General features: G+C 72.7%; 108 protein-coding genes and 2 pseudogenes (2 of these 110 running past the window's edge). 47 read left to right on the top strand and 63 right to left on the bottom strand.

Going from position 1 to position 113,023, the window contains the following annotated elements; translation table 11 throughout:
* On the bottom strand, window positions 1-25 hold the 5' end (the start) of the coding sequence (locus Q1A09_RS00815) for a hypothetical protein (RefSeq protein ID WP_299950836.1). Its footprint begins 761 nt before the window's first position; only the first 25 of its 786 coding nucleotides appear in the window; the start codon lies at window positions 23-25; the stop codon falls past the left edge of the window.
* Entirely contained in the window at window positions 22-945 is a 924-nt protein-coding gene (locus Q1A09_RS00810; protein WP_299950834.1) for an ABC transporter ATP-binding protein, read from the bottom strand. Before Q1A09_RS00810 ends, Q1A09_RS00815 begins: the two co-directional genes overlap by 4 nt.
* Before the next feature lie 140 nt (window positions 946-1,085).
* Between Q1A09_RS00810 and Q1A09_RS00805 the strand changes: the two genes are divergently transcribed.
* Genes Q1A09_RS00805 through Q1A09_RS00795 form a run of 3 tightly spaced genes read left to right on the top strand, consistent with a single transcriptional unit; the run spans window position 1,086 to window position 3,255 of the window.
* Window positions 1,086-2,426 carry a sensor histidine kinase gene (locus Q1A09_RS00805; protein WP_299950832.1) on the top strand — a complete coding sequence of 447 codons (1,341 nt, stop codon included), beginning with the start codon at window positions 1,086-1,088 and terminating at the stop codon, window positions 2,424-2,426.
* The gene (locus tag Q1A09_RS00800) at window positions 2,423-3,094 is read left to right on the top strand and encodes a response regulator transcription factor (protein ID WP_299950829.1); all 672 of its coding nucleotides are present in this window, start codon (window positions 2,423-2,425) and stop codon (window positions 3,092-3,094) included. The genes Q1A09_RS00805 and Q1A09_RS00800 overlap by 4 nt, the downstream gene beginning before the upstream one ends.
* Entirely contained in the window at window positions 3,094-3,255 is a 162-nt protein-coding gene (locus Q1A09_RS00795) for a hypothetical protein (protein WP_299950827.1), read from the top strand. The genes Q1A09_RS00800 and Q1A09_RS00795 overlap by 1 nt, the downstream gene beginning before the upstream one ends.
* Before the next feature lie 10 nt (window positions 3,256-3,265).
* Here the strand turns inward: Q1A09_RS00795 and Q1A09_RS00790 are convergent, their stop codons facing one another.
* The gene (locus Q1A09_RS00790) at window positions 3,266-3,931 is read right to left on the bottom strand and encodes an antibiotic biosynthesis monooxygenase (RefSeq protein WP_299950826.1); all 666 of its coding nucleotides are present in this window, start codon (window positions 3,929-3,931) and stop codon (window positions 3,266-3,268) included.
* Window positions 3,932-4,039: 108 nt separating this feature from the next.
* On the opposite strand from Q1A09_RS00790, the gene Q1A09_RS00785 reads away from it, so the two are divergent.
* Window positions 4,040-4,762, top strand: a complete 723-nt coding sequence (locus Q1A09_RS00785) for a M50 family metallopeptidase (RefSeq protein WP_299950824.1) — start codon at window positions 4,040-4,042, stop codon at window positions 4,760-4,762.
* 92 nt (window positions 4,763-4,854) lie between these two features.
* On the opposite strand, the gene Q1A09_RS00780 is transcribed toward Q1A09_RS00785, so the two are convergent.
* On the bottom strand, window positions 4,855-7,227 hold the full coding sequence (locus tag Q1A09_RS00780) for a glycoside hydrolase family 65 protein (RefSeq protein ID WP_299950822.1): 2,373 nt from the start codon (window positions 7,225-7,227) through the stop codon (window positions 4,855-4,857).
* Window positions 7,224-7,955, bottom strand: a complete 732-nt coding sequence (locus tag Q1A09_RS00775) for an HAD family phosphatase (protein WP_299950820.1) — start codon at window positions 7,953-7,955, stop codon at window positions 7,224-7,226. The genes Q1A09_RS00780 and Q1A09_RS00775 overlap by 4 nt, the downstream gene beginning before the upstream one ends.
* A gap of 331 nt (window positions 7,956-8,286) precedes the next feature.
* Between Q1A09_RS00775 and Q1A09_RS00770 the strand changes: the two genes are divergently transcribed.
* Window positions 8,287-8,826: a YbhB/YbcL family Raf kinase inhibitor-like protein gene (locus Q1A09_RS00770; RefSeq protein ID WP_299950818.1), complete on the top strand. Its 540-nt coding sequence runs from the start codon at window positions 8,287-8,289 to the stop codon at window positions 8,824-8,826.
* An 81-nt stretch (window positions 8,827-8,907) separates the two neighbouring features.
* On the opposite strand, the gene Q1A09_RS00765 is transcribed toward Q1A09_RS00770, so the two are convergent.
* Entirely contained in the window at window positions 8,908-9,735 is an 828-nt protein-coding gene (locus Q1A09_RS00765; protein WP_299950816.1) for a GNAT family N-acetyltransferase, read from the bottom strand.
* A 91-nt stretch (window positions 9,736-9,826) separates the two neighbouring features.
* Here Q1A09_RS00765 and coaA point away from each other — a divergent pair, with 91 nt between their 5' ends.
* The 3 genes from coaA (at window position 9,827) to Q1A09_RS00750 (ending at window position 12,252) form a co-directional block, all read left to right on the top strand.
* The gene (gene coaA / locus Q1A09_RS00760) at window positions 9,827-10,789 is read left to right on the top strand and encodes a type I pantothenate kinase (RefSeq protein WP_299950813.1); all 963 of its coding nucleotides are present in this window, start codon (window positions 9,827-9,829) and stop codon (window positions 10,787-10,789) included.
* Between the two features lie 235 nt (window positions 10,790-11,024).
* Complete coding sequence (locus tag Q1A09_RS00755; RefSeq protein WP_299950811.1) at window positions 11,025-11,219, top strand: DUF5999 family protein; 195 nt, start codon at window positions 11,025-11,027, stop codon at window positions 11,217-11,219.
* A gap of 94 nt (window positions 11,220-11,313) precedes the next feature.
* Window positions 11,314-12,252, top strand: coding sequence for a serine hydrolase (locus tag Q1A09_RS00750; protein WP_299950808.1), 939 nt, complete (start codon window positions 11,314-11,316; stop codon window positions 12,250-12,252).
* A 24-nt stretch (window positions 12,253-12,276) separates the two neighbouring features.
* On the opposite strand, the gene gcvP is transcribed toward Q1A09_RS00750, so the two are convergent.
* The 12 genes from gcvP to Q1A09_RS00690 all read right to left on the bottom strand — a co-directional run bounded on the left by gcvP (window position 12,277) and on the right by Q1A09_RS00690 (window position 23,205).
* Entirely contained in the window at window positions 12,277-15,285 is a 3,009-nt protein-coding gene (gcvP, locus tag Q1A09_RS00745; protein WP_299950805.1) for an aminomethyl-transferring glycine dehydrogenase, read from the bottom strand.
* 214 nt (window positions 15,286-15,499) lie between these two features.
* Complete coding sequence (locus tag Q1A09_RS00740) at window positions 15,500-16,072, bottom strand: MerR family transcriptional regulator (RefSeq protein WP_299950802.1); 573 nt, start codon at window positions 16,070-16,072, stop codon at window positions 15,500-15,502.
* A gap of 252 nt (window positions 16,073-16,324) precedes the next feature.
* Window positions 16,325-16,813 (bottom strand): bifunctional nuclease family protein, encoded by a 489-nt coding sequence (locus Q1A09_RS00735; protein ID WP_299950799.1) that lies wholly within the window; start codon window positions 16,811-16,813, stop codon window positions 16,325-16,327.
* Between the two features lie 107 nt (window positions 16,814-16,920).
* The gene (locus Q1A09_RS00730; protein ID WP_299950797.1) at window positions 16,921-17,643 is read right to left on the bottom strand and encodes a MerR family transcriptional regulator; all 723 of its coding nucleotides are present in this window, start codon (window positions 17,641-17,643) and stop codon (window positions 16,921-16,923) included.
* The gene (locus tag Q1A09_RS00725) at window positions 17,640-18,158 is read right to left on the bottom strand and encodes an FHA domain-containing protein (RefSeq protein ID WP_036332588.1); all 519 of its coding nucleotides are present in this window, start codon (window positions 18,156-18,158) and stop codon (window positions 17,640-17,642) included. The genes Q1A09_RS00730 and Q1A09_RS00725 overlap by 4 nt, the downstream gene beginning before the upstream one ends.
* A gap of 322 nt (window positions 18,159-18,480) precedes the next feature.
* Window positions 18,481-18,882 carry a glycine cleavage system protein GcvH gene (gene gcvH / locus Q1A09_RS00720; RefSeq protein WP_299950794.1) on the bottom strand — a complete coding sequence of 134 codons (402 nt, stop codon included), beginning with the start codon at window positions 18,880-18,882 and terminating at the stop codon, window positions 18,481-18,483.
* Window positions 18,883-19,064: 182 nt separating this feature from the next.
* Window positions 19,065-20,027: a DUF881 domain-containing protein gene (locus Q1A09_RS00715; RefSeq protein ID WP_299950791.1), complete on the bottom strand. Its 963-nt coding sequence runs from the start codon at window positions 20,025-20,027 to the stop codon at window positions 19,065-19,067.
* An 89-nt stretch (window positions 20,028-20,116) separates the two neighbouring features.
* Complete coding sequence (locus tag Q1A09_RS00710) at window positions 20,117-20,449, bottom strand: small basic family protein (RefSeq protein WP_110553172.1); 333 nt, start codon at window positions 20,447-20,449, stop codon at window positions 20,117-20,119.
* A gap of 3 nt (window positions 20,450-20,452) precedes the next feature.
* On the bottom strand, window positions 20,453-21,388 hold the full coding sequence (locus tag Q1A09_RS00705; RefSeq protein ID WP_299950783.1) for a DUF881 domain-containing protein: 936 nt from the start codon (window positions 21,386-21,388) through the stop codon (window positions 20,453-20,455).
* Complete coding sequence (locus Q1A09_RS00700; RefSeq protein WP_299950781.1) at window positions 21,385-22,053, bottom strand: CDP-alcohol phosphatidyltransferase family protein; 669 nt, start codon at window positions 22,051-22,053, stop codon at window positions 21,385-21,387. The genes Q1A09_RS00705 and Q1A09_RS00700 overlap by 4 nt, the downstream gene beginning before the upstream one ends.
* A 139-nt stretch (window positions 22,054-22,192) precedes the next feature.
* Window positions 22,193-22,408: a hypothetical protein gene (locus Q1A09_RS00695; RefSeq protein WP_299950779.1), complete on the bottom strand. Its 216-nt coding sequence runs from the start codon at window positions 22,406-22,408 to the stop codon at window positions 22,193-22,195.
* Between the two features lie 203 nt (window positions 22,409-22,611).
* Window positions 22,612-23,205 carry a TetR family transcriptional regulator gene (locus Q1A09_RS00690; RefSeq protein ID WP_299950776.1) on the bottom strand — a complete coding sequence of 198 codons (594 nt, stop codon included), beginning with the start codon at window positions 23,203-23,205 and terminating at the stop codon, window positions 22,612-22,614.
* Between the two features lie 202 nt (window positions 23,206-23,407).
* On the opposite strand from Q1A09_RS00690, the gene Q1A09_RS00685 reads away from it, so the two are divergent.
* Window positions 23,408-24,889, top strand: coding sequence for an MFS transporter (locus Q1A09_RS00685; RefSeq protein WP_299950773.1), 1,482 nt, complete (start codon window positions 23,408-23,410; stop codon window positions 24,887-24,889).
* 402 nt (window positions 24,890-25,291) lie between these two features.
* Here Q1A09_RS00685 and Q1A09_RS00680 read toward each other — a convergent pair whose 3' ends face one another.
* Window positions 25,292-27,517 carry a malate synthase G gene (locus Q1A09_RS00680; protein ID WP_299950770.1) on the bottom strand — a complete coding sequence of 742 codons (2,226 nt, stop codon included), beginning with the start codon at window positions 27,515-27,517 and terminating at the stop codon, window positions 25,292-25,294.
* 805 nt (window positions 27,518-28,322) lie between these two features.
* Complete coding sequence (locus Q1A09_RS00675) at window positions 28,323-28,871, bottom strand: TetR family transcriptional regulator (protein WP_299950767.1); 549 nt, start codon at window positions 28,869-28,871, stop codon at window positions 28,323-28,325.
* A 202-nt stretch (window positions 28,872-29,073) separates the two neighbouring features.
* Between Q1A09_RS00675 and Q1A09_RS00670 the strand changes: the two genes are divergently transcribed.
* Both Q1A09_RS00670 and Q1A09_RS00665 read left to right on the top strand, forming a co-directional pair.
* On the top strand, window positions 29,074-29,901 hold the full coding sequence (locus Q1A09_RS00670) for a mycofactocin-coupled SDR family oxidoreductase (protein WP_299950764.1): 828 nt from the start codon (window positions 29,074-29,076) through the stop codon (window positions 29,899-29,901).
* A 48-nt stretch (window positions 29,902-29,949) separates the two neighbouring features.
* Complete coding sequence (locus Q1A09_RS00665) at window positions 29,950-30,804, top strand: mycofactocin-coupled SDR family oxidoreductase (RefSeq protein ID WP_299950761.1); 855 nt, start codon at window positions 29,950-29,952, stop codon at window positions 30,802-30,804.
* A gap of 46 nt (window positions 30,805-30,850) precedes the next feature.
* Here the strand turns inward: Q1A09_RS00665 and Q1A09_RS00660 are convergent, their stop codons facing one another.
* The 7 genes from Q1A09_RS00660 to mftA form a co-directional block, all read right to left on the bottom strand.
* The gene (locus Q1A09_RS00660) at window positions 30,851-31,525 is read right to left on the bottom strand and encodes a VWA domain-containing protein (protein ID WP_299950758.1); all 675 of its coding nucleotides are present in this window, start codon (window positions 31,523-31,525) and stop codon (window positions 30,851-30,853) included.
* 324 nt (window positions 31,526-31,849) lie between these two features.
* Window positions 31,850-32,809: a MoxR family ATPase gene (locus Q1A09_RS00655; protein ID WP_299950755.1), complete on the bottom strand. Its 960-nt coding sequence runs from the start codon at window positions 32,807-32,809 to the stop codon at window positions 31,850-31,852.
* A 109-nt stretch (window positions 32,810-32,918) separates the two neighbouring features.
* Entirely contained in the window at window positions 32,919-33,752 is an 834-nt protein-coding gene (locus Q1A09_RS00650; RefSeq protein WP_299950752.1) for a mycofactocin-coupled SDR family oxidoreductase, read from the bottom strand.
* Window positions 33,749-34,564 (bottom strand): mycofactocin-coupled SDR family oxidoreductase, encoded by an 816-nt coding sequence (locus Q1A09_RS00645; RefSeq protein ID WP_299950749.1) that lies wholly within the window; start codon window positions 34,562-34,564, stop codon window positions 33,749-33,751. Before Q1A09_RS00645 ends, Q1A09_RS00650 begins: the two co-directional genes overlap by 4 nt.
* Window positions 34,565-34,688: 124 nt before the next feature.
* A complete protein-coding gene (gene mftC / locus Q1A09_RS00640; protein WP_299950746.1) occupies window positions 34,689-35,921 on the bottom strand; it encodes a mycofactocin radical SAM maturase in 1,233 nt (410 codons plus the stop codon).
* A complete protein-coding gene (gene mftB, locus Q1A09_RS00635) occupies window positions 35,918-36,265 on the bottom strand; it encodes a mycofactocin biosynthesis chaperone MftB (protein WP_299950743.1) in 348 nt (115 codons plus the stop codon). Before mftB ends, mftC begins: the two co-directional genes overlap by 4 nt.
* Window positions 36,250-36,366, bottom strand: a complete 117-nt coding sequence (gene mftA, locus Q1A09_RS00630) for a mycofactocin precursor MftA (protein WP_299950740.1) — start codon at window positions 36,364-36,366, stop codon at window positions 36,250-36,252. The genes mftB and mftA overlap by 16 nt, the downstream gene beginning before the upstream one ends.
* Before the next feature lie 134 nt (window positions 36,367-36,500).
* Between mftA and Q1A09_RS00625 the strand changes: the two genes are divergently transcribed.
* Entirely contained in the window at window positions 36,501-37,178 is a 678-nt protein-coding gene (locus Q1A09_RS00625; protein ID WP_299950737.1) for a TetR family transcriptional regulator, read from the top strand.
* Here the strand turns inward: Q1A09_RS00625 and Q1A09_RS00620 are convergent.
* A complete protein-coding gene (locus Q1A09_RS00620) occupies window positions 37,132-37,269 on the bottom strand; it encodes an SDR family oxidoreductase (protein ID WP_299950734.1) in 138 nt (45 codons plus the stop codon). The two genes, Q1A09_RS00625 and Q1A09_RS00620, sit on opposite strands and share 47 nt — an antisense overlap.
* Window positions 37,270-37,396: 127 nt before the next feature.
* Here Q1A09_RS00620 and mftD point away from each other — a divergent pair, with 127 nt between their 5' ends.
* Window positions 37,397-38,608, top strand: coding sequence for a pre-mycofactocin synthase MftD (mftD, locus tag Q1A09_RS00615; RefSeq protein WP_299950731.1), 1,212 nt, complete (start codon window positions 37,397-37,399; stop codon window positions 38,606-38,608).
* A gap of 953 nt (window positions 38,609-39,561) precedes the next feature.
* Entirely contained in the window at window positions 39,562-39,846 is a 285-nt protein-coding gene (locus Q1A09_RS00610; protein WP_299950728.1) for a hypothetical protein, read from the top strand.
* A 186-nt stretch (window positions 39,847-40,032) separates the two neighbouring features.
* On the opposite strand, the gene Q1A09_RS00605 is transcribed toward Q1A09_RS00610, so the two are convergent.
* Window positions 40,033-41,508 carry a sugar porter family MFS transporter gene (locus Q1A09_RS00605; protein WP_299950725.1) on the bottom strand — a complete coding sequence of 492 codons (1,476 nt, stop codon included), beginning with the start codon at window positions 41,506-41,508 and terminating at the stop codon, window positions 40,033-40,035.
* Window positions 41,509-41,818: 310 nt separating this feature from the next.
* On the opposite strand from Q1A09_RS00605, the gene Q1A09_RS00600 reads away from it, so the two are divergent.
* Complete coding sequence (locus Q1A09_RS00600; RefSeq protein ID WP_299950722.1) at window positions 41,819-43,057, top strand: aromatic acid exporter family protein; 1,239 nt, start codon at window positions 41,819-41,821, stop codon at window positions 43,055-43,057.
* A 202-nt stretch (window positions 43,058-43,259) separates the two neighbouring features.
* On the opposite strand, the gene Q1A09_RS00595 is transcribed toward Q1A09_RS00600, so the two are convergent.
* Together Q1A09_RS00595 and Q1A09_RS00590 are read right to left on the bottom strand one after the other, a co-directional pair.
* Window positions 43,260-43,652 carry a tautomerase family protein gene (locus tag Q1A09_RS00595; RefSeq protein ID WP_299950719.1) on the bottom strand — a complete coding sequence of 131 codons (393 nt, stop codon included), beginning with the start codon at window positions 43,650-43,652 and terminating at the stop codon, window positions 43,260-43,262.
* A gap of 107 nt (window positions 43,653-43,759) precedes the next feature.
* On the bottom strand, window positions 43,760-44,554 hold the full coding sequence (locus Q1A09_RS00590) for a GntR family transcriptional regulator (RefSeq protein WP_299950716.1): 795 nt from the start codon (window positions 44,552-44,554) through the stop codon (window positions 43,760-43,762).
* A gap of 156 nt (window positions 44,555-44,710) precedes the next feature.
* On the opposite strand from Q1A09_RS00590, the gene iolC reads away from it, so the two are divergent.
* The 10 genes from iolC (at window position 44,711) to Q1A09_RS00540 (ending at window position 55,846) form a co-directional block, all read left to right on the top strand.
* Window positions 44,711-45,685, top strand: a complete 975-nt coding sequence (gene iolC / locus Q1A09_RS00585; protein ID WP_299950713.1) for a 5-dehydro-2-deoxygluconokinase — start codon at window positions 44,711-44,713, stop codon at window positions 45,683-45,685.
* On the top strand, window positions 45,678-46,598 hold the full coding sequence (locus Q1A09_RS00580) for a deoxyribose-phosphate aldolase (protein WP_299950709.1): 921 nt from the start codon (window positions 45,678-45,680) through the stop codon (window positions 46,596-46,598). The genes iolC and Q1A09_RS00580 overlap by 8 nt, the downstream gene beginning before the upstream one ends.
* 16 nt (window positions 46,599-46,614) lie before the next feature.
* Complete coding sequence (gene iolB / locus Q1A09_RS00575; protein ID WP_299950707.1) at window positions 46,615-47,544, top strand: 5-deoxy-glucuronate isomerase; 930 nt, start codon at window positions 46,615-46,617, stop codon at window positions 47,542-47,544.
* Window positions 47,541-49,487, top strand: coding sequence for a 3D-(3,5/4)-trihydroxycyclohexane-1,2-dione acylhydrolase (decyclizing) (iolD, locus tag Q1A09_RS00570; protein ID WP_299950704.1), 1,947 nt, complete (start codon window positions 47,541-47,543; stop codon window positions 49,485-49,487). Before iolB ends, iolD begins: the two co-directional genes overlap by 4 nt.
* A 37-nt stretch (window positions 49,488-49,524) precedes the next feature.
* A complete protein-coding gene (locus Q1A09_RS00565) occupies window positions 49,525-50,505 on the top strand; it encodes a sugar phosphate isomerase/epimerase (RefSeq protein WP_299950701.1) in 981 nt (326 codons plus the stop codon).
* On the top strand, window positions 50,502-51,575 hold the full coding sequence (locus Q1A09_RS00560) for a Gfo/Idh/MocA family oxidoreductase (protein WP_299950698.1): 1,074 nt from the start codon (window positions 50,502-50,504) through the stop codon (window positions 51,573-51,575). The genes Q1A09_RS00565 and Q1A09_RS00560 overlap by 4 nt, the downstream gene beginning before the upstream one ends.
* A complete protein-coding gene (locus Q1A09_RS00555; RefSeq protein ID WP_299950696.1) occupies window positions 51,572-52,447 on the top strand; it encodes a sugar phosphate isomerase/epimerase in 876 nt (291 codons plus the stop codon). Before Q1A09_RS00560 ends, Q1A09_RS00555 begins: the two co-directional genes overlap by 4 nt.
* 29 nt (window positions 52,448-52,476) lie before the next feature.
* Window positions 52,477-53,970, top strand: a complete 1,494-nt coding sequence (locus Q1A09_RS00550; protein ID WP_299950693.1) for a CoA-acylating methylmalonate-semialdehyde dehydrogenase — start codon at window positions 52,477-52,479, stop codon at window positions 53,968-53,970.
* A gap of 93 nt (window positions 53,971-54,063) precedes the next feature.
* On the top strand, window positions 54,064-55,062 hold the full coding sequence (locus Q1A09_RS00545; protein ID WP_299950690.1) for a sugar phosphate isomerase/epimerase: 999 nt from the start codon (window positions 54,064-54,066) through the stop codon (window positions 55,060-55,062).
* Window positions 55,063-55,069: 7 nt separating this feature from the next.
* Entirely contained in the window at window positions 55,070-55,846 is a 777-nt protein-coding gene (locus Q1A09_RS00540; RefSeq protein ID WP_299950687.1) for an SDR family NAD(P)-dependent oxidoreductase, read from the top strand.
* A gap of 237 nt (window positions 55,847-56,083) precedes the next feature.
* On the opposite strand, the gene Q1A09_RS00535 is transcribed toward Q1A09_RS00540, so the two are convergent.
* Window positions 56,084-56,698 carry a TetR/AcrR family transcriptional regulator gene (locus tag Q1A09_RS00535; protein WP_299950684.1) on the bottom strand — a complete coding sequence of 205 codons (615 nt, stop codon included), beginning with the start codon at window positions 56,696-56,698 and terminating at the stop codon, window positions 56,084-56,086.
* A 142-nt stretch (window positions 56,699-56,840) separates the two neighbouring features.
* Between Q1A09_RS00535 and Q1A09_RS00530 the strand changes: the two genes are divergently transcribed.
* Window positions 56,841-59,045, top strand: coding sequence for an MMPL family transporter (locus Q1A09_RS00530; protein WP_299950681.1), 2,205 nt, complete (start codon window positions 56,841-56,843; stop codon window positions 59,043-59,045).
* Window positions 59,046-59,493: 448 nt separating this feature from the next.
* On the opposite strand, the gene Q1A09_RS00525 is transcribed toward Q1A09_RS00530, so the two are convergent.
* The 7 genes from Q1A09_RS00525 to Q1A09_RS00495 all read right to left on the bottom strand — a co-directional run bounded on the left by Q1A09_RS00525 (window position 59,494) and on the right by Q1A09_RS00495 (window position 68,103).
* A complete protein-coding gene (locus Q1A09_RS00525) occupies window positions 59,494-60,246 on the bottom strand; it encodes a DUF2889 domain-containing protein (RefSeq protein ID WP_299950678.1) in 753 nt (250 codons plus the stop codon).
* A 392-nt stretch (window positions 60,247-60,638) separates the two neighbouring features.
* Entirely contained in the window at window positions 60,639-61,412 is a 774-nt protein-coding gene (locus Q1A09_RS00520; protein WP_299950676.1) for an ABC transporter ATP-binding protein, read from the bottom strand.
* Window positions 61,409-64,192 (bottom strand): branched-chain amino acid ABC transporter permease/ATP-binding protein, encoded by a 2,784-nt coding sequence (locus Q1A09_RS00515; RefSeq protein ID WP_299950673.1) that lies wholly within the window; start codon window positions 64,190-64,192, stop codon window positions 61,409-61,411. The genes Q1A09_RS00520 and Q1A09_RS00515 overlap by 4 nt, the downstream gene beginning before the upstream one ends.
* Window positions 64,193-64,415: 223 nt before the next feature.
* Complete coding sequence (locus tag Q1A09_RS00510) at window positions 64,416-65,240, bottom strand: SDR family oxidoreductase (protein WP_299950670.1); 825 nt, start codon at window positions 65,238-65,240, stop codon at window positions 64,416-64,418.
* Between the two features lie 9 nt (window positions 65,241-65,249).
* Window positions 65,250-65,837, bottom strand: coding sequence for a hypothetical protein (locus Q1A09_RS00505; RefSeq protein WP_299950668.1), 588 nt, complete (start codon window positions 65,835-65,837; stop codon window positions 65,250-65,252).
* A 29-nt stretch (window positions 65,838-65,866) separates the two neighbouring features.
* Window positions 65,867-66,658, bottom strand: a complete 792-nt coding sequence (locus Q1A09_RS00500; RefSeq protein WP_299950666.1) for a FadR/GntR family transcriptional regulator — start codon at window positions 66,656-66,658, stop codon at window positions 65,867-65,869.
* A 200-nt stretch (window positions 66,659-66,858) separates the two neighbouring features.
* Entirely contained in the window at window positions 66,859-68,103 is a 1,245-nt protein-coding gene (locus Q1A09_RS00495; protein ID WP_299950664.1) for an ABC transporter substrate-binding protein, read from the bottom strand.
* Window positions 68,104-68,444: 341 nt separating this feature from the next.
* Between Q1A09_RS00495 and Q1A09_RS00490 the strand changes: the two genes are divergently transcribed.
* Together Q1A09_RS00490 and Q1A09_RS00485 are read left to right on the top strand one after the other, a co-directional pair.
* The gene (locus Q1A09_RS00490; protein WP_299950662.1) at window positions 68,445-69,389 is read left to right on the top strand and encodes an alcohol dehydrogenase catalytic domain-containing protein; all 945 of its coding nucleotides are present in this window, start codon (window positions 68,445-68,447) and stop codon (window positions 69,387-69,389) included.
* A 33-nt stretch (window positions 69,390-69,422) separates the two neighbouring features.
* Window positions 69,423-70,337 carry a TIGR03619 family F420-dependent LLM class oxidoreductase gene (locus Q1A09_RS00485; RefSeq protein ID WP_299950659.1) on the top strand — a complete coding sequence of 305 codons (915 nt, stop codon included), beginning with the start codon at window positions 69,423-69,425 and terminating at the stop codon, window positions 70,335-70,337.
* 17 nt (window positions 70,338-70,354) lie between these two features.
* Here the strand turns inward: Q1A09_RS00485 and Q1A09_RS00480 are convergent, their stop codons facing one another.
* The 4 genes from Q1A09_RS00480 to Q1A09_RS00465 are packed head-to-tail and all read right to left on the bottom strand — an operon-like array spanning window position 70,355 to window position 74,317.
* Window positions 70,355-71,116 carry an SDR family NAD(P)-dependent oxidoreductase gene (locus tag Q1A09_RS00480; protein WP_299950656.1) on the bottom strand — a complete coding sequence of 254 codons (762 nt, stop codon included), beginning with the start codon at window positions 71,114-71,116 and terminating at the stop codon, window positions 70,355-70,357.
* Between the two features lie 44 nt (window positions 71,117-71,160).
* Window positions 71,161-72,447, bottom strand: coding sequence for an acyl-CoA dehydrogenase family protein (locus Q1A09_RS00475; RefSeq protein ID WP_299950653.1), 1,287 nt, complete (start codon window positions 72,445-72,447; stop codon window positions 71,161-71,163).
* A 42-nt stretch (window positions 72,448-72,489) separates the two neighbouring features.
* Entirely contained in the window at window positions 72,490-73,251 is a 762-nt protein-coding gene (locus Q1A09_RS00470; RefSeq protein WP_299950650.1) for an SDR family NAD(P)-dependent oxidoreductase, read from the bottom strand.
* 1 nt (window position 73,252) lies between these two features.
* The gene (locus Q1A09_RS00465; protein WP_299950648.1) at window positions 73,253-74,317 is read right to left on the bottom strand and encodes a phosphotransferase family protein; all 1,065 of its coding nucleotides are present in this window, start codon (window positions 74,315-74,317) and stop codon (window positions 73,253-73,255) included.
* Window positions 74,318-74,554: 237 nt separating this feature from the next.
* Here Q1A09_RS00465 and Q1A09_RS00460 point away from each other — a divergent pair, with 237 nt between their 5' ends.
* From Q1A09_RS00460 to Q1A09_RS00435, 6 genes are all read left to right on the top strand, one after another.
* Window positions 74,555-75,550 carry an NADPH:quinone oxidoreductase family protein gene (locus tag Q1A09_RS00460; protein ID WP_299950645.1) on the top strand — a complete coding sequence of 332 codons (996 nt, stop codon included), beginning with the start codon at window positions 74,555-74,557 and terminating at the stop codon, window positions 75,548-75,550.
* Window positions 75,551-75,674: 124 nt separating this feature from the next.
* On the top strand, window positions 75,675-76,877 hold the full coding sequence (locus Q1A09_RS00455; protein ID WP_299950642.1) for a CaiB/BaiF CoA-transferase family protein: 1,203 nt from the start codon (window positions 75,675-75,677) through the stop codon (window positions 76,875-76,877).
* A 188-nt stretch (window positions 76,878-77,065) separates the two neighbouring features.
* Window positions 77,066-77,782 (top strand): FadR/GntR family transcriptional regulator, encoded by a 717-nt coding sequence (locus Q1A09_RS00450; RefSeq protein ID WP_299950639.1) that lies wholly within the window; start codon window positions 77,066-77,068, stop codon window positions 77,780-77,782.
* 145 nt (window positions 77,783-77,927) lie between these two features.
* Window positions 77,928-78,788, top strand: coding sequence for a 3-carboxyethylcatechol 2,3-dioxygenase (locus tag Q1A09_RS00445; protein ID WP_299950637.1), 861 nt, complete (start codon window positions 77,928-77,930; stop codon window positions 78,786-78,788).
* Between the two features lie 65 nt (window positions 78,789-78,853).
* Window positions 78,854-79,483, top strand: a complete 630-nt coding sequence (locus tag Q1A09_RS00440; RefSeq protein ID WP_299950634.1) for a TetR/AcrR family transcriptional regulator — start codon at window positions 78,854-78,856, stop codon at window positions 79,481-79,483.
* A 192-nt stretch (window positions 79,484-79,675) separates the two neighbouring features.
* The gene (locus Q1A09_RS00435; RefSeq protein ID WP_366139741.1) at window positions 79,676-81,298 is read left to right on the top strand and encodes an FAD-dependent oxidoreductase; all 1,623 of its coding nucleotides are present in this window, start codon (window positions 79,676-79,678) and stop codon (window positions 81,296-81,298) included.
* Window positions 81,299-82,022: 724 nt separating this feature from the next.
* Here Q1A09_RS00435 and Q1A09_RS00430 read toward each other — a convergent pair.
* From Q1A09_RS00430 to Q1A09_RS00405, 6 genes are all read right to left on the bottom strand, one after another.
* Window positions 82,023-83,363: a TetR/AcrR family transcriptional regulator gene (locus tag Q1A09_RS00430; protein WP_299950631.1), complete on the bottom strand. Its 1,341-nt coding sequence runs from the start codon at window positions 83,361-83,363 to the stop codon at window positions 82,023-82,025.
* 139 nt (window positions 83,364-83,502) lie between these two features.
* Window positions 83,503-84,447 (bottom strand): ABC transporter permease, encoded by a 945-nt coding sequence (locus Q1A09_RS00425; protein ID WP_299950628.1) that lies wholly within the window; start codon window positions 84,445-84,447, stop codon window positions 83,503-83,505.
* A gap of 28 nt (window positions 84,448-84,475) precedes the next feature.
* Complete coding sequence (locus Q1A09_RS00420) at window positions 84,476-86,053, bottom strand: ABC transporter substrate-binding protein (protein ID WP_299950625.1); 1,578 nt, start codon at window positions 86,051-86,053, stop codon at window positions 84,476-84,478.
* Window positions 86,050-86,961, bottom strand: a complete 912-nt coding sequence (locus Q1A09_RS00415; RefSeq protein WP_299950623.1) for an ATP-binding cassette domain-containing protein — start codon at window positions 86,959-86,961, stop codon at window positions 86,050-86,052. The genes Q1A09_RS00420 and Q1A09_RS00415 overlap by 4 nt, the downstream gene beginning before the upstream one ends.
* Window positions 86,958-87,965, bottom strand: coding sequence for an ABC transporter ATP-binding protein (locus Q1A09_RS00410; RefSeq protein ID WP_299952052.1), 1,008 nt, complete (start codon window positions 87,963-87,965; stop codon window positions 86,958-86,960). Before Q1A09_RS00410 ends, Q1A09_RS00415 begins: the two co-directional genes overlap by 4 nt.
* On the bottom strand, window positions 87,955-88,860 hold the full coding sequence (locus Q1A09_RS00405; RefSeq protein WP_299950620.1) for an ABC transporter permease: 906 nt from the start codon (window positions 88,858-88,860) through the stop codon (window positions 87,955-87,957). Before Q1A09_RS00405 ends, Q1A09_RS00410 begins: the two co-directional genes overlap by 11 nt.
* 633 nt (window positions 88,861-89,493) lie before the next feature.
* Between Q1A09_RS00405 and Q1A09_RS00400 the strand changes: the two genes are divergently transcribed.
* Window positions 89,494-90,012 (top strand): hypothetical protein, encoded by a 519-nt coding sequence (locus Q1A09_RS00400; protein WP_299950617.1) that lies wholly within the window; start codon window positions 89,494-89,496, stop codon window positions 90,010-90,012.
* A gap of 167 nt (window positions 90,013-90,179) precedes the next feature.
* On the opposite strand, the gene Q1A09_RS00395 is transcribed toward Q1A09_RS00400, so the two are convergent.
* From Q1A09_RS00395 to Q1A09_RS00380, 4 genes are all read right to left on the bottom strand, one after another.
* Window positions 90,180-90,872 (bottom strand): SDR family NAD(P)-dependent oxidoreductase, encoded by a 693-nt coding sequence (locus Q1A09_RS00395; RefSeq protein WP_299950614.1) that lies wholly within the window; start codon window positions 90,870-90,872, stop codon window positions 90,180-90,182.
* Window positions 90,873-90,942: 70 nt separating this feature from the next.
* Complete coding sequence (locus tag Q1A09_RS00390) at window positions 90,943-91,956, bottom strand: MaoC family dehydratase (RefSeq protein ID WP_299950612.1); 1,014 nt, start codon at window positions 91,954-91,956, stop codon at window positions 90,943-90,945.
* Window positions 91,957-91,970: 14 nt separating this feature from the next.
* Window positions 91,971-93,152, bottom strand: coding sequence for an acyl-CoA dehydrogenase family protein (locus tag Q1A09_RS00385; RefSeq protein WP_299950609.1), 1,182 nt, complete (start codon window positions 93,150-93,152; stop codon window positions 91,971-91,973).
* A gap of 81 nt (window positions 93,153-93,233) precedes the next feature.
* Window positions 93,234-94,388 carry an acyl-CoA dehydrogenase family protein gene (locus tag Q1A09_RS00380; protein WP_299950606.1) on the bottom strand — a complete coding sequence of 385 codons (1,155 nt, stop codon included), beginning with the start codon at window positions 94,386-94,388 and terminating at the stop codon, window positions 93,234-93,236.
* A gap of 243 nt (window positions 94,389-94,631) precedes the next feature.
* Here Q1A09_RS00380 and Q1A09_RS00375 point away from each other — a divergent pair, with 243 nt between their 5' ends.
* On the top strand, window positions 94,632-95,444 hold the full coding sequence (locus tag Q1A09_RS00375; protein ID WP_299950603.1) for a crotonase/enoyl-CoA hydratase family protein: 813 nt from the start codon (window positions 94,632-94,634) through the stop codon (window positions 95,442-95,444).
* A gap of 51 nt (window positions 95,445-95,495) precedes the next feature.
* Here the strand turns inward: Q1A09_RS00375 and Q1A09_RS00370 are convergent, their stop codons facing one another.
* Window positions 95,496-96,995 carry a class I adenylate-forming enzyme family protein gene (locus Q1A09_RS00370; RefSeq protein WP_299950600.1) on the bottom strand — a complete coding sequence of 500 codons (1,500 nt, stop codon included), beginning with the start codon at window positions 96,993-96,995 and terminating at the stop codon, window positions 95,496-95,498.
* 17 nt (window positions 96,996-97,012) lie between these two features.
* On the bottom strand, window positions 97,013-97,321 hold the full coding sequence (locus Q1A09_RS00365; RefSeq protein WP_299950597.1) for a hypothetical protein: 309 nt from the start codon (window positions 97,319-97,321) through the stop codon (window positions 97,013-97,015).
* 243 nt (window positions 97,322-97,564) lie between these two features.
* On the opposite strand from Q1A09_RS00365, the gene Q1A09_RS00360 reads away from it, so the two are divergent.
* From Q1A09_RS00360 to Q1A09_RS00330, 6 genes and pseudogenes are all read left to right on the top strand, one after another.
* Window positions 97,565-98,782, top strand: coding sequence for a CaiB/BaiF CoA-transferase family protein (locus Q1A09_RS00360; protein WP_299950594.1), 1,218 nt, complete (start codon window positions 97,565-97,567; stop codon window positions 98,780-98,782).
* 26 nt (window positions 98,783-98,808) lie between these two features.
* A pseudogene (locus tag Q1A09_RS22560) lies at window positions 98,809-99,363 on the top strand (AMP-binding protein); the annotation flags it as partial.
* A gap of 73 nt (window positions 99,364-99,436) precedes the next feature.
* Window positions 99,437-99,874, top strand: a pseudogene (locus Q1A09_RS00345) (AMP-binding protein); the annotation flags it as partial.
* Window positions 99,875-100,039: 165 nt separating this feature from the next.
* Window positions 100,040-100,339, top strand: a complete 300-nt coding sequence (locus tag Q1A09_RS00340) for an AMP-binding enzyme (RefSeq protein WP_299952050.1) — start codon at window positions 100,040-100,042, stop codon at window positions 100,337-100,339.
* A gap of 43 nt (window positions 100,340-100,382) precedes the next feature.
* Window positions 100,383-101,060 (top strand): cysteine hydrolase family protein, encoded by a 678-nt coding sequence (locus Q1A09_RS00335; RefSeq protein WP_299950586.1) that lies wholly within the window; start codon window positions 100,383-100,385, stop codon window positions 101,058-101,060.
* Complete coding sequence (locus Q1A09_RS00330; protein WP_299950583.1) at window positions 101,057-101,974, top strand: LLM class F420-dependent oxidoreductase; 918 nt, start codon at window positions 101,057-101,059, stop codon at window positions 101,972-101,974. Before Q1A09_RS00335 ends, Q1A09_RS00330 begins: the two co-directional genes overlap by 4 nt.
* 61 nt (window positions 101,975-102,035) lie before the next feature.
* On the opposite strand, the gene Q1A09_RS00325 is transcribed toward Q1A09_RS00330, so the two are convergent.
* Window positions 102,036-102,209, bottom strand: a complete 174-nt coding sequence (locus Q1A09_RS00325) for a hypothetical protein (protein WP_299950581.1) — start codon at window positions 102,207-102,209, stop codon at window positions 102,036-102,038.
* Window positions 102,210-102,286: 77 nt separating this feature from the next.
* Window positions 102,287-102,577 carry a hypothetical protein gene (locus Q1A09_RS00320; RefSeq protein WP_299950579.1) on the bottom strand — a complete coding sequence of 97 codons (291 nt, stop codon included), beginning with the start codon at window positions 102,575-102,577 and terminating at the stop codon, window positions 102,287-102,289.
* Window positions 102,578-102,694: 117 nt separating this feature from the next.
* Between Q1A09_RS00320 and Q1A09_RS00315 the strand changes: the two genes are divergently transcribed.
* The 3 genes from Q1A09_RS00315 to Q1A09_RS00305 are packed head-to-tail and all read left to right on the top strand — an operon-like array spanning window position 102,695 to window position 106,153.
* Window positions 102,695-103,867 (top strand): amidohydrolase family protein, encoded by a 1,173-nt coding sequence (locus Q1A09_RS00315; RefSeq protein ID WP_299950576.1) that lies wholly within the window; start codon window positions 102,695-102,697, stop codon window positions 103,865-103,867.
* On the top strand, window positions 103,867-104,493 hold the full coding sequence (locus Q1A09_RS00310) for a hotdog domain-containing protein (protein ID WP_299950573.1): 627 nt from the start codon (window positions 103,867-103,869) through the stop codon (window positions 104,491-104,493). Before Q1A09_RS00315 ends, Q1A09_RS00310 begins: the two co-directional genes overlap by 1 nt.
* Before the next feature lie 22 nt (window positions 104,494-104,515).
* Complete coding sequence (locus Q1A09_RS00305; protein WP_299950570.1) at window positions 104,516-106,153, top strand: bifunctional 3-(3-hydroxy-phenyl)propionate/3-hydroxycinnamic acid hydroxylase; 1,638 nt, start codon at window positions 104,516-104,518, stop codon at window positions 106,151-106,153.
* 40 nt (window positions 106,154-106,193) lie between these two features.
* Here the strand turns inward: Q1A09_RS00305 and Q1A09_RS00300 are convergent, their stop codons facing one another.
* From Q1A09_RS00300 to Q1A09_RS00275, 6 genes are all read right to left on the bottom strand, one after another.
* A complete protein-coding gene (locus Q1A09_RS00300) occupies window positions 106,194-107,522 on the bottom strand; it encodes a TetR/AcrR family transcriptional regulator (RefSeq protein ID WP_299950568.1) in 1,329 nt (442 codons plus the stop codon).
* 160 nt (window positions 107,523-107,682) lie between these two features.
* Window positions 107,683-108,099, bottom strand: coding sequence for a MaoC/PaaZ C-terminal domain-containing protein (locus Q1A09_RS00295; RefSeq protein ID WP_299950565.1), 417 nt, complete (start codon window positions 108,097-108,099; stop codon window positions 107,683-107,685).
* Complete coding sequence (locus tag Q1A09_RS00290; protein ID WP_299950562.1) at window positions 108,096-108,536, bottom strand: MaoC family dehydratase N-terminal domain-containing protein; 441 nt, start codon at window positions 108,534-108,536, stop codon at window positions 108,096-108,098. The genes Q1A09_RS00295 and Q1A09_RS00290 overlap by 4 nt, the downstream gene beginning before the upstream one ends.
* Window positions 108,537-108,539: 3 nt before the next feature.
* Window positions 108,540-109,727 (bottom strand): thiolase family protein, encoded by a 1,188-nt coding sequence (locus Q1A09_RS00285; protein ID WP_299950559.1) that lies wholly within the window; start codon window positions 109,725-109,727, stop codon window positions 108,540-108,542.
* Entirely contained in the window at window positions 109,724-110,140 is a 417-nt protein-coding gene (locus Q1A09_RS00280) for a Zn-ribbon domain-containing OB-fold protein (RefSeq protein WP_299950555.1), read from the bottom strand. Before Q1A09_RS00280 ends, Q1A09_RS00285 begins: the two co-directional genes overlap by 4 nt.
* Window positions 110,141-110,255: 115 nt before the next feature.
* Entirely contained in the window at window positions 110,256-111,341 is a 1,086-nt protein-coding gene (locus Q1A09_RS00275; RefSeq protein WP_299950553.1) for a phosphotransferase family protein, read from the bottom strand.
* Window positions 111,342-111,426: 85 nt separating this feature from the next.
* On the opposite strand from Q1A09_RS00275, the gene Q1A09_RS00270 reads away from it, so the two are divergent.
* Together Q1A09_RS00270 and Q1A09_RS00265 are read left to right on the top strand one after the other, a co-directional pair.
* Complete coding sequence (locus Q1A09_RS00270) at window positions 111,427-112,509, top strand: TIGR03857 family LLM class F420-dependent oxidoreductase (RefSeq protein WP_299950550.1); 1,083 nt, start codon at window positions 111,427-111,429, stop codon at window positions 112,507-112,509.
* 90 nt (window positions 112,510-112,599) lie between these two features.
* Window positions 112,600-113,023: the 5' portion of an aldehyde dehydrogenase gene (locus Q1A09_RS00265; protein ID WP_299950548.1), read on the top strand. The gene runs 1,043 nt beyond the window's last position; 424 of the gene's 1,467 nt are visible here — the first part of the coding sequence; its start codon is at window positions 112,600-112,602; the stop codon falls past the right edge of the window.

The following is a 113,023-nucleotide window of genomic DNA, read 5'->3' as shown; positions in this document are numbered from 1 at the left end:
CGGCGTCCAGGGTCGCGGTGCTCATGCCAGCACCTCCTGCACCTGCTGGCCCTCGCCGGAGCCAGAGCCCGAGCCGGTGAGCTTGCGGAAGAGGTCCTCCAGCCCTGCTCCCCCGGCCGGCCGCAACTCGGTGAGGACGACGCCGGCCGCCGCCACCGCCTGGCCGACGGCCAGGGCCTCGGCGTCGGCCACCAGGGCGTCCTCCGGGCCAGGTGAGACGGCGATGCCGGCCACCTCGAGCGCCTTGGCCAGCAGGGCCCGGTCCGGGCCGCGCACCACCGTGCCCCCGGTGCCGGCCAGCAGTTCGGACTTGCTGCCCTGGGCCACGATCCGCCCGCCGGCGATGACCACCAGCTGGTCGGCGACCGCCTCCACCTCGTGCAGCAGGTGCGAGGAGAGCAGCACCGTGCCGCCGCGGTCGGCGAAGCCGCGCAGCAGGCTCCGCATCCAGAAGATGCCCTCGGGATCCAGCCCGTTGGCCGGCTCGTCGAGCACCAGCACCTGCGGGTCGCCCAGCAGCGCCGTGGCCAGGCCGAGCCGCTGGCGCATGCCGAGGGAGTAGTTGCCCAGCCGCTTGCCCGCCGGGCGGCCGGCCAGGCCCACCAGGCGGAGCACCTCCTCGACCCGCTCCCGGCCGACACCCAGGACCATCGCCGACAGGGTCAGCACCTCCCGCCCGGTGCGGCCGGCGTGCTGGGCGCCGGCGTCGAGCAGGACGCCGACCTGGCGGCCGGCGTTGGGCAGCTCCCGGTAGTGCTTGCCGGCGATCGTGGCCGTGCCGCTGGTCGGGGCGGCCAGCCCGACCAGCGCCCGCATCGTGGTCGACTTCCCCGCGCCGTTCGGGCCCAGGAAGCCGGTGACCGTGCCCGGTCGGCAGGTGAACGAGACGTCGGAGACGGCGACCTGTGCGCCGTACCTCTTCGTCAGGTGCTCGATCGTGATCATGGCCACCACCCTCCTCCTCTCCCCGGGGTGCCGCATCCGTCTTCGGTCGGTGATCCGGCCGCCGGCCCGGCCGCCGGGGGCGTGCGACCACCGACTTCGGTCGGTTCCGGTGGCCGACCGGCGTCCGTAGCCTCATCGGGGTGAGCGTCGCCATCAGACCCGGGCAGGACGCCGGCCGACCGCGGCCGGACGCCGGCACCGGCGTGGAGCACCCGTCCCTGGTGCCGGCCCAGCTGCTCGGGCACCCCGGGATGCCCGGACGCGGACCGCGGGCCACCACCGCGGATCCTGGCCGGCGGCGGTTCCGCCGATCGCTGCGTGACTGGGCCGTCGACCTGGCCTGCTTCCTGCTCGCCGTCGCCGGTGGCCTGGTGTTCGTCGGGGTCGGGATGGACGACCCGTCCCCGCCGTCGGCCCTGCTGCTGCTCGCCGACCTCACCGCCGGGTCCGTGGGCTGTCTGCTGCTCTGGTGGCGGCGCCGGTGGCCGGTGACGATCGCGGTGCTGCTGACCGGCATCGGCTGTTTCTCCGACATGAGCGGCGTGGCGGTGCTGATCGCGCTGTTCACCGTGGCGGTGCACCGGCGGCTGCCCACGGTGCTCGCCGTGGCCGCCGTCCAGCTGGCCGGCTTCGCGGCGTACTCCGTGCTGCGCCCGGTACCCGACGCGTCGGTGCCGGTGGTGGCCGGCTTCGGGCTGGTGCTCACCGCGGCCGTCGTCGCGTGGGGCATGTTCGTCCGGGCCCGCCGCCAGCTGGTGCTCTCGCTCCAGGAGCGCGCGGTGCGCGCCGAGGAGGAGCAGCAGCTGCGGGTCGAGCAGGCCCGCGACACCGAGCGCACCCGGATCGCCCGGGAGATGCACGACGTGCTCGCCCACCGCCTCTCGCTGCTGAGCATGCACGCCGGCGCGCTGGAGTTCCGCCCCGACGCCTCCCCGGCCGAGGTCGCCCAGGCCGCCGGCGTCGTGCGGGCCAGCGCCCGACAGGCGCTGGAGGACCTGCGGGAGGTGATCGGCGTCCTGCGCAGCGGCGGGGAGGGTCACGGCGGGGACGGCGATCCCGGCACCCGGCCGCAGCCGACGCTGGCCGACGTGCCGGCCCTGGTCGAGGAGAGCCGCTGCGCCGGGGTGCGGGTGCGGGCTGAGTACCGGGTGCCCGAGCTCGCCGCCGTCCCCAGCGGGGTCGGCCGCAGCGCCTACCGGGTCGTGCAGGAGGGGTTGACCAACGTGCGCAAGCACGCGCCCGGCACCGTGGCGACCGTGCTCCTCGAGGGCGGCCCGGGCGCCGGCCTGACCGTGGAGGTGCGCAACCCCGCGCCCACCGGCGGGGAGTACGCCGCTCCGCTGCCCGGCGGCGGCACCGGCCTGGTCGGCCTGCTGGAGCGGGTCGGCCTGGCCGGCGGGCACCTGGCGCACGGCTGGACCCCCGACGGCGAGTTCCGGCTGCGGGCCGAGCTGCCCTGGCCCGCCGGGCACCAGGCGTGACCGCCCCGGTCCGGGTGCTCGTGGTGGACGACGACCCGCTGGTCCGCGCGGCCCTGGCGATGGTGCTCGGCGGTGCCGACGACCTGGTGCTGGTCGGTGAGGCGGCCGACGGCGCCGAGGTCCCGGCCGCGGTCGCGCGCACCGGTCCCGACGTCGTCCTGATGGACATCCGGATGCCGCGCACCGACGGGCTCACCGCGACCGAGCAGCTGACGCAGCAGCGGGACGCGCCGGAGGTGATCGTGCTGACCACCTTCGACGCCGACGACCAGGTGCTGCGTGCCCTGCGGGCCGGGGCCAGCGGCTTCCTGCTCAAGGACACCCCGCCGGCCACGATCGTCGACGCCGTCCGCCGGGTCGCCGCCGGCGAGCCGATGCTCTCCCCCACCGTCACCCGCCGGCTGATGGCGCACGTGGCCACCGCCGAGCCGGCCGCCTCGGGTCCCGACCGCCGGACCCTGGCCCGGGCGCGGCTGGACCTGCTCAGCGACCGTGAGCGGGAGGTCGCCCTCGCCATCGGCCGCGGCCTGTCCAACGCCCAGATCGGCAGCGAGCTGTACCTCAGCGTCGCCACCGTCAAGGCGCACGTCTCCCGGCTGCTGGTGAAGCTGGAGCTGACCAACCGGGTGCAGATCGCGCTGCTCACCCACGATGCGGACCTGGTCTGATGCCCGGCACCGAGCTGAGCGCCGCCGGCGGCAGCGGCACCTTCGGCTGGTTCTACGCGCTGGTCCCCGACCCGTTCTGGCAGGCGGTCGTCGCCGTCGGCCTGGGCGTCCTCGTGTTCGTCGTCGGCACCTGGTGGCACCGGCGGTCCGGGGGCGAGTGACGCCCGGGCCTCAGCGGTCGCGCCGGTTCGGCCCCGTCCGGAGGCTCGGCCCGCGCGTGCGAGGGGTGCGGGGGACGGGGTCCTTCCGGAGCCACCACTCCAGCCGCCGGGTCACCCACGGCAGCAGCAGGTAGGTCATCACCGGGGTGAGCGTCAGCGTCATCGCCGCGACCCGCAGGACGACGTGCACGTCGGCCAGCAGCGCGCCCAGGGTGACCGTGGCCAGCAGGTTCAGCGGGAAGAAGACCAGCCAGATCGTCACCGCCTGCTTCCACCGCGGCGGCGCGGCAGGTGCGGTCACCGCCGGCAGCTCGGTGGCGGCGTCCACCGGCGGGTCGAACCAGCCCTCGATCCCGGAGCGCCGCTCGGTGCGGGTCATCTCGGCCAGACCCTGGGCGGAGCCGAGCCACCAGCGCCGCTGCGGGCTGGCCTCCCAGGCGGCCAGGCTGGCCGGGGAGTCGAAGCGGCACAGCATGTGCCACTCGTCGGCGTCGTGGCGTGGGCGGACCCAGCCACCGCCGAGGAACCCGGGGAAGTCCTCGGCCATCGTCAGTCCCGCCTGGATCCAGGCGGTCATCTCCACCGCGTGGGCCGGGTCGGCCCGCCGGGTGAACGAGACGGTCACCGGCAGCTGCGGGGTCTCCGCGCGCGCCGGTGCCGGGGCAGTGCTCTCCATGCCACCAGGATGGCTGCCCCGGATGACGGCGGGATGTCGGGTCCCTCACCACCGGCCCCGCGGCGTGGCGCTGGGCCGGTGCACAGCTGCGGTGGTCACGATCAGCGGATGGACGCCGTCAGCTCCTTCTGGGACCAGGTCACCGCGTCCTCTCCCCCGCTCCCGGGCGGGCTGCTCGCCCTCACCGCGGCGCTGGCCGCCGTCCTGGTGTCCTCACGGGCGCTGTGGTCGCGGGCCCGGCACTCGGTGACCATCGCCCACGAGGGCGCGCACGGCCTGGCCGCCCTGGCCACCGGACGGCGGCTGGCCGGCATCCGGCTGCACTCGGACACCTCCGGCGTCACCGTCTCGGCCGGGCGGCCGACCGGGCCCGGCATGGTGCTGACCGCGGCCGCGGGCTACACCGGGCCGGGGCTGTTCGGGCTGGGCGCCGCGGCGCTGCTGGCGGCCGGGCACGCCATCGGCCTGCTGTGGGCCCTGCTGCTGTTGCTCGCCCTGCTGCTGGTGCAGATCCGCAACTGGTACGGCCTGTGGTCGGTGCTGGTCACCGGCGCCCTGGTCTTCGCCGCCACCTGGTGGCTGCCGGCCACCGGCCAGGCGGTGTTCGCGCACGTCGTCACCTGGTTCCTGCTGCTGGCCGCGCCGAAGACGGTGCTGGAGCTGCAGGCCAAGCGCCGGTCGGGCTCGGCCCGGGACTCCGACGCCGACCAGCTGGCCCGCCTCACCGACCTGCCGGGCCTGGCCTGGGTGGGCGTCTTCCTGCTGGTCGACGTGGGCGCCCTCGCCCTCGGCGCCTGGTGGCTCCTCCGCGCCTCCGCCGTCCTCCCCTGACCCCGGTCCCCGATACCGAGCGGCGCCCTACCGGCCCCCTCGCAGGGCCCCGCCCTGAGCCTGCGAAGGGTGGGGGGCGAGGGGGTCCTTCTTCAGTCGCTGGTGGGGCGGTGGCGGCGCCGGGGTGCCGCGTGCGGTGGCTGGTGCACCGGGGCGACCTCGGGCGCCGGCGGGACCTCCAGCTCGGTGCCCTCGGCGGTGACCAGGAACGGCTTGCCGTGGTGGGCGATCTCCAGCGGCTCGTCGCCGTGCACCAGCCGGTAGGTGGCCTTCTCCGGGGTGATGGTGACCGAGACGCAGCGCCCCTGGAACGCCACCCGGAACCGCAGCCGGGTCAGCCGTGGCGGCAGCCGGGGGGCGAAGGTCAGCCGGCCGCCGTGGTCGCGCATCCCCCCGAAGCCCCCGACGGCGACCATCCAGCCGCCGGCCAGCGAGGCGATGTGCAGCCCGTGGCCGCTGTTGCCGTGCAGGTTCTGCAGGTCGGTCAGCGCCGCCTCGCCCCAGTAGTCGTAGGCCAGCGACAGGTGGCCGGTCTCCGCGGCGATCACCGCCTGCACCGCCGCCGACAGCGAGGAGTCCCGCACCGTGCGCGCCTCGTAGTAGGCGAAGTCGGCGATCTTCTCCTCGAGGGTGAACGCGTCCCCGCGCAGGTGCAGGGCCATGACCAGGTCGGCCTGCTTCACGACCTGCTTCCGGTAGATGTCGAAGTAGGGGAAGTTCAGCAGCAGCGGGTACTGGTCGGGCCGGGTGCCCTCGAAGTCCCACTCCTGGTGGTGGGTGAACCCCTCGGACTGCTCGTGCACCCCGAGCTCGGCGTTGAACGGCACCCGCATCGCGTCCGCGGCCCGGGTCCAGAGGTCGACCTCGTCCTCCCCCACCTGCAGCCGTGCGGCGGTGTCGGGCTGCCGGCCGACGGCGGCGACGGCCTCGCGCAGGTTCCGCTGCGCCATCAGGTTCGTGTAGACGTTGTTGTCCACCACGGCGGTGTACTCGTCCGGGCCGGTCACCCCGTCGATCCGGAAGCCCCGGCCGTCGTCGAAGTGGCCCAGCGAGGCCCACAGCCGGGCGGTCTCCACCAGCAGCTCGGTGCCGTAGTCGCGGTCGAAGACGTCGTCCTGGGTGGCCGCGGTGTACCGGGCGACGGCATCGGCGATGTCGGCGTTGATGTGGAACGCCGCCGTCCCGGCCGGCCAGTAGCCCGACGTCTCCTCCCCGCGGATGGTCCGCCAGGGGAACGCCGCGCCGTCGTGGCCCAGCTGCCGGGCGCGCTCGCGGGCGGCGTCCAGGATCGAGTGCCGCCACAGCAGGGCGTCCCGGACGGCGCCGGGGGCGGTGTAGGTGAGCACCGGCAGCACGTAGGTCTCGGTGTCCCAGAAGGTGTGCCCGTCGTACCCGTCGCCGGTGAGCCCCTTGGCCGGGATCGGTTGCCGCTCGGCGCGCAGCCCCGCCTGCAGCACGTGGAACATCCCGACCCGCACCGCCTGCTGCAGCTCGTCGTCGCCCTCGATCTCGACGTCGGCCTCGTCCCAGTGCCGGTCCAGCAGCTCGCGCTGCTCGCGCACCAGCCGCTCCCAGCCGGCCAGCTTGGCGGTGGCCAGCGCCCCCTCCACCTGGTCCCGGACGGCGGCGGCGGACCGGCGACTGGACCAGCCGTAGGCCAGGTACTTGACCAGCCGCAGCTTCGAGCCGGCCGGCAGCCGGGCGGCGAGGGTGTAACGGGCCAGGTCCGGTGAGGACTCCAACTCCTCGGTGGCCGAGTCGGGGATGTCCACCTCGTGGTCCATGCCCGCGGCCATCCGCAGCCGGCTGCGCCGGGTCCGGTGCACCAGGACGGCGTGCCGGCCACGGCCCACGTGCAGCTCGGACTCCAGCGGCCGGGTCATCGCCGCCGCGGCGCGCGGATCGTCGGACTCGGTGGTGGTGACCCGCTCGTTGGCCAGCAGGTCCGACTGCAGGGCGATGTAGAGGTCGCCCTGGTCGTCGGTGCACTCGACCTCGTACTCGATCGCGGCGATCGACCGCCGGGTCAGCGACACCAGCCGGGTGCTGGTCACCCGCACCTGGCGGCCGCTGGGCCCGCGCCACTCGGTCACCCGGCGGAGCACCCCGTTGCGCAGGTCCAGCGTGCGCCGGTGCTCCACCACGTCGCCGTACTGCAGGTCCAGCGGGGTGTCCCCGACCAGCAGCCGGATGAGCTTGCCGTCGGTCACGTTGACGACGGTCTGCCCCTGCTCGGGGAAGCCGTAGCCGGCCTCGGCGTAGGGCAGCGGCCGCTCCTCGAAGAAGCCGTTGAGGTACGTGCCCGGGACGACGATCGGCTCCCCCTCGTCGAGGCTGCCACGCATCCCGATGTGCCCGTTGGCCAGCGCGAACACCGACTCGTTCACGCCGAGCGAGGCGAGGTCCAGGCCGACCTCGGTGAGCGACCAGGGCTCGACGACGAAGTGCGCGCGCCCCTCCGTCACAGCGTGCCCCCCAGCAGCTCGTCGAGGTCGGTCACCACGACGTCGGCGCCCTGCTCGCGCAGCCCGTCGGCCTGCCCGACCCGGTCGACGCCGACGACGAAGCCGAACTCCCCGGCCCGGCCGGCGGCCACACCGGAGAGGGCGTCCTCGAACACCGCTGCCTGGGCCGGCTCGACACCCAGGGCGCGGGCCGCGGCGAGGAAGGTGTCCGGGGCCGGCTTGCCGCGCAGGCCCTGCTCGGCAGCGACGACGCCGTCCACCCGGGTGTCGATCAGGTCGGCGAAGCCGGCGACGGCGATGACGTTCTCGCCGTTGGCCGACGCGGTCACCACGGCGGTGGCCAGCCCGGCGTCCCGCGCCGCGCGCAGGTACCGCATCGAGCCCTCGTAGACCTGCACCCCGTGCTCGTCGAGCTCGGCCAGGACCAGCTGGTTCTTCCGGGTGGCGACGCCGGAGACGGTGGCGGCGTCGGCCGGGTCGCCATCGCTGCCCTCGGGCAGGGTGATCCCGCGGCTGGCCAGGAAGTCGCGGACGCCGTCCTTGCGGGGCTTGCCGTCGACGTAGCGGTTGTAGTCGTCGCCGCTGAACCCGGCCGCCGACGGGTCCCGGCCCAGGAGGAACTCGTCGAAGGTGCGTCTCCAGGCGGCCTGGTGCACCTTCGCCGTCTGGGTCAGGACCCCGTCGAGGTCGAACAAGCAGGCCCGGATGTCTTCGGGGAGTCCCAGCACCCCCGACACGCTACGGCGAGACCAGGTCGCCGACCCGTCGAGCCCCCACCCGCCACCGAGACCCCACCGGACGGATCGAGGCCGTCCGCTCCCCCGCTCGCTGCGGCTCTTTCCGCGTGGGCCCGTCCAGGTGCCACCGTGAGTCGGGGACGGCGGATGGGCTGATCGTGACGTTGTTGGGGATAACGGTCGAACCAACGGTCGGACGGGCGATCGGTGGGCGGTGACCGGGCGCGGCACGGCACGGCTGCCTAGGGTCGGGACCAGGCACGGCTCCCCGCCGCCAGCTGGCCTCCGGGCCAGGCCCCCGATCCCCGAGGAGGACCCCGGCATGGCCGGTCGACCGACCCCGCCCGACCCGTACGACTTCCTCCCGCAGGTCCCGAGCTTCACGGTGACCAGCACGGACATCAGCCACGGCGACCGCCTCCCCGCACCGCACGCCAGCGGCAGGATGGGCGTCCCCGGTGGCGAGGACCTCTCCCCGCAGCTGTCCTGGTCGGGCTTCCCCGCCGAGACCCAGGGCTTCGCGGTCACCGTCTACGACCCGGACGCCCCCACCGCCAGCGGCTTCTGGCACTGGGCGGTGGCCGGCATCCCCGCCACGGTGACCGACCTGCCCCGGGGCGCCGCCGACGGTGGTCTGCCGCAGGGCGCGGTGCAGCTGCGCAACGACGCCGGGTTCGCCGGCTTCGTCGGTGCCGCTCCCCCGGCCGGGCACGGCACGCACCACTACTACGTGGTGGTGCACGCCCTGGACACCGCCGACCTCGGCATCCCCGCCGAGGCGACCCCGGCCTACCTGGGGTTCAACCTCTTCAGCCACACCCTGGCCCGCGCCACGATCGTGGCCACGTTCGACGTCGAGTGAGCCCTCCGGCCGGGGTGCGCGACCGCCCCGGCCGGGCCGGCCCCGCCGCCGACCGGCGTCGTCCCGGCCGGTTCAGCCGGTTCAGCCGGTGGGGCGCTCGGCGACGCAGCTGGTGGCGATCCGGGCGAAGCCGGCCCGCTCGTACACCCGGGCGACGTCGTCGTCCCCGGCGGAGAGGAAGACCAGGTCCGCGGTCTGCTGGGCGTGCTCGACCAGCGCGGAGGTGAGCCCCGCGCCGAGCCCACGCCCCCGGAAGCGCGGCAGGGTGACCACGCCGACCACCTCGCTGACCTCGGTGCCGTCGACGTCCACCGGCTGGTGCGACCCGATCGCCACCGGCTGGCCCTCGTCGACGGCGACCATCATGACCGTGCGCCCCGACGCCACCCGCTCCCGCAGCACCTCCGTCGGCGGCACCTCCGCCGGGCCCGGGTCGTCCTGCGCGACGTCCGGAACGCCCTGACCGGACTCGGCAGCCGGCGCGGGGGTGCCGGCGAACGCCATCGCGATCAGCCGCTGGTAGAGGCCCAGCCGGGGGTCGTCGGCGCCGACCAGGAACAACCGCACCTCGCTGGGCAGCAGCAGCGACACCGGGTCGGCGGCCACCAGCAGCGGCAGCTCCTCGACCCGGAGGCCGGCCGCCCGCGCCACGGTGGCGAGACCGCGGCAGCGGTCGCCCAGCCACTCCAGCGACGCCGGCAGCCCGGACCGCTCCTGCAGCTCCACGGCCGCCCGCACGTCGGCCTCGGTGACCTCGGCCTCCTGGCCCGGGCGCGGCCGGGCCGGGTAGGGCCACTCCGGCGACCCGATCGGCACCTGGAGCGCACCGACGGCGTGCACCTGGGCGTCCGACAGCGGCGCGAGCGCGAAGTAGCGCTCGATCCGGTCCAGCAAGCCGGTCGACGACACGCCCAGACCCTAGACGCCCCTACGCCGCCGACGGCCCACCCACCGGCCGGGGACCACCCGGTCGGGGGGCTCCGGGCAGGCAGGCGGCACCATGGGCGCCGTGACGGCCGGAACGCGAGCCCAGGTCTCGCCCTTCACCGCCTTCGACCGTGCGTCGTGGCGGGCGCTGGCGGCCGGCGGCGAGCTGCCGCTGGACGACGCCGACGTGCGGGCACTGGCCACGCTCGGGGACCGGATCGACCTGGACGAGGTCGCCACCGTCTACCTGCCGCTGGCCCGGCTGCTGCACCTGCACGTGACCGCCAGCCGGCGGCTCTGGGCGGCGCAGACCCAGTTCCTGGGCGCCCGCACCGAGAAGGTGCCGTTCGTGATCGCGGTCGCCGGCAGCGTCGCGGTCGGCAAGAGCACCACGGCCCGGCTGCTGCAGGCGCTGCTGGCCGCCGCACCCGACACCCCGCGGGTCGACCTGGTCACCACCGACGGGTTCCTGCTGCCCAACGCCGTCCTGGAGTCCCGTGGGCTGCTGGGCCGCAAGGGCTTCCCGGAGAGCTACGACCGGCGGGCGCTGCTGCGGTTCATGGCCGACGTGAAGTCCGGCAAGCCGGCGGTCAGCGCCCCGCTGTACTCGCACTCCTCCTACGACGTGCTGCCCGGCGAGCGGCAGGTGGTCGACTCCCCCGACGTCCTGGTCCTCGAGGGGCTCAACGTGCTGCAGGCCGGCGGGCGGGGCGACGGGCGGGTGCCCGAGGTCTTCCTCTCCGACTTCTTCGACTTCTCCGTCTACGTCGACGCCACCGAGCACGACATCTCGCAGTGGTACGTCGAGCGGTTCCTGGCCCTGCGCCGCACCGCGTTCCAGGACACCAGCGCCTACTTCCACCGCTTCGCCGACCTCACCGACGAGGAGGCGACGACCACCGCGCGGGGCATCTGGACAGCGGTCAACGAGCCCAACCTGCGGCTGAACATCGCGCCCAGCCGCTCCCGCGCCCGGCTGGTCCTGCAGAAGGCCGCCGACCACTCGGTGCGCCGCGTGCTGCTGCGCAAGCTCTGACCTCAGCGCGCGGGAGTCGGCCACGCGGAGCTGCCCCCGTGGGAGTCGACCTGGCGAGTCCGCCTCGCGAGCCGGCCTCGCGAGTCGGCCTCGCGAGTCGGCCTCGCGAGTTGACGAGGCCGGACGGCGACGTGGGCAGGTGTCGCCCGCTCCGCGGGGCCGTGACCGCGCGCACACTCGGTCCGCCGCGGTGTCGCGGCGCCACCGTCCCCGCAGCTCCAGGACTGGACACCGCATGTGCACCCACGCCACCCGCTGCCCCGCGGCCGTCGCCGACGACCGCGTCCTCGCCGTCCCGGTGAGCCGGCACCCCGAGCAGGGCTGGACGCTGCTGTGCAACGGGGTGCTGCTGTTCGACGACGACGGCGAGCTGCTCCCCGACGGCCGGGTCGTGCTCGACCGCCGGTGGACGCTCTCCGCGGTCTCCTGAACCCGGACCTGCTCTCGTCCTGACCCGCTGATGCTGGGTCTGCCCTCGGCCCGACCACAGCACCGGCACAGCCCGGCCGCCGACGCTGCCGGGCATGGTCCACCACCGGGTCCCCCGCCGTCGCCTCCGCCACTGGCTGGCCGCGACGCTGATCGCCTCGGTGCTAGCCGGCGGCGGCGTCCTCGCGCTGACCGCGGGTGACCCGCCCGTCACCGCGGTGGCGAGCGCGGCGACCCCGCAGCCGGCCACGGCATCGGCCGGCGCGTCGGCGGCCACCGCAGACCCGGTGACCGCCGACCCGGTGACGGTGGACGGCACCGCCGTCCTGGCCGCGGTGGACGACGCCGCCTCGGCCGCCGGCGGGACGATCGCCGTGGTCGTGCTGGACGACGCCGGCACCACCCTGGTCGCCGGGTCCGGGGCCGACGACGCCCTGCCGACCGCCTCGCTGGTCAAGCTGCTGGTCGTGCAGCAGCTGCTCGCCCGGGACGAGGCCGGTGAGCTCACCCTGGACGACGACGACCTGGCGCTGATGCGCCGCGCGGTCACCGCCTCCGACGACGACGCGATGAGCACCCTGTGGACCCGCTTCGACGGCGCGGAGCTGGTCACCGCGGCCGCGACGGAGTCCGGTCTCACCGGCACCGCCGCGCCGGAGACGGCCGGTCGGTGGGGGGAGTCGACGACCACGGCCGCCGACTACGCGACCTTCCTGGCCGGGCTGGAGGACGTCCTGTCCGCAGCGGACCTGGCCACGCTCACCGGCTGGATGCACGCCACCACCGCCACTGCCGCCGACGGCTTCGACCAGGAGTTCGGCCTGATCGCCGCCGACGCCCCGACCAGCGGCGCGGTCGCCGCCAAGCAGGGCTGGATGTGCTGCGTGGACGCCCGGCGGCAGCTGCACTCGGCCGCCGTCCTCGCCGACGGCCAGGTGGTGGTGCTGCTCGGCGACTTCCCGAGCAGCACCACCTGGTCCACCGCGAGCCAGGCGCTGGACGCCGCCGCGGCGGCGGTGCTCACCGGCACCTGATCCGGCCCACGCCGGGCGCCGAGGTCAGCTCTGCGCGACGACGTCCAGGGTGGTGCCGAGGTCGTCCGGGGCGCCCTGGGCGCGGGAGGGCTCGCTGGCCACCGGCGGGTGCGCCTCGTGCGGCTCCTCGAACGCCTCCGGCGACGGGCAGGAGCACACCAGGTTGCGGTCACCGTAGGCGCCGTCGATCCGGCGCACCGGGGAGAGGTAGCCGCGGCCGACCAGCCGGCGCACCGGGTAGACGGCGACCTCGCGCGGGTAGGGCCGCGCCCACTCCCCCGCCAGCATCTGCAGCGTGTGCGGGGCGTTGCGCAGCGGGTTGTCGGTGCGGTCGTACTCCCCGCTGGCGACCTTCTCGATCTCCCCGCGGATGTGCACCATCGCCTCGACGAACCGGTCGAGCTCGGCCTTGTCCTCGCTCTCGGTCGGCTCGACCATCAGCGTCCCGGCGACCGGGAAGCTCATCGTCGGCGCGTGGAACCCGAAGTCGATCAGCCGCTTGGCGATGTCGTCGTTGGTGACGCCGGTGGCCTTGGTCAGCGGCCGGATGTCCAGGATGCACTCGTGCGCCACCAGGCCGGTGGCTCCGGTGTAGAGCACCGGGTAGTGCGGCCGCAGCCGCTCGGCGACGTAGTTGGCGGCCAGGATCGCGTGCTCGGTGGCCTTGAGCAGCCCGTCGGGGCCCATCAGCCGCAGGTAGGCCCAGGAGATCGGCAGGATCCCCGCCGAGCCCCAGGGCGCACCCGAGATCGGGGCGCCGGTGCCGCCGGTCTCCACCAGCGGGTGGCCGGGCAGGAAGGGCACCAGGTGCTCCCGGACGCCGATCGGCCCCACGCCGGGACCGCCGCCGCCGTGCGGGATGCAGAAGGTCTTGTGCAGGTTCAGGTGGCTGACGTCGGAGCCGAACCGGCCGGGCTTGGCCAGCCCGACCAGCGCGTTGAGGTTCGCCCCGTCGACGTAGACCTGTCCGCCGGCGTCGTGCACCGCCGCGCAGATCTGCTGCACCTCGACCTCGAACACCCCGTGCGTCGAGGGGTAGGTGATCATGATCGCGGCGAGCCGCTCGGCGTGGGCGTCGACCTTGGCGCGCAGGTCGGCGAGGTCGACGTTGCCGGCCTCGTCGCAGGCGACGACGACGACCCGCATGCCGGCCATGACGGCGCTGGCGGCGTTCGTGCCGTGCGCCGAGGACGGGATGAGGCAGACGTCGCGGTGGGTGTCCCCGCGGCTGTGGTGGTAGGCGCGGATGGCCATGAGCCCGGCGAACTCACCCTGCGAGCCGGCGTTGGGCTGCACGCTGACCGCGGCGTAGCCGGTGACCTCGGCCAGCCCGTCGCAGAGCTCACCGATCAGCTGGGCGTAGCCGCGCGCCTGCTCGACCGGGGCGAAGGGGTGCAGCCCGGCGAACTCCGGCCAGGTGATGGCGGCCATCTCGGTGGCGGCGTTGAGCTTCATCGTGCAGGAGCCCAGCGGGATCATCGTGCGGTCCAGCGCCAGGTCCTTGTCCGACAGCCGGCGCAGGTAGCGCAGCATCGCCGTCTCCGACCGGTGCTCGCTGAACACCGGGTGGGTCAGGAACGGCGTGCGGCGGCGGAGTGCGGCCGGCAGCGCGTCGGCGCCACCGTCGTCGGCCACGGCGTGGTCCGGGGTCACCCCGAACGCCTCGGCAACCAGCTCCAGGACCGGCAGCGTGGTGGTTTCGTCGACGGCGACCGCGACGGTGTCGGCGTCGACCCGGCGCAGGTTGACCCGGTGCCGCGCGGCGGCGGCGACGACCTCGTCGGCCCGGCCGGGCACCGAGACGCTGAGGGTGTCGAAGAACTCCTCGTGCACCAGCGACAGCCCGCCGGCCCGCAGCCAGCTGGCCAGCGCCAGCGCGGTGCGGTGCACCCGGGCGGCGATCGCGGTGAGCCCCTCGGGGCCGTGGTAGACGGCGTAGGCACCGGCCATGATCGCCAGCAGCACCTGGGCGGTGCAGATGTTGCTGGTCGCCTTCTCCCGGCGGATGTGCTGCTCGCGGGTCTGCAGGGCCAGCCGGTAGGCGACGTCGCCGTCGGCGTCCACGGACACCCCCACCAGCCGGCCGGGCAGCTGGCGGGCCAGGCCCTCGCGCACGGCGAGGTAGCCGGCGTGCGGGCCGCCGTAGCCCATCGGGACGCCGAACCGCTGGGTGGTGCCGCAGGCGACGTCGGCGCCCCACTCCCCCGGCGCCTCCAGCAGCGTGAGCGCCAGCAGGTCGGCGGCCACCACGACGGCGGCGCCGGCGTCGTGCGCGGCCTGGGCGAGCGCACGGTGGTCCCGGACCGCCCCGCTGGCGCCCGGGTGGGCCAGCAGGACGCCGAAGGCACCGGCCCCGGGCAGGTCGGTGGGCCAGCCACCGGACAGGTCGGTGACGTGCAGGCCGATGCCCAGCGGCTCGGCCCGGGTGCGGAGCACCGCGAGGGTCTGCGGCAGCGTGTCGGCGTCGACGACGAAGACCGCGTCGGCCTTCGCGCGGCCGGCCCGGCGCACCAGGGTCATCGCCTCGGCGGCCGCGGTGGCCTCGTCGAGCATCGAGGCGCCGGCGACCGGCAGCCCGGTGAGGTCGGCGACCATCGTCTGGAAGTTGATCAGTGCCTCGAGCCGGCCCTGGCTGATCTCGGGCTGGTAGGGCGTGTAGGCGGTGTACCAGGCCGGGTTCTCCAGGATGTTCCGCTGGATGACCGTCGGGGTGATCGTGCCGCTGTAACCCAGGCCGATCAGCGAGGTGAACACCTCGTTCGCCGCGGCGCGCTCGCGCAGCTCGGCCAGCACGGTGGCCTCGTCGGCGGCGGCGGGGAGGTCCAGCGGCGTCCGGTCGCGGACGCCCTCGGGGACGCATGCGTCGGCCAGGGCGGCCAGCGAGTCGTGGCCGACGACCTCGAGCATCTCGGCGGTGTCGTCGGGTCGCGGGCCGATGTGCCGGGCCGCGAACGACCCCTGCGTGGTCAGCTCGGCGAGCGAGGGCAGTGCCCCGGTGCGGAGTCCGTCAGAGCCAGGAGTCAGGTCGCCCACTGCAACGACGCTACCAGCGGCTCAGCGGCTCCCGGCCGGGTCGATTTGGACCGGTCAGCGGGCCGGCGCGGCCCCGCGGCGCGCACCGGCGCGTCCGCCGAGCCCGGCGCGGCCCCTCTCAGGGGCCTGCCGTGAGTGGAAGGACCCCGCCCTCCTCGTCCCCCGCACGCTCGGGACGAGCCTCGGGACGGCGCCAGGGAGAGGAGGTCCTTCGTCAGGCGCTGGCGGCGCGGCGACGGCGCCGGGCGGACAGCTCGTCGTCGGCGGCCGGGCCACTGCCGTCCAGCCGCTCGGCGGGGAGCTCGGCCAGTTCGCCGGAGAGCTCGCGCAGCGCCCCGGAGACGGCGATCCCGAAGACGCCCTGACCGCCGGCGAGCAGGTCGACGACCTCCTCCGCGGAGGTGCACTCGTAGACCGTCGCACCGTCGGACAGCAGGGTGATGTTGGCCAGGTCCTTGACCCCGCGGGTGCGCAGGTGGTCGACGGCCTTGCGGATGTTCTGCAGCGAGACCCCGGTGTCCAGCAGTCGCTTGACCACCTTGAGCACCAGGATGTCGCGGAAGGAGTAGAGCCGCTGGGTGCCGGAGCCGGTGGCGGTGCGCACCGAGGGGGCGACCAGGCCGGTACGGGCCCAGTAGTCCAGCTGCCGGTAGGTGATGCCCGCGGCGGCACACGCCGTCGGGCCCCGGTAACCGACCACGTCGGTGTCGACGTCGTCGTAGGAGGGAGCACCCACGGCCGCGTCGCTGAACAGCTGACCCTGCGATCCGTTGTCCTGATCGCTCATGGGCAGCGCCTCCTCGAGTTCTGCACCCAGCACCTGGGCCGTGCCCGCGCTGTCGCCGGGACGGTCACGAGGCGGGGCTCAGGGAGTTCCACACACGTGATTCGCTGACCGTAGGCGCGCTCGGATGACCGGTCAACCGAGAGCGGCGGCGTGTCGCCGTCCTCACCCCAACGGGGGTGCTCTCAGTCCCCCGGCCCCCTCTCAGGGTCCCGCCCCGAGCCTGCGAGGGGTGGGGGGAGAGGGGGTCCTTCGTCAGGCGGGGCCGCCGGAGCCGGAACCGGCTCCGAAGTCCTCCGGGCTGATGTTGTCGAGGAACTCGCGGAACTTCTCCACCTCGTCCTCCTGCTCGTCGGGGATCTCGATCCCCACCTCGTCGAGCAGCGCCTCCGCCCCGTAGATCGGGGCACCGGTGCGGACGGCGAGGGCGACGGCGTCGGAGGGGCGGGCGCTGACGGTCCGCTCCTCGCCGAACAGCAGCTCGGCGAGGTAGATCCCGTCCCGCATCTCGGTGATGTGCACCGCCTCGAGGCTGGCCCCCAGCGCGGTGACCACCTCCTGCAGCAGGTCGTGCGTCATCGGCCGGGCCGGGCGGACGCCCTGCTGCTCGAAGGCGATGGCCGCGGCCTCGACCGCGCCGATCCAGATGGGGAGGTAGCGCTCCCCCTGGGTCTCCTTGAGCAGCAGGATGGGCTGGTTGCCCGGCAGCTCGACCCGGACGCCGACGACCCTGAGCTCCTGCACGGCTGGCTCCCCTCCGCTGACTTCCCCCGTCGGCCGCACGTCCGCTCCCGGCCCCGGCCGGTCTGCGTCGCAAGCGTGCCCCTGCCCGCGCAACGGTACGCCAGTGATCAGCCGCCGAGGACCTCGCGGAGACGGGCGGCGAGCAGGGCCGAGTGCAGCTGGGCGGAGAGCCCGGCGAGTTCCTGGAGCTGCTCGCCCGCGCGCGAGTGCGCCTCCTCCGACCTCGCCCGCAGCACGGGGGCGACCAGCTGCTCCAGCAGGGCCGCCTCGCGCTCCACGGCGGTGCGGTGGACCCGCAGGTGGCGCGGTTCGATGCCGTGCCGGGCCAGACCCGCGGCGGCCAGGGCCACCGGCAGGTCGCCGCGGCGCAGCCGGCCCTGGGCATCCTGGCTGACCAGCCCGAACTGCACGAGGTCGGCCAGCTGCTCGTCCGTCAGGCCCGCGGCCCGGGCGAACTCCGCCGCCGGGACGGGGGCGGTGCCGACGAGCTCGCCGGCACCGCCCGGGCCTTCTCCGGCGGCGGGCACGGGCTCACCCCGGTCCCGGGCGTCCAGCTGCTCCTTGATCACCCGCAGCGGCAGGTACTGGTCCCGCTGGGCGGCCAGCACGTACCGCAGCCGGCCGACGTCGGCACCGGAGAACTTCCGGTAGCCCGACGGGGTCCGCTGAGGGTGGACCAGTTCCTCGGACTCGAGGTAACGGATCTTGCTGATCGTCACCTCGGGGAAGTCACCGCGCAGCAGCGAGAGGACCTCGCCGATGGTGAACCGGGGCGTCGTGTCGTCGGTGTCCCGGTCAGCGCTGCCGCTGGGCTGGGGCACCGCGGTCATGCGCCGGCCGGCTCGCCCGTCCGCGGCCCGGTCAGGTAGACCAGGCGGAACTTGCCGATCTGTACCTCGTCGCCACCGGCGAGGGAGGCCACGTCGACCGGCTCACGGTTGACGTAGGTGCCGTTGAGGCTGCCGACGTCGTGCACGGTGAAGCCGCCGCCCTCGCGGTGGAACTCCACGTGCCGGCGGCTGACCGTCACGTCGTCCAGGAAGATGTCGCTGTCGGGGTGCCGACCGGCGGTGGTCACCTCCTGGTCGAGCAGGAAGCGGCTGCCGGCGTTCGGGCCGCGCTTGACCACCAGCAGGGCGGACCCGGCCGGCAGCGACTCGACGGCGCCGGCGTGCGCGTCCGCGGTCGACTCGGCGACCTCGGCCTGCTCGCCGGAGTCCTCGCCGCCGACCTTGGGGATGATGCTGGTCGACTCACCGACCCGCTCAGGGCTCAGCGCGGCGCCGCACTGCGCGCAGAAGCGGCTGCCCTCGGGGTTCTGGTGGCCACATCGAGTGCAGAGCACGTCGGTCTCCTCCGGTGCAGGGGGCACCGCCGCGGGCCTGGTGGTACGGCCGCGGTCGGCCGGCGGACGACGAGCCGGTCGGCCCGCCGCAGGTCGGCCGCCGCATGGTCACGGACGGGCCGGGGATCATGGAACCAGCGGCCGACCCGAGGGTCAACCGCACGTACAGGGTGAGGGTCGGGTGCTGCCGCTGGACTCACGGCTCGACCGTCTGCGGTGATAGTAGTGATCGTCGGTGCACCCGCCCGACCGGCGGGGTGCCCGACCGCCCGCACGCCGGAGGACCGGGCGCCGTGACGCGGGACCGGCACCGGCGGAGGGGTCAGGAGCCGGCGACGACGGCCTCGTACGCCGCGGCGTCGAGCAGGTCGGCGGTGGGATCCGCCGCGCCGCTCACCCGCACCTCGACCAGCCAGCCGGCGCCGTAGGGGTCGCTGTTGACCGTCTCCGGGGCGTCGGTGAGCACGTCGTTGACGGCGGTCACCACCCCGGTCACCGGGGAGTAGACGTCCGAGACCGACTTGGTCGACTCGACCTCGCCGATCGCCGCGCCGGGCGCGACCTCGGCGCCCACCTCGGGCAGCTGCACGAACACGATGTCGCCCAGGGCGTCCTGGGCGTGGTCGGTGATCCCGACCCGGACCACCGTGTCGGCACCCTCGGTGCCCTGGACCAGCGCCCACTCGTGCTGGTCGGTGTAACGGCGGTCGTCGGGCGTGGCCATGCGGGCGTCTCCAGTGTTCGGTTCGGACGGTGCTCGGTCAGGACGGTGCTCGGGTCAGGACGGTGGCGGTTCGGACAGTGCTCGTACGGCCCCCTCGCAGGGGCCGGCCGACGGGTGCGTCGGCCTCGGTGCAGGGGCCCGCATCGAGCGGAGCGAGAGGTGGGGGGCACCGAGGTCCTTCCTCAGTCCCCGTCGGCGGGTTCAGCGTATTGAGGCTCGTCCAGCGGCCGCAACGCGTCCACCACCACCTGCTCGGACTGGACGATGTCCACGCTGCCCTGGCGCCGGTTGACCACCGACGGGGAGACCCCACCGGGGATGTTCATCGCGGTCGCCATGTCCCCGGGCGAGCCGATCACCTCGAAGACGTAGGGCGACTCGATCGGGATCCCGTCGATCGACAGCTCCCCCGGTCTCCCGGTGACCGCGCTGCTGACCCCGATCCGGACGTCGTCGATCTGCATGGTCTCCGCACCCGCCCCGCGGAGCTCCTGGATGGCGTTGAGCACGTCGGCCACGGTGACCGCGTCCTGCGGGTCGCGGATGGTCATGACCAGCCCCTCCCCCTGGGCCGGCAGCGTGCCGTTGAGGATGCCCAGCGTCTCCGCCCGCTCCTGCGCCTCGGCCAGCGCGGCCGCGGCGGCACTGTCGGAGTTGCCGAGCTGCTCCAGCGCCGTCCGCTGGTCGCCGATCTCCTGGCGGAGCCGGTCCTGCTGGGCGGTCAGGTCGTCGAGGATGCGGACGAGGTCCTCCTCGCGGGCGCCCACCAGGGCCTGGTCGGTGTCGGTGTTGCGCACCTGGACGGCGAAGGCGAAGCCCAGCAGCAGGGTGAGGACGCCGATGAGCAGGGCCGCCAGCGGGTCCCGCCGGCGCCGCGGTGCGGCCGCGGCGTCGGAGCCGGACGACTCGTCCGAGGCCTCGGTGCCGGGGACCCGCTCCTCCGTGGCTCCCCCGGGCGCCCACCAGCCGGCGGCCGACGACCCGCCGTCCGGCTCCCCTGCGTCCGGCTCCCGGGCGTCCGGCTCCCGTGCATCCGGCTGGTCGCCGACCGGCTCCTGGCCGGTCGGTCGCTCGACGGCCGGCTGGTCGGCAGCGGGTCCGGCCGGCTGGTCGGCGCCGGGCCCGGCCGGCGCAGGGCGCTCCACGGCCGGACCGGGCGCACCTGCGTCGTCCGAGCTGCCCGGCCGGTGGCCTGGGCCCTGACCGGCCCAGCGGCCAGGCTGCTGACCCCCGCTCATGCGCGGAACAGGTGCCGGCGGATCGCGGCCGCGTTGCCGAAGATCCGGATGCCGAGGACGACGACGACCGCGGTGGACAGCTGGGCCCCCACCCCGAGCTGGTCGCCCAGGAACACGATGAGCGCGGCGACCACCACGTTGGACACGAACGACACGACGAAGACCTTGGCGTCGAAGATGCCGTCGAACCGGGCGCGCACCCCGCCGAAGACCGCGTCGAGGGCGGCCACCACCGCGATCGGCAGGTACGGCTGCAGCCAGAGCGGCACGCTGGGGTCGAGCAGGAGCCCCAGCACCACACCGACCGCGAGTCCGAGGATCGGGATCACGCGTCAGCCTCCGTCGGTGGGCGGGTCGGTGGTGGGGTCCTCGGTCAGCGGCGCGGCGTGGCCCAGCTCCGCGCTCGTGCCGGCCGGCAGGTCGAGGTCGTCGGACCGCGCGTAGTCGAACACGACACCGAAGTTCTTGGTGAGCCCGGCCAGGGCGTCGGCCTCCGGACTGGTCACGAACCGTCGCGCCAGGTCCTCGGAGTCGCCGATCGCCTCGATCTCGTACGGGCTGAGCACCGGCCGGAAGTCGACCAGGATCGCGTCACCGGCCTGGCGGATGGCGGTGGTGGCACCGATCCGCTGGCCGTTGATGCTGATCGCCTCGGCCCCGGACGCCCAGAGTGCGTTGACCGCCAGCTGCAGGTCGCCGTCCTGGACGATGCCGGCGAGGGCGACCTGGTCGGAGCCACCGACCGGGTCGCTGTCGGCTGCCGGGGGTGCGTTGCCCAGGGTGATGCGGATGCCGGGCCCGGAGACCGGCTGCACGGCGGCCCCCAGCTCGGCGGCGGTCAGCTGCTCGAGTGCACGCTGACCCACGACGCTGCGGGCCAGCGCGTCCTCGCGGGTGCCGGCCACCTCGGCGGTCAGCTCCTCGAGCTGGGTGACCAGGGCGGCGTTGGCGTCGGTCTCCTCCACCACGTCCTCGCGCAGCGCCTCACGGGCCTGCTCCCGGCCCTGCGCGCCGGCGGCGGCCTCGCGGTAGGTGATCGCGGCGAGCAGGCCGGTCAGCAGCAGCGTCAGCGCGACCAGCAGCTGCCCGCGGTTGCGCCGCAGCCACGGTCGCGGCGCGGGCGGCTCGCCCGATGCCGCGGCGCGGGCACGGCGGGCGGCCCGGGCCTCCGCCGCCTGCCGGTAGGCCGGGTCGACGGTCTCGGCGAGCACCTGGTCCAGCAGCGAGGCACCCAGCGAGCGCTGCTGCCCCGGCGGCGGGCCGCTCACCGACCGGCTCCGGCCTGGTCGGCACCGGACAGCAGCCGGGCCGCCTGGACCACGTAGAAGGCCCCGGCGAGGACGTACAGCGCAGCGCCCCACACGGTGAGCGCGTAGGCGATCGGGGCGGCGACGGCCGCGGCGGTGCCGCCGCCGTCGGCCAGCAGCAGCAGCGGGAAGGCGTACAGCAGCAGGAACGTCGCCGCCTTGCCCAGGTAGTGGACCTGCAGGGGCGGCCAGCCGGCCCGGCGCAGCACCAGCAGGGTCACCCCGAGCACCAGCTCGCGCCCGAGCAGCACCGCGACCACCCAGACCGGGATCACGTCGCGGATGACGAAGGCGACCAGCGTCGCGACGATGTAGAGCCGGTCCGCCGCCGGGTCCAGCAGCGCCCCCAGCCGGCTGGACTGCCCCAGCGCACGGGCCAGCTTCCCGTCGGCCCAGTCGGTGACCCCGGACAGCGCCAGCACGACGATCGCCCAGCCGTCGGCGTGCGGTCCCAGCAGCAGCCAGAGGAACAGTGGGACGCCGAGCAGCCGCACCACCGACAGCACGTTGGGCAGGGTGAGCACCCGGTCGCCGAGGTCGTCGCGGTTCACCGGGGACGCCGGAGCAGCACTCCCCCGGGGTCCGTCCGCCGGGACGTCGGTCGCCCGACCGTCCGCCGTCGTCATCGCCGCTCCACCTCGCCGTCCACCGCGGGCCAGGCTAGTGCCCGGTGTCCACCATCCGGCCCGCGACCGGCCCACCGACCACCGCTTCCTCCCCGGTCCACACCGGGTGCGGTGGGCCGCTCACCGACCGCGAACGGGCTCAGGCGGGAACCGGCTGCGGGTCCTCCGGGTCGTCCGGCGGGACGATCGGCGCCGGCGGGAGGGCCGGCTCGGCCGGGGCCGGCGGCAGGTCGTCGGGGGTGTCCGGGAGCAGGGGGCCTGGATCGGCCGGCACCGGCTCGGTCGGGTTCAGCGGGGGGTACTGGGGGTCCGGCTCCGTCCCTTGCTGCATCAGCCGGGTGGCGGTGTGGGGCATGCGCGGCGTCCTCTCCGTCCGGGTGCGGAGGCCACGGCGTGGCCCGCACCTCCTCGGTGGGCCGGACGCGGACGCCGTCCGCGGGGACGGGCGCCCGAGCCGGACCTCGGTGTCCCCGGCACCGTACGGCGACGTCCTGTCCACCCACCCCACGGGCGGCCACGGGACCCGCCGCCCGGGGAGCCGGTCGTCGCGCGGTCGGCTCACCGGGCGGCGAGCACCTCGTCGAGGTGACCGAACGGATCGGGCAGCTGGCCGCCGACGACGTCGTCGAGCCAGACCCGGAAGGCGGCCGTGGCACGGGCGACGACCACCCGGGTGCGCCAGTCCACCGGGGGCTCCACCCCGCGCCGGGCGAGCAGCCGCTCGGCCACGTCCCGCTCCCGGTCGGCCAGGTGCAGGAACGGGCTCGGCCGGACAGCCGCGGAGCCGACCGCGGCCCGACGGAACAGCGACAGCCGTTCCCGGTGCTCGACCACGTAGCCGGCGAGTGCGCGCAGCGCGTGGTCGAGTGCGTCGGCGTCATCCAGCTCCGCCGGAGCCGCCGTGATGGCCGCGCTCAGCCGGCCGGCCATCTCCCGCGCGGGCTCGGCGAGCACGTCCTCCCTGCTGGGGAAGTACCGGAAGAAGGTGCGGGGAGCGATCTGGGCAGCCTCGCAGATGTCGGCGACGGTCACCTGGTCGTAGCCGCGCACGGCGAACAGCGCCAGCGCCGCGTCGACGGTGGCCGCGCGGCTGTGTGCCCGCTTGCGTTCCCGCACGCCCTCGGTGCCCACAGCGCCGTCGGCTGCTGCCATCCCGCTCCCGCCTTCCACCGTGCGACCGCCTCGACGCATCATTAGTTGTAGTGACCAACCACACAGCCGCAGTCGGCAGATCGGCCTGGTCGTCGTGCCCACGGCGCCCTAGTGTCGCTCGTGGCACAGACTGCCACGAGATCGCCGGGTGTCGACGCTGCCACCACCCGCACCTCGCACCCTTCCCCGCGACGGAGAACCCATGTCCCACGCCTCGACCACGGCTGCCCGGGCCGCGTCCCGCGACGCCGCCACTCCCCCGGACGACGGCTGGGACGCCCGCCAGGTCACCGCGGTCGCCATCGTGGCGGTCTGCGGCGTGCTGGTCTCGCTGACCCAGTCGCTGCTGGTGCCGGTGCTGCCGGAGATCCAGCGGGACCTGGGCAGCTCCACCAGCGGGACCCAGTGGCTGCTGACCTCCACCCTGCTGGTCGCCGCGGTCGCCGTCCCGGTGTTCGGACGGCTGGGCGACCTCTACGGCAAGCGGCTGATGCTCACCGTCGCCGGCGGTGCACTGACCGTCGGCTCGCTGGTCTGCGCCTTCAGCGACTCCCTCGGCTGGCTGATCGTGGGTCGCGCCATCACCGGCATGTCCGCCGCCGCCATCCCGCTGGGCATCAGCCTCATCGGGTCGGTGCTGCCGGCCCACCGCGCCGGCGCCGGCATCGCCCTGGTCAGCGCCACGCTGGGCATCGGCGGCGCGCTCGGGCTGCCGCTGGCCGCACTCGTCGCCGAGAACGCCGACTACCACGCCCTGTTCTGGATCTGCGTCGCCGGCGGCGTCATCGCCGTGGTCGGTGTGCTGCTCGCGGTGAAGGAGCCCCCGCGGATCGCCTCCGGGCGGATGGACTACCTCGGCGGCGTCCTGCTCGCCGCCGCGCTCGTCTGCCTGCTCTACCCCCTCGCCCAGGCCACCACCTGGGGCTGGGACGACCCCAGGACCATCGGCCTGCTGGCGGTCGCCGCCGTCCTGCTGGTGGTGTTCGTGCTGGTGGAGAAGAAGGTGGCCTCGCCGCTGGTGGACGTGGTGGTCAACGCCCGCCCGTCCCTCCTGCTGACCAACATCGCCTCGGTCTGCGTCGGGTTCGCCCTGTTCGCCATGCTGATCGGCACCGCCTCCTACGTGCAGGCGCCCGAGGCCTCCGGCTACGGCTTCGGCTCCTCGGTGCTGGCCAGCGGGCTGGCGATGCTGCCCAGCGGTGTCGCCATGCTGCTGCTGTCGCCGGTCTCGGCGAAGCTCTCCGAGCGGTTCGGGCCCAAGATCACGCTCGCGCTGGGCGCCGGCGTGGTCGCGCTGGGCTTCCTCGCCCGCATCGTGTTCACCGGCTCGTTCACCCAGATCGTCATCGGGACGACGGTGGTCGGAGCCGGCACGGGCATCGCCTACGCCGCCATGCCCGCGCTCGTCCTCCGTGCGGCCCCCCGCTCCGAGCTCGCCGCGGCCAACGGCCTCAACGCCCTGGCCCGCAGCTTCGGCAGCTCGCTGGCCAGCGCCATCGGCGGCACCGTCCTCGCCGCGTCCACCGTCGCGCTCGGCGCCTTCGAGCTGCCCTCGCTGAGCTCCTACCGGCTGCTCTTCGGGTTGTGCGCCGGTGCGGCGCTGCTCGGCGCGCTCATCGCGCTGGTCATCCCCACCGCCGAGCAGGACGCCGCGCCTGCCCCGGCGCACGCCCACGCGGCGTGAGCGGGCCGGCGACCGGTCCATGACCGCCAGGCCGCGGCGTCGGCGCCGGGCCGCGCGGGAGGGGCCGGTGCGATCCACGGCGTCCTGTCGATCATGGTCGGCGGCGACGCGGCCGACCTGGAGGGGCCCGGCCGCTGTTCGAGGCGATGGGGAAGACCATCGTCCACTGGGCCCGGTGGGCTCCGGGGAGCTGGTGAAGGCGGCCGACCAGTCGCGTGGGGCGACGGCGAGCTGGACCACTCGGCGCTGCTCGAGCTCGCCGAGGAGCTGAACGGGCAGCACCGCAGCACCGACGGCTGACGCAGCGCAGGGGCCGGGCGCGGACGGTGTCCGCGCCCGGCCCCTGCGGCGGTCCGGCCGACCCGCGTGCCCGCCCGTCCCGGGGGACGGGCGGGCCGCAGATCAGGGCGTCGGGCTCGGCGCCTGGTCCGCCAGCACGGCGCCACGGGTGGTGGCCTCCTGGCCGGCGTCGGCCTGCTTGGCCCGCTGCCGCCAGGTGGTCAGCGCCCGCTCGGTGTAGCCGTTGGGCTCCCGACGGCCGGAGAACACCAGGTCCAGCGCCGCCTGGAAGGACGGGCTGGCGTCCAGGTCGGCGGTCATCGGCTGGTAGCCCGGTTCCCCGGCGTTCTGCTCGTCGACCAGCCCGGCCATCCGGGCGAAGGTCTCCCGGACCTGGGCCTCCTCGATGATCCCGTGGTGCAGCCAGTTCGCGATCTGCTGGCTGGAGATCCGCAGCGTGGCCCGGTCCTCCATCAGCCCGGCGCCCTCCAGGTCGGGCACGGTGGAGCACCCGATCCCCAGACCCACCCAGCGGACGACGTAGCCGAGGATCGACTGGGCGTTGGTCTCCAGCTCGTGGTCCCGCTGCTCGGCCGGCAGGTCGGCCCGGTCGGCCAGCACCGGCGGCACCAGCAGGTCGCGCCGGTCGGCGAGCGCCCGCCCGCTGAGCTCCTGCTGCACCGCGCGGACGTCGGTCTCCAGGTAGTGCAGCGCGTGCAGGGTGGCCGCGGTCGGCGAGGGCACCCAGGCGGTGTTCGCCCCGGCCCGCGGGTGGCCGCCCTTGGCGTCCAGCATCTCCCGCATGGCCGCGGGCTTGGCCCACATGCCCTTGCCGATCTGCGCCTGGCCGGCGAACCCGGCGCGCAGCGCCACGTCGACGTTGCGGTCCTCGTAGGTGGTCAGCCAGGTCGAGGTCTTCTGGTCCCCCTTGGGCACGACCGGCCCGGCCTCGAAGTCGGTGTGGATCTCGTCCCCGGTGCGGTCCAGGAAGCCGGTGTTGACGAAGATGACCCGGTCGGCGGCGCGGGCGATGCAGGCCTCCAGGTTGACCGAGGTCCGCTTCTCCTCGTCCATGATGCCGATCTTGAGGGTCCTCGGCTCCAGGCCCAGCGCCTCCTCCACCGCGGTGAACAGCTCCACCGAGAGCGACACCTCGTCGGGGCCGTGCATCTTCGGCTTGACGATGTAGACGCTGCCGGCCCGGGTGTGGGTGTACCGCGACAGCCCGCGCAGGTCGTACAGGGCGGCGACCGCGGAGACCAGGACGTCCAGGACCTCCTCCAGCACCGGCTGGCCGTCGGGGGTGCGGACGGCGTCCAGGCGCATGTGGTGCCCGACGTTGCGGACCAGCAGCAGCGAGCGGCCGGGGAGCACCAGCTCCGCACCGTCCGCGCCGACGTAGCTGCGGTCCCCGTGCAGGGTGCGCGTCACCTCGCGCCCCTGCTTGCCGAAGGTCGCGCTCAGCTCACCGGTGCGCAACCCGAGCCAGGTCCGGTAGGCACCCACCTTGTCCGGGCCGTCGACGGTGGCGACCGAGTCCTCGAGGTCGACGATGGTGCTGACCGCGGACTCGAGCACGGCGTCGGCCACGCCGGCGTGGTGCTGACCGCCCACCTGCGTGGACGGGTCGACCGTCAGCTCCAGGTGCAGGCCGTTGCGGCGCAGCAGCACCGCTGCGGCCCGGTCCCCCTCCCCCGGCCGGTGGCCGGCGAACTGGGCGGGGTCGGCCAGCCCGGTCGTACCGCCGTCGGTCTCGGCGACGAGCTGTCCCGGCGCCGGCACCCGGTAGGCCACGACGGTGGCGTGGCTGCCCTCGGCGAGCGGGAAGTGCAGGTCGAGCAGCCGGTCGACCTCGGCGATGACCTGGCCGCCGCGACGCTCGTCGTAGCCGCGCGCGAGCTCGTGCTCCCGGGGCAGCGCGTCGGTGCCGTAGAGGGCGTCGAACAGCGATCCCCAGCGGGCGTTCGCGGCGTTGAGCGCGTACCGCGGCACGGTTGCGGGGACGACGAGCTGCGGGCCGGCCACCTCGGCGATCTCCCGGTCGACGCGCTCGACCCGGACGGTCGGCTCCTCCTGCGGCAGCAGGTACCCGATCTCGGTCAGGAACGCCTCCAGCGCCGCCACGTCGCCGGCACCGTGCTCCCGGTGCCAGGCGTCGATCTGCTCCTGCAGCTCGTCGCGGCGGCTCAGCAGCTCCGTGACCCGCCCGCCGAACCGCTCCTGCAGGTCCGCCACGACCTGCCAGAACCGCGACGGCTCCAGGTCCAGCCCGGCCAGCAGCTCCTCGGCCACGAAGTCCCGCAGTGCCCGGTCGACCTGCAGTCCCCCGGTTCCCGTTGCATCGCTCACGCTTGCCACTTCCGTTCCTCTGTCGTCCCGGGACCGGGGTCCCGCTGGTCGGTGTGCGGTGCGGGGCGCGCTGTTGGGCGGGGCCCCGCGGTCGAGCATGGTGCAGGAGGTGCCGGGCCCGCTCGTCCGGGCGTCGAGGACGCGACGCCGACGGCACCTGACCCGGCGCTCCGAGACCGCTGGACCGTCCTCGACGGCGCTCCCGCGTACGCCGAGAGCCGGACGCTGGCCGAACGCACCGCCTGGGACCTCGTGCGGGACACCGACCTCGAACTCGTCACCATCGACCCCGGCCTCGTGCTCGGCCCGGTCCAGCCCAGCACGGCGAACGCCTCGCTGGAGACCGTTCGCATGCTCCTGGCCCACGCGCTCCCCTGGTGCCGAGACCGGGCTTCGCCGTCACCGACGTCCGCGCTGTGGCCACGGCGCACCGACTCGCTCTGGAGACGCCGGCAGCGGCCTCGGGCACCGGTCCATCCCCGTGAGCCCGACGACTCCCGGGGCGCCGCCCCGACCGGCTCGAACCCGGCAGCCGGTGGCCGAACCACTCGGAACAGCAGCAGGGGCCGTCCCCGGTGTCCCGGGAACGGCCCCTCACCTGCGACTTCTTCTGTCGGGCTGACAGGATTTGAACCTGCGACCCCTTGACCCCCAGGTACGGGCGCGGGGTCCGCTGTCGTCCGTCCCGGTGCTGATCGTGCAGGTCAGACGCCCGCTGTGTCCGCAGGCGTCCGTCCCGGTACGTCGTGGTCCGCGTCGCGTTGCTGTACCGGTTGCTGTACTCGGGGGCCGAGTGATCCCACGCTCACGGCGGCTCGGGCGGCAGCAACAACTCCAACATGCCGACCAGCGCGTCGGCCAGTTCGCCGTCGGGGTGGGCGATCCACTGCTCGTGCGCCGCCAGGGTCGCCGCGAGCACCGCATGCCCCACGGCGCGGGCGAAGAACTCGTCGTCCCGCACCGAGCGGCGAGCGAAGTCGGTCGCGATGCCCCGCCACTGGGCGAAGACGACCGCGGCGTGCGCCAGGAGGACCGGCTCGGCAAGGACGAGCCGGGCCCGTTGGAGCGCCCACTCCCGGTCACCCGGTGCGAAGGCCAGCGCCGCGATAACCGCCCGCGTCACCACCGGCCGGTAGGACTCCTCCGGCTCGCCGGCCTCGAGCCCCGTGCGCAACCGGTCCAGCTCTGCCGGCGAGTCGGCGAACAGCGCGTCGGCCTTGGCCGGGAAGTAGCGGAAGAAGGTCCGCCGGCCGATCCCGGCGGCCAGGGCGATGTCGTCGACGCTCGTGGCCTCGAACCCCGTCTCGACGAACAGTCGCTGCGCCACCTTGGCCAACTCATGCGGCGTGGTCACCGCCGGTCGCCCGCCGCGGTCCCCCGGCCCACTCCGCATGTCGCGTCCCGGCACACGACGATCCTGCCGCATGGCGCGGCCGACGTCTCGCTCCTTTTCCTGCGGCACCGGCCGGCGGCGCGACTCCTTCCTCTGCGGCACTCGGTGCCATAACGTGTTGCGCAGCTCACATCCTGGGCGGACGACGACAACGGAGGTCGAGATGGGTCGAGTCGAGGGCAAGGTCGCCTTCATCACCGGAGCAGCGCGCGGGCAGGGCCGCAGCCACGCGGTACGACTGGCCGAGGAGGGGGCGGACATCATCGCCGTGGACGTGACGCGGCAGGTGGAGACCGTGCCGTACCCGACGGCCACCGCTGAGGACATGGCCGAGACGGTCCGCATGATCGAGGCGCTCGACCGCCGCATCATCGCCACCGAGGCCGACGTCCGGGACCTCGGAGCGCTCAAGGCGGCTGTCTACGACGGGGTCGCGCAACTGGGACGGCTCGACATCGTGCTGGCCAACGCCGGCATCTCCACCCCCGCCTCCTCGCTGGAGATGGACGAGGAGACCTGGCAGACGATGATCGACATCAACCTGACCGGCCAGTGGAAGACCATCAAGGCCGCCGTGCCGCACATCATCGCCGGCGGCCGCGGCGGCTCAGTGGTCATCACCAGCTCGCTGGCCGCGATCTACGCGAACGCCGGCACCGCCCACTACGGAGCGGCCAAGGCCGGACTCGTGATGATGATGAAGGTGATGGCCAAGGAGCTGGCGCCGCAGAGCATTCGGCTGAACACCATCCACCCCACCACGGTGGCCACCGACATGATCCTCAACGACGCGACCTACCAGCTGTTCCGGCCCGACCTGGAGAACCCGACGCAGGCGGACTTCGAGGAAGCCGCCCGGACGCTGAACAAGCTGCCCATCCCCATGGTGGAGCCGGTGGACATCTCCAACGCCGTCCTCTACCTGGTCTCCGACGACGGCCGCTACGTCACCGGCACCACGTTCGTGGTGGACGCCGGGGGCCAGCTGTGACCGAGCACCCGCTCATCTCGCCCGCATCGCTGACCTGAGGAGACGGACATGGGACTGCTCGACGGCAAGGTCGTCCTCATCACCGGCGGTGCCCGCGGCCAGGGCCGCGCCCACGCCGTGGTCTCCGCCCGGGAGGGCGCGGACGTCGTCCTCGTCGACATCGCCGACCAGATCGACACCGTGAAGTACACGATGGCCCGCCAGGAAGACCTCGACGAGACGGTGCGCCAGGTCGAGGCGCTGGACCGCCGGGCGATCGCCGCGGTCGCCGACGTCCGCTCCCAGGAGCAGCTGGACGCAGCGGTGCAGCGCGGCCTCGCCGAGTTCGGCCAGATCGATGTGCTGATCGCCAACGCGGGCATCTGGACGACGGCACCGTTCTGGGAGCTGACCGAGGCGCAGTGGACCGACATGACGGACGTCAACCTGAGCGGGGTGTGGCGGTCGGCAAAGGCGGTCGCACCGCACATGATCGAGCGCCAGACCGGCTCGATCGTCATCACCTCGTCGGTGAACGGCCTCGAGGCGGGGATGAACTTCGCCCACTACGTCGCCGCCAAGCACGGGGTCATCGGGCTGATGAAGAACATCGCCCTGGAGCTCGCACCGCACGGCATCCGGTGCAACTCCATCAACCCCGGTGCGATCCTGACCCCGATGACCGACCACCAGGACGCGTGGGACATGTTCGCCGGGCATCCGGGCGGCACCGAGGCCGACATGATCGAAGGTGGCTATCACTACGGCGCCCTCAAGGGCACCACGTGGCTGCCGCCGGAAGCCATCGCCAACACCGCGCTGTACCTGAACTCTGCGCTGGCCGCCAACGTCACCGGGGTGACCATCCCGGTCGACGCCGGCCACCTGCTGATGCCCGGGGTGAACGCGACCCCGGTCCGCTGATTGGTCGGCCCACCCCGTACCCACCGGCGCGGGGTGGGCCTTCGGCTCAGTCGGTGAAGACCGCGGTCAGCGCGACCGCGACGTCCCGGTGGTCGCGCACCAGCCGCAGCCGGCCCCGTCCCACCCGGGCCAGGTCCCGGCCGAGTTCGACGTCACGCTCACCCGAGGTGTCCAGCAGGACGTCCAGCCGGGGCAGCCGCGCGGCGGTCAACCGTGGGTCGGGGCCGGCGTTGTGCACGCAGTCGCTCAGCAACAGCACCCGGGCATCCCGCGGCGGCACCCCGGCCAGTTGCCGCGCCGCCGTTTCCAGCGCGAAGGTCACGTTGGTCAACCCCTGGGTCGGCACGCGCAGCAGCAGGTCGAGCACGGTCAGCGGCGCGACCTGCTCCCCCAGTCGCACCAGCACCGCGGCATCGGACCAGAAGGCGACGACCGACAGCTGGTCGCGGGCCAGCTCCCCGGTCAGCGCACCCACGGTGGCCGCCGCCGTCCGCAGTCGCTCGCCCTTCATCGACCCCGAGACGTCGACCACCAGCACCACGGAGCGGCGCTGGCGTACCCGCTCCCGGACGGCGACGTCCGTCTCCTCGGGGAACGGGTTGCCCGCGATGGACTCGAGGGTGCGCTCCAGGTCCAGCTCGTCGGAACCCCCGCTCCACGGCAGGGTCACCAGGTCGCCGACCCCGCGCCGGCTGCGGCGGTCCTGCGGTGGGCGGGGCACGGCCAACCGGCGGGCGATCTCGCGGGCCCGCTGGCGCGTCAGCTGGTCGGCGGCGCTCTCGGTGGTCAGGTCGGCCAGCGCGATGAGGTCGGCCGGCTCATCCGACGTCCCCGAGGCCGTGCCGCCGGGGCGTGCAGCACCGCTGCGGTCTCTGCGCCGGTCACCCGAGGACAGCGCCAGGCCGCCCCCACCCCGCGAGGGCTGGTAGAGCGACGGTCGCTCGGTCAGGTTTTTGGGCTTGCGCCGCAGCGGCCGCGTCCCCCGGCTGCGACTGGAGCCGGGGCGGTCCCGCCGAGTGACCGGCGAGTCGGCCTCGACGGCTCTTCAACCTGGTTCGGCCGCGGCGGGCTGCAGCAGGAAGTGGTCCTCCCAGATCTCCCGCAGCACCGCCTCCGGAGTGGTCTGCACCGTCTCGTCCAGGAAGATCCGCCCGGACAGCGCCAGCAGCACCGCGTCCAGCACCACATCGGTGTACTCCTGCGGGAGCCCGCGCGGCGGCGCCACCGACGGCTCGTCGGGGATCGGCACCCCACGCATCGCGGCGAGCTGGGCCGCGACCAGGGTCACGTCGATCGCGCCGCGGACACTGCTGCCCTGCCGGACGTCGTCCCGCTCTCGGGTGGCCCGGGTGAGCGCGACGGCGTCGGCGATGAGCCGGGGCGACTCGACGACGGTGCGCCGGCCGACGATCCCGCGCTCGGACTCGGCGTCCTGGTAGCCGATGGCCAGCCGGCAGAGCCGGTCGTACACCGAACTGGACAGCCGGGTGGTGCCGACGTTGTCGTAGGGGTTCATCGACGCGATCACCCGGAACGTCGGCAGCGCTTCGACGGTGCCCACCCGTGGGAGCGCGATCCGCCGCTCGGCCATCGCGGTGAGCAGCGTGTTGAGGGTGTCCTCCGGCGCCCGGTTGAACTCCTCGACGTAGAGGAACGCCCCGGTGCGCATCGCCTCGACCAGCGGGCCGGGCACGAAGTTGTCCGGCGAGTAGTCCTCGCGCAGCACCCGCGCGGGGTCGTGGTGCCCGACCAGCCGGGTGGGCGTGAGGTCGGCGTTGCCCTCCACGAACACCAGCGGGATGCCCCACTCGGCGGTGATCGCACGGAGCAGGGTCGACTTGGACGTCCCGGGCGGGCCCTCGATGAGCACGTCGCGTCCGGCAGCGACGGCTGCCAGCAGCAGGTCCAGCTCGCGGGTGCGGCCGACCAGGTGCCGGGCCACCCGACCGCGGACCTCCCGGACCGACGCGGCGTCGTCGCCGGTCACCCGGCTGCCGGTCACCATGATGTCCTCGTTGAAAACGTGCTCGTTCAGCTCTGCCCCCTCGGGAGACGGCGCCCCCGGCGCCGGGCGTGCCGTGGGGCGGGGTCGGCCCGACCTCGCCCCACGGTGCTCACTTGACGGTGTACCCGGCGTCGACCGGGAGGGTCACGCCGGTGATGTAGCGAGCCTCGTCGGAGACCAGGAACAGGATCGCGTTGCTGATGTCGACCGGCTCCACCCACGGGACGGGCAGTGCGTTGGTCGACTGGAAGACGGGCGCCGCAGCCTCACGGCTGGGGCTCGGGTCCTCCGGGTTGAACAGCCCCCACGTCTTCGGGTTCTGGATCATCACCGTGTCCACTCCCGTGGGGTGCACGGTGTTGACCCGGATCGAGTGCTGCGCGAACTCGTTGGCCAGCGTCCGCATGATCCCCACGACGCCGTGCTTGGCCGCCGTGTAGTGGATCGTGTTCGGCGTCCCCTTCAGCCCCGCCGTGGAGCTGGTCAGCACCATCGCCCCGCCACCGCTGTCGATCAGGTGCGGCAGCGCGGCCTTGCAGGTGTTCCACACGCCGGTCAGGTTGATGTCGATCATCTCCCGCCACGCGTCGTCGGTGAGCTCCAGCGCGGGCTGGATCTCGAAGACCCCGGCGTTGGCCAGCACGATGTCCAGCCGGCCGAGCTGGGCGACGCCCTCGTCCACCGCGGCCTTCAGCACCCCGGAGTCACGGACGTCGGCCTTCGTCGCGACGATCCGCCGGTCCAGCGCCTCGACCTGCCGCACCGTTTCGGCGAGGTCGTCCTCGGTGGCCGGCGGGTACATCTGGATGGACTCCACCGGGCCGGCGAGGTCGACCGCGATGATGTCGGCGCCCTCCTGGGCCAGCCGCACCGCGTGGCTGCGGCCCTGGCTGCGGGCCGCACCGGTGATGAACGCGACCTTCCCCTCGACCCGGCCGCTCACTTGGCCAGGATCCCGGCATCGACGGGCAGGGTGACGCCGGTGACGTAGCGGCCGTCGTCGGACACCAGGAAGAGGATCGCGTTGGAGATGTCGACCGCCTCGATCATGTCCACCGGCAGCAGGTTGGACAGGGCGTTGGCGATGGACGGGTCCTCGGCGAGGAACTTCTCCATCACCGGGTTGACGACCATCGGGGTGTTGACCCCGGTCGGGTGCACGGTGTTCACCCGGATCCGGTGCTGGCCCAGCGTGTTGGCGAAGGTGCGCATCAGCCCGACCACGCCGTGCTTGGCCGCGGTGTAGCCCTGCCCACCCGGGCTGTCCCCGCCGATCCCCTTGAGCCCGGCGGTGGAGCTGGTGATCACGATCGCCCCGCCGTCCCCCTGCTCGATCATCGTCGGGACGGCCGCCTGCACGGTGTTCCAGACCCCGGTGAGGTTGACGTCGATGACGTCCTGCCAGGCCTGGGGAGTCTCGCTGCCCTCGCCCATCGGCGCGATGCCCGCGTTCGCCAGCACGATGTCCAGCCGCCCCAGCTGCGCGACCCCGTCACGGACCGCTGCGTCCAGCGCGGCCCGGTCGCGGACGTCGGCCCGGCTGGCGACAATCCGCCGGTCGAGCGCCTCCACCTCCTTGACCGTCTGCTGCAGGTCCTCCGGCGTCGCCATGTCGTAGGCCACCGAGTCGATCTGCTCGCACAGGTCGACGGCGATCACGTCAGCGCCCTCCTGCGCCAGCCGGATGGCGTGGCTGCGGCCCTGGCCGCGCGCCGCACCGGTGATGAAGGCGACCTTTCCCTCGAGCTTTCCCATCGTCCTTCTCCTCAGACGTCGTCGTCTCGGATCCGGTCTCTCGCCGCATCGGGCGGGGGATCGATCCCCGACCCCGGACGGGGTCGAGTTCGTGGGGCCCGGCGCGGTTGCCGGGCGGTGCCGATCAACCCAGCTGCAGCCCGGCGAGCGGCGACTCGTCGCAGATCTTCGCCGGCGGGACGGCGGGCATGCCCAGCAGCGTGGGCTGACCCCGCACCGGGCCGGTGTGCGAGTGGTCCAGATGGCTGCGGGGCGTGACCAGCTCGGTGTCGCGGGCGGCCAGCGCGGTCTCCCCGTAGCCCTGCACGCACTCGGGGTCGGGGCCGTCCAGCGGCAGGCCGGTGAAGAACTTCGCCGCCATGCACCCGCCGCGGCAGGAGTCGAAGTGCTGGCACTTGGTGCAAGCGCCGCCGGTCTGCGGGCTGCGCAGGTCGGCGAAGAGCTCCGACTGCTGCCAGACCTGCTGGAACCCGCCGGGTGAGCGGACGTTGCCGGCCAGGAAGTCCTCGTGGATGGCGAACGGGCAGGCGTAGACGTCACCGACCGGGTCGATCAGGCAGACGACCCGGCCCGCGCCGCACAGGTTCAACCCCGGCAGGGCCTCCCCGAACGCGGACAGGTGGAAGAACGAGTCGCCGGTGAGCACGTTGTCGCCGTTGGCCAGGAGCCAGGAGTACAGGTCCTTCTGCTGGGCCATCGTGGGGTGCAGCTGCTCCCAGACGTCGGCCCCGCGGCCCGAGGGCCGCAACCGGGTGATCCGCAGCTGGGCGCCGTAGGAGTCGGTGAGCGCCTTGAACTCGTCCAGCTGCCCGGCGTTCTCCCGGGTGACGACGACGGAGACCTTGAAGTCCTTCATCCCCGCCTCGGCCAGGTTCTCCAGCGCCTTCCTGGCGGTGGCGAACGAGCCGGCGCCACGGACCCGGTCGTTGACCTCGGCGGTGGCCCCGTCCAGGGAGATCTGCACGTCGACGTAGTCGGTGCGGGCCAACTGCGCGGCGCGCGCCTTGTCCAGCTTCACGCCGTTGGTGGAGAACTTGACCCCGACGTCGTGCCCGATCGCGTAGTCCAGCAGGTGCCAGAAGTCCGGCCGCACCGTGGGCTCCCCGCCCCCGACGTTGACGTAGAAGACCTGCATCCGCTGCAACTCGTCGATCACCGCCTCCGCCTCGGCGGTGGACAGCTCCCGGGGATCCCGCCGCCCGGAGGAGGACAGGCAGTGAACGCACGCCAGGTTGCAGGCGTAGGTGAGCTCCCAGGTCAGGCAGATCGGGGCGTCCAGGCCGTACTCGAACTGGTCGATCAGCCGCCCACCGGTCGGGCGTTCCACGGCGGGGCGGGAGGGGAGGACGGCGGTCATGCTGGACGCCTCTCGATCATCTGGGAACGGGCCAGGTCGGCCAGCGCCCTGACGTAGGTCGGGCGCTGGGCCTCGGGCACCTCGCAGGCCAGAAGGGCGGCCGTGGCGGTGGGGTGGTCGGCGAGGGTCTCCACGACCCGGACCAGCGTCTTCGACTTCAGGAAGGACAGCTTCCGGGTGCCGAAGTGGTAGACCAGCGCCCCGAACGGCTCGGGGCGCAGTGCCACCGAGCGAGCACGCTGCCAGGCGAGCTCGGGGTCGAACTGCCGGGTGTCGGGTTCCCCTGCCGGCGCGGTTCCGGCCGGGGAACCTGAATGGACGGCGGTGATCAGTACACCCCGCACATGCCGTCGATGGAGACCTCCTCGACGAGGGACTCCTCGACGAGCGGATCCTCCTGGGTGGACGACTGGCTGCGGACGTCGTCCTGCACGGTCTCGGCCATGGTGCCTCCCGGGGCGTAGGTCGTGAGATGAGTCACGACAACGGATGTCCGGGGACGCTAGTGGCACCCAGTGCCAGAGGCAAGGTCCGAGATCGAACCGCACCGCCGGTAGCCGTCCCTAGCAGGATGGGCCGGTGGCCGGGACAGCAGTCGGGGGGCCTCTCGGCGACGCGGTGCACGCCCGGGTCGAGCAGGCCGCACTGGACCTGTTCAGCGAGCGCGGCTTCGATGTGGTGACCTCCGACGAGGTCACCGACGCCGCCGGCATCAGCCGCCGCACCTTCTTCCGTTGCTTCGCCGCCAAGGCCGACGCGGTGTGGGGTGACTTCGCCGGCCACGTCCGACACCTGGCCCAACTGCTCGAGGCCGCCGACCCGGCGCAGCCGGTGCTCCGCGCGATCTGTGCGGCCTACGTGGAGGCGAACGCCTACCCGGCGGACCGGCAGGAGCTGCTGCGGCAGCGGATGCAGCTGATTCTCACCGAGCCGGCGCTGCAGGCGCACTCGCAGGTTCGCTACGCCGACGTCGACCGGGTGGTCGCCGAGCACGTCGCCCGGCGAACCCGCGGAGCACCGTCGGACCTGCTGCCGCGTCTGGTCGCGACCACCACGCGCGCGGCCGCGATGACCGCCTTCGAGGTCTGGCCGACCCGGCGGGACTTGGGATTGGCCAACGCCCTGCACGGCGCCTTCGACGAGCTGGCGGCCGGGCTTCTCCTCGGTGGGTGGGCGGGCAGCCGACTGACCGCCCACCCGTCCGTCGCGGTCAGAAGTACTGCGCGCCGCCATCCACCGAGAGGTGCTCGGCGGTGATGAAGCGGGCCTCGTCGGAGACCAGGAAGGCCACCGCGTCGGCTATCTGGTCGGCCTCGGCGTAGGGCGGGTCGATGAAGGTGTGCCCCATCCGCCACGCGTGGAGATGTGACCATCCCCACTCGCGCCGTATGGTGGCACTCAGTGCCACTATGCGTCCAGAACAGGTGGACGGTCCCGGCGCCGGTCCGGGCGGAGAGCGCAGGAGGAGAGCACAGATGGCGAACGCATGGTTCGAGACCGTGGCCGAAGCCCAGCGGCGGGCCAGGAAGCGGCTGCCCAGGGGCGTGTACGGGGCGCTCGTCGCCGGTTCCGAGCGCGGTGCCACGGTCGATGACAACACCGCGGCGTTCGCCGAGCTGGGGTTCGCCCCGCACACCGCGGGCCTGGCCAACGACAAGCGGATGTCCACGACCGTCATGGGGCAAGAGATCTCCCTGCCGGTGCTGATCAGCCCGACCGGTGTCCAGGCGGTCAACCCCGACGGCGAGGTCGCCGTCGCCCGCGCCGCCGCCGCACGCGGTACGGCGATGGGACTGTCGTCGATGGCCAGCAAGCCGATGGAGGAGGTCATCGGGGCCAACCCCCAGACTTTCTTCCAGCTGTACTGGGTCGGGGACCGCGACACCATGGCCGCCAAGGTCGAGCGGGCCCGCCGGGCCGGCGCCGCTGGCGTGATCGCCACCCTGGACTGGTCGTTCTCCTACGGCCGCGACTGGGGCAGCCCGTTCATCCCCGAGCGGATCAACCTCGAGGCCGTGCGTCGGTACGCCCCGCAGGTCGCCCTCAAGCCGCGCTGGCTGTGGGACTTCGCCAGAACCGGACAGCTGCCCGACCTGACCGTGCCCAACATGGTCGCCACCCCCGGCGACCCGGCGCCCACCTTCTTCGAGGCCTACGGCATGTGGATGGCCTCGCCCATGCCCACGTGGGAGGACGTCGCCTGGCTTCGCGAGCTGTGGGGCGATGACCGGCCGTTCATGCTCAAGGGCGTCATGCGCGTCGACGACGCCAAGCGCGCCGTCGACGCCGGGGTCACCGCCATCTCCGTCTCCAACCACGGCGGCAACAACCTCGACGGCACCCCCGCCTCCATCCGCGCTCTACCCGCGGTCGCTGAGGCGGTCGGTGACCAGGTCGAGGTGCTGCTGGACGGCGGCATCCGCCGCGGCTCCGACGTCGCCAAGGCCCTCGCCCTGGGCGCGAAGGCCGTGATGATCGGCCGCGCCTACCTCTGGGGACTCGCGGCCAACGGGCAGGCCGGGGTTGAGAACGTCCTGGACCTCCTCCGCGACGGCCTCGGCTCCGCCCTGATCGGTCTGGGCCACGAGTCGATCGACCAGCTGACCCGCTCGGACCTGGTGATCCCGCCGGGCTTCGAGCGCCGGCTCGGCGTCGACGGGCCGGACGCGCCCGTCGCCACCAGCTGACCGACGGGCCCACCTGGCGCAGGGGACGGGCGTGCCCGTTCCAGTCATCCAGGCAAGCGGCACGATGACTGGACCGGGGCGTCGACCGGAGCGAGAGCACCACTGGTCTGCTCGAGGCAGCGGACGACCCAGCAGACGATCACAACCGACGGACGGCCACGTCCTGGCGGTGCCCCGTCGTCCGCCGCATCGGGGCACGGCCCCGGGCAGGGGGACGCTGGCCACCCGGTGGCACAGGGGAAGCTGCTCCCTCGCAGAGTCCGGCACATTTTGGACGAGCGCGAGGTCGGGTTGACCGCTGCAGCAGGTCGAATCCGGTCTTCGTCGCGCTGCGCGGGTGCTGGCCCGGGTCACGCCCCCGCACGCCGGAGGGCTACCGCCGACAGACCCGGGTCATGAACGCCCTCGCCCGGAGGCCCCGTCGGCCCGGACGGTCGTCCAGCCGGGTCGGGGGCGACATCGAGACCACCCAGCGCTGGGACCACCCGCCGCGACGGCTCCCCGTTGCGCCTGCTGCTCGTCCGTCCCGCCGTACCTCGCAACGACGTGCCCGGGGTGCTGTGGATCCACGGCGGCGGCTGGTCATCGGCACCCCCGAGCAGAGCCGCGGCACCGCCCAACACCTGGTGGCCGCCACCACGAGAGCGGTTCGAGAACGCTACCTGCTCTGGGTCCACCCAGCGGAACCAGCGCTACGCACACGCGGTCCCTCCCCGCCGCAGGCAGCGCGACCCGCTGAACAGCTTCCGCGTCGTTGCAGAGGAGAGCGAGCTCGGGGGTGAGCATCCCGCGCGACCGCCCTCCGCCCACCTGCGCGCGTCTCGGGTCGCACTCACCGCTGCGCCACCGGACGGAGCAGGAACTCGTCCACGTCCGCGGACCGGGTGGTGGCGGGGCAGACCCGCGTGCGCGTTGGCCCGACTGGCACCCCTTGACGCTCTACGATCGGCGCGATGACGCGGCGGTCGCACACCCAGGTCCAGCTCGGGCAGCAGTTGTACGCGGTCCTCGAGCAGTGCCGGAAGCCGGAGGTCCTCTGGGCCAAGCTGTCGACCGGCCACTACGACTGGCTCGGGGTGCGCCGGAACGGCAAGTACGTGCTGGGCCGGCCGCGGCTGTCGGCCGTCGTCCCCGAAGACCCGGGACCGCCCCCGGACGACGCCACCGCGCCGCACCGGATCGAGTGCCTCGGCCCGCTGCAGCGGGTTCCCCGCTGGGAGTCCCACCCCACGCCGTAGGCGGCCGGCGAGAGCTTTCGCAGCCTGCTGAAGGGCGATCCCGTCACACCGCTGCAGTCGTCCGGTGTGTGGCGGGCCCGCCTGGTCGTCGACGGCAGCACCGTCGAGGAGCGATTCGTCGTCCGGCCCCTGCCCCGGCTCGTCTGAGCCGGGGCAGGGGCACGGGGCAGTCGGGACGTGGGCCGGTCAGCCCCCGTGGACCCCGGCCGGGGCCTCCTTGACGAAGTTGTCCGAGTCGTGCGTCCGGAAGTTGTCCTCGAGCTCCTCGAGCGAGCGCCCCCGGGTCTCCGGAGCGAACTTCACCACGAAGACCAGCGAGCCGACGTTCACCACCGCGAACAACCCGAAGGTCAAGGTGGAGCCGAGCGCCTCGACCAGGGGCGGGAAGGCGAAGGAGATGGCGGCGTTGACCGTCCAGAGGACGAACACCGCGATCCCCATCGCGAAGCCGCGGATGGTCATCGGGAAGATCTCCGAGAGCAGCAGCCACACCAGCGTGCCGATGAACGTCTGCACGAAGAAGACGACGAACAGCATCGCGGCGAGGATCAGGTAGCTCCGGAAGCTCGTCTCCGGCAGCAGGAACGACAACGCCAGCACCGCGTGCCCGGCCGCGACCCCGGAGAACCCGGTGAACAGCAGCGGCCGGCGGTTGATCCGCCCGATGAGCCAGATGCCGAAGATCGTGCCGACGATGGCCACGATGCCGACGGTGATGGTCAGGATCAGCGAGGCGCTGGCTCCCAGCCCCGTCGACCTGAGGATGGTCGGGGCGTAGTAGTTCACCGTGTTGATGCCGGTGGCCTGCTGCACCGTCGCCAGACCGCACCCGATGTAGAGGATCCGGCGCATCCACGGGAAGGCCCGAAGGTCGCGCATCGCCGCGCCCTTGTCCTCGGCGACGTCCCGCTTGGCGTGCTGGGTGATGACGTTGAACTCCTCGGACGCCTCCGCCGGGTGACGGCTCAGGTTCAGGACGCCCTTGGTCTCGTCGAACCGCCCGCGCACGGCATACCAGCGCGGCGACTCCGGCAGGAAGAACATCCCGATGAAGAGGGCGATCGCCGGGATCGTTGCGACGCCGAGCATCCAGCGCCAGACCTGCGGGTCCTGGATCAGTGCGTCCAGGAGCGCGTTCATGGAGAAGGCCAGGAACTGCCCGGTCACGATCATCAGCTCGTTGATGGTGACCATGCGCCCCCGCCGGTCGGCGGGCGCCATCTCGGCGAGGTACAGCGGGCAGGTGACCGCCGCAGCCCCGACACCGAAGCCGAGCAGGATCCGGCCGGCGGTCATGATGGCGACGGTGGGCGCGATCGCGCAGATCAGTGCCCCGAAGAAGAACAGCCCCGCGCAGACCAGGAGGCTGCCCTTCCGGCCGAGCTTGTCGGCGAGCCTGCCGCCGAGGAGTGCACCGAAGGCTGCACCGGGGAAAAGCAGGGAACTCACGACCACGGCCTCGGAGACCGTCGTCAGCTCCAGGTCGTCCTGCATGTACAGCAGGGCACCGGAGATGACCCCGGTGTCGTAGCCGAACAGCAGGCCACCGAGGGTCGAGATGACCGTCAGCTTGATGAGGAACCGGTTGTGCGCCGGGGAACGCTTCTCCCCGGCGGCCGTACCGCCGGGGGGAGCGCCGGAACTGGAGTGGATCGCCGACATGACGCCTCGTTTCAGGAGGAGGCCGATCGTGGCCCGGGATGTGGAGGGGGAACGGAGGTGGGGCCGGCCGTCTCAGGACGGGACCCCGGGTGTGCTGAGCGTTCGTTCCTGACCGCTGGCGAGCAGAGCTACGCCGCAGCGCGCACGGGTGTCGGCACCGCTCTCAGGGAGCACGGCGACGGAAGACGACGCGGGTGCGGAGGACCGGCTCCACCACACGTCGTGGGGCACGGCACTCCGTCGGGGACGTCACTCCCAGCCGTCGGCGCGTGCTCCGCCCGAGCACGCCTCCGCCGGGGAGGATGACCCGGTGAGCCGGGGGCGACGAGCTGGGACACCGCGCCGGCCGGCACCGGTCGCCCGGTTCGTCGACCTGCTGCAGCGCCGTGGCCGGTCCGCGCTCTCCCGCGCCCTCCGGCTGACGGGCGCCACGGTGGCCGCCTACCTGATCGCGCAGTTGGTCGGGCTGCACACCCCGCCGCCGATCATCGCCGCGCTCACCGCACTGCTGGTCGTGCAGGCGACGCTCACCAGCACCCTGGTCAACGGCGTCCAACGGGTGCTCAGTGTCGTGTCCGGTGTGGCCCTGGCCGTGCTGTTCGTCGCCGTGGTGGGGCTCACCTGGTGGAGCCTGGCGGCGCTGGTGGCGGCGTCCATCGTCGTCGGCCAGCTGCTCCGGCTGGGACCGCACCTGGTCGAGGTGCCGATCAGCGCGATGCTGGTCCTCGGGGTGGGCGCCTCCGGAGCGGAGGTCGTCGGTGCCGGCCGGGTCGTCGAGACGCTCATCGGCGCCGCCGTCGGCATGCTCGTCAACGTGGTCTTCCCGCCCGCGGTGCAGACCCGCTACGCGGCCCGGGCGGTCGAGGAGTTCGCTGGCGAGATCGCCCGGCTGCTCGACGACGCAGCGGGCACGCTGCGCGCCGGGCCGGTGACGGCCGAGCAGTCCGGACGCTGGTTGCAGGACGCCCGGCGGCTCAACCGGCACGTGCCCCGGGTGGACCGCGCCCTCTCCCACGCCGAGGAGAGCCGCCGGCTCAACCTGCGCGCCCTGCGGGCTCCGCAGGTGACCGCCGGGATACGCACCGGGCTGGACGCGCTGGAGTACACGTCGGTGTCGCTGCGGACGCTCTTCCGGGCCGTCGACGACGCGACGGTGGAGCGGACCGGCATCGACGACGACGCGGTCTACGCCGACACGATCCGGGGCACCACCGCCAGCCTGCTCGAGCGCATGGCCACCGTCGTCCGCGAGTTCGGGCGCCTGCTCACCGGCCCCGCGAGCGAGCGCGCCGGGCACGCGGACCGGCTGGCCGGCGCCCTGGACGCGCTGCGGAGCGGACGCGCCCTCGTCGTGGACCTGTTGATCAGCGACCCGCGCAGTCGGAGCGGGCTCTGGGAGTTGAACTCCGCGCTGCTCACGACCGTCGACCGGATGCTCGACGAGCTGGGTCCCGGTCCCACCGAGGCCGCTGTGGCCGGCTCCGTGCACGCCCGCCGGGCCGCTCTGCAGGCGGCGCAACGGCTGCGGCTCGGCCGACGCGCTCCCTGAGGAGGGCGGTCCGGCGGTCATGACGGCCACCTCGGCGGCGGCACGGGCGCCGGCCGTCGGAGTCGCGGGGTGAGCCGGTCACCCGGGGGGTCGGAGAGAGCCGGACGGGGCCGGCTCCGGGTCGGTGCTGACATGTCGGTCCTCCGGACAGACAGACGCATGGGCAGGGGCGCGCGGCCAGCAGCCGCGTGGGAGCTGGCGGTCAGAGGTCGCCGTCGAGGAACTGGGCGCGCCCGAGGCCGAAGGACCAGTCCTCGCGGGTGTTGCCCATGACCGACACGATCAGGTCGCCGGCGGGGAGGCCGGACGCCTCACCCAGCCGCCGGGACAGCTCGGCGTACAGCGCGCGCTTCTGCTCCTCCGACCGGCCCTGCTGGAACACCTGCAGGACGACGAGGTCGTCGGTGCGCTCGATGCCGAGCCCGGTGTCCTCGCAGATCAGCTGGCCGGGGGGGTGCTCGGTGACCACCTGGTAGCGGTCCCGGGGCGGTGCGGCGAAGACATCGAGCATCACCTCCTGGACCGTGTCGGCCAGCAGTCGCAGCTGCTCGGGGGTTCGCCGTCCCGCGACGACGTCGATGCGGACCAGGGGCATGACTCGGACTCCCTCGACGACGGATCGACCGGAGTGACTCCGGCCACACGTCGAGGGACTATGTCAGGACATTAGGACTTTGTCGAGGCGCCTGTTCGATCCACCGGTCAGCGGCCCACGAGGGTCGTCTCGAAGTCGTAGCGCGACGCGCGGTAGACGTGCCGGCCGTGCTCCACCGGCGACCCCTTGTCGTCGAAGGCCGTCCGCTGCATGGTCAGCAGCGCTGACCGCGGGGGCTCGCCGAGCAACCGGGCCTCGTCCGCGCGGGCCAGCCGCGCACCGATCCGCTGGTGCGCCACCCGCAGGTGCACGCCCTGTCCGCGCAGGTACTGGTAGAGCCCGCGGTCCGCGAGCTCGTGGAGTCCGGGCTCGAACCGGCCGGGCAGGTAGTTGGTCATCAGCGCCAGCGGCTCACCCCGCGTCCGGCGGAGCCGGGAGAGCACGACGACCTCGGCGCCCGGGGCGATGTCCAGCTCCTCTGCCACGTCGGCCGGTGACGCCACGCGCTCGAGCGAGAGGACCTCGGTGGACGGCTGCCCACCGGCGCGGGCGAGGTCGTCGTAGAGGCTGGCCAGCTCCACGGACCGGTGGACGTGCGGCTGGATGACCTGCGTACCCACCCCGCGCTTGCGGACGAGCAGCCCCTTGTCGACGAGCTCCTGGACCGCGCGCCGCACGGTCGGGCGGGACAACCCGTAGCGCTGCGCCAGCAGCAGCTCGTTCTCCAGCCTCGACCCCGGCGAGAGCGCGCCCTCCGTGATGGCCCTCTCGATGGCCTGGGACAGCTGGAAGTACAGCGGCGTGGGGCTGGAACGGTCGATGTCGAAAGTGGGCGTGACGGCCACCTGGTCCTCCTCGTCCTGGCGCAGCGGGACGACGCCCGGCAGCGGCGCCGGCTTCATGATCGCACCGGACGCCGGTCCCGACCTCCCCTGGACGGGTCATCTGGTCCGCCTGACGTTCTTTTGTCTAGATGTCCTGACAAAGTCTTGACGGGTTCGAGTGTCGTGGAGCACAGTCTCGATGCGAGCCAGACCAAGGACAGGACGGAGCGCAGCGTGGACGGAAAGCACGACGTGGTGGTGATGGGGCGCAGCGGCGTCGACCTCTACCCGCTGCAGATCGGCGTCGGTCTCGAGGACGTCGAGACCTTCGGCAAGTTCCTCGGCGGCAGCGCGGCGAACGTCGCCGTCGCCGCGGCCCGCCTCGGCCACTCCCCCGCCCTGGTCACCGGGGTGGGCGACGACCCCTTCGGCCGGTTCGTCCGCCGGGCACTGCGCGACCTCGGGGTGGACGACCGCCTGGTCGTCGTCGATCCCGACCACCTGACCCCGGTGACCTTCTGCGAGATCTTCCCGCCGGACGACTTCCCGCTGTGGTTCTACCGTCGCCCCACGGCCCCCGACCTCCAGGTACGCCCCGAGGACCTCGACCTCGGCGCCGTTCGGGAGGCAGAGCTCTTCTGGGCGACGGTGACCGGGTTGTCGGAGGAGCCGAGCCGGTCGGCCCACCACGCCGCCTGGGCGGCGCGGGGACGGCGCCGGCACACCGTCCTGGACCTCGACTACCGGCCGATGTTCTGGTCCTCCCGCGAAGAGGCGTCGGCGCAGGTCCAGGCAGCCCTCCCGCACGTGACCGTGGCCGTCGGCAACCGCGAGGAGTGCGCGGTGGCGGTCGGGGAGACTGATCCCGACCGTGCCGCCGACGCCCTGCTCGATGCCGGCGTGGAGCTCGCGGTGGTCAAGCAGGGGCCCCGCGGCGTCCTCGGCAAGACGAGGACCGAGCGGGTGGTGGTGCCGGCCACGCCGGTCGACGTCGTGAACGGCCTGGGCGCCGGGGACGCGTTCGGCGGCTCCCTGGTCCACGGCCTGCTGACCGGACAGCCGCTCGAGCAGATGCTCCAGCGGGCCAACGCCGCCGGGGCGATCGTCGCCTCCCGGCTCGAGTGCTCGACCGCCATGCCGACCGCATCCGAGGTCGCCGCGCACGTCGCCGCGCACACCCTCACCCGCCTGGAGGGCACCCGTGCCTGACGCCACCCTGACCCTGCCCGACGCCGCGCCGGCTCCCCGGTGCAGCACCTACGCCGAGGTCACCGAGCTGCGCAGCCGGGACCCCTGGGCGGTGGGCCGCGCGCTCGCTGCTCGCCGGCGCCGTCCGGCCTTCCTGCCCGACGACGGGCGACTGATGCTGGTCGCCGCCGACCACCCCGCCCGTGGGGCGCTGGCCGCACAGGGCCGGAGCACCGCGATGGCCAGTCGGACGGAGATGCTGGACCGGCTGCGCACCGCGCTGGCGCGTCCGGGCGTCGACGGCCTCCTGGCAACGGCCGACATCGCCGAGGACCTGCTGCTCCTCGGCGCGCTGGAGGACAAGGTGGTCGTGGCCTCGATGAACCGCGGCGGCCTCGTCGGCGCCTCCTTCGAGCTCGACGACCGGATGACCGGGTACGACGTCCCGGGCGTCGTGGCGGCCCGGTTCGACGCCGCGAAGATGCTCAACCGCATCGACCTGGACGACGCCGGGACCGTGGCGATGCTGGAGACCGCTGGTCGTGCGGTCACCGACCTCGCCCGCGCCGGCATCGTGGTGATGCTCGAGCCGTTCATGTCCCGACGGGTCGAAGGCCGGGTCGTCAACGACCTCAGCCCCGACGCGGTCATCAAGTCCGTGCACATCACCCAGGGGCTCGGCGCGACCTCGGCGTTCACGTGGATGAAGCTGCCGGTCGTCCCGGAGATGGCCCGCGTCATGGACGCGACCACGCTGCCCACCCTGCTGCTCGGCGGCGATCCCTCGCGGCGTCCCGACGAGACGTACGCCAGCTGGCGTGACGCGCTCACGCTCCCGTCGGTCCGCGGCCTGGTCGTCGGCAGGACGCTCCTCTACCCGCCGGACGACGACGTCGCTGCCGCCGTCGACACCGCGGTCGCCCTCGTCCACTGACCGACCAGGAGGACCCGTGACCACCGCCTCACGCCCCGTCCCGGACACCAGCGCGCTGCACCTCCCCGCCGGGAGCGCGGCAGCTGGCCCCTACAGCCTCGAGGTCACGCCGGAGTCCGCCGGCTGGGGCCACTCCGGGCTCCGCGTGCTCGAGCTGCCCGCCGGCGGCACGCACACCGTCGACACCGGGCCGGACGAGGTGCTCGTCGTCCCGCTGTCCGGCGGCCTGTCGGTCTCCTGCGACGGGCAGACGCTGACGCTCACCGGGCGCAGCGATGTCTTCGCCGGGCCGACCGACTTCGCCTACCTGCCCCTGGGATCGACCGCCGAGCTGGCCAGCGACGGCGGCGGACGGTTCGCGCTCTGCAGTGCGCGCGCCTCCCGCCGGCTGCCGGTCCGCCGCGGCTCCGGCGCCGACGTCCCGGTGGAGCTGCGCGGGGCAGGGCGGTGCAGCCGCCAGGTGAACAACTTCGCCACCGCCGGGGTCTTCGAGGCCGACGCGATCATCGCCTGCGAGGTCATCACCCCGGGCGGCAACTGGTCGTCCTACCCCCCGCACAAGCACGACGAGACGTCGGACCGGGAGACCGAGCTCGAGGAGATCTACTACTTCGAGGTCGCCCCCGGCCCGAAGGGTCAGCCCGGATTCGCCCACCACCGGGTGTACGGCACCGCCGAGCGGCCGATCGACGTGCTCGCCGAGGTCCGCGACCGGGACGCCGTGCTGGTGCCGCACGGCTGGCACGGGCCCTCGATCGCCGCGCCCGGTCACGACCTCTACTACCTCAACGTCATGGCCGGGCCCGGCGCCGAACGCGCCTGGCGGATCGTCGACGACCCGCAGCACGCCTGGATCCGGGACACCTGGGCGGACGAGGACGTCGACCCCCGGCTGCCCCTGCACTCCCCCGCCCGCACCAGCCCGAACGGAGCGCCCCGACCGTGAGCGACCACCCACCGCCGGCCCGGACGGAGACCGTGCGCCTCACCGTCTCCCAGGCCGTCGTCCGCTTCCTCGCCCAGCAGCACACCGAGCGCGATGGGCAGCGCCAACGACTGTTCGCCGGGTGCTTCGGCATCTTCGGCCACGGCAACGTGGCCGGGCTCGGTCAGGCCCTGCTGCAGGCCGAGGTGACCGACCTCGACGTGGGCCGCGAGCGGTCCCTGCCCTACGTGCTCGGCCGCAACGAGCAGGCCGTGGTGCACACGGCCGTGGCCTATGCCCGGGCCAAGGACCGGCTGCAGACGTGGGCGGTCTCCACCAGCGTGGGCCCCGGCGCCACGAACATGGTCACCGGCGCCGCGCTCGCGACCATCAACCGGCTGCCAGTGCTGCTGCTGCCGGCGGACACCTTCGCGACCCGCACCGCCGGCTCGCTCCTGCAGGAGCTGGAGCTGCCCGGCAGCGGCGACGTCACGGTCAACGACGCCTTCCGACCGGTGTCGCGCTACTTCGACCGGGTGTGGCGGCCCGAGCAGCTGCCCGGGGCCCTGCTCGGCGCGATGCGGGTGCTCACCGACCCGGCAGAGACCGGAGCGGTCACCCTCTGCTTCCCGCAGGACGTGCAGGCGGAGGCCTTCGACTGGCCCGTCGACCTCTTCGCCGAGCGCACCTGGCACGTCGGCCGGCCGGTGCCGGAGCAGGCAGCGCTCGACCGGGCCCTCGCGGTGATCCGGTCCGCCCGCCGCCCGCTGTTGATCGCCGGTGGCGGCGTCGTCTACTCCGACGCCTCCGCCGCCCTCGACGCCTTCGCCACCGCCACCGGCATCCCGGTGGCGCAGACCCAGGCGGGCAAGGGAGCGCTGCCCTTCGACCACCCGCAGTCCGTGGGTGCCATCGGTTCGACCGGCACCACGGCGTCCAACGCGCTGGCCCGCGACGCCGACGTGGTCATCGGCATCGGCACCCGTTACCAGGACTTCACCACCGCCTCGCGGACGGCGTTCAACGACCCCGACGTCCGGTTCGTCAACGTCAACATCGGGTCGCTCGACGCCGTCAAGCACGCCGGCGTCGCGGTCCAGGCCGACGCCCGTGAGGCGCTGACCGCCCTGACCTCCGCCCTGTCCGGCTGGTCGGTCGGGGATGCGCACCGCCAGCGCACCGCGGAGCTGGCCGCCGCGTGGGAGGCGACCGTCGAACGCGCCTACCACCCGGAGGTGCCCAGCGCGGGGGCCGGTGGCCGGCTAACCCAGAACGAGGTCATCGGTCTGGTCAACGAGGTCTCCGCGGCCCGGGACGTCGTCGTCTGCGCCGCCGGGTCGATGCCCGGTGACCTGCACAAGATGTGGCGCACCCGCGACCGCAAGGGCTACCACGTCGAGTACGGCTATTCGTGCATGGGCTACGAGATCCCAGGCGGCATCGGGATCAGCATGGCCAGCCCGGACCGGGACGTGTTCGTCATGATCGGCGACGGCTCCTACCTGATGATGCCGACCGAGTTGGTGACCGCGGTCCAGGAGGGCGTGAAGGTCATCGTCGTCCTGGTGCAGAACCACGGGTACGCCTCCATCGGTGCGCTGTCGGAGCAGCTCGGCTCCCAGCGCTTCGGCACCCGCTACCGGTACCGCTCGTCGTCCGGCCGGCTCGACGGCGACGTGCTCCCCGTCGACCTGGCGGCCAACGCCGCCAGCCTGGGCCTCGACGTCCTGCACGCCCAGGACGGCCCGAGCCTGGAGGCGGCGCTGCGCAAGGCCAAGGCCAGCGACCGCGCCACGGTGGTGCACGTCGAGACCGACCCGCTGGTGGACGCCCCGTCCAGCGAGTCCTGGTGGGACGTGCCGGTCAGCGAGGTCTCCGAACTGGAGAGCACCCGCACCGCCCGCGCCGAGTACGAGCGCTGGAAGGCCATCCAGCGCCCCCACCTCAAGCCCAGCCAGCCGTGACACCGCTGTACACCGACCACCCCAGGAAGAGGACCTCATGACCGCGGACAGCGACGTGGCTCCCGCAGCAGCCCAGCCCACGACCAGCCGGATCCGCATCGGGTCGGCGCCCGACTCGTGGGGGGTCTGGTTCCCCGACGACCCGGTGCAGGTGCCGTGGCAGCGGTTCCTCGACGAGGTGAGCGCCTGTGGCTACGACTGGATCGAGCTCGGCCCCTACGGCTACCTCCCCACCGATCCCGCCCGGCTGGCCGACGAGCTCGGCACCCGCGGGCTGAAGGTGTCGGCCGGCACGGTCTTCGAGCAGCTGCACCGCCCGGACTCCTGGGACGCCGTCTGGCGCCAGGTCGAGGACGTCGCCGCACTCACCAAGGCGATGCGCGGGACGCACGTCGTGGTCATCCCCGACACCTGGCGGGACCACAAGACCGGCGCCGCCATCGAGCCCCGTGACCTGCCCCCGGAGGGCTGGGAGCGGCTGGCCACCGGCATGGACCGGCTGGGGCGGGCCGTCCAGGAGGAGTACGGCCTGTCCATCGCCTTCCACCCGCACGCCGACAGCCACGTCGGCCACGAGGCCGACATCGAGCGGTTCCTCGAGGTGACCGACCCGGCCTTCGTGCCGCTCTGCCTGGACACCGGCCACGTCAGCTACTACCGCGGCGACAACCTCGGCCTCATCCGCCGCCACCCCGACCGGATCGGCTACCTGCACCTCAAGCAGGTCGACCCGGTGGTGGTGGACCGGGTGCTGGCCGAGGACATTCCCTTTCCGCAGGCGGTCCAGCTCGGCGCGATGACCGAGCCCCCGAACGGCGTCCCCGACCTGCCCCCGCTGCTGGAGGCGGTCGAGGAGCTGGGTCTGGACGTATTCGCGATCGTCGAGCACGACCTCTACCCCTGCGACCCCGACCTGCCCTTCGGCATCGCCCAGCGCACCCACCGCTACATCGGCTCCTGCGGGCTCCGCTCGCTGGAGATCGGCACCCCCACGATGCCCGAGGAGAACCGGCCATGACCACCACCGAGACCGCCGCCGGCGTCCTGCCGGCCATGGCGGAGGTCCCCGCCGCCGAGTTGCGCGTGGCCGTGCTGGGCGTCGGCATGATGGGCGCGGACCACGTCGCGCGGTTGTACAGCCGAGTCTCCGGCGCCCGCGTTGTCGCCGTCAGCGACGCCGCGGCCGACCGGGCCGCCGAGGTCGCGGCCGGCGTGCCCGGGTGTCGGGTGCTGGCCGACCCGATGACGGCGATCGCCGACCCTGAGGTCGACGCCGTCGTCATCGCCACCCCCGGTCAGTTCCACCACGACCAGGTCCTGGCGTGCATCGAGCAGGGCAAACCGGTGCTGTGCGAGAAGCCGCTGACCATGGAGGCGGAGAGCTCGCTGGCCGTCGTGCGGGCCGAGGACGAGTACGCAGCCCGGACGGGACGGCGGCTGGTGCAGATCGGGTTCATGCGGCGCTTCGACCCCGAGTACGCCGAGCTCCGCGGGCTGATCGCCTCCGGTGGGCTGGGTGAGCCGCTGCTGGTGCACTGCGCGCACCGCAACGCGGCCGTGCCGCCGCACTTCACCAGCCAGATGATGATCACCGACTCCGTCGTGCACGAGGTCGACGTGGCCCGCTTCCTGCTGGACGAGGAGATCACCGCGGTGACCGTGCTCCGGCCGCGGGCCACCCGGCACGCCGTCGCGGGACAGTCCGACCCGCTGCTGGTGCTCTTCGAGACCGAGGGCGGCCGGATGGTCGACGTCGAGTGCTTCGTCAGCACGGGCGTGGGCTACGAGGTGCGCACCGAGGTCGTCGCCGAGGACGGCGTGGCCGTGATCGGGCTCGACACCGGCCTCGTCCGGCAGAGCCGCGCCTCGGCCGGCGCAGTGCGCAGCGGCACCATCACCCCGAGCTTCAAGGAGCGGTTCGGCCGGGCCTACGACATCCAGGTGCAGCGCTGGGTCGATGCCGCGCGGCGCGGCGGCATCGACGGCCCCGGCGTCTGGGACGGCTACGCCGCCGCGGCCGTCGGCGAGGCCGGGGTCGCCGCACTGGAATCGGGTCGGCGCACCGAGGTCCGGATGGCGGCGCGATGAGGATCGCCCTGGACCCGCAGATGCTGCGCAGCACCCCGCTGCTGGAGCTCCCCGACGTCGTCGCCGGGATGGGGTACGAGTGGATCGAGCTCTCCCCCCGCGAGGACTTCATCCCCTTCTTCAAGCACCCGCGGGTCGACCTCGCCACGGTTCGCGCACTGCGGTCGAAGCTGACCGACGCCGGGGTCGGGGTCACGTCCCTGCTGCCGGTGCTGCGGTGGTCCGGCCCGGGCGAGGCCGAGCGGCAGGCCGCCGTCCGCTACTGGCGACGGGCCATCGAGATCTGCGTCGAGCTCGGCGTGGACACGATGAACAGCGAGTTCAACGGCCGCCCGGAGGCCCCCGAGCTGGCCGAGGCCATGTTCTGGCGGTCGATGGAGGAGCTGCTGCCGGTCTTCGAACGGGAGGGCGTCAAGCTGGTGCTGGAGCCGCACCCGGACGACTTCATCGAGCTCGGCTTGCCTGCCGTCGACATGGTGCGCGGCATCGACTCCCCCTGCGTGTCCTTCCTCTACTGCCTGCCGCACACCTTCCACCAGGGGGACGACGCGCCCGGCATCATCGCCCGCGCCGGCGACCTGCTCACCCACGTGCACGTCGCCGACTCGATGGACCACACGGCGTCCGACGGCTTGCGCTACATCACCAACCCGCCCGGCAACACCGTCCGCGTCCACCAGCACGCGGAGATCGGCCGGGGGGACGTCGACTTCGACGAGGCGTTCGCCGCCCTCGCCGGCATCGGCTTCGACGGCGTCCTCACCACCTGCGTCTTCGGCTGGGACGACCAGGCCCGCGAGTCCGGGACCCGGATGCTCGCCGCCATCCGAGAACTGGTCACCAAGCACTTCCCCGACGGCACCACTCCCTGAACCCGAGTCCCGCACTCTGAGAGGCCCCCATGACCACCCTCATCCCCCACTGGATCGACGGCGCCCGGCGCGAGGGCGCCAGCGGCCGCACCGCCGACGTCACCGACCCCGCGACCGGCGAGGTCTCCGGCCAGGTCGCCCTGGCCAGCACCGAGGAGGTGGACGCCGCCGTCGCCGCGGCCGCCGCCGCGTTCCCCGGGTGGCGGGACACCTCGCTGACCAAGCGCAGCGCGGTGCTGTTCAAGTTCCGGGAACTGCTCAACGAGCGGAAGCCCGAACTCGCCGCGATCATCACCGCCGAGCACGGCAAGGTGCTCGACGATGCGCTCGGCGAGGTCTCCCGCGGCCAGGAGGTCGCCGAGTTCGCCTGCGGCGTGCCGCACCTGCTCAAGGGCGGCTTCACCGAGAACGCCTCGACCGGCGTCGACGTGCATTCGGTACGCCAGCCGCTGGGTCCTGTCGCGGTGATCAGCCCGTTCAACTTCCCGGCGATGGTCCCGATGTGGTTCTTCCCCGTCGCCATCGCCACCGGCAACACCGTCGTCCTCAAGCCCAGCGAGAAGGACCCCACCGCGGCACTGTGGATGGCCGAGCTGTGGAAGGAGGCCGGTCTCCCCGACGGCGTCTTCAACGTCGTCCACGGCGACAAGGTCGCTGTCGACCGGCTGCTGGAGCACCCCGAGATCCAGTCGGTGTCCTTCGTCGGCTCCACCCCCATCGCCCGCTACGTCTACGAGACCGGCACACGGCACGGCAAGCGGGTGCAGGCCCTCGGCGGGGCCAAGAACCACATGCTGGTGCTGCCCGACGCCGACCTCGACCTCGCCGCGGACGCCGCGGTCAACGCCGGCTTCGGGTCGGCCGGCGAACGGTGCATGGCGATCAGCACGCTCGTCGCCGTGGGCGGGGTCGGCGACGACCTGGTGGCCCGGATCGCCGAGCGCGCCGCGACCCTGCGCACCGGCGACGGCCGCCGCGGCTGCGACATGGGTCCGCTGGTCACCCGGGAGCACCGCGACCGGGTCGCCGGGTACGTGGACGCCGGCGAGGAGGCCGGCGCAAAGGTCGTCGTCGACGGCCGGGAGGTGCAGCCGGACGGCGGCGAGGGCGGCTTCTGGCTGGGCCCCACCGTGCTCGACCACGTCTCGACCGACATGAGCGTCTACACCGACGAGATCTTCGGCCCGGTGCTGGTGGTGCTCCGGGTGGACACCTACGAACAGGGGCTGGAGCTCATCAACTCCAACGAGTACGGCAACGGCACCGCCATCTTCACCAACGACGGTGGTGCCGCCCGGCGCTTCCAGAACGAGGTGGAGGTCGGCATGGTCGGGATCAACGTCCCCATCCCGGTGCCGATGGCCTACTACTCGTTCGGCGGCTGGAAGAACTCGCTGTTCGGTGACTCCCACGCACACGGCACCGAGGGCGTGCACTTCTTCACCCGGGGCAAGGTCATCACCTCCCGCTGGCTCGACCCGAGCCACGGCGGCCTCAACCTCGGTTTCCCACAGAACGCCTGAGGCCCCGACCGGCCGGCGTCGGCGCGACGCGACCCGCCGACGCCGGCCTCGAGGTCCCACCCACGCGCCACACACCGGAGAGGTCACCACCCCATGGTTCTGAGACTGGGTGCCTACACCGCCTGCCTGCACGACCGCCCGCTGGCCGACGCCCTCGACGTGCTCCGAGCCAACGGCCTGACCTCCGTCGAGGTCAACACCGGCGGCTTCATCCCCTCACCGCACTGCCACGTCGAGCTGTTGCTGTCCTCGGAGCAGGCCCGTCGGGAGTACCTCGACGTCCTCGCCTCACGAGGGATGGAGTTGACCGGGCTGAACTGCAACGGCAACCCGCTCAACCCACTGCCCGGTGTCGGCCCCAAGCACTCGGACGACCTGCGTCGCACCATCGAGCTCGCCGGGCTGCTGGGGGTCCGGAACGTCGTCACCATGTCGGGCACGCCCGGCTCGGACCCCGGCGCCAGGTACCCGTCCTGGGTGGTCAACCCGTGGGACGGCGTCTACATGGACGTCCTGGACTACCAGTGGGGCGTGGCCGCCGAGTTCTGGACGGAGATCGACGCCCTCGCCCGCGCCAACGACGTCCGGGTCGCCATCGAGATGCACCCGCACAACTTGGTCTTCTCCCCCGTCACTCTCGAGCGGCTCGTCCAGCTCACCGGTGCCACGAACCTGGGAGCGGAGATGGACCCGTCTCACCTGATGTGGCAGGGGATGGACGTCCTCGCCTGCATCCGCCGGCTCGGCCCATTGGTGTTCCACGCAGCGGCCAAGGACGCGGCGATCACCCCCGGGGTCGACGTCCGCGGAGTGCTGGACACCTCCTTCCGGCGGGTACCCGCCGACGCACCGGACAAGGTGCCGACCGGGACCGGGTTCTGGTGCAACGAGTGGCCCGAGGACCCGGCGTGGCGGTTCGTGGCCGTGGGCGTGGGCCACGACGTCGACTGGTGGACCGACTTCCTCCGTGCGCTCGCGGAGATCGATCCGGGCATGGCGGTCAACATCGAGCACGAGGACGCCGCCTTCGGCCGACTCGACGGGCTCGCTCTGGCCGCCGGCAACCTCCGCGCCGCCGCCGACAAGGTGTAGGACGTCGGTGCGCACGCCAGGCCTGGTGGAGCGCGACGCGGGTCCCGTCGCGGTCGTCACCGGTGCGGGTTCAGGGATCGGGCGGGCTACCGCGCTGCGGTTGGCCGCAGACGGCTTCCGGGTCACCCTCGCAGGTCGCCGTCGGTCGGCCCTCCAGGAGACGGCCGACCTCATCCGCGCCCCCGACACGCTGGTCACCCCCTGCGACGTCACCGACGCCGCTGCCGTCAAGGCGATGGTCTCCGCCACCGACCGCACGTTCGGGCGCATCGACGTCGTGGTGAACAACGCCGGGATCTCGTTCTCCTCGGCGTTCGACCTGGTGACCCTGACCGCATGGCGCCAGGTGATGGCCGCCGACGTGGAGTCGGTCGTGCTCGTCACCCAGGCCGCTCTGCCGTTCCTCCTGGAGCATGGCGGGAGCGTCGTGAACGTCGGGTCGGTCGCAGGCCTCGGCGGCGACGCGGGCATGACAGGCTACAACGCCGCGAAGGGCGCGCTCGTCAACCTGACCCGGTCGCTCGCGGTCGAGCTCGCCGGCCGCGGGGTGCGGGTCAACGCCGTCGCCCCGTCACTGACGTCGACCGATGCGACCGCAGACATCCCCTCCGACGACATCGCGGAGTTCCTCCGGCGCATCCCCATGGGACGAGCCGCCGAACCCGCCGAGATCGCTGACGTCATCTCCTTCCTCGTCGGTCAGGACGCCAGGTTCGTCACCGGGGTGGTCCTGCCCGTCGACGGAGGACTCCGGGCCGGCAGCGGCCAGCCCCGGCACCGATGACCGGCTGCGCGGTCAGCTTCCGGACGCCAGCAGCGACCGGCGGATCGGGAACAGGGCGTCGGCAAGGGATGGGACGACGCAGCACGTCCCGGCCCCGCTGGAGGGTGGACGCTGCCCCGGGGCGACGCTCAGGTCGACGCCGGAGAGCACCGCGCGGTCGCCGTAGGACCGCCTGCTCGGGCGTGGTCGCCTCACCCAGGGTGCGCCACCAGCGCTGGGCCGGGGCGGGACGATTCGTCACGTCTGACGACGACGAGCGGCCTTCCGATAGCCGGCCAGCAGGTGCATGCCCAGGTCGGTGAGCTCCTCTCGCAACCACGTCTCGGAAACGTCCGGAGGCGCGGCCATCAGCGCGCCGGCGAGCGCCTGCAGCGTTGCTGAGCCCCAGAGGGTGCTGAGGTCGTCCGCGTCACCGCCGAGCAGCATCGCCTCGACCTGCCCGCGTAGCTGGGCACCCTTCTCCACGAGCACCGGGCGGCTCATTGCCGTGGCGTCGCGGGTCAGGTACGCGGCGACCCGGCGGTGCCGCAGCAGGTAGTCGACGTAGCCGGCCACGTCCATGCCGCGCCCGCGCTGAGGCCGCAGACCGGAGTCCTTCTCGCCCGCGAGCATCAGCAGCTCGTCGATCGCGGGCTGGACGAGAGCCAGCAGGATCTCGTCCTTGGTGTGGAAGTGGTAGTAGACGGCGGCCTTGGTGACACCGAGCCGATCGGCGATCCCCTGCAGCGAGGTGCCCTCGAAGCCGTGCTCGCTGAAGAGGTCCAGCGCCGCGCCGAGCACCCGTTGCGCACCCGGCGAACGGCCACTGCCCGGCGCCTGCCCGGGAGACGCCGCCGTAGGTGTGCTCGTCACCGGCACAGAGTAGACGCCGCGCCACGTGACACGGCTCATGCGCCGCCTAGCCTTTCGGCTAGTAGCATGCTTGCCGATCGGCTAGGTAGCGTCTCGGCGCCCCCGCGCCGCAGCCCCGTCCCTCACCACCTCGGAGTGCACCGTGGCCGCCTTTCTCAACCGTCTCGGACGCTGGGCTTTCCACCGCCGCAAGACCGTTCTCGCCGCCTGGGTCCTCACCCTCGCCGTGCTCGGCGGCCTCGCCGGCGCCTTCAGCCGCTCCGCCGACGCGCAGCTCACCATCCCGGGGGTCGAATCGGTCACCGCACTCGAGACCCTGCAGGAGCGCTTCCCCGGTGGGGCAGCGGGCGGAGCCAGCGCGCGCATCGTCTTCGCCGCCCCCGAGGGCAGCTCGGTCACCGACCCGGAACTCGCCGCGGCGATCCAGGCCTCGCTCGCCGAGGCCGCCGACGCCGAGCAGGTGGCCGCGGTCAGCGACCCGTTCCAGACCCAGGCCGTCTCCCCCGACGAGTCGATCGCCTACGCCACCGTCACCTACGACGTCCAGGTCGACGGGATCACCGACGATGCACGCGCCCAGCTGCTCGCCGTCGCCGAGGACGCCGAGGACGCCGGACTGCAGGTGGAGTTCGGCGGCGAGGCGACCCAGGCCGTCCCCGCGCAGGGCGCCGCCGAGGCGATCGGCGTCCTCGTCGCCGTCGTCGTCCTGGCGGTCACCTTCGGGTCGATGCTCGCCGCCGGCCTCCCGCTGCTCACGGCGCTGATCGGGGTCGGCGCGGGGATGGCGGGCGTGCTGGCGCTGTCCTCCGTCGTCGACCTGACCGCCACGACACCGACCCTCGGCCTGATGATCGGGTTGGCCGTCGGCATCGACTACGCGCTGTTCATCTGCGTCCGGCACAAGGAACAGCTCGCCGTCGGGATGGACGCGCGTGAGTCCGCCGGCCGGGCGGTCGGCACCGCAGGCAGCGCCGTCGTCTTCGCCGGCCTCACGGTGATGATCGCGCTCGCCGGGCTGACCGTGGTCGGCATCCCGTTCCTCACCACGATGGGCCTGGTCGCCGCCGGCATGGTCGGCGTCGCCGTCCTCGTCGCGCTCACCCTGGTGCCCGCTCTGCTGGGCTTCGCCGGGAACCGGTTCGACCGCTGGAAGGTCCCCGGCCTTCGCCGCCGGCAGGCCGCCCTGGCCACGGAGGAGTCGGTCGGCACCCGCTGGGCACGCAGCGTGACCCGTCGCCCGGTTGCCGTCCTGCTCGCCGGCGTCCTCGGGCTGGGCGTCATCGCCCTCCCGGCGCTGGACCTCCGCCTGGGCCTCCCCAGCGAGGGTGACCTGGGCGAGGAGACCACGCAGCGGCAGGCCTACGACCTGCTCGCGGAGGGCTTCGGCCCCGGGTTCAACGGGCCGCTCACCGTGCTCGTCGACGCGGCCGATGCTCCCGACTCGGAGGCCGCGTTCACCGAGACCGTCGCGGCGATCGGCGACCTGGACGGGATTGCCGCCGTCACCCCCGCGATCCCGAACGAGGACGGCGACACCGCCATCGTCTCGGTGGTCCCCAGCGCCGGGCCGGCCGATGCCAGCACCGAGGACCTCGTCAACGACATCCGCGACCTGCGACCCGGCCTGGTCGAGAGCACCGGCTCGGAGCTGGCGGTCACCGGCAACACCGCGCTCGGCATCGACATCTCCGAAAAGCTCGGCGCTGCGCTGCCGCTGTTCCTCGGTGTCGTCGTCGGCCTGGCGTTCCTGCTGCTGATGCTCGCCTTCCGGTCGATCCTGGTGCCGATCAAGGCCGTGCTCGGCTTCCTGCTCAGCCTGGCCGCCACCTTCGGCGCCCTGGTCGCGGTGTTCCAGTGGGGCTGGCTGGCCGACCTGCTCGGCGTCGAGCAGACCGGACCGGTCCTCAGCTTCCTGCCGATCCTCCTCATCGGCCTGCTCTTCGGGCTCGCCATGGACTACGAGGTGTTCCTGGTCAGCCGGATGCGGGAGGAGCACGTGCACGGCGCCGAGCCGCGCGAGGCGGTGATCGCCGGCTTCCGGCACGGCGCCCGGGTCGTCACCGCCGCGGCGCTGATCATGGGCTCGGTGTTCGGTGGCTTCATCCTCGGCCACGACGCGACCATCAAGAGCATCGGTTTCGCTCTCGCGTTCGGGGTGCTCGTCGACGCCTTCATCGTGCGGATGGCGATCGTGCCGGCGGTGATGACGCTGCTGGGCAAGGCCGCCTGGTACCTGCCGCGCTGGCTGGACCGCGCACTGCCCGACGTCGACATCGAAGGCTCCGCCCTCGAGCGAAGCGAGCTCGCGCCTGGTCCCGAGGACGAGCTGGTACTCCCCCGGCGCTGACGGGGTCGACGCGCCTGGGAGGAGCTTGCGGCCTGGTCGGCGACTACCACCGGGGGCCGGTCGTCGACTGCACACTGCCGTCCGCCCGTCGTCGCTCACCCCGTACGGGACAACCTGTCCAGCGGCAGCCGGTGTCGCACGTCTCCCAGGCCCCGCGCGACCAGCAGCTCTCCTCCCGACAGGCGGCCCCAGTCACCTGTCCGGGAGTCCCAGCGCCGCCACATCCGCTCGTTGCACGACACTGTGAGGTCCGCGGTCTCCCCCGCCAATACCGGAGGGGCTCTTCTGCGTGCCACCGGTTCGGATCGCTGGAAAGTGACCTGAGCGACCTGCGAGGCGGCACGTCGTCAGCTCCGCAACCGGCACGCCCGACGTGCTGGCCGACATCCCCGTCGACCCCGTGTCGGCTGGTCGTGGGCTGACCGTGAGCACGCTCGGGCGCGACCCGTCAGCGACCGGCCGCGAGCACGGGCACGTCGTCCAGCGAACGAAGCAGGTCGTTCAGGTGGGTACACGACGACGTGCCGCTGAATGCGCCCCGAATGTGCTGCCCGAGCGTGCCGACCTGCCGCCCGACCAGTGCCGCCGCGCTGGCCGCCGCCATCGGGCACTCCTGCCAGGGCAGCACCCGGGGCTCGACCCTCACGGCCAGCAGCTGCAGACGGCCGGCGGACACCACGGCGGACAGCCCGTATTCGTGAACCACCGATTCGTCCCCGTCAGCGTCCATGTAGCTGTCCCGGAACATCGCCTCGACCCGCAGGATGTCCCCGCCGCGCGTCACGTCCATCAACCGGCACCGGCGCATGTCCCCGGGCGTCAGCGGCGGCATGGCGTGCCAACCGACGGAGTCCACCGCGTCGGCCAGCGGCGGGGCTGCCGGGCCGGAGAGCCGGGGCATCGCCCCAGACCGCGCGATGGCCAGCATCATCGTCCCGTCCGAGCGCCATCCGGAACACACGTCGGCCGGCGGCGTGCGACCCGGGGGTGGCGCCTCCACCGGCGGGCCGACCACCCAGGCGTAGCCGGAGATGACCACGGCGCCCGGGATGTCGTCGAGCAGCGCGTGCGCAAGTGTCCGGGCACCAACCTCACCAGGCAGGGCCTCCCCGACCGCCGCCCGGAAGCCAGAGAGGGCCGGAACGCCGACGAGTCGGGTCAGCCCCGGCAACCCCGGTCGAGTGCGCAGCGCACCGATCACGGGACGACCGGAGAGGTCGATCGCCGCGTCGAGCTCCGCGGCGCCGAGCTCCTCGACCGCTCCGTCGAGACCGGTCCACAAGTCGCGAGCCGCTCCGCGGAGTACGAGATCCCCGGCCGGTCCAGAGGGGGTGCTGAGGTCGAGGTTGGACGTGCGCCGGACCGACCTCGGTCGTCGGTCGTCGACCGAGGTCGCCGCCTGCTGAGGCCCGTGGCCCTCGTGCGCGGGGGCCAACATCTAACGCACACCAGGGTGGCGGCAGTCGACCTCGGTCCTGGACATGGGCGCTCCTCGTCCTCTCCACGCACTGGGCCAGCGGTGCCGGTCACCCGACCGGCACCGCACACCGCTGTCGGACGACACGGTGTCAGAGGCGCTGCCGCACCAGCCCGTCAGAGCTGGGCAGCACCGTCCGGGACACCCAGATAGGCGGCCTGGAGAGCATCCGGGTCGGCCGCGAGCGCCTGTGCGTCGCCGCTGAGGACCACGTTGCCGTGGACCAGCACGATAGCCCGGTCGGAGACCTCCAGCGCTAGTTGGACGTGCTGCTCCACCAGGACGACCACAGCGCCGGTCTCGTCGGCGATCCGGCGCACCACGGGGAGCAGCCCCTCGACGATCACCGGGGCCAGGCCCATGCTCATCTCGTCGATGAGCAAGACCCGCGGCTTCTGCACCAGCCCGCGGGCAACCGCCAGCATCTGCTGCTCGCCGCCGGAGAGCTCCCCGGCACTGACCGTCAGCCGGGGCCGCAGCGCCGGGAAGAGATCGAGCGCGTCGTCGATCGTGGGTCCGCCCGACCGGCGGGCGATGGCGAGGTTCTCCTTCACCGTCAGGGCGGTGAACAGCGCCCGGTCGTCGGGCACCAGGACGACGCCGGCCCGGTTCACCTTGGCCGGCCGGTTGAGCGGCAACGGGGTCCCGTCGAGGAGCACCTCGCCACCCAGCGCGGGGAGGAGCCCGGCGAGAGTCATCAGCGTGGTCGTCTTACCAGCGCCGTTCGGACCCAGGACGCCGAGCACGGTGCCGGCGGGGACGGAGAGGTCGAGCGAGCGGACCACCGGCACGGTTCCGTGACCGGCGGACAGCCCGCGGAGCTCGAGGACCGGGGTCTGCGACGTCTCCAGCGCCGTGGCGCCGCCTGGGGAGGTGAGGCTGGCGGTCATACGGTCTCCTCCTGGACCTCGTGGGCGCCAGCGTGGGCGTCCAGGTCCGCGTGCGTGGTGCCCAGGTATGCCTGGGCGACCTTCGGGTCGGAACGGATCTCTGCGGGCGTGCCGCTGGCGATGACCTCGCCGAAGTTGAGCACGTGGATCTCGTCGCACAGGCTGAGCACCAGGCTCATGTCGTGCTCGACCATGACGATGGTGACGCCGAAGTTGCGGATCTCGCGCAGCCGGTCACCGAGCCAGTGGCTCTCCACCGTGTCCAGCCCACCGGCCGGCTCGTCCAGCAGCAGCACCTTCGGCAGGCCGACCAGTGCACGGGCGATGGACACCAGCTGACGCTGGCCCTGGGACAGCTCGCCAGCGGGCCGGTCGGCCACGTCGGTCAGGCCGAGCAGGCCGAGAGTCCGGTTCAGCCGGGCCTCGCCCTCGCCGCCGTCACCGGCGGTGAGGCCCACCACGACGTTCTCCCGGACGGTGAGGTCCTCGTAGAGCTCGATCGCCTGGAAGGTGCGGCCCAGCCCCGACCGGATGCGCTCGTGCGGCTTCATCCCGTCCAGCCGGGTGCCGCTGAGGGTCACCGAGCCGGCGGCGGGAGCAAATCCGCTGATCGCGTCGATGGCGGTGGTCTTGCCGGCACCGTTGGGCCCGATGAGGCCGACAATCGTGTTCTCGCGGACGGTGAAGCTCAGGTCGGAGACGGCCACCACACCGCCGTAGCGGACCCGGAGGTCCTCGACCTCCAGCAGTGCGGGGTCGGCGTCCGCGGCCGGCGTGCGGGCCTCGGCCACCGCCGCCGCCGGGGCAGGCGCTTCGTACTGGGATCCGACGATCGACTGCGCAGCCCCGCGCAGCTTCCGGGAACGGCGGCTCTCCAGCGCGCTGTGCACCGGTCCGACGATGCCCTCGGGGTTGAAGATCACCGTGAGCACCAGCAGGACCGCGGCGACGACGTTGTACCAGAGCGCGGTCGAGGCGACCTCCGAGACGAGCACGTAGACCAGGCCGCCGACCGCGGACACCCCGGCGAGCAGCCCGCCGGACACTGACGTGATGCCGGTGAGGTAGACGACGCCGAAGAAGGCCAGGCCGCCGAAGGCGGTGTACGGCTCGAAGGTGACGGTGCCGGACTTGTAGGCCAGCAGCGCACCGCCGAGCCCGGCGATGAAGGCACCGAGGGCGAAGGCGATGAGCTTGACCCGCACGACGTCGACGCCGGCTGCGGCCGCCGACCGCTCGTTCGCCCGCACCGCCAGCATCTGCGAGCCCAGTCGGCTGGTGCGCAGCTTGGCCACACCGACGCCGACGATCACCAGCACGGCGAGGCAGACGATGCCGAACACCGAGCGCGGGAAGTCCGTGCCGATGCCCACCCCGAGGTCGACGCCGAAGATCTCCGGGTTCGGCACCCTGAGGCCCTCACCGACCAGGTCGCCGTTGCGGAACCACAGCGCCTCGAGGGCGAACGCCAGGGCGAACGTCACGACGGCGACGGTCAGGCCTCTGATCCGCAGCGCCGGGAGCCCGATCACCACGCCGATCACCATGGCGCCGATGGCCGCGAGGATCGGGGCGAACGGGAACGGGATGCTGAGCTGGTCGGCGATGGGGGGCAGCAGGAACGCCCCGACTCCGGCCAGCGGCAGCTGGGCCAGCGACACCTGGCCGGCGTAGCCGGTGACCACGATGATCGACAGCCCGATGATCGCAAAGATGAGGGTGCTGATCAGGCCGTTCCGCCACTGGTTGGTCAGCAGGTAGAGGCCGGCGAGCGCCACGAGGCTGGGCACGACGGTCGGCAGCAGCAGCCGCCGGGGCCGCGGGGCGCGGCCGAGGGTCTGCACGATGATCGCGCCCCGGCCCGGTAGCGGCCGGGCCCGTACGACCAGCACAAGCAGGATGAGCACCAGCGGCACCAGCTCGGGCAGGCCCGAGGAGGGCAGCCAGTCGATCGTGCTCGCGAGGTACTGGGTCTCCGACTGGAGCATGCCGATGCCGAGTCCGGCGACGACCGCCCAGAGGACGAACTGAAAGCGGCCGATGATCGCCGCGGCGAGCGCCGGGACGATGAACAGGGTGTACGAGGCGGGGATCAGCGGGACGATCGGTGCGATGAGCACGCCGACGAGGCCGGCGATGGCCGAGCTGAGCACCCAGTTCCAGGCCGCCACCCGGTCCGGAGAGACTCCGCTGACGTAGGCACCCTTCTCGGACTCGGCCGCCGCCCGCGTCGCCAGCCCGAACTTCGTGAACCGGAACAGCAGGGTCAGGACCACGGCAATGGCGATCACCGTCAGTGCCAGGTAGGCCCGGTCGGAGGGCACGCGCAGCGACCCGGCGGTCCAGAGGTCGGTCGGGAAGATCGGCTGCACGGCGACGATCGTGGTGCCCATCCGTGCGGCGATCAGCGCGGTGATGAAGAGCGAGACGCCCAGCGACGCCACCGCCTTGGCCACCGGTGGGGCGCTGCGCAGCGGGCGGAAGACGAACAGGTGCAGCACCAGCCCGAGGAAGCCGGCGACGACGACCGAGATGGCCAGGGCCACCGGCATGGGCAGCTCGCCGCCCAGGTCGAGCGTCGTGGGGAAGCCCGGGATGAGCACGATGAGCTCCCCCTGGCGGAGGAAGGCGTAGAGGTAGGCCGTGAGGAGCGCGACGCTCCCGGTGGCAAAGTTGATCACTCCCGAGCTGCGGAAGGTCAGCACCAGGGCCACGGCCAAGGCGGCGAAGACCGCTCCGTTACCAATGCCGAGCAACAGGAAGACAAAGTGCTGCGTCACGCGTCACTCCTTCGTGATCGTGTGGAGACCGCCGGGCCGAAGGCCCGTGCCGTGACCGAGCGCCTCGTCGGTTCGAGCCGGGCCGGACGGCCGTGAGCGAGAGAGCGAAGTTGCCTCTCGGGTGCGCCGAAGTAGGTTAAGTGGTTAGACGAATGCTGGGGGGTCAGTGTGACCTGTGTCAAGTGTCTGCAGGCCTTCCCGCGCGCACGCCGGCGGGCGCCGGTCACAGGTGCCGGTTGACACCTCCGTCGACCGGGATGGACTGGCCGGTGACGCGCCCGGCCCGAGCCGAACACAGGAACGTGATCAGCGAGGCGATCTCGGCCGGCTCCCCCATCCGGCGGACCGGCACGTCGGCGGTGAAGCCGGCGAGGACCTCGGCCACGGGCAGGTCTCGCTCAGCGGCGAGCCAGGTGAAGTACGCGGTGTTGCGCTCGGTGGCGATGCCCCCGGTCAGCACGCTGTTGCAGGTGACGCCATCGGGGGCCAGGCGGGCGGCCAGGGTCCGCATCAACCCCGCCACCACAGGCCGCACGGTGTTGGGGAGCACGTGCGGGATATCGGTCTTGGGCTCCCGTGCCACTCCTGAGCCGACGTTCACCAGCCGTCCCCATCTGGCGCGACGCATGAGTGGGACCGTCTCGCGGGCCAGCAGCCAGGCCGAGACGGCCAGCTGGGAGAACTCGGCGCCGTACTCGGTCGCCGGCATGCCCGCGAAGCGGCCGGCGGCCGGACCTGCGCCCTCCACTGCCGCATCGATGACATGGCCGATCACGTTGCTGATCGCGATGTCGACCCGGCCGAAACGCTCCGTGGCCGACCGGACGACCCGGCCGACGTCGGCCTCGACCGTCATGTCGGCGACCACTGGGTGCACCTCGGCGCCGGTGGCCCGGACCCGTTCCGCGGCCTGCGCCACGCCGTCGGCGGACCGGGCCACCACGACCACCCGGCAGCCCTCCGCGCCCAGTGCGAGCGCCGTCGCGAGCCCGATGCCGCGGCTGGACCCGGAGACCACCGCCACCCGACCGCTCAGTCCGAGATCCACGGCCGGGCCTCAGAAGACCGACGGCTGCGCGCCGCCGTCCACCGAGACCGCGCACCCGGTGACGTAACCGGAGTGCGCGGAGACGAACCAGCTCACCGCGTCGGCGACGTCGGCGTCGGTGGCCAAGCCGCCGCGGAGCACGGCGTTGATGGTGACGCCTCGGGCGCCGTGCTCGGCGGCCACCACCTTATGCATCCCGAGCACCCCCAGGCCCACAGCGGTGTCCAGATCACCGCCCGAGGCGCCCGCGGCCTTCACCGCGGTCGGCAGCACGGCCAGCAACCGGCCCCGACCACGCGAGGCCATGCCGGGGACGACAGCGCGGTAGAGGGCCGCCGTGTCCACGACCGGCTGCCAGGCGGTGACCAGCGTCGAGACCTCGGTGACCACGTCGATGGCGTCCGGCGGAGCCGGCGGGAGGACGACGACGACCGCGTCGACCGCTCCCTGCTCGACCACCGGGCACTGCGCGGCCTCCGCGAGGGCGGAGGTGACCACCACGGCCCCCTCCTCCGCCAGCAGCTCCCCCAGTGCGTCCCGCGCCGCATCCGGCGCACCGGCCAGCACGACCAGCCGCCCCGTCAGACCCAGGTCCACCGCAGTTCCCTCCTTATGCCCTCCCGGGCTCAACCGAGCAGATCCAGGACCGTCGTAGCGTTCCCGTGCACCAGGTACTCCTGTGCTGCGGTCAGGTGCCGTCGCCAGAGCTTCTCGGCGGCGACGTCGTCCCCGACCTCGATCAGGTCGACGACCTCGCGGTGGGCGCGCAACCCGCGGCGGCTGGCGGCCGCGAGGTCGGGAGAATTGGGGTCGGACTGAACCACCGACCAGTTCCCCAGGGTGAAGATGTGCTCGATCATCCCCATGAGCAGGGGCAGTGTCTGGTTGCCGGTCAGGGCGACGAGCAGCGTGTGGAACTGTTCGTGCCGTGCCAACGTCTGCAGCCGGGTCTCACCCGGCTCCGCACCGACAGCCAGCGCCTCCCGGAGTTCCCGAACGTCGTCGTCGGAACGTCGCCGGGCCAGCAGCCCGACGGCCTGCGGCTCGATGACGATCCGGGCGAGGTAGACGTCCGCCAGGGTCGTGCCCCGGTGCTGGAGGATCAGCCCGGCGTAGCGCGCCGCCACCTCGGCGCTGGGCAACTGGACGCGGGCGCCGCCGCGGGCGCCCCGCCGCACGATGATCAGGGACTCGGCCTCGAGCACGCGGAAGGCCTCGCGCAGGGTGGGCCGGGAGACGCCGAACTGCGCCAGCAGGGCGGCCTCCGGGGGTAGGGACTCACCCTCAGCCAGTTCGCCCCGGATGATCTGACCACGGAGGCGGGCCGCGACCAGCTCGGCCATCTTTGGCACCCGCAGCTCGTGGCCGATCGGTGTCGGCGTACTGCGGGGGAAGGCGGCTGGCTCCGCAGCGGACATGGACGGCGCTCCTCGTTGCATCACGCTGGTGGCGGCGACGGGTCGTCGACCGCAGTGACCTCGGGTCCCTCGGCCGGTCCGATCCGGGGACTGTCCGCTGTACCGGGTCCGGCTCCGCCGGCCCGCCGCCAGTGCTCCCTGGCGGGAGCGTGCAACCGACCCTTAGGAGGTGGGCTGCCCGGCGGCGGGCCGGCGGTGGATCAGCCGGCGGAGAGGACGTAGATGCCCTCGGCGTCGACGTCCTCGAAGTTGGACAGCGCACCCTCGGCATCGGCGTCGGCGATCGCACCGAACGTCGAGCAGATGTTCGGCGAGATGTCGGCCACCGCCTGCGCGTTGCACTGGTAGGTGGCGCCCCCGCCCAGCGGGTAGTCCGTCGCCGGCATGGCCTTGATGGCCGCGGACACGCCGGCCGGGGTGAGGTCGACGAGCTCCGAGGCGTTGACCGCGCGGATCAGGCCGAGCATCCCCTGGTAGGCACTGATGGTCACCGACTCGGCTTCCAGGTCCTCACCGTAGGTGTCGATGACGGCGTTGAAGAGCTCGAACTCCGGATCGTCGGCGTTGGTGATCGCGCCGGTGGCGACCGTGACGCCCTCGTAGCCGCCGGGGATGGAGGCCGCGGCGTCCTCGCCGAGGCACCGGTCCAGGGCGACGATCGGGACGGTGACGTTCAGCGTCTTGAGTGCCTTGATGGCGCCGGCGCAGAAGGTCGGGTCACCGAGCAGGTAGTACATCTCCGGCTCGTTGTTCTCCGCCTGCTGCACCTGCGGGGTCATGTCCGGGGTGCCCGGCGGGATGGCGATGACCTCCAAGTCGGCGTCTGCGTTGCCGAAGAAGACCGGGCCGAGCTGCTTGGCCGGCCCGGCGGCACCCGGGACGTCGATGACGAGCATCGCCGCCTTCGAGATGTCGTTCTCCCGGGCGTAGGCGGCGGGCGTGCCGAACACCGAGAGGGGGTTGGACCAGACGTAGGTGTCGGGGCTCTGCAGCACGACCTGGCTCGAGCCGCTCTGCAGGCCGGTCGGAATCCCCGCCGGGCTGAGCACGTTCACCACGGGGTCGATCTGGCCGGGGACGGCGCCGGAGATGGCGAGCACGCCCTCGTTGATGAACTGGTTGCCGCAGTCCTGGGCGCCGGCGGGGGTGCCCTTGGTCTCGCAGGTCACCAGCTCGATCGGGTGTCCGCCCAGGCCACCGAGGTGGTCGTTGGCGTACGCGATGACTGCCTCGGCCGCCAGGATCTCGTTGTTGGTGTCGAAGGCCTCCGTCTGGCCGTCGCTCACGACGCCCAGCTTGATCGGATCTCCGCTGGCCGGATTGTCCTCGCCGAGCGCGGCGGCGGCGGCCGCCGGGTCGGGTGCGGATCCCCCGTCGTCGCTGGCGTCGTCGCTGCCACAGGCAGCCGTGACGAGCACGACGCTGAGCAGCGCGGCTCCGAGCATTGATCTGGCACCGCGCTGTGCAACTGACCGCATGGACCTTCTCCTCGATGTCTGCGGGGGAACGCGCTCGCGCCCGTTCGATCCCAGTGGGGGCGGCGCGCTGGTGGGCGCCCAAGCCCTGACGGCCGAAAGCTAGCGACAAAAGTCACCCAAGTCGAGAGATGAGTCATAACAGTTAGCGGATTACTCGACGCGGCCCGTCGCCGCCCGGACGGGGCGCGGCCGACGCCCCGGCTCGGGCCTCCACATGGCACTGTGCACACCAGGACAGACCGTCAGATCTGGCTGTCCGTTCCTGCGCCACCGGTCGGCCGGCGGCGCCCGAGCACCGGGAGACCTCCGTGCGGGCATGGCAGTACGTGGGAACGGGCGAGCCGCTCGCCCGGGTGGAGCTGCCCGAGCCGGTCGCCGGCGCCGGCGAGGTCGTCGTCGACGTCCGCGCCGCCGGCCTCTGCCACACCGACGTGGCGATCATGGACGGCCCGACGTCCTCGATCCTGGGTCAGGTGCCGATCGTGCTGGGCCACGAGGTCGCCGGCGTGGTCCGGGAACTGGGGCCCGGCGTCACCGGCGTGCGCGTCGGAGACCGGGTGGGCATCGATCCCAGCGGCGGCTTCCACGGTCCCGGGGTGGGCCGCGACGGCGGGTACGCCGCGGCGACCATCGGCCGGGTGGGCGAGCTGGTCCCCATCCCGGACGGGGTCGGCTTCGAGCAGGCGGCCAGCGGCTGCGACGCCGGCGCCACCTCTCACCACGCCGTCCGCGCAGTCGCGCAGGTGACCGCGGGCACCCGGGTCGGGGTGATCGGACTGGGCGGGCTCGGCCAGGTCGGCGCCCGCATCGCCGTCCTGGCCGGCGCGGAGGTGCACGTCGCCGACGTCCGCGCGGAGCTCGAGGACGTCGCCCGGGGGCTCGGCGCACAGGGCTTCGTCACCGACGTCGCCGACCTGGCCCCGCTGGGTCTCGACGTCCTCATCGACTTCGCCGGCATGCGCACCACCGGCCCGGCGATCGACGCCGTCCGGCCGGGCGGCCGCGTGGTGCAGGTGGGCGCCGGTGCGCCGGAGGCGACCATCTCGGTGGAGCGCCTGGTCATCAAGCGGGTCGAGCTGCTCGGCACGCTGGGCAGCGAGCGGGCCGACCTGGAGTCGGTCTACCAGCTGATGGCGTCCGGAGAGCTGGACCCGGTGATCACCACCCTGGGCTTCGACGACATCCCCGCCGGGTTGGACCAGCTGCGCCGGGGCGAGGCCACCGGCCGCCTGATCGCCCGCTACGCCGACTGACAGCCGCCACCGGACCCGGGAGACACGACGACCGTGCGCTTCACCCTCGTGTACCCGATGCGCGCCGTGAAGCACCACCACCGCTGGCTCGACGGCGCGGACCTGGGCTCGGTCGCCCGGACCGTCGAGGACGCCGGCTTCGACGGCATCGCGGTCAGCGAGCACCCCTTCCCGGCCGACGACTGGCTGGCCGCCGGGGGCCACCACGCGCTGGACCCCTTCGTCGCCCTGGCGGTCATGGCCGGGGCCACCCGACGGGTCCGGCTGTTCACGCACGTGCTGGTGGCCGGCTACCGGCACCCCTACCTGACGGCCAAGGCGCTGGCCTCCCTCGACGTCGTCTCCGGTGGCCGGGTCACCGCCGGGATGGCCGTGGGGTACCTGAAGGCGGAGTTCGACGTCCTGGGTGTCGACTTCACGACCCGGGGCCGGCACCTGGACGCCGCCATCCCCGCCATGCGGGCTGCCTGGGCCGGCACCGACCACGACAGCGACCTGTTCCCCGCCCACGGCCACACGATGCTGCCGGCGCCCGTGCAGCCCGGTGGCCCGCCCATCTGGCTGGGCGGCAACAGCGGTGCCGCGCAGCGGCGGGCGGTCGCCCTCGCCGACGGCTGGTCGCCCATCTCGCAGGGGGCGGACACGGCGAGGATCACCGGCACGCCGGCGCTGGACTCCCTCGACGACCTCGCCGCGGCGGTGGCCGGGGTCCAGGCCGGGCGCGCCGAGCGCGGCAGCCCACCGCTGGAGATCAGCTTCTCCCCCTTCGAGAAGTCGCTGCTGCGCGCCGGCCGGACCGAGGAGTTCTGCACCGTGCTGGCCACCCGGCTGCCGGCCTATGCCGACGCCGGGGTCACCTGGCTGACCCTCGAGCCGGCCAGCCGCAGCTACGCCGCCTTCGCCGCGGACGTGGGCATGCTCGGCGAGGCCGTGTCCTCGTTCCGCTGAGGCCGGTCCGGGGCCCGCTACCGGACCATCACGGTGCCGCCGTCGATGGCGAACACCTGGCCGGTCATGAAGCGGGCGCCGGGGCTGGCGAGGAAGGCCAGCACCGGCACGAAGTGCTCCTCGACGTCCCCCAGCCTGCCGCCGAGCGGGACGACCGCGGCCATCTGGGCGTCGTGGTCCGCCAGCTGCTCCGGGGTCATGGCGGCCCGGGTCCGGTCGTACATCGGGGTCCAGATGGCGGGGGCGATGCAGTTGACCGTGATCCCGTGCGGTCCCCACTCGGCGGCGACGGTCCGGCTCCAGGCCAGCACGGCGCCCTTGCTCGCCGAGTAGGCAGCTTTGTTCGGCAGCCCGGTGATGCCCGCGGCCGAGGCGAAGTTGAGGATCTGCCCGCCGGTCTCCCGGAGATGGGGGAACACCGCCTGGTTGGTCAGGAAGGTCCCGGTCGCGTTGACCGCCATCACCGACGTCCAGTGGTCCAGGGAGATGTCCTGGGCCGGCGCTCCGGGCGCGATGCCGGCCGCGTGCACCAGCACGTCGAGCCCGCCGAGCAGCGCGACCGCCTCGGCGACGGCGGCGTCCACGGACTCCTTGCTGGTGACGTCGGCGCGCACGAACCGGGCACCGGCCGCCTCGGCACTCGCCGCCCCGGCGTCGGCCAGGTCGAGCGAGACGACCTCCGCCCCCAGCCGCGGAAAGGCCTGCACGAGGCCCAATCCCATGCCGCTGGCACCCCCGGTGACGATGATCCGGCGACCCGGCAGCCTCGTGTTCTCCATGCTGTCCTCCTCCTCGTGCGATCGCTGGTGGTCCCGGCCGCCGCTCAGGCCGGGACGGAGCCGAACAGCTCCGCCTGGGCCTGCGCCCGGCGGGTCGGGATGTGCGCGGACGGCCACAGGCCCTCCGACGGCGCGTAGCCGCGGAGCAGCTGGCGGGCCACGGTCACCTGGTGCACCTCGGTCGGGCCGTCGGCGAGCGCCAGCACCTGGGCGGTGAGGGCCATGCTCATCAGCGGCAGCTCGTCGGTGACGCCGAGCGCCCCGTGCACCTGGATGGCCCGCTGGACGACGTCGTGCAGCACCTTAGGGGTGAGCACCTTGATCGCCGCGATGTCCTTCCGGACCCGCTGGTAGTCCTGGTACCTGTCGATCTGCCAGGCCGTGTAGAGCACGAACATCCGGAACTGCTGGACCTGAATGTAGGAGTCCGCGAGGTAGCCCTGCACGGCCTGCTTGTCGGCGAGCACGCTGCCCTTGGTCCGCCGGCTCAGCGCCCGCTCGGCCATCATGTCCAGGGCCTCCTGGGCCAGCCCGACGGTGCGCATCGCGTGGTGGACCCGCCCGCCGCCGAGGCGCGTCTGGGCCACGCCGAACGCGTCGCCCTCCTCGCCCAGGAGTGCGTCGGCCGGCACCCGGACGTCCGTGTAGCTGATCAGCGCGTGGGAGCCCTCACCCTCTGGGTCACCGAACAGGGCGACGTCCCGGACGATCTCGATGCCGGGGGTGTCCGTGGGCATCAGGAACATCGACATCCGGTTGCGGACGCCGGCCTCGGGGTTGGTCACCGCCATGACGATGAGGAAGCTCGCCCACCGGGCGTTGGAGGAGAAGAACTTGCTCCCGTTGAGCACCCAGTGGTCGCCGTCGCGCACCGCCCGGGTGGTGAACTCACCGGGATCGGCGCCGGCCTGCGGCTCGGTCATCGAGAAGCAGGACACGATGTCGCCCTCCAGCAGCGGCGCCAGGTAGCGCGCCTTCTGCTCGGAGGTGCCGTAGTGGGCCAGGATCTCGGCGTTGCCGGTGTCGGGCGCCTGGGTGCCGAAGATCCGCGGGCCCCACTTCGACCGGCCTAGGATCTCGTTGAGCAGGGCGAGCTGGAGCTGGCCGTAGCCCTGGCCGCCGAGCTCACGGCCCAGGTGGCAGGCCCACAGCCCCTGCTCCCGCACCTGCTCCTTGAGCGGGTCGACGACCGACCGCTGCTGGTCGGTCAGCGGCTTGTAGATGTCGTGCGGCCAGAGCAGGTCCAGCCGCGCCACCTCGGTGCGGACGAACGAGTCGGCCCAGTCGAGCTGGACCTGGTAGTCGGGATCGGTGCTGAAGTCCCACGACATGGCGGGATCCTCTCGGGTCGGCGGATCAGGATGTCGGACGGTTCACGGGATGCCTCCGTCGACCCGCAGGGTCGCGCCGGAGGTGTAGCTGGAGGCGTCGGAGGCGAGGAAGATCGCCGCCCCCACGATCTCGCCGGGCTCGCCGATGCGCTGCAGCGCGATCCGCTCGATGCTGGGCTCCATCGCCGCCAGGTCCCACGCCTTGGCGACGTCGGTGCGCATCTGGCCGGGCATGAGCGTGTTCACCCGGACCGTGGGCCCGAAGGCCTGGGCGAGGCCCTCGGTCATGGCGTTGAGCGCCGCCTTGGCCCCGGCGTACGGGACGATCGACGCCATCGGGCGCAGCGACCCGGTAGAGCTGACGTTGATAATCGAACCGCGGCCGGCTGCGACCATCCGCTCGCCGATCAGGGCGCTGAGCCGGAACGGGCCCTTGAAGTTCAGGTTCACCACGGCGTCGAAGAGCTTTTCCGAGACCTCGGCGAGCGAGTCGTAGGTCGGTGACATCCCGGCGTTGTTGATCAGGACGTCGACCTTCCCGAACCGGCCGTAGGCCGCCTCGACCAGGCCGTCGAGCTGGTCCCAGCGGCCTACGTGCACGGCGTACGGCAGGGCGCTGCGACCGGTGCTCTCCTCGACCTCCGCGGCGACGGCGTCGCAGGCGGCCTGGTCCCGGCTGGCGATGACGACGTCGGCACCACACCGGGCGGCGGCCAGCACCATCTCCCGGCCCAGTCCCCGGCTGCCGCCGGTCACCAGCACCACCCGGTCGGTCAGGTCGAACAGCTCGTGCGGGTGGCCCATGTCAGCGACCGCCGGTCGGTAGTGACCTCGCCAGGTCCGCGGCGGTCTGCAGCAGGTCCACCACGATCGGGCCGAAGGCCTCGACCTTGGGGTCGACGGGCTGCCCGGCGACGAAGGCCGCGTAGCTCTTCTCCAGGACGACGCCGAGCTTCCAGTTCGCCAGCACGAGGTAGTAGTCGATGTCCTCGGTGGACCGGCCGCTCACCCGCTCGTAGTGCTCCAGCAGCACACTGCGGCGCGGCATGCCCGTGAGGTCGACGTAGCCCAGGCCGTTGCCGCCCGGCTCCTCGCCGCGGCTCCAGCCCAGCAGCGCCCAACCCAGATCCAGCAGCGGGTCGCCGATGGTGGTCATCTCCCAGTCGATGATCGCCGCGAGCCGGGCCGGCGCCCCGTGGGCGTACATGACGTTGGCGAACTGGTAGTCACCGTGCATGACCCCGGGCTCGTAGGTGCGCGGCCTGTTGATGCGCAACCACTCCGCGGCCTCGTCCAGCCCGGGCAGCTCCCGGAACCGGTAGCTTCCGAGGAACGCCAGCCAGCGGTCGACCTGCCGTTCGTGGAACTTCTCCGGCCGGCCGAAGCCCTCCAGGCCGCGGGCCCGCCAGTCCACCCGGGCCAGCTTCGCGATGCCGTCGACCAGCTCGAAGGCCAGCTCGCCCCGCGCCGACAGGTCGGTGTCGAAGGGGGCCGGCCAGGTGCGGTAGTCCGCGGGCGACCAGCCGTCCACGGCGCGCATCAGGTAGAACGGCGCGCCCAGGACGGTGCCGGTGTCGTCACCGGCGATGAGCTCGGCGTGCGGGACATCGGTGCCCTTGAGTGCACGGACCAGTCGCAGTTCGCGGCGGAGCCCGTCCATCCGCTCGGGCGCCGCGGTGACCGGTGGCATCCGGAGCACGGACCGCTGCCCTCCCCGGTCCAGTGAGTAGAGCTCGTTCTGCGAGCCGCCGGAGAGCCGGGCAACCACAGGTTGCTCGCCTCCCCCGGCGATCCCTTCGGCGTCCATCCAGCGGGTCAGTGCCGCCAGGTCCAGGGGGGCCGACGCGGGGGGCGCCGTCCCGTCGCTCACGGCTTGTCCTCGCTCCACTGTGATCGCACAGGCCTGACGTCCTCTCGGCGCTTCCAACGGTCTCCATGGCAGAATAGCATTCTCGATTTGGCAGAACCATACTCTGCGACATGTTGGCCCGCCCACGCACGCAGGACCCCGGAACACGCTTCCATCCGGCGCCTGACCCGGTGCGTTGACCGGACCGCGGGCTACCCGTACGTTCTGCTGGATGCAGAACAGTGTTTCGAGCTGCGGGTGAAGGCCCTGCGCTGCCTGCGCCACGCCGGAGTCGACGAGCTGGCTCAGGTGTTGGAGGTGCAGGACGTCGAGGACCCCACGCCCGGCCATGACGAGGTGGTGGTCGACGTGCACGTGGCCGGGGTGAACTTCACCGACCTGCTCTTCGTGTCCGCCGGCTACCAGGTGCCCGTGCCTGTCCCCTTCACCCCCGGCAGCGAGTTCTCCGGGGTGGTCGCTGCGATCGGCCCGGGTGTCTCGACGGTGCGCCCGGGCGACAGGGTGACGGGGCAGGTGATGTCCGGTGCTTTCGCGGAGCAGGTGGTGCTGGCGGCGACGGCGGTGCGCCGGGTTCCCGACGGCGTCGACCTCGTCACCGCCGCGGCCACCGGGGTCGCGTACGGGACGGCGTACTCGGCGCTGCGCTCGGCCGCTGTCGTTCGGGCAGCGGAGTGGGTGGCCATCACCGGAGCCGCCGGCGGCGTCGGCTCCGCCGCGGTCGTGCTGGCGCGGGAACTGGGCGCACACGTCCTCGCGGTGGTCTCGACCCCGGCGAAGGCCGCCTTCTGCCGCCGCCTGCGCGCGGACGCGGTGCTCGACCTCTCCACGACCGCGGACGTCAAGGGGGAGGTTCGCCGCCTCACCGACGGCGGTGCCGACGTCGTACTGGATCTCGTCGGTGGGGGCCTTGCCGAACCCATGCTGCGTGGAATGCGCCGAGGAGGCCGTTTCGTCACTCTGGGATATGCGTCGGGCGCCATCCCGCGGATCCCGCTCAACCTGCTGCTGCTCAAGGAAGTGACCGCGCTCGGCTTCGAGATCCGCAGGTTCGCCGAGCACCATCCGTCGCTGGCGGCGCGGGATGCCGCGGAGCTGGCGGCTCTTCACGAGCGGGGTCTGATGGCCAACGTCTCCGCCCGCTACCCGCTGAAGCAGGCGCCGGAGGCACTTCGCGCCCTGGCAGACCGGAGCGCCGTGGGCAAGGTCGTCCTGACCCTCACCACAGCGGGGTGACCCGGCGCCCGCCAGAGCCCGGCCTACCGGCCACGCGCAGCCGACAGTGCACCAGCCGAGCAATCGGCACCACGTGCGGTCAACTCGCACTACGACGACGAGGAGTTGCGCGATGGTAGCGATCATGACTGGGATCCGAGTCCTGGAAGTGGCGTCGTGGACCTACGTCCCGGTGGCCAGCGGCGTCCTGGCCGAGTGGGGCGCCGACGTGGTGAAGATCGAGCACCCAGCCACCGGCGACCCGCAGCGAGGGCTGGTCACCTCCGGTCTGGTGCCCGAGGGCGCGGTCGCGCACATGGTCGAGCTGCCCAACCGGGGCAAGCGCAGCGTGGGGCTGGACCTGAAGTCCGCGCAGGGCCGGGAGGTGCTGCTGCGGCTGGCCGCCCGATCCGACGTCTTTCTCACGAACGTGCTGCCTGCGGCCCGGCGCGCGCTTGGTATCGACGTCGCCGACATCCGGGCGGTCAACCCCGACATCGTCTACGCGCGGGGGTCCGCGCACGGCCCGCGCGGCGCGGAAGCTGACGCCGGCGGGTACGACAGCACCTCCTTCTGGGCCAGGTCCGGCGCGGCGGACACGGCGAGCACCCCGGAACTCGACCACCCTCTCTCCCAGCCGGGGGCCGCCTTCGGCGACGTGCTGTCGGGGCTCACTCTCGCCGGCGGGATCTCCGCCGCGCTGCTGCACCGGGAACGGACCGGTGAGGCGCTGACCGTCGACGGGTCGCTCCTGTCGACCGGCGCCTGGGCGGTCGGCGCGACCCTGGCGGCCGCCGCCGCGCACGGGGTCGAGCGGATGCCCCGGTACGCGCCGGCCGACGCGCCCAACGCCCTGGTCAACTCCTACCGCACCAGCGATGGCCGGCACGTCTCGCTGGTCATGTTGCAGTCCGACCGCTTCTGGCCCGAGCTGACCGCGGCCCTGGGCGCGCCTGAGCTCGCGACCGATCCGCGCTTCGCCGACCACGCAGCGCGGAGGACCCACTTCCGGGAGGCGACCGCGGTCATCGCCGATCTCTTCTCCCGGCGGACCTTCCGGGAGGCGCAGGACCTGCTCGCCGCCGGGCGCGGGGCCTGGGCGCCGGTTGCGCACCCGCGCGAGGTCCTCACCGACCCGCAGGTCCTCGCCAACGGCTACCTGCGGGACGTCACCGACTCCGCCGGCCGGCCGTTCCAACTGGTCCCGGCACCGCTGCAGTTCAACGAGGAGCCCGGCGACACCCGCCGGGCGCCCGACCACGGCGAGCACACCGACGAGGTGCTCGCCGAGCTGGGGCTGTCCACCGAGGAGGTGCTCGAGCTCAAGATCGCCGGGGCGGTGCTCTGAGACCCGCCTCTCAGCAATCCGGGTAGTCGTCTACCGGAACACCATCCCCGGGATGTCAGACTGGTCAGCACGGAGCGCAACGGCGTTCCATCAGCTCATGGTGATCCGGAGGACCTCAGGTGCCGCAGAACGGACGACCTCTGCGCAACGTCTCCGGTGCAGTGGGGCAACCGGTGCGGGTGCCGAAGATGGCCGAACTCGTGGCCTCGGACCTGCGCGGCCGGATCATCAAGGGCGAGCTCTCCGAGGGCGACGCACTGCCGTCCGAGCCCGCCCTCATGCAGCAGTTCGGAGTGTCCCGCCCCACGCTGCGGGAGGCCTTCCGGGTGCTGGAGTCCGAGTCGCTGATCGAGGTCCGGCGCGGTGCCGGCGGCGGCGGCCGCGTCCGGGCGCCCAGCCTCGAGGTGGCCGCCCGCTACGCGGGCATGGTCCTGCAGCACCGCGGGACGACGCTGCGCGATGTCTGGGAGGCCCGGCTGGTCCTGGAGCCGCCGACCGCCGCGATGCTGGCGCGCCGGCGCACCAAGGCCGACCTGGCAAAGCTCGAGGAGGCGCTGGCCGACCACGGCGCGGCCGACGACCCGGCCACCCGGGTCGAGGCGCACAGCGCCTTCCACGACCTCGTCGTGCAACTGGCCGGCAACGACACCCTCGCCCTGCTCAACGCGATGCTGGCCGACATCGTGCACCCGGCCAACCGGACCCGGGTCGTCGCCGATCAGGGCACGGACTCGCACGACCGCGCCTACCGGCTGACCATGAAGAGCCACCGGCTGCTCGTCGACCACATCGCCGCGCGTGACGCCGCGAAGGCCGAGGACCTCTGGCGGCGCCACCTCAGTGCGGGCAGCGCCTACCTGCTCGAGGCCGACGGCCCCACCTCGGTGCTGAACCTGCTCCCCTGAGAACGCTCTTGCTGTCCCCGAGCCGATCTGACAGCGTGTACACGACATCGTGCGCGGGTCCAGGGCACAGCACGGCTGCCCTGAGGAACGCGACCACCGATGCCGTGGCGGGCTCGGTCCACCGCGGTGGGACCTGGGAGAGTTGATGACCGATCGACAGCGGCTGGTGGTCTGCGCGAGCCACAGCCCGGGCAAGGAGCGGGACCCCGAGCACGTCGAGGGCCCCATGTTCCGCAAGGGTCTGGCCGAGGCCCGTGCACTGGTCGAGGAGTTCGACCCCGACTACGTCGTCCTCTTCGGCGGCGACCACCGTCGCGCCTTCCGGCACGTCGTCCCCACCTTCTCGGTCTCCCTCTCGGCGGAGGTCATCGACGAGGGCCCCCATGAGGGCGGTCAGCTCAACGTTCCGAAGGAGACCGCCCAGGGGCTCAGCGAGCATCTGCTGGCCTCCGGGATAGACATCGCGGTGTGCCGCGACGTCGGCCTCGACCACGCCTTCGGTCTGCCGTTGCGCGACCTGCTGGGCGGCCTGGACGAGCGTCCGGTGCTGCCGGTGTCGGTCAACTGCGCGATGCCTCCGCTGCCCACTGCCGACCGGGTCCTGGCCCTGGGCACCGCTGTCGGGCAGTTCCTGGACGGCCGCGACGACCGGGTGCTCGTCATCGGCACCGGTGGGCTGTCGCACTCCCCGCCCAGCCTGGAGATCGACGACTACTACATCAACGACGAGGACCGCGCCGCGCTCATCGCCGCAGGTTCCGAGGCTGCCCGCGACCTGATCCGGCCGGAGTGGGACGAGGCCTTCCTGACGGCCCTGGAGTCCTGGGACGCGGCCGCCCTGGCATCGCTGACCGACAGCGCCCGACAGCGCGCCGGCGCCGGCGCCAACGAGGTCCGCACCTGGCTGGCCGCGGGAGCCGCCGGCGGTGGTCGGCCACTGCACCGCCTGGTCTACGAGCCCGTCCGGGAGTGGATCACCGGCATGGCGGTCGCCACCTCGGCTTGACCGGCCGGGACCGCGTGGCCGGCACCCGTCCTCGGCGCGGAGCCTCCGCAGTGGAGACTGTGCGGGTGCAACAGGACGAGGTGCCGGACTCGGTGCGGGCCGCGGTGGAGCGTGGGCTCTCCCGACAGCAGCGCGACGCGCTGACCGAGGTGGACCAGATCCTCGACGCCGCGCTGCGGGTGGCCGAGCGGGTGGCGCCGGTCGAGCCGCGGGTCGCCGACATCGTGGCGGAGGCCGGGACGTCGAACCAGACGTTTTACCGCTACTTCCCTGGCAAGCACGACCTGTTGCTGGCCGTCGCCGAGCGTGGGCTGGTGCGGGTGCGGGGCTACCTGGCGACCCGGATGGCCCGGCAGGCCGAGCCGGCCGACCAGGTGGTGGCCTGGGTCGAGGGGTTGCTGGCCCAGGTGACCCGGCCCGGAGCCGCCCGGCAGAGCACCGCGGTCATGCGCCCGGTGGTGCTGGCCGGCCGGCTCCGCGAGGCGGCCGGGCTCACCCTGCTGGACCAGCTCGGCGCACTCCTCGTCGCCCCGCTCACCACCCTCGGCCGCCCCGAGCCCGACCTCGACGCACGCGTGCTCCAGGACGTCGTGCTCGGAACGCTGCAGCGGCACGTGGTGCGGGGAACGACACCCACCGCGGCCGAATGCGACCACCTCGTCCGGTTCTGCGTCCACGCGACAACAGCCGGCTGACCCCGCCACGACCTCGACTCCCTCGCGCAGGACACGGGTGCACCGCTCCGAGAAATCAGCTCAATGATTCAGCGGAGAGGCCTTGACGCCGGTCGGGCTGCTGTCCAGTGTGGGGGGACGTGCGCCCGGTCGTAACCGGCCTCCCCGGCCCGCTTCCGCGGGGCGCCGTTCCCCAACGGCGAGGAGACATCGGTGCAGCAGTTCGACGTGGTAGTGCTCGGCAGCGGCGCCGCAGGAATGACTGCCGCGATTCGCGCCGCGGCAGCGGGTGCCAGCGTGGGCCTGTTCGAGAAGGCCGACACGGTGGGCGGGACGGCGGCCTGGTCCGGCGGCATGGTCTGGGTACCTGGCAACCCGCAGATGGCCGAGCTGGGCATCCCGGACAGCCGCGAGGAGGCACTGACCTACCTCGACTCGCTGTCCCTGGGCTCCATCGACCGGCAGGCCGCCGAGCGCTTCGTGGACACCGGCCCGGAGATGGTCCGCTGGATGGAGGAGCACACCCCGGTCCGCTTCCAGGTGCTGCAGGGCTTCCCCGACTACCACCCGGAGAACCCGGGCGCGAAGCCGAACGGCGGGCGGTCCATGGAGTGCCCGCTCTTCCCGTTCGCCGACCTCGGCGAGTGGGGGCCGCGGGTCACCATGGGCCCGCAGCTGTCGGGCAACGTCACCATCGCCGAGACGCCGCTGGGCCGCGGCGCCCCGGGCGGGGTGCCGGCCGCCGAGCTCGCCCGGCGCAAAGAACGGGACGAACGCGGCACCGGCCAGGCGCTGGCCGGCCGGCTGTTGAAGGGGTGCCTGGACCGCGGCATCGAACCGCGCACCGGCATGCGGGCCGCCCGGCTGCTGACCGAGGACGGCCGGGTGGTCGGCGTCCGGTTCGACACGGCCGATGGCCCGGTCGGGGTCGGGGCGACCCGCGGCGTCATCATCGCCACCGGCGGCTTCGAATGGGACGCCGAGCTGGTCGATGCCTTCCTGCGCGGGCCTTTGGACCGGCCGGCATCGGTGCCCACGAACACCGGAGACGGGCTGCGCATGGCGATGCGGGTCGGGGCGGCGTTGGGCAACATGCGCGAGGCCTGGTGGGCGCCGACGATCGACGTGCCGACGCCGACGGGCACCGCCTCGTGGCTGGTCAACGGCGAGCGGACCCGCCCCCGGTCGATCATCGTGAACTCCCGGGGCAAGCGGTTCGCCAACGAGGCGGTCAACTACAACGCCTTCGGCGCGGCCTTCCACGTCGTCGACGTGACCACCTTCGAGTACATGAACAACCCGGCGTGGATGGTCTTCGACCACGGTTACTGGACCAGCTACGGGCTGGCCGGCACCCGCGGCGACGCGGTCGTGCCCTCGTGGGTCACCCGCGCCGACTCGATTGAGGCGCTCGCCGACCAGCTCGGGGTGCAGCCCGACGCGTTGGCGTCCACCGTCAAGCGGTTCAACGAGAACGCCGCCGACGAGTGCGACCCGGACTTCGGCCGCGGCGGCAGCGCCGTCGACAAGTGGTGGGGCGACCCCAGCAAGGGCACCGGCCCGGCAGCGACCCTCGGACCGCTGGACACCGCGCCGTACTACGCGGTGCGGGTGTACAGCGGGGCACTGGGCACCAAGGGCGGTCCGCGTACCGACGCGCAGGGCCGGGTGCTCGACGTCGACCTCGAGCCGATAGCCGGGCTGTACGCGGCCGGCAACGCGATGGCCGTGACCGCGATGGGCATGACCTACGGCGGCGCGGGCGGCACCCTTGGCCCCGCCCTGGTGTCCGGCTATGTCGCCGGCGATGCCGCGGCGGCGCCGGTCCAGCGGTAGGGCACGACCACTCGGCCAGCACCGCAGGCAGGTGCGGTGCTGGCCGCGGCGGATCGGGACACACGAGCTGGTTGCGGCGCCGCAGGTCGAACACCGGGACCGCTCGTGTCCCGGCGGTCTTCCGGGCGTACTCGGCGCAGCACGGATAGCGGCGCGTCTTCACACGCGTGATCAGTGCTCGGGAGGTCCAGCGGGTCCAAGGACACCGTCGCGCCGCTCTCCGTGCTCCCGCAGCTGCGGTCGGAAGCCTCGCCCCTGGCGTACGACCTCGATGGTGACCGACGCGAACTCGTTGGCGACGGTGGCCGGCCCGCTCAGCGCAGCCGTCCCGTCCGCACGGCGATCGCATGTCCTCCGCTTCCACGTCGGCACACTGGACGGTGAGAACCACGACAGCGACCTGTTCCCGCTCATGGGCAGACCATGCTGCCCATCCGGTGAAGCCCGGCGGGCCGCGATCTGGGTCGGCGGCACGTGCCTGCCGGCGCGGGGACGTACGGTCGAGCTGCCGACGGCTGGTCCCCCATCTCTCGAACCGAGAGATGGCGCAGGTCACCGGCACAGCGGCACTCGACTCGCTGGAAGATCTGGCCGGGGGCTGTCGCCGAGCTCCAGGACCAGCGCCGGCACCCCCAGCGATGACCACGACCGGAGACCCCGCTCACCCACAAGTCACCCACGAGGCCAGATCTCCCGATCTCGTCACGGCAGAGTTCGGCTTCCGTCACCCACGCCCCGGGTTCAGCAACCCGTTCACGATCACCGCGGCCATCGTCGTCGCGACCTCCTCCACGCTCACCTCCGTCGTCCGGACGGCGAGGCCGTGCGGCAGCCGCTCGAGCAGCGCGGCCATGACCACGACCCCGACCCGCAGGTCCAGCGGATAGGTCCGCCGCACGCCGGTGAGCAGGGTCGCCACCGCCCTCATGACCACGGCCCCGACCTCCCGGCCGGCCTGACGGACGACGGGGCTGCTGGTCTGTTCTTGTGTCCACACCTGCACGACACCGCTGTGTCGGCGGTAGGCGGTCACGTACTCGATCAGCCAGGCGGACAGCAGCGGGGGCGTGAGCGAGGCCGGCATCCGCTCCACGACGGCGCGGAGTTCGGCACTGCCCTCCTGCGCCAGCGTCTCGAGCAGGTCCAGCTTGTCGGTGAAGTACAGATAAACCGCGCTCCGGGTCACCCCGCCCTCACCGGCGATGTCGTCGATGCTGGTACCCGCGTAGCCCCGTAGTTCGAGGCAGCGCGCTGCGGCGTCGAGTAGCTGCCGGACCGTGCCGCGCACCCGGTCACTGCGGTCGGCGAACCGGTCCTCCCGTTCCCGGGGAGGCGGCGGGACGACCGTCCGCGCGGCCCCGTACGTTCCCCGAGTGGCCAGCACGTGCGACGGGGTCTCCGGGAACATCACCAGTTGCAGGATCACGGCGAGGTTGCCGAGCACTTCCTCGTCCGTCATCCCGGCGGTCGCCTCAGGGTCACTCCGGAGGAAGGCGTTGGACCGGTGCACAGTCAGCGTGACGGCGATCGCGGTGTCCGCGCGGCCTGCGCCACCGGATCCCGCGGACTCCAGTTGTTCGTCGATCCGACTGGCGTACTGCTCGACGAAGCGAGCGACACCCTCGCGCAACGGTGTCCCGGACCACTCGAGCTGCGCCCACTGCGCGAACAGGACTGCGTAGCGGTCGTAGACCGCCGTCCACTGCCCGAGCCAGCGATAGAGGTTTTCCAGACCCTTCGCCGTCGGACCGAGCGGGCCAAGCCGGTCGAGGACGTCCACCAGCGCCGAGCCACACTCCTCCAACAGCACCGCGAAGACCTGTTGCTTGCTGTCGAAGTACTGGTACAAGGTCGCGCGCGACACCTGTGCCGCTGCAGCTATGTCGTCGACGTGGACGTCGTGCAGTCCGTCCCGCTCGATCAGGGTCAGTGCCGCGTCGAGGATGCGCTGGCGGGTCCTCGCCCCTCGCTTGCCGACGACCGGGCTGTGCGCGCCGTAGCTCGGGCGGCGGAGCGAGTCGTGTGTCATCCGGGGATGCCTGCCTGCAGTCGGCCACCGGCACACGGCACACCGGCGGGACCGATGTCGACGAGGATCATGCTCAGCGACTGGACCGGGCTGCCGAGCACGGGGAAGACCTGCTGAGCGGAAGGAGACGATGCCGGACGCGGCGGAGTCCGCCACGACCGGCATCGCGCAGGCGTCACACCCGCAGCTTCGGGTTGAGGTACCCGTAGACCACGTCGGCGAGCAGGTTCGCCGCCAGCACCACCAGCGCGCTGACGAACACCACTCCCTGGATCAACGGGACGTCGCGCAAGTTCACCGCGTTGACGGCCAGCGACCCGAAGCCCGGGATGGCGAACACGAACTCCACGGTGACCGCAGCGCCCAGGACGTGTCCGATCTGCAGGGCCAACACGGTCACGATCGGGGTCGCCGCGTTTTTCAGCGCGTGTTTCCCGACCACCGTCGGTGGACGCAGACCCCGGGCCTTTGCCGTGCGGACGTAGCTCTGGCTCAGGGCGTCCAACAGCGCGCCACGGGTCTGGCGTGCCAGTTCCGCCGCCATGATCCCCGCCACTGCGATGGCGGGGAGGATGAGGTGGCTCAGCCAACCCCACAGCCCTTCCTCGGCGATGGCCGTGTAACCGGTGGCCGGCAGGAACTGCAGCTGGATCGCGAACACGACCACCAGCACCAGCCCGAGCACGAACGGTGGGACCGCCATCGCCAGGGATGTCGCAGAGATCACCACGCGGTCGGCGAGCGAGCCAGGACGGGTCGCGGCGATCGCTCCGAGCGGGATCGCCACCACGACCGCCATGAGCAGGGCGACCAGGCCGAGCGAGGCGGTGACCGGGAGCCGCTCGCCGATGGCCTCCGTCACCGACTGCCCGGTGTAGAGCGAGGTGCCGAGATCGCCCTGTGCGGCGCTGCTCACCCAGTTCCAGAACCGCTCGAGGAACGGGGAGTCCAGACCGAGCCGCTCGCGGGTGAGCGCGATCTGCTCCTCCGTCGCGTTCTCGCCGGCGATGGCGACAGCGGCGTCACCCGGGAGCAGGTCGAGCAGCAGGAACGTGAACAGCGACACCAACAGGAGCACCGGCACGGCCATCAGAACCCGCTGCGAGATGAACTTCAGCACATCGCACCTCCTCCCGGGTGACCCGGAGTCACTCCGTCAGACCGACATAACGGAGATCGAAGATCCCGCCCCACGGTGCCCCGTTCGTCTCCATCCCGACAACCGAGTCCGAGACCACGTACTGCGTCGGGAGTGCGCAGATGAACGCGTCCATGGCGTTCTCCGAGGCGAAGGCCGACACCGCCTGCAGCGCTTCCTCACGGGCCTCCGGGCTGAGGGTGGCGTCGCTGGCCCTCGCCATCAGCTCGTCGAAGCCCGCGGGCGCCGGACCCGGGTACGACGCGTCCTGGTACGCCTGGGTGAGCGTGACGGCCGGTTCCGCCGTCGAGGAGTTGACGTGCACGTACGTGCCGGACTGGCCACCGTTCCACGTCCTGCTCGTGGCCAGCAGGTCCAATGTGGTGAGGGTCGCGTCGACGCCGACCTCGGCCAGCTGTGCCTGGAGGATCGGCGCGAGCTCAACCTGCGGTGACAACCCGGACTGCACGAGGAGGTCTACTTCGAACCCGTCCGGGTAGCCGGCCTCGGCCAGCAGCTCCCTTGCCCGGTCCGGGTCATAGGTGTAGCGGCCCGCGGAGTCCGGGTCGTAGCCGACCTCGCCCTCCTGGAGAGGCTGACTCGTGGCGGGGCACTGACCGTCCAGGACGGTCTCGTTGATGGCGTCGCGGTCGATGGCGAAGTTCAGCGCCTGGCGCACCTTGACGTCCTCCAGCGGGGGGAAGTCGGCGTTGAGGAACATGGCGTACCAGGACCGCGGCCCCGAGGAGATCACCTCGGCATCCGAGCCCTGCGCGATCTGCTCGGCCTGGTCGTGCTGACCGAGCTTGATGAGGACGCCGTCGACCTGGCCGCTGCGCATGGCGTTCAGCCGTGCATTGTCGTCGACGATGCCGATGATCTCGAGCCCGGCGGGCTTCTGTGCCTCGGGGTCCCAGTACTCGCTCGCCCGCTCGTAGACAGTGCGGTCGCCGGAACGCAGCTCGGTCAGCTTGTAGGGCCCGGAGCCGGCGTCCTCGCGGGCCGGGTCGACGCCGCTGTTGAGCCGTGCCGGGTTGAGGATCATCCCGGTGACGTCGGCCAGGGTGAACAGCAGGTCGGCAGCCGGACGGTTCAGGTTCAGGACGACCGTGCCCGGGTCGGGGGCGTCGATCGTGTCGATCACGCTCAACGCGAACGCGGCGGTCGAGCCTGGCAGGGTCTTGCCCCGCTCCAGACTGAACTTGACCGCCTCCGAGTCGACCGGCGAGCCGTCGTGGAACGTGGCGTCGTCGCGCAGGGTGAGGGTCAGCGTCAAGCCGTCCTCGGAGAACTCCCAGGACTCGGCCAGCATGGGCGAGATCTCGAACGGGGCGTCGGCCGACGCCCTCGTCACCATGGTCAACCGGTCGTAGACCGGGCTCAGGGTGGGGAAACCGACCCGGGGGTCGACCGTCGTGTGCGGGTCCATGTTGGTCGGCGCGACGGTCCAGGCGAACCGCAGCGTCGCATCGCGGTCGATCTCGCCTGCCGCGGCGGTATCTCCGGCCGGTTCGTCGCTGTTGCCGCCTCCGCAGCCCGACAGAGTGAGCGTGACGACTGCGGCGACCACGGTGAGAGAACGCTTCATGTGGACTGACCTTCCAGGAGAGGTGGAACGACCGGCCTCGTAGCCGGGGAGGATGGGGGCCCGGCAGCTGCGGCGTTGGTGCGACGACGGCCGGGCCCAGTGACCGGGATCGCGGCGACGAGCTCCTGCGTGTACGGGTGCTGAGGGTTGTCGAAGAGCTCGGCGCCGGGGCCGAACTCGACCACTTCGCCGTGGTTCATCACCGCGACCTCGTGCGCGAAAGACCGGACGAGCGACAGGTCGTGGCTGATGAACACGTAGCCGAGGCCCCGCTCCGCCTGCAGATCGAGCAGCAGGTTCAGCACCTGCGCCTGCACCGAGACGTCCAGCGCCGCGACCGGCTCGTCGCAGATAATGAGGTCGGGATTGGTCGCCAGCGCCCGGGCGATCGCGATCCGCTGCAACTGGCCACCGGAGAACTCGTGCGGGTAGCGGTCCGCCATCTCTGGCCGGAGGCCGACCCGCCCGAGCAGCTCGCCCACCCGGTCCGCCTGCCGGGCGCCCCGCAGCCCCTCGTGGAGCAGCAGAGGTTCCCCGACCGACGTGCCGATCACCATCCGGGGGTCCAGCGACGCGAAGGGGTCCTGGAAGATCATCTGGGCGCGACGCCGAAGCCGGCGGAGACCGCGCTGCCCGCTGGCCAGCACGTCCTCCCCGAGCAGCCGGACCGACCCGCTGTCGGGCTCGGTCAACCGGAGTACCAGCCGACCGACGGTGGACTTGCCAGCCCCGGTCTCCCCGACGATGCCCAGGGTGCGTCCTCGCTGCAGCGAGAAGCTCACGCCACGTACTGCGTGCTCGTGCGAAACCGGACGCCCGAAGAGGTTGCGCCGGGTCACGAACGACTTCTGCAGGCCCGCCACCTCGAGCAGCGGCGGCCCGGCCAGCGCGTCATCGGGCTGGTTCATGTCTGCACTCCCTGCAGGGTCAGTTCACTCGTCCGGAGGCACCGCGAGAGGCGGCCCCTGCCCACCTGGAGCAGGACTGCCGGGTCCGAGTCGCACTGGCCGCCCCGCGCGTACTCGCACCGGGGATGGAACCGGCAGCCCGACGGCCAGTTGCCCACCGCCGGCACGGACCCCGGGATGTGCCGCATCCGCTCGACCGTCCCCTGGACGTCCGGGCTGGAGGCGAGCAGCCCAGCCGTATAAGGGTGCTGCGGTCGCACGAGCAGCTCGTCGATCGGCGCCTGTTCCACGAGCTGACCGGCGTACATCACCGCAACGTCGTCGGCCATCTCGGACACCACGGCCAGGTCGTGCGTGATGAACAGGATCGACAGGTCGGAGTCGGCCTGCAGGTCGTTCATCAGCTTCAACATCCGAGCCTGCACCGTGACGTCCAGCGCGGTCGTCGGCTCGTCGGCGATCAGCAGCTGCGGGCGGCAGACCAGGGCACCGGCCAGCATGACGCGCTGACACATGCCGCCGCTGAACTCGTGCGGATAGTGCCGGGCTCGGCGGGCGGCTTCGGGAATCTGGACCGCGTCGAGCATCTCGACGGCGCGGCTCCAGGCATCCTTCCTGGACAGGCCATCGTGCCGCCGCACCACCTCAGCGATCTGCTCGCCGACCGTGAACGCCGGGTTGAGGCTGCGTCGCGGCTCCTGGAAGATCATGCCGATGTCGCGGCCGCGGGTCTCGATCAGCTTGCTCTCGGGCATGCCGACCAGTTCCCGACCGTCCAGCCGGACGGACCCGACCAGCCGCGACCCGCGCGGCGGCAGCAGACCCATCACGGCCAGCGAGGTGACCGTCTTGCCGGAACCGGACTCGCCGACCAGCGCGAGCGTCCGCCCCCGACCGAGCGAGAAGCCCACGTCATCGAGCACCTTCGTCCAGCCGCGCTCGGTCCGGAACTCGACCGACAGGCCGGTCACCTCGAGCAACGGCTCCGGGTTCTCAACGGCCATCTGCACCACGACCCTCGAAGGCGTCCCGGAGCCCGTCGCCCAGCTGGGCGAACGCCAGGATGGTCAACATGATCATCAGTGCGGGGGCGACCAGGTGCCCCGGTGCCTCGTAGATGTTGGCGAACGCGTCCCGGAGCATCGAGCCCCAGCTCGAGTCAGGCGGTTGCACGCCCAGCCCCAGGAAGCTCAGGCTCGCCTCAGCCAGGATGATGACCCCGGCGAAGAACGTGACCTGCACCAGCAGGGGTGAACTCGCGTTCGGGAGCACGTGTCGCCAGATCAGCCTCCAGCGCGAGCAGCCCACCGAGCGACAGGCCTCGATGTAGAGCTCCTTGGACGCCGTGGCAGCCGACGAGCGGGCCAGCCGGAAGAGGGACGGCGCCATGACGATGCCCAGCGCCAACATGGCGTTCGTCAGCCCGGGGCCGAGCACCCCGACGACGGCGAGCGCCAGGACGATCGGCGGAACGCTGAGCAGGGCGTCCGCCACCCGGGCGACGATCCGGTCGACCCAGGGGACGAACCCGCTCAACAACCCGATCGGGATGCCCAGCACGACAGCGACTGCGAGCGCCTGCACGACGGCGAGGAGGGTGATCCGCGAGGAGTGGATCAGCCGGCTCAGCACGTCGCGGCCGAACCCGTCGGTGCCGAGCAGGTGCTCCCCTGTCGGGCCCTGCAACTGGGCGCGCAGCTCCTGCGCGTCGGGGTCGTAGGGCGACACCACCGGAGCGAGCACGGCGATGACCAGCAGGAAGAACAGGAAGACGACGGCGACCATGACACCGCGGTTGCGCCGCAGCTCTCGCATCGCCCGGCTGCGCCCGAACCGCCGCGCCCGGCGCGGGCGGCCGGCCCGGGTCCCGGGCACCGGGGTCGCGGGTTCCCGGATCACGTCCCCGTCCCCAGCCACGCCGTCGTCCGTGGCTGCGCCGGTGACACCGTCGGTGCTCACTTGACGCCCCTGGCGGAGCGCGTGCCCACGCTACGAGCCCGGGGCGAAGTCTGACGTCTCATGCCTACCTCGTCGTCTGCAGTCGCGGGAGATCCCCGCTGCGGGTGCGGCGGATCCACGAGCCGATCTCGACCCCCGTGCCGGCGGTCCGGCGTCGCCAGGTGTCACTGGTGTCAGATAATGCACTAGATGTTAGATGGATCACAAGGTCGTTTGTAAAGACCGGAGCGCAGTTGTCGAAACGAGATATCGCCAGCTCCTAGTCGGCTCGCTCGACCCGCGCGCCGATGGCGTCGACTGCGTTGATCACCCCGAGGACCGGGCCTTGCCTGCTCACTCGCCTCGTCCGTCGACCAAGCTTCTGACAGGACGTCCACCGGGTGATTGCAGTCGCAGTCGACCCTCGCTACCGTGGCCGCCACCCGGCGGATGGCAGCTGGACCACCACGGGGTGTTCGGCCGGGCTGACTTCCGTCCCGCCCCGATCGCCCTCCCGAGCGGAACGGCCGTCGGCCATCGTCAACGCGTCGCTGGGGGCCTCGAGAGGATGCATGACGGATGCGCGGCGGCCCCGTGATCAAGCACCTCGACGACGTTCCCTGGTTCGAGGCAGTCCGACTCCGGTTCGACGACGGACACGTCGCCTCGATCTGGGAGAAGTGGATCGAGTTCACTCCCCGGTACATGGCCTTCTACAACAAGTGGGAGCCCCGCGCCTTCTCGCCCTACCACGGCCACCAGTCTGATCACACGGTGTTCGTCGTCAAGGGGGAGCTGATCGGTCCGGAGGGCGAGAAGTACCCGGCCGGAACGCACATCACCTTGGAGTGGGGTGACATGTTCGGGCCCTACGAGGCCGGCTCGGAGGGCGCCGAGCTCTATTGCGTCCTCACCGGCCCGGGTCGCTTCTTCGCCAGCGACCCGGAGGACCACGCACGGCTGCTGGCGGAGAAGGGGGCCGTCAATGAACGCGTCCCTCCATACCCGTTGCCGCCCTTCGCGCGGGCCGCCGATCAGGCGATCTTGAAGCAGGACGGGGACGAGAGCGACAAGGCCCCACCCGAACGGTTCCCCGGAGCCGTGAACCTCTAACGCGGCCCAGCGCAGCTCCGCCGGTCAGCAGGACCCATCGGCCCGTCGCTCGACGGGCCGGACCGATGGGCGTGCCGAAGGCGGTTCGCCGCAGGCCCAGGGCGGTGCTCCGGTCCGACCGCAGACCAGGGCACCGCCCTGGGCGTGCCAGCCACGTCGAGCAGGCTTCAGGCCCGGCCGTACACGGGGACGTGCGCGCCACTGACGGCGGTGGCGTCCGGCCCGGACAGGAACAGCACGACGCCGGCGATCTGCTCGGGCGCGACCCAGCGGCTGTGGTCCGCATCAGGCTGCCCGGCCCGGTTGCCGGGGGTGTCGATGACGCTGGGCAGGACGGCGTTGACCCGCACCCCGTCGTCCCGGTACTCGGCGGCCAGCGAGTCGACCAGACCCAGCACGGCGAGCTTGCTCGTGACGTAGCCGGCCGCCCCGGCGAACGGCCGCAGCGCGGCCCTGCTGGACACCGCGGTGATCGCGCCGCCACCGGCGGACACCAGGTGCGGCAGGGCGGCCTGGCTGACCAGGTAGGTGGCCCGCAGGTTCAGCCGCAACTGGTCCTCGAACTCCTCCACCGGCGTCTCGTGCACCTTTCCACCGGCGGCGAAACCGCCCACCAGGTTGACCACCGCCTGCAGGGGCCGGTCCGGGTCCGCGGCGGCCTGGTCGACCACCATCGCGACGCCGGCGCCGTCGAACAGGTCGGCCTCTACGAGCTCCAGTCCGTCCCGGGCGGCGATCGCATCCCGTTCGCCCGGCGCGATCCAGGGCACGACCACCCGCCACCCGGCGTCCAGGAACCGCGCGGTGACCGCCCGGCCCAGTCCTCCCGTGCCTCCGGTGACCAACACCGTTGCCGCCATGCCGAACTCCTCCCCTGCTCGGCCCGCTTCCCGGACCCGCAGTTTGCTCGATGTCTGAAACGGCCGTGGTTCAGCCGGCCACGGCCACGAACCGCCAGTCGAGCACGGGCACGGCAGGTCCACCGTCCGCGGGCTCGGCGGTGACCTGGGACCGCAGGTGCAGCAGCCGCCCACCGGACGGCAGCTCGTCGACCCGTTCGACGTCCAGCGCGCTGGCCAGCAGGTCGCCCTCGTGCACCGGGGCCAGGTGGTCGCAGGAGTGCCAGCCGACCACGGTCAGCAGGCCCGGCAGGGCGCGCGTCGCCTGTCCCAGCGCGACGCCGATCGTGTGCCCGCCGTAGACCAGCCGGCGGCCGCCGGCGCGGTGCGCGTCGTGGTGCACCGCGGCCACGTTCAGGCTCAGCCGGGCGAGCTCGGGGGCGGAGGAGACGACGTCCCGGCCGTCGACCCGGTACCGCTGCCCGGCCCGCACGACCGGCCCGACGGCCGCCGGCAATGACCAGCCCGCCACCGCGGAGCGCAGGTCCTCGTCCGTCACGGCCCGGCCGACGGCGGCGAGGTCGTCGTCGTGCCCGGTGACCGCGGCCGGATCGGCGAGCGGGATCATCGCGCACCGCCAGAAGTCCAGCACCGGGCGGTCGGCCTGGTCGACCGTCGTGATCCGCAGCGCCGCCAGCCCGGTGGCCGGCCGGTCCGGCCGCGCCCGGTTCTGCTTGAGGGCCACGATCTCGGTCCGCGTGCTCAGCGTGTCGCCGATGACCGGCGACCGGCGCAGCACGAGACCGCGGTAGAAGAGGTTGGCCCGGACCCGCTGGGTCACCACCGTCGACTGGCCGATCGCCACGTCCCACACCAGTCCCGGGGCTGCGATCCGACCGCGGCCGATCACCTCCGTGGCCAGCGGCTCGGACAGCGGGAGCCGCAACCGGTCACCGAGGACCGCCTGGTGGACGGCGGCCTGTCCGTCGGTCAAGGTCACCGCCGGCGCCGTGTCGAACACCTGACCGACGTGCAGTTCCTCGAACCACGGGCCGCGGACCTCGACGACCGACTCCTCGGCCGCGCGGAGCGGAGCGGTGCGCATCCCGGTACGACCGCTCAGCCGACCGGCGCGCCGACGGCCGCCTCGACGGCCGGGTCAGCGACGGCGGCGGCAGCCACGGCGGGGGCGGCGCCCGGTGTCCCGGTGGCCAGTCGACGGGCGACCCGGTCCCAGTGCTCGGCGGGTCGACCGAACCGCACCGCGTCGCTCTTAGCCCGGCGGACCACCAGGTGGGAGACGTGCTCCCAGGTGAAGCCGATCCCGCCGTGCAGGTGCAGGCACCGCTCGGCGCACTCCACGGCGGTCTCCCCGGCGTAGCCCCGGGCGACCCCGGCGGCCAGCGATGCTGCACCGGGGTCGCCCTCGTCCAGCGCGTCCGCCGCCGCGTCGGCGAGGCAGCGTGCCCCCTCGACCATCAGCAGCATCTCCGCACAGGAGTGCTTCACCGCCTGGAAGGACCCGATCGGCCGGTCGAACTGGACCCGGATCTTGGCGTAGTCCACCGCCGAGTCCAGCGCCCGGCGGGCAAGTCCGGCGCTCTCTGCGGCCAGCAGGCCGGCACACACGTCCAGCGTCCGGGCCAGCACGGCGTCGGTCCGGTCCGGGGTGGTCAGCGGAGTGGCCGGCGCGGCGGTCAGCGCCACCGATCCCAGCGTCCGGGTGAGGTCCAGCGCCGGCACCGGCGTGATCGTCACCGCCGGTCCGGTGGGGACCACGAAGAAGCACGCTCCGTCGTCGGTGTCGGCCAGCACGACCAGCTGGTCGACGCCCGGCGCGTCGGTGACCAGCTCGACGGTGCCGTCCACGGTCCACGCGCCGTTCGTCGACCGGGCGCGGAGTGGGGTGCGCCCGCCCCAGGTGCCGCCGTCGCCGGGGAGGACGAGCGCGGCCCGGACCCGGCCGGAGACCACGTCCTCGGCCAGCTCTGCGGCGGCCGGCGTGCCGCTGAGGTCGAGCACGGTCGCCACGGCCACCGTGGTCAGCGCGGGCACCGGTGCCAGCGCCCGGCCCAGCTCGGCGAAGACGACGGCGAGGTCGGCGTAGGAGCCGCCGTCGGCGTCGCGGTTGGCGGCGAGTGCGAGCTCGAGCACCCCGAGGTCGAGGACCCGGCGCCACAGCGCTTCGTCCCAGCCGTCCCCGGCCACCACCTCCCGCAGCCGTTCCTCGCCGCCCAGGTCGGCCAGGAGCTCGGCGACGGTGCGTGCCAGGTCGACGCGTTCCTGCAGGTCAGAAGACACAGCGGATCCCCTCCGGGGTCATGGGCCGGTGCGCGGCGCGGGGTGCGGTCGTGCGCGGTGCCGTGGCCGGCAGGTCCGGGGTCACACCGGCCTCGGCTCGCGCGGCAGGCCCAGGACCCGCTCCCCCACCAGGGTCTTGAGCACCTCGGTGGTGCCGCCGGCGATCGTGGCCGCCGGCGCCCGCAGGTAGGCCATCGCCGCGCTCCCGGCGCGCTGCGCGTCCGGACCGGCGGCCTCGAGCAGGGTGGCGGCCACCCGTTCCACGGCCCTGCCCCAGGCCAGCTTGATCAGGGTCTGCTCCGGTCCGGGTGGCGCTCCCCGCTCCTCGTCGGCGAGCGCCCGCAGACCCAGCAGCCCGGCGATGCGGGCGTCGGCGTAGCGGCGGGCGATCTCCTGGCGCAGCAGCGGCGCCTGCGGTCCCTCCGCGGCGGTGGTGGTGCCCAGCGCGCCGGACAGCTCCGCGGTCACGTTGTGCTCGAGCTCGGCGGCGAGGCCGATCACGCCGGCCCGCTCGTGCGCGAGGGTGGCCATGGTGACGTCCCACCCGCGGTGCAGCGGGCCCAGCAGGCTGCTGCGCGGCACCCGGACGTCGGTGAAGAAGACCTCGGCGAAGCCGGACTCACCGGTGATCATCCGGATCGGCCGGCGCTCGATCCCGGGGGTGTCCATCCGGATCGTCAGCGCGCTGATGCCCCGGTGCTTGGGTGCGTCGGGGTCGGTGCGGGCCAGCAGCAGGCAGTGCGTGGCCTCCATGCCCTCCGACGTCCAGATCTTCTGCCCGTTGATGACGAAGTCATCGCCGTCGGCCACCGCCCTGGTGCGCAGCGAGGCCAGGTCGCTGCCGGCTCCGGGCTCGCTGAAGCCCTGGCACCAGATCTCCTCGGTGGTCAGGATCTTCGGCAGGCTGGCCTGCTGCTCCTCGGTGCCGAAGGCCATCAGGGCCGGCCCCACGTTGTTGACGCCCAGGACGCCGGCGAGCACCGGCGCCCAGGCGGCAGCCAGCTCCAGGCCGCAGGCGACCCGGTCGCGGACGCCCAGCCCACGGCCCCCGAACTCCTCCGGCCAGCCCAGCGCGGCCCAGCCACCGGCGGCCAGCGTGCGCTGCCAGTCCAGCCGCGCCTCGAACGACGTCGACCGTCCCCAGCGGGCCCGCAGGTCCGCACCGGGCCCGGCGAGGAAGTTCCGCAGTTCCTGCACCACGTCGGCCGGAGCCGGCCGTGCGGCCACGTCGGTCACTGGGCTCTCCATCCCGTCCGGATCAGCCGCTGCCGGCGGCCACGGCATCCGTCTGACATCGTGTACACATCAGCGGACTGGCGACACGGTAGCCCGTCCCGGCCGCTGTACGCCAACCCCCACCCACCCGTTCCGGCACGGACCGGGAGCGTCGCGGACCACCGGTCCGCAGCCTCTCCGCCGGGCCGGACAGCCGCCCCGGCAGCTCGGCGCCGGGGCCGTACGCGAGGAAGGCACACCACGATGACGACACCGGCAGAACCGGGCACATCCGCGCCGAAGGTCCTGGTCGAGCGGCGGGGGCACGTCCTCGTCGTCACGCTGAACCGGCCCCAGGCACGCAACGCCGTCGACCAGGACGTCTGCCTGCAGGTCGGGGACGCGGTCGAGCAGGCGGAGCACGACCCAGAGATCCGGGCCCTGGTGCTGACCGGCGCCGGCGACGCGGCGTTCAGCGCCGGCGCGGACCTCAAGGCGCTCTCCCGCGGCGAGCGGATCCTGCCCGAGGGCAAGGAGCATTGGAGCTTCGCCGGGTTCGTCAACCACGTGACCTCCAAGCCGACGATCGCCGCGGTCAACGGCGCGGCGCTGGGCGGCGGTACCGAGCTCGCGCTCTCCTGCGACCTGGTGGTGGCGGTCGAGACGGCCACCTTCGGCCTGCCGGAGGTCAAGCGGGGGCTGATCGCCGCGGCCGGCGGCACGTTCCGGCTGGTCTCCCAGCTGCCGCCCAAAGTGGCGATGCACGCGCTGCTCACCGGGGAGCCGCTCACCGCGCAGGAGGCGCTGCGCTGGGGGCTGGTCAACCAGGTGGTGCCCGCCGGCACCGTCCTGGACCGGGCGGTCGAGCTCGCCGAGCAGATCGCGGCGAACGCGCCCCTGGCGGTGCAGGCATCCAAGCGGATCGCCTACGGCATCGAGAACGGCACCCGCCCGGACGAGACGCGGCTCTGGGCGCTCACCGAGCGCGAGATGGCCGCGGTGGCGACGTCGGAGGACGCCAAGGAGGGACCGCGGGCGTTCGCCGAGAAGCGCGCTCCTCAATGGCAGGCCCGCTGACCCCCTGACGCCTGCGTCGCCGGTCCGATCGGGGTCGGGCCGGCGACGCGGTCACGACCCCGCCGGTGCGGTGGTGAACTCGCTGTAGAGCTTCCGGCGCAGCAGCTTGCCCGTGTCGGTGTGCGGGAGCTCGCCGCGGAAGACGATCCGGTCCGGGGTCTTGGCCGAGCGCAGCCGACTGCGCACCCACTCCCGGAGCTCCTCGACGTCGCAGGCGGCACCTGTGGCCGGCACGACGACGGCAGCCAGGCACTCACCCCACTCCTCGTCGGGCAGGCCGATGACCGCGACCTCGGCCACGCCGGGGTGCCGCAGCAGCACGTCCTCGACCTCGGCCGGGGCGATGTTCTCCCCGCCGCGGATGATCACGTCGTCGGAGCGGCCGAGGACGAAGACGTAGCCGTCCTCGTCCATCCGCGCCCGGTCCCGGGTGGGGAACCAGCCCGCCTCGTCCAGCACGGAACCCTGCCCCTCGTACTCGCCGGACACCTGCTCGCCGCGGACCCACAATTCGCCTTCCTCCCCGGCGGGGACCACCCGGTCGAAGTCGCGGACCTGGCCCTCCATCCCCGGGATCAGCCGGCCCACCGAGCCGAGCCGAGCGCGGACGGCCGGGTCGTCGCTGGAGAAGGCGATCCGGTGGTCCTCTGGACCGAGGACGGCGATGGTCGAGCTGGTCTCGGTCAATCCGTAGGCGTTGACGAAGTCCACCGCGGGGAAGGCCCGCAACGCCCGCTCCAGGACCGGCTGCGGCATGCGCGCGCCGCCGTAGGCCAGGGTCCGCAACGCCGGGAGGTCGGGCACCTCGCCGCCCAGCTCGTCCAGGATCCGGGCCAGCATCGTGGGCACCAGCATCGCGAACGAGACCTCCTCCTGGCGGACCAGGTCCAGCCAGGATCGAGGCGTGAAGTTGGGCAGGTAGAGCAGCCGACGGCCGGCGAAGACGTTCGTCAGCACGGTGCCGACGCCGGCGACGTGGTACGTGGGCACGCTGACCAGCGCGGAGTCACCCTCTGCGGCGCTGCCCGGCTCGACCGTCTGCAGCACGTAGGACTGCAAATTCTGGTGCCGGAGGACCACGCACTTCGGAGCTGCCGTGGTGCCACTCGTGAACAGCAGCACCGCCGGGTCGGCGTCGTCGACGTCGGGCAGGTCCACGGCCGGCTCGGTGGCACAGCGGGCCATGAACTCGGAGGTGACCAGCACGGGGACGCCACAGCCGGACACGACCGGCAGGTACGCCTCGTCCACGACGACCAGCGGTGCGTCCAGCCGGGCGACGAGCTCCTGCAGCGCCCCCTCGGCCAACCGGTAGTTCAGCGGGGCGATCGGCACCCCGGCGCGCGCGGCGGCGAACATCGCCACCGGGAACGCGGGGCTGTTGACCCCGATGAAGGCCACCGACCGGGCGCCGCTGGCGGCGATCAGGGCGGCGCCGCCCGTGGTCAGCGCGCTGAGCCGCTGGGCGGTGATCTCCTCCTGGCGCAGACCGACGGCGAGGCGCTCGGGGTCCATGGACTCCGCGAGGTCCAGCAGCAGGGTGATGGCCATGCTCGTCGTCCCGGGCCTCAGTCGCTCGCGGGCAGGGGCTTGGCCTGCTTGAGGCCCAGCCCCACCCCGTCGAGGGCGAGCGTGCCGACCCCTGGCTTGGTCACCAGCAGTTCGACGCGCTCGTCGGGGTCGGTGTAGCGCTTGCCGAGCTGAGTGCTGTCCGACGCCGTCTCGGCGACCGTCAGCCCCTCGGCGGGCACGTCACCGGCGGGGATCATCGGCTGGCCGCCGCAGGCCAGGGCGAGGTCGCCACCGGGCGACTTCACCACCACGACCTCGGTCGGGCCGACCTGGCTGCGCAGGCGCGTGCCGGGCTTCAACTCCATGGGGACCTCCAAGCGTCTGGTGTCATCGGTGTCCGGCCGGCAGCCGCTGGCAAACGCAGCGGGAAGCTGAGCCAGGCTGCACCGGTACACAGCATGTCAGATAGTGAGCCAGATGACATGTACACGGTGCCAGAAATCGCGGACCCAGCCGTTGACCCGTGTCCGACGACGTGGCTACCGTCACACCGAGTCGCGGCCCTCCGGTGCCCGTCGACGCCGGACCAAGCACGCTGAGGAGCACAGATGAGCAATGTCATGCAGGGCGTCCGTGTCGTCGAACTCGCGGGGTGGACGTTCGTCCCGTCGGCCGGGGCGGTGCTCGCCGACTGGGGTGCGGAGGTCATCAAGATCGAGCACCCGGAGACCGGCGACCCGCAGCGGGGCCTGAACGTCGGCGCCCTCGGCACGGCGGGTCCCGGTGGCGTCAGCTTCATGATGGAGCAGCCCAACCGCGGGAAGAAGAGCGTCGGCCTGGACGTCGCCAGCGAGGCCGGCCGGGATCTGCTGCTGCGGCTCATCGCCGGCGCCGACGTCTTCCTCACCAACCTGCTGCCCGGGAGCCTGGAGCGCCTCCGGCTGTCCGTCGAGGACGTGCGGGCGGTGAACCCCTCCCTGGTCTACGCCCGGGGCACCGGCTACGGCGTCCGTGGACCGGAGGCGAACTCCGGTGGCTTCGACTCCGCGGTGTACTGGAGCCGCGCCGGCATCGCCGCCATGCTGCAGGGCCCGGACGCCGAGTTCCCGCCGTTCCAGCGGCCTGCCTTCGGCGACATCATGGGGGGGCTGACCCTGGCCGGGGGCATCTCCGCAGCGCTGTTCAAGCGCGAGCGCACCGGCGAGGGCTCGGTGCTCGACGTGTCGCTGATGGGCCTGGGCGTCTGGAACGTCGCCCCGGACATCACCGCGACGGCGCTGATGGGCGAGGAAAAGCTGACCCGGTTCAGCGTCAAGGACATGCCCAACCCGCTGATGAACTACTACCAGACCAGCGACGGGCGCTGGCTGCAGCTGATGATGCTGCAGGCCGACCGCTTCTGGCCCGACGTAGCCGCGATCGTCGAGCGTTCCGACTTCCTCGACGACCCGCGGTTCGCCACCGCCGGGGCGCGGTTCCAGAACCGCGTCGAGTGCATCGAGGAGCTCCGCAAGGCCTTCGCCGCCCGCCCGCTGGCCGAGTGGCGCGAGCGCCTCACGATGACCAAGGGCGTCTGGGCCGTGCTGCAGACACCGGCTGAGGTGCTGGCCGACCAGCAGGTCGTCGCCAACGGGTACGTGCGTCCGGTGACCACCGACGAGGGCTTCGAGTACTCCCTGGTGGCCAACCCGGTGCAGTTCGACGAGACGCCGCCGGACCTGGTCCGGGCGCCCGACCACGGTCAGCACACCGACGAGGTGCTGCTGGACCTGGGCCTGGACTACGACGAGATCATCGAGCTGAAGACCTCCTCCGTCATCCTCTGAGTCGCCGTCCCGACCCCGGAGGGGCCATGTACCCGGCGACGTTCGCCAGCTCCGCACCCGACCGCCCGGCCGTCGTCATGGCCGGCAGCGGAGAGGTCGTCACGTACCGCCAGCTCGACGAGCGGTCCAACCGGGCGGCGCACCTGTTCCGCGACCTGGGGCTGCGGCCCGGCGACGTCGTGGCGATCTGCATGGAGAACAACGCGCGGTACCACGAGGTCTACTGGGGCACCCGCCGCTCCGGGCTCTACGTCGTTCCGCTGAACCCGGCGCTCACCCCGGCCGAGGCGGCGTACGTGCTCGCCGACAGCGGCGCCCAGGTGCTGGTGATGAGCGAGGCGACGGCCGGGCTGGCCGGCAGCCTCGGACCGGACATGACTCCCGGGGTCAGCACCCGCCTGATGATCGGCCCGGACCTGCCGGGCTGGGACTCCTACGCCGACGCGGTGGCGAGCCGGCCGGTCACGCCGGTCGACGACGAGTGCGAGGGCGACCTGCTGCAGTACTCCAGCGGGACGACCGGGCAGCCGAAGGGGATCAAGCGGGACTTCACCGCCCAGCCGATCTCGCTGGCGTCGGACCCCACCATCGCGTTCCTCCGGGCGATCGGGTTCGGCGAGGGCGACGTCTACCTCTCCCCCCGCCCCGCTATACCACACGGCACCGATCGTCTGGTCCAGCGCTGTCCACCGGGTGGGCGGCACCTCGGTGGTCATGGAGCGGTTCGACCCCGAGCAGGCACTGCGCGCCATCGAGCAGCACCGGGTGACCCACAGCCTGATGGTGCCGACGATGTTCGTGCGGATGCTCAAGCTGCCGGCCGCCCAGCGCGAGCGGTGGGACGTCTCGAGCCTGCGCACCGTCGTCCACGCGGCGGCGCCGTGCCCGATGGAGATCAAGCGGGCCATGATCGACTGGTGGGGGCCGATCCTCTCGGAGTTCTACAGCTCCTCGGAGCTGATCGGCGCGACGTTCATCACCACGCCGGAGTGGCTGGCCCACCCCGGGTCGGTCGGCCGCCCGATGCTCGGGGTGCCGCACATCGTCGGCCCGGACGGCGCGGAGCTCCCGACCGGTGCGACGGGGCAGGTCTGGTTCGAGGGCGGCCGGCCCTTCAGCTACCTGCACGACCCGGCCAAGACCAGTGCGGCCTTCGACGCCCGCGGCTGGGCCACGGTCGGCGACGTCGGTCACCTGGACGAGGACGGCTACCTCTACCTCACCGACCGGACGGCGTTCACGATCATCTTCGGCGGGGTGAACATCTATCCGCAGGAGGCCGAGAACCTCCTCGTCGAGCACCCGGCCGTGCTCGACGCCGCTGTCTTCGGTGTGCCGCACCCGGAGATGGGCGAGCAGGTCCAGGCCGTCGTCCAGCCGGTCGACTGGACGACGGCCGGCCCCGACCTCGCCGCTGAGCTCGACGCCCACTGCCGGAGCCGGCTGGCCGCCTACAAGTGCCCGCGCTCGATCGACTTCGCCCGGGAGCTGCCCCGCAGCGAGACCGGGAAGCTGCACAAGCGCGCGTTGCAGGAGGAGTACCGCTCCCGCCGCTGACGCCCGAGCCCGCTCCCCCACCCCCCGTCCCCGGAGGACAACCGTGCAGCTGGCCCAGCTGGTCGACCCCGCGCACACCGCCGTGCTGGTCTCGGAGATGCAGCGCGGCATCTCCGGCGACCTCGCCGCCGGGCCGCTGGGCGTGCTGTCGACCGCGGTGCGCGACCACGGGGTCGTCGACGCCCTCGCCCGGCTGCTCGACGGCGCCCGCAGCGCCGGGGCGATGGTCGTGCACGCCACCATCCAGTACCGCCGCGACCGGGCCGGAGTCACCCTGAACACGCCGTTCCTCGCCAGCAGCCTGCGCAATCCCGAGCACATGCTCGTCGGCTCCGACGAGGCGCAGGTGATGCCCGAGCTGGGCCCCGCGCCGGCGGACATCGTGCACGCCCGCACGCACGGACTGTCCGCCTTCACCGGCACCGACCTGGACGCGATCCTGCGCAGCCGGGACATCCGGACCCTGGTCATCGGGGGCGTGTCGCTGAACGAGGCCATCATCGGCGGGGCCATCGAGGCGGCGAACCTGGGCTACCGCCTGGTCGTCCTGCGCGACGCCTGCCTCGGCGTTCCGCACCAGTTCGGTGAGGACATGCTCCGGTACGCGTTCGCGCTGCTCGGCACGGTCACCACCACCACCGCCGTCCTGGAGGCCTGGCAGCCCGCCACTGCCGCCCAGGTCCCACCCGCACCCTCGACCGCCGCGGAGGCGCTCCCGTGAAGTTCTGCCTGCAGTTCCCGATGCGTGCCCTCAAGCACTGGGACACCTGGATCGACGGGCACGGCCTCGGCGACGTCGCCGCGGCCGCCGAGGACGCCGGCTTCGACATGGTGTCCACCACCGACCACCCGTTCCCCAGCCAGACCTGGCTCGAGGCCGGCGGGCACCACGCCTTCGACCCGTTCGTGTCGCTGGCGTTCATGGCCGCCGCGACCACCCGGCTGCGGCTGCTGACCATGATCGTCGTGGCCGGGCACCGGCACCCCTACATCACCGCGAAGGCGGCCGGCAGCCTGGACAACCTCTCCGGGGGCCGGCTCGTGCTGGGCATGGGTGCCGGCTACCAGCAGGCGGAGTTCGAGGTGGTGGGCGGCTCGTTCACCGACCGCGGCAAGCGGTTCGACGCCAGCATCCCGGCCCTCCGGCAGGCCTGGACCGGTGAGGTCGTCGACCGCGACGACGACTACTTCCCGGCGCACGGGCACGTGATGCTGCCCAAGCCCGCCCAGGCCGGCGGACCGCCCATCTGGATCGGCGGGAACAGCAACGTCGCGCTGCGCCGCGTCGCCGAGCTCGCGGACGGCTGGATCCCGATCGAGCAGTCCGAGGAGGCCAGCGCCATCACCAAGACCCCGGCGCTCGGATCGGCGGACGAGCTGGCCGAGCGGGTAGCCGAGCTGCGGGAGCGCCGGCGCGCGGCGGGCAGGTCCACTGACGTGGACGTCTGCTTCGCCCCGATGGGCCGGCGGGACCCCGACGGCAACGCCGCGGCCATCGCGGAGAACGTCGCGGCCTACGCGGCAGCGGGCGCCACACACCTGCTGGTGGAGTCCCGGGCCCGCAGCTTCGCCGACTACCTGCGCGAGGTCGAGCTCTACCGCCCGCTCACCGGGCAGGCGCTGGCCGTCGACTGACCGGACGACGGAGGGCCGGGCACCTGGTGTGCCCGGCCCCCGGTCGTGCCGTTCCGGTGGCTCAGGCCGGCGGATCGGCCTCGGCGCCGGACTGCTCCGCCGCCGCCGGCGCCGGGGTCTCGTTCTCCTCGGCCAGCTGCTCCGGGTCGCCGTGCTGGTGTGCCGCCGCCTTGTACTTCTCGGCGTGCAGGCTGATCTCGTCGGTGACGAGCTGGCTGCTGTCCATGCCTGACATGTGCTCTCCTCGTGATGGCTGCGGCGAGTGGCGGGGCGACCCCCGCAGAGGTGTGGGAGCCGCTCGGCCGACCGGGATCAGGTGGTGTTGCGCCGGGCGGTGCCCCGGTAGCCGAAGAATTTCTCGAAGTTGTCGTCGTTGATCGTCTGCCGCGCATTCCGGGCGGCCGCCGTCTCGACGGCCTCCAGCCGGGCCTGGGCCTTCGCGAGCGCCGCCGCCTCCTCCGGTCGCCCCTCGAGCTCGGCGATCGACCGACGGAGTGCCTGCATCTCCTCCTGCAGGCGGGCGCCGGCCTCCCCGAACGTGAGGAGGTCGTGGTCGTCCTCCTCCTCGCGCTCGATCACGGGCTCGTTCACTGGTTGGCTCATCGGCTGCCTCCGGGGGTCTGGTGATCCAGCGCACAGAGCATATATCCTCAGGTGGACGCTCCGTCAGAAATGTTTCGGACGCTGCGCCCGGCCCACTACAGCTCTCCGGAGGCACCGATGCCGCTGCAGGACCACCACCAGATCATCTCGGTCGACGACCACCTGATCGAACATCCGCGCGTGTGGCAGGACCGGCTCCCCGAGAAGTACAAGGAGAGAGGCCCGCGCATCGTCGAGACCGACGGCATGCACCTGTGGCACTACGACGGCCAGGTGATCCCGACCATCGGCCTCAACGCGGTCGCCGGCAAGGACCCGAAGGACTGGGGCATGGACCCCGTCCGGTACGAGGACATGATCCCGGGCTGTTACGACCCGGTGCAGCGGGTGAAGGACATGGACCTCGACGGCGTCCAGGCCGCCGCGTGCTTCCCGTCGTTCCCCGGCTTCGCGGGCGGCACGTTCTTCCGGGCCCCGGACAAGGACCTCGCCCTGCTGTGCGTGCAGGCGTGGAACGACTTCTACATGGACGAGTGGTGCGCCACCGCCCCCGACCGGTACATCCCGATGGCGCTGCTGCCGTTCTGGGACATCGAGCTCACGGTCAAGGAGGCGAAGCGGGCGATCACCAAGGGCGCGCGCACCTTCTCCTTCCCGGACAGCCCGGTGCCGCTGGGCCTGCCCTCCTTCCACAGCAAGCACTGGGACCCGCTGTGGGCGGTCGCCTCGGAGGCCAACGTCCCGATCTCGCTGCACTTCGGCTCCGGGTCCTTCATGCCCGGCTTCTCGTTCTCGGCGATGAAGCCGATCGCCGGCCAGATGCAAGCGCTGGACGCCCCGATGGCGGTCCCGACGGTGCTGTTCTCCAGCAACCTCATGTGGAGCACGGTCGACCTGCTGTTCTCCCGCACCCTGCACCGGTTCCCGAAGCTGCAGTTCTCGCTCGCCGAAGGCGGCATCGGGTGGATCCCCTACATCCTCGAGCGGTCGGACTACACCTGGGAGCGGCACCGCTGGTACCAGGACATCGACATGGACACCCGGCCCAGCGACCTGTTCAGGAAGCACTTCTGGGGCTGCTTCATCGAGGACCAGCACGGCCTGGCCAACCGCGAGGCGATCGGCATCGACCGCATCATGATCGAGGTCGACTTCCCGCACTCGGACTCCAACTGGCCCAACAGCCGCAAGCGCGCGAGTGAGTCCCTGGCCCACATCCCCGACGACGAGGTCGAGAAGATCGTCGAGACCAACGCCCGGCGGATGCTGAACTTCCCGCGCACGAACTGATGTACCGACGCAGTGCTGCAGGGCTCACCGACGAGCACCTCCCCGAGGGCGCCGGGCCGGACGCGCCGACCAGGTCCCAGTACGGCGAGATGATCGAGCGCTTCCGAGCCCTGCAGCACGGCGTCACCGGTGCGGCGGGGATGCCCGGTGAGGTGGTCGCCGCACTGACCGCCGAGTTCGAACGGCTCGTCGCCTCCCTGGAGCAGTGGCAGGTCCCCGAGCGGGAGAGGTGGGCCGGACGCTGGTTCGGCCTGCCGGGCCGGGGACACCCGCTGCTGGTGCCGGTCACGGTCGACGAGGCCAGTTCGACGATGGTCCGCGGCCGGATCCAGCTGGGCACCCTGCACCTCGGCGGCGGAGGAGCCGCCCACGGCGGCGTGCTGCCGCTGATGTTCGACGACCTGCTCGGGATCCTCTCCAGCCAGGGGCGGTCCCCCGCCCGCACGGCCTTCCTGACCGTCAACTACCGGCAGATCACCCCCGTCGGCGTCGAGCTCCGCGTCGAGGCCACCCTCGACCGGGTCGAGGGGCGCAAGCGGTGGATGACCGGCCGGCTGCACTCCGGGGACGACGTGGTGGCCGATGCCGTTGCCCTCTTCATCGAGCTGCTGCCAGGGCAGCCCTGACCTGAACGGACACAGTGCACCCGTGGACCTGACGACCGATGTCGCGATCGTGGGGGCGGGCCCCTGCGGCACGACCCTGGCCAACCTCCTCGGCGGCAACGGGGTGCGCACCGTCCTCCTCGACCAGGAGGAGGACATCTACCCGCACCCACGCGCCGTGGCCGTCGACGACGAGTCGCTGCGCACGTTCCAGACGTCCGGGCTGACCGGCGAGCTGATGCCCGACGTCATCCAGAACGCGCCGATCCGCTACTACAGCTCCAGCGGACGACGGCTCGCGCACGTCCGGCCCAGCGGCCAGCCCTACGGCTGGCCGCGCCGCAACCTCTTCTACCAGCCCCTGATGGAGGCGGTGCTCCGGCGCGGGCTGGAGCGCTACGACCACGTCCAGCTGCTCACCGGCACCACGGTGACCGGCCTGCAGCAGGACCCCGAGGGCGTCGAGCTGACCGCGACCGGCGCGGCCGGGGAGGCGACGCGGGTGCGCGCCCGCTACGTCGTGGGCGCCGACGGTGGCCGCAGCTTCGTCCGGGGCGCGGTCGGCATCGAGCTCACCGGTACGACCGCACCCACCCGCTGGCTGGTCGTCGACGTGGAGAACGACACCTGGGACGCCCCGTTCTCGGCGGTCTACTGCGACCCCGACCGGCCGGCCATGACCATCCCGCTGCCCTACGGGCGGCGCCGATTCGAGTTCAAGCTGCTGCCCGCGGAGGACGAGGACGCGGTCGTGGCCGACGACGTGGTCAACGGCCTGCTGGCCGAGTACTACCGCGGCCTGCCGCTGCCCACGATCCTCCGGCGCCGCGTCTACTGGCACCACTCCCGGATCGCCAGCACCTTCCAGTCCGGCTCGGTCTTCCTGGCCGGGGACGCCGCCCACCTGCAGCCGCCGTTCTTCGGGCAGGGCATGAACTCCGGCATCCGGGATGCGACGAACCTGGGCTGGAAGCTGGCGGCGGTGACCGCAGGCCAGGCCGACCCCCGGCTGCTGGCCAGCTACGACGCCGAGCGCCGCGGCACCGCCGAGGCGATGGTCTCCTTCGCCACCCGGGTGGGGAACATGTACCAGCCCCGCAACCGGGCGACCGAGATGGTGCGCGACGTCGTCTTCCGCGGCGTCCAGCACGTTCCGGGTGCCCGGGAGTACATCCTGCAGATGAAGTACAAGCCGGCGCCGAGGTACACCGAGGGCATCGTGCTGCACCCGGCGCAGAAGGACGCCGCGTCGCTGGTCGGCCGGGCGTTCCCGCAGCCGTCGGTGGAGACCGCCGACCGCGCCCGGGTCAAGCTCGACGACGCGGTGGGCGGCTCGTTCGCGATCCTCGGCCTGACCGGCGACCCGCTCGCCGCCCTCTCCGCCGAGAGCCAGAAGTACTGGACCGAACTGGGTGCCCGGTTCGTCCGGGTCAGCCCGTCCCGCACCGGCCTGCGGTCACCGGCGGACGACCGGGCCGTCGCGCTGTCCGGGGCGTCGCTGGTCGTCTACGACGTCGACGGCGCCTTCCGCGACCACCTGCTGGAGCGTCCCGGCGACGAGGTCGTCGTACTGCGTCCCGACCGCTACGTTGCCGCGACGTGCCGCCCGGCGGAGCTGGAGCTGGTCACCCGGGAGCTGCGCGCGATGATCACCGGTCAACCGGTTGCCGCGTCCGGCTGACCGGCACCGGGCGGGCCCTGCGCCCGCTCAGCCCGCATGCTCAGCGCGGGGTGAACAGCCCGCGCTCGAGCACCTGTGCCATCAGCTCGACCATCTGCGGCGTGCGCCCCCGCTTGGCGCGCGGCCGGTAGGTCTCCGGGAGCCGCTCGAGCAGCGCGACCTGGAACACCTCCGCTACCCGTAGGTCCAGCGGCTGCGAGCGGGGCACCCGCTCAAGGTGCGCGTAGAGCGCACGGCGCATGGCCTCCAGGACCAGGACCCGGTCGCGGTCCAGCGCAGGATGGTTCGGCGTGCGCTCGAGCCAGACCCGGATGACCCCGACATATCGGCTGTGGAAGTCGACGTACTCGGTGAGCCACGCCCGCAGCGCCTCGCCGTCACCGGGCTCGACGTCCTCGAAGGTGTGCGCGATCTGCACGGCCTCGCCACGGCACTGGTCGGACAGCGCCACGAGCAGATCCAGCTTCTCGTCGAAGTACTTGTAGAAGGTCCCCCGGGCGAAGCCCGCGACACCGACGATGTCGTCGACGTTCGCCCGCTGGTAGCCGCGCTCGGCGAACACCCGGCCACCAGCGTCCATCAGCTCGCGGACCGTGGTCGCGCCGCGGGCGGTGAGGGGCGTGAACCGGTCGGGGACGTCACCCGGCACGGGCGCCGCGCCGGCGGCCGCCGAAGGCGCGCGCGGCCGGGACCAGTCAGGCTGTCCGCCCAGGGCGCGCCGGGTGACCTCGACCGGTGTGGACGGGAACAGCACAGTCTGCAGGATCACCGCCAGGTGATGAGACGGTCCCTCCAGGTCGGTGGTCGGTGAACTGGTGACGTGGCGCAGGTAGTTGAAGCGGTTGACCACGCTGGTGAGCACCACCGCCGCGTCGGGCGCCGACAGGCCCTCCAGGTCGGTCTGCTTGAGCCGTCGGGCGACGCGGGCATCGAAGGACTCGACGAACCCGGTCACCAGCGGGCGGATCGCCGTGCCAGAGGAGTCGACATTGGCCCACTGGACGAACATCGTCGAGTACTTGTCGTAGATCTGGCCCCAGGCCAGCAGCCAGCTGTACAGGTTGCCGAACCCCTCGGCGGTCGGCCCCAGCGGCCCCAGCTGCCGGACGACGTCGACGAGGGCTCCTCCGCACTCGTCGAGCAGCTGGACGAAGATCTCCTCCTTGCTCTCGAAGTACTGGTAGAACGTCGCACGGGAGATCTCCGCAGCGGCCGAGATGTCGTGCACCGAGGTGCCGTGGAAGCCCTGCGCAGCGAACAGGGTCAACGCCTCGCTGACGATCCGCTCGCGCGTCCGGGCGCCCCGCTGGCCCACCATGGGGCTGGTCGGCCCGTAACTGCTGCGACGCAGGACCCCCTCCGCTGACATGTCCGCCAGCGTAGTTGACCGGAACCGCACTGCAGGCTGCTACGGGGATGGGGCGTCAGAAATGACCCCGACTGGTCACTCCCCCCGGGTATCGGAAGGCAGCGGAGCCGGCAGGGACGCACCCCCGCCGGCTCCGCTGCGCCGTGCCTCTCGCCCAGTCTCAGGCGACCAGGAAGTCGGCCGATCCACTGATGGCCACCGAGCCGTCCTGACGGGTGCAGGTCAGCTCCACCGTGGCCAGCCGGCCGTCCTCCCCGTCCCGCAGCCCGGTCACCACACCCGAGCACGTCAGGACGTCGCCGGGCCACACCTGGTCGCGGAAGCGGACGTGGAACCGCCGGACGTTCTCCGCTCCCAGCCAGTCGGTGGCGAAGGTGGCCAGCAGCGCTGCCTGGTGCATGCCCTGGGAGAACACCGACGGATAGCCCGCCTTGGTGGCGAAGGCGTGGTCGTAGTGCATCGGGTTGAGATCGCCCGAGGCGCCCGAATAGCGCACGAACATCTGCGTGGTCAACGGCCCGAACGTCCGCTCCGGGCCGGTGGCGCCGACCTCCACGCCGGCTCCCGTCCCGCTCACGAGGACTCCTCCGTCGGCTTCTCCGCCGCCTTCGCCCGCTCGATCAGGGTCGACCGGGCCTCGGCGACGAGCGTGCCCTCGTCGTCCCGGAACTCGGTGACGACGACGGCGAGCCGCATCAACCCACCCCGCCGGCCGCTCTTCTCCGACCGGTCGACGATCCGCTCGCTGGCCCACAGTCGCTGGCCGGCGCGGGGTGGAGGACCGTGGAAGACGAACTCCTGCTCGCCGTGCAGCAGCCGGGCGCGCTCGAACCCGGTGTCCGCCCGGGCGCGGGGCGGTGCCCAGCGGGCGGCCGTCGTCAGGAAGGTCGGCGGCACGATGGCGGCCCCGCCCTCGTAAGCGGGCGACTCGGACTGCATCGCCTGCGCGAACTCGCGGATCTTGCCCCGTTCGATGAGCACCTCGTAGGACGGACCGGCCTCGGAATCGGTCACCGCTCAGCCCTCCCGTCGCAGCAGCATGCAGCCGGCCTCGGGGCCGCCACCCACTCCGACCGCGGCCACCTCGACGTCCTTGGTGATCTGGCGGTCGCCGGCGTCGCCCCACAGTTGGACGCACGCCTCGTGCACGAAGCCGTAGCCGTGCAGCCGCCCACCGGAGAGCTGGCCGCCGTGGGTGTTGATCGGGAAGTCACCGTCCTTGGAGAACCGGTCGAGGTCCTCCATGAAGACCCCTGCCTTGCCGTGCTCGGCGAAGCCGAATGCGTCGATCCACTGCAGGGTGAGGTAGCTGAACCCGTCGTAGAGCGTCGCGAAGTCGACGTCCACGGCGGTCAGCGACGTACCGGCCCACATCGCGTGCGCCACGTCGTGCGCGGCCATCGTGGTCAGGTCGTGGCGCTGGTCCCAGGAGTGCCGCTCGTACATGGCGCTGCCCGCGGACTCGATCGTCAACGGCGGACGGCGCAACCCCGCGGTTGCCTCCCGCCGGGAGATGATGATCGCGGTCGCGCCGTCGGCGGGGACGTCGCAGTCGAGCAGCCCGAAGGGCCAGGAGATCATCCGGGCCGCCAGGTAGTCCTCGATCGTGATCGGCGCGGTGAAGATGGCGTTGGGGTTCAGCGCCGCGTTGCGCCGGGCGTTGAGGGAGACGTTGCCCATCTGCTCGCGGGTGAGCCCGTGCTCGTGCATGTAGCGCTGGGCGTACATGCCGATCCAGTTGGCCGCCGACGCTGCTCCGAAGGGCACCCGCCAGGCGGTGTGCCCGCTGGCCCGCGTCATGTGCCCGGTGATGGCCTTCGCCCGGCCCATGGCGGCCTGCGCCGTCGACTCCCAGACCGAGCGGAACGCGAGCACGTGCGTGGCCCGCCCGCTGGCGACCATCGCGCAGGCGTCCAGCAGGGTGCCGATCTGCCCGGCGGTCTCGACCCCGCTGGTGTACCAGCTGGACTTCAGTCCCAGCGCATTGCGGATGTCGTGCGTGGTCGCACCGACGAACCCGCCCTCGGCGCCCACCGGGCCGGGGTAGCTGGCCACGCCGTCGATGTCGTCGGGGCTCAGCCCGGCGTCGGCGATGGCGTTGAGCGCCGCCTCGACCCCCAGGTCCCAGCCGGTCCGGCCGAGCTTGCGCCCGATCGCCGACTGACCGACACCGCTGATGACTGCACGGTCCTCGACGAAGGTCATGCCGTCACCGGCCGGAAGAGCGGCAGCCAGACGTCGTCCCGGTGCTCGAAGACGACCTCGACGGGCAGGCCCGCCTCGACGTCCTCGACGGCGCAGTCGACGATGTTGGTGGTCAGCCGCACGCCGGGTTCGTCGTCGAGCTCGACGATCGCCACCACGTACGGGGGTGGGAACCCGTCGAACCAGGGATGCTGGTTGACGGTGTAGGCGGCCACGGTCGCCCGGCCGGAGGCGACCTCCGGGCCGACCTCCCGACTGCGGCAGTGGAAGCACGCCGGCATGGGCGGGTGGAACCAGCGGCGGCACGAGCGGCATCGGTGGATGCGCAGCTCGCCGGACTCACCCCCGGTCCAGAACGCCTGGGTCTCGGGGGTCACCTCCGGCAGCAGCCGGAAGGCAGGCGGCGACGTCATGACTGCTCCCTTGCAGTAGCACTCCGGGTGGCACGCGGCCTCGAGAAGCGAGTGACGGCGTGTCAGAAACGGACCCTAGCAGCCCCCGGCGGCCGCTCCGGGTGCCCGTGCCAGCTCATCGACCCGGCCCCGCGAGCAGTCGGGCAGCCATCCGCACCGAGCGCTCCGGGTACTTCCGGGCGACCTCCTCGGGCGCCTGTCCCGAGCTGACCAGCAGGTCCGCCAGCCGGCTGCCGATGAGGGCCATCACCACGCAGGCCAGCAGCTCGTACCAGTCCACGTGGGCGATCTCGGCACCGCCGAGCTCCTGGTACCGGGCGATCGTCGCCGCCCGGTCGGGCACACCGGGCAGCCGCTGCAGCCCCTGCGCCTCGCACAGGTAATCCTCGAACATCAGCCACCAGCCGAGGTCGATCCCCGGCGGCCCCACCGTGGCCGCCTCCCAGTCCAGCATCGCGCTGACCGACAGGTCGTCGGCGAAGATCATGTTGCCCACCCGGGCGTCCCCCCAGACGACCCCGGCGGCGGGGTCGTCGGGTCGGTTGCCCAGCAGGTGTTCCATCGCGGCGTCGAGGACGTCCGGCCCGAACCGGCGGCTGGAGCCGCACCACTCGTTCCAGCGCACCAACTGGGCCAGGTGCCGGTCCAGCGCAGTCCCCGGGCTAACAGTGTCGCTGCCGGCGACGAGGAATCCGAGTCCGTGGGCGGGGTCGACCCGGTGTAGCGCGGCGAGTGCGGCCAGCCCCGCGTCGTGCGCCCGGGCCCGCTCCTCCGGCGGCAGGTCCACGAACCAGCCCGCGCGGTGGTAGCTCGGGACGTCGGCGGGCACCCGCCCGGGCCGGCGCTCCATCACGTAGAAGGGAGCGCCGAACAGACTCCGGTCGGCGGAGGTCAGCCAGATCCGGGGCACCGGGACGCCCGGGTGCCCGGCCAGGCCGCGCATCACCGCGGCCTGCGCGAGGGCGTCGGGCTGGACGAACAGCTGGTGGCCGGTCGGCTCGATGCGCAGCACCAGGTCCTGCACGCGGTGCCCGTCGGGACCCTGCCAGGCCGCGGTGAACATGATCGTCTCGTTCGAGTACCCGGCCTTCGGCAGCACCAGCGCGGACACCTCGACGTCGTCGACGCCCAGCTGGGCGGCGAGCAGTGGACCGAGCGCGGCACTGGTGGCCGCCAGGTCGCGGTGGGGGGACTCCGGCATGCGGACCTCCGGCTCAGGGGACGCGGTGGCCCCTCCGATGCGGACCACCCGTGACGTGACCCGACACTACTGTCAGAATGCGGTGGTGACCCTCACAGCTGCGCGCGATGTCCGCACCTCTCTTGGCGCCTACGTGCTGCCCGGCCGGGTCCCCGACCCGCGCCCGGCGATCGGCCAGGCCCGGGTCGCCGAGCAGATCGGGCTGGGCACCGTCTGGCTCAGCGAGCGGTGGGGCACCAAGGACATCGCCGTCTTGGCCGGCGCCCTGGGCCAGGCCACCGACACGCTGAAGATCGCCTCCGGCATCACCCACTTCCAGGTTCGCCACCCGGCGGTCCTGGCCTCCATGGCCATGACCGCCCAGGCCCTCACCGGCGGCCGGATGGTGCTCGGCTTCGGCCGTTCGGTGGCGGCGATGTGGAAGGCCGTCGGCCTGCCGCAGGCGACCAACCAGATGCTCGTCGACTCCGCCGACATCCTGCGCCGGCTGTGCCGAGGCGAGAAGGTGTCCTACTCCGGCCCGGCCGGCGAGTTCCCGGCGATGCGGCTCAGCGACCTGCCCGACGCACCGCCGCCCCCGCTGGTGTTCGCCGCGATCGGGCCCAAGAGCCTGGCACTGGCCGGCGCCCACTTCGACGGGGTGCTGCTGCACCCCTTCCTCACCCCCGAGGCCGTCTCCCGCCAGGCTGCGGTCGTGCGGCGCGCGGCCGAGGAGGCCGGCCGGGACCCGGCCACGGTGCGGGTCTACGCGACCGTGGTCACCGCGCCGGAGCTGACCGCCCGGGAGGAGCTGGAGGTCGTCGGCGCGCGCGCCGTCACCTACTTCCAGATTCCCGGCTTCGGCGAGAACCTGGTCACCGCCAACGACTGGGACGTCGACGCGCTGGGGGCCCTGCGCTCGCATCCGCTGATGGTTGGGCTGCGCGGCGCAGCCGACAGCGTTTTCACCCGCGACCAGCTGCGCGAGGTCAGTCTGACCCTGCCGGCATCGTGGCTTACCAGCGCTGCGGCGGTTGGCTCGGCCGCCGGGTGCGCCGCGCGGTTGCACGACTACCTCGACGCCGGCGCCGACGAGCTGGTGCTGCACGGGAGCACGCCGGAGTACCTCGGGACGACGGTCGCGCACTTCAGCGAGCCGTCGTCCGCCGGACCGGCCGGACCTGCCTGAGCCGATCGTTGCACTCTGGTGACACACCAGTCAGAATCCGGACGCGGGGTGCGGACGACGGCACCCGGACAACTCTCAGGAAGGCACCCGTTGCGCATCCACGGTGACCTCTTCATCGGCGGCTCCTGGCGGGAGCCCGCCATCGGAGCAGTCATCGACGTGGTCTCCCCCACCACCGAAGAGCTGATCGGACGGGTGCCCGACGGCTCCCCCGCCGACATCGACGCCGCCGTCGCCGCTGCTCGGCTGGCCTTCGACCGCGGCGAGTGGCCGTGGCTCGCCCCGGCCGAGCGGGCCGCCGCCCTGGGCCGGTTGTCCGTTGCGGTGAAGCGCCGCAGCGAGGAGTTCGCCGACCTCATCAGCACCCAGGTGGGCAGCCCCCGCGCGTGGGCGACGATCGGGCAGGTCGGCGTCGCGACCGCGGTGCTGGACACGTACACCCGGCTGGCTGAGACCCACCCGTGGGAGAGCGACCGGCGCGGCGCCTTCGGCACCACGGTGCGCGTCCGGCAGC

Origin of the sequence: uncultured Modestobacter sp., from assembly GCF_947486615.1 — a bacterium.
GTDB lineage: Bacteria > Actinomycetota > Actinomycetes > Mycobacteriales > Geodermatophilaceae > Modestobacter.
This window is presented reverse-complemented; position numbering and strand designations above follow the sequence as displayed.

Excerpts from the sequence above, each read along its gene's own strand:
- Q1A09_RS00810 (WP_299950834.1), bottom strand. The coding sequence starts at position 945 with ATGATCACGATCGAGCACCTGACGAAGAGGTACGGCGCACAGGTCGCC.
- Q1A09_RS00795 (WP_299950827.1), top strand. The coding sequence starts at position 3,094 with ATGCCCGGCACCGAGCTGAGCGCCGCCGGCGGCAGCGGCACCTTCGGC.
- Q1A09_RS00790 (WP_299950826.1), bottom strand. The coding sequence starts at position 3,931 with ATGGAGAGCACTGCCCCGGCACCGGCGCGCGCGGAGACCCCGCAGCTG.
- Q1A09_RS00785 (WP_299950824.1), top strand. The coding sequence starts at position 4,040 with ATGGACGCCGTCAGCTCCTTCTGGGACCAGGTCACCGCGTCCTCTCCC.
- Q1A09_RS00770 (WP_299950818.1), top strand. The coding sequence starts at position 8,287 with ATGGCCGGTCGACCGACCCCGCCCGACCCGTACGACTTCCTCCCGCAG.
- coaA (WP_299950813.1), top strand. The coding sequence starts at position 9,827 with ATGGGCGCCGTGACGGCCGGAACGCGAGCCCAGGTCTCGCCCTTCACC.
- Q1A09_RS00755 (WP_299950811.1), top strand. The coding sequence starts at position 11,025 with ATGTGCACCCACGCCACCCGCTGCCCCGCGGCCGTCGCCGACGACCGC.
- Q1A09_RS00750 (WP_299950808.1), top strand. The coding sequence starts at position 11,314 with ATGGTCCACCACCGGGTCCCCCGCCGTCGCCTCCGCCACTGGCTGGCC.
- Q1A09_RS00740 (WP_299950802.1), bottom strand. The coding sequence starts at position 16,072 with ATGAGCGATCAGGACAACGGATCGCAGGGTCAGCTGTTCAGCGACGCG.
- Q1A09_RS00730 (WP_299950797.1), bottom strand. The coding sequence starts at position 17,643 with ATGACCGCGGTGCCCCAGCCCAGCGGCAGCGCTGACCGGGACACCGAC.
- gcvH (WP_299950794.1), bottom strand. The coding sequence starts at position 18,882 with ATGGCCACGCCCGACGACCGCCGTTACACCGACCAGCACGAGTGGGCG.
- Q1A09_RS00700 (WP_299950781.1), bottom strand. The coding sequence starts at position 22,053 with ATGACGACGGCGGACGGTCGGGCGACCGACGTCCCGGCGGACGGACCC.
- Q1A09_RS00695 (WP_299950779.1), bottom strand. The coding sequence starts at position 22,408 with ATGCCCCACACCGCCACCCGGCTGATGCAGCAAGGGACGGAGCCGGAC.
- Q1A09_RS00690 (WP_299950776.1), bottom strand. The coding sequence starts at position 23,205 with ATGGCAGCAGCCGACGGCGCTGTGGGCACCGAGGGCGTGCGGGAACGC.
- Q1A09_RS00685 (WP_299950773.1), top strand. The coding sequence starts at position 23,408 with ATGTCCCACGCCTCGACCACGGCTGCCCGGGCCGCGTCCCGCGACGCC.
- Q1A09_RS00670 (WP_299950764.1), top strand. The coding sequence starts at position 29,074 with ATGGGTCGAGTCGAGGGCAAGGTCGCCTTCATCACCGGAGCAGCGCGC.
- Q1A09_RS00665 (WP_299950761.1), top strand. The coding sequence starts at position 29,950 with ATGGGACTGCTCGACGGCAAGGTCGTCCTCATCACCGGCGGTGCCCGC.
- Q1A09_RS00655 (WP_299950755.1), bottom strand. The coding sequence starts at position 32,809 with ATGGTGACCGGCAGCCGGGTGACCGGCGACGACGCCGCGTCGGTCCGG.
- Q1A09_RS00645 (WP_299950749.1), bottom strand. The coding sequence starts at position 34,564 with ATGGGAAAGCTCGAGGGAAAGGTCGCCTTCATCACCGGTGCGGCGCGC.
- mftC (WP_299950746.1), bottom strand. The coding sequence starts at position 35,921 with ATGACCGCCGTCCTCCCCTCCCGCCCCGCCGTGGAACGCCCGACCGGT.
- mftA (WP_299950740.1), bottom strand. The coding sequence starts at position 36,366 with ATGGCCGAGACCGTGCAGGACGACGTCCGCAGCCAGTCGTCCACCCAG.
- Q1A09_RS00620 (WP_299950734.1), bottom strand. The coding sequence starts at position 37,269 with ATGGGGCACACCTTCATCGACCCGCCCTACGCCGAGGCCGACCAGATA.
- mftD (WP_299950731.1), top strand. The coding sequence starts at position 37,397 with ATGGCGAACGCATGGTTCGAGACCGTGGCCGAAGCCCAGCGGCGGGCC.
- Q1A09_RS00610 (WP_299950728.1), top strand. The coding sequence starts at position 39,562 with ATGACGCGGCGGTCGCACACCCAGGTCCAGCTCGGGCAGCAGTTGTAC.
- Q1A09_RS00605 (WP_299950725.1), bottom strand. The coding sequence starts at position 41,508 with ATGTCGGCGATCCACTCCAGTTCCGGCGCTCCCCCCGGCGGTACGGCC.
- Q1A09_RS00595 (WP_299950719.1), bottom strand. The coding sequence starts at position 43,652 with ATGCCCCTGGTCCGCATCGACGTCGTCGCGGGACGGCGAACCCCCGAG.
- Q1A09_RS00590 (WP_299950716.1), bottom strand. The coding sequence starts at position 44,554 with ATGAAGCCGGCGCCGCTGCCGGGCGTCGTCCCGCTGCGCCAGGACGAG.
- Q1A09_RS00565 (WP_299950701.1), top strand. The coding sequence starts at position 49,525 with ATGACCGCGGACAGCGACGTGGCTCCCGCAGCAGCCCAGCCCACGACC.
- Q1A09_RS00560 (WP_299950698.1), top strand. The coding sequence starts at position 50,502 with ATGACCACCACCGAGACCGCCGCCGGCGTCCTGCCGGCCATGGCGGAG.
- Q1A09_RS00555 (WP_299950696.1), top strand. The coding sequence starts at position 51,572 with ATGAGGATCGCCCTGGACCCGCAGATGCTGCGCAGCACCCCGCTGCTG.
- Q1A09_RS00550 (WP_299950693.1), top strand. The coding sequence starts at position 52,477 with ATGACCACCCTCATCCCCCACTGGATCGACGGCGCCCGGCGCGAGGGC.
- Q1A09_RS00545 (WP_299950690.1), top strand. The coding sequence starts at position 54,064 with ATGGTTCTGAGACTGGGTGCCTACACCGCCTGCCTGCACGACCGCCCG.
- Q1A09_RS00520 (WP_299950676.1), bottom strand. The coding sequence starts at position 61,412 with ATGACCGCCAGCCTCACCTCCCCAGGCGGCGCCACGGCGCTGGAGACG.
- Q1A09_RS00500 (WP_299950666.1), bottom strand. The coding sequence starts at position 66,658 with ATGTCCGCTGCGGAGCCAGCCGCCTTCCCCCGCAGTACGCCGACACCG.
- Q1A09_RS00495 (WP_299950664.1), bottom strand. The coding sequence starts at position 68,103 with ATGCTCGGAGCCGCGCTGCTCAGCGTCGTGCTCGTCACGGCTGCCTGT.
- Q1A09_RS00480 (WP_299950656.1), bottom strand. The coding sequence starts at position 71,116 with ATGGAGAACACGAGGCTGCCGGGTCGCCGGATCATCGTCACCGGGGGT.
- Q1A09_RS00475 (WP_299950653.1), bottom strand. The coding sequence starts at position 72,447 with ATGTCGTGGGACTTCAGCACCGATCCCGACTACCAGGTCCAGCTCGAC.
- Q1A09_RS00470 (WP_299950650.1), bottom strand. The coding sequence starts at position 73,251 with ATGGGCCACCCGCACGAGCTGTTCGACCTGACCGACCGGGTGGTGCTG.
- Q1A09_RS00455 (WP_299950642.1), top strand. The coding sequence starts at position 75,675 with ATGACTGGGATCCGAGTCCTGGAAGTGGCGTCGTGGACCTACGTCCCG.
- Q1A09_RS00450 (WP_299950639.1), top strand. The coding sequence starts at position 77,066 with ATGGCCGAACTCGTGGCCTCGGACCTGCGCGGCCGGATCATCAAGGGC.
- Q1A09_RS00445 (WP_299950637.1), top strand. The coding sequence starts at position 77,928 with ATGACCGATCGACAGCGGCTGGTGGTCTGCGCGAGCCACAGCCCGGGC.
- Q1A09_RS00420 (WP_299950625.1), bottom strand. The coding sequence starts at position 86,053 with ATGAAGCGTTCTCTCACCGTGGTCGCCGCAGTCGTCACGCTCACTCTG.
- Q1A09_RS00415 (WP_299950623.1), bottom strand. The coding sequence starts at position 86,961 with ATGAACCAGCCCGATGACGCGCTGGCCGGGCCGCCGCTGCTCGAGGTG.
- Q1A09_RS00410 (WP_299952052.1), bottom strand. The coding sequence starts at position 87,965 with ATGGCCGTTGAGAACCCGGAGCCGTTGCTCGAGGTGACCGGCCTGTCG.
- Q1A09_RS00395 (WP_299950614.1), bottom strand. The coding sequence starts at position 90,872 with ATGGCGGCAACGGTGTTGGTCACCGGAGGCACGGGAGGACTGGGCCGG.
- Q1A09_RS00390 (WP_299950612.1), bottom strand. The coding sequence starts at position 91,956 with ATGCGCACCGCTCCGCTCCGCGCGGCCGAGGAGTCGGTCGTCGAGGTC.
- Q1A09_RS00375 (WP_299950603.1), top strand. The coding sequence starts at position 94,632 with ATGACGACACCGGCAGAACCGGGCACATCCGCGCCGAAGGTCCTGGTC.
- Q1A09_RS00370 (WP_299950600.1), bottom strand. The coding sequence starts at position 96,995 with ATGGCCATCACCCTGCTGCTGGACCTCGCGGAGTCCATGGACCCCGAG.
- Q1A09_RS00365 (WP_299950597.1), bottom strand. The coding sequence starts at position 97,321 with ATGGAGTTGAAGCCCGGCACGCGCCTGCGCAGCCAGGTCGGCCCGACC.
- Q1A09_RS00360 (WP_299950594.1), top strand. The coding sequence starts at position 97,565 with ATGAGCAATGTCATGCAGGGCGTCCGTGTCGTCGAACTCGCGGGGTGG.
- Q1A09_RS00325 (WP_299950581.1), bottom strand. The coding sequence starts at position 102,209 with ATGTCAGGCATGGACAGCAGCCAGCTCGTCACCGACGAGATCAGCCTG.
- Q1A09_RS00320 (WP_299950579.1), bottom strand. The coding sequence starts at position 102,577 with ATGAGCCAACCAGTGAACGAGCCCGTGATCGAGCGCGAGGAGGAGGAC.
- Q1A09_RS00315 (WP_299950576.1), top strand. The coding sequence starts at position 102,695 with ATGCCGCTGCAGGACCACCACCAGATCATCTCGGTCGACGACCACCTG.
- Q1A09_RS00310 (WP_299950573.1), top strand. The coding sequence starts at position 103,867 with ATGTACCGACGCAGTGCTGCAGGGCTCACCGACGAGCACCTCCCCGAG.
- Q1A09_RS00300 (WP_299950568.1), bottom strand. The coding sequence starts at position 107,522 with ATGTCAGCGGAGGGGGTCCTGCGTCGCAGCAGTTACGGGCCGACCAGC.
- Q1A09_RS00285 (WP_299950559.1), bottom strand. The coding sequence starts at position 109,727 with ATGACCTTCGTCGAGGACCGTGCAGTCATCAGCGGTGTCGGTCAGTCG.
- Q1A09_RS00280 (WP_299950555.1), bottom strand. The coding sequence starts at position 110,140 with ATGACGTCGCCGCCTGCCTTCCGGCTGCTGCCGGAGGTGACCCCCGAG.
- Q1A09_RS00275 (WP_299950553.1), bottom strand. The coding sequence starts at position 111,341 with ATGCCGGAGTCCCCCCACCGCGACCTGGCGGCCACCAGTGCCGCGCTC.